Raw genomic sequence first — 113,476 nt, forward strand, 5'->3', positions numbered from 1 at the left:
CTGACCTCGATCAGGCCATGAGCGGTGCGGGAAGGTCATCTTCACGGACATGAGCGTCCTCGAGTTCCGTCCCCGGTTCCGGTTCACCACCCCGTTGGCCAAGGCGGAGGTGGTCCAGCGCATCGGTGCGCGCCTGCGGGACGCGAACCCGCATGAGCTCTGGCTCAAGAACGCGGACGACCATCTGGTGTTGAGCTTTCCGAGCAGGCGCACGCACGCTTGGACGCCGCAGATGGACATCAACCTGGAGGTGCGGCCGGAAGGCACCTTGGTGCGCTGCCTCATCGGGCCTTCCCCGGGCATCTGGATGCTCTTCAGTGCGGGCTACATCGTGCTCAGCCTGCTGGCGATGACGGGTGCCACGCTGGGTTTCGCACAGGTCTCTTTGGGCCATATGGGCTGGGGCTTCTGGGCGTTGCCGGTGGGGGCTGTGGGGGCGGTGGTGCTGTTCCTGCTGGCACGGGCGGGCCGGCAGCAGGCCACCGGGGAGATGCGGCTGCTGAAGCACTTCGTGGACGACGCCCTCGGCTGCGATTGCTTCAAGCTGGCGATGGATCAGGTCGAAGATTGAGGCTGGCGTCGGGCCCCGGGAACCGCACCTTTGCACCCCCGGATGGCTGAGCGACCATGCCGGCGTATCACATGCGGATCGGTATCGTCTGTTATCCCACCTTCGGCGGCAGTGGCGTGGTGGCCACCGAGCTTGGCCTGGCCCTCGCCCAGAAGGGGCACACCGTGCACTTCATCACCTACGACCGCCCCGTGCGGCTGCGCGACCACCAGGGCCAGGTGTTCTATCACGAGGTGCGCGTGAGCGACTACCCGCTGTTCGATTATCCGCCCTACGAGCTGGTGCTCGCCAGCAAGATCGTGGATGTGGCGCGCTACGAGGGGCTCGACCTGGTGCACGTGCACTATGCGATCCCGCATGCCAGCGCTGCGTGGATGGCGCAGCAGATCCTGGCCTCCCAGGGCATCCGGCTGCCGTTCATCACCACGCTGCACGGCACGGACATCACGCTGGTGGGCCGCGACCCGAGCTTCGAGCCCGTCATCACTTTCAGCATCGAACGGTCCGATGCCGTGACCGCGGTGAGCGAGAGCCTGAAGCGCGACACTTACGCGCATTTCCCGGTGAAGGGCCCCGATCAGGGCGGGCGCGACATCCGGGTGATCCCCAACTTCGTGTGCACGGACCAGTACGCGGCACCCGACCCCAGGCTGCGCGAGCGCTACGCTCCGAACGGGGAGAAGCTGCTGGTGCACATCTCCAACTTCCGCCCGGTGAAGCGGGTCGAGGATGTCATGCGCGTGTTCGCCAAGGTGCGTGAACGGATCCCCAGCCGGTTGCTGATGATCGGTGACGGTCCCGACCGGCAGCGCGTGGAGATGCTGTGCCGAGGAAGCGAGCTCTGTCATGAAGCCTTCTTCCTGGGCAAGATGACCGACCCGGAGGACATCCTTGCAAGCTGTGACCTGTTCGTGCTCACCAGCGAAAGCGAGAGCTTCGGGCTGGCGGCCTTGGAGGCCATGGCGTGCAGGGTGCCCGTGGTCAGCACCGACACCGGTGGCACGCCCGAGGTGGTGAGGCACGGCATCAGCGGCATGCTGAGCCCGGTGGGCGATGTGGACCGGATGGCGGAGCACGCGGTCGCCATCCTGGAGGACGAGGCCACGCTCGAACGGTTCCGTCAGGGCGCCTTCGAGCGGGCGAAAGCGTTCGACGTGCACAGCATCCTGCCGCGCTACGAGGCGCTGTACATCGAGGTGAGCGGAGCCCCCATGGTCTGATGGAACGAGTGAGCGATCGCGTCAGCGTCAACCGGGAGGCGGATCGCACCACGGTGGTGATCAGTGCACGCCTGTCGCGCGGCAGGGAGGCGCTGCTCGTGGCCTGGACCCTCGCCTGGCTGGTGTGCGGGGTGGTGCTGGTCGTGGAGGCCTTCCGCCAACCGCAAGGCGACCTGCGGCAATACCTGTTCGTGTTCCTGGCGTTCTGGACCTACTTCCTGCTGCGGGTGGGTCGATCGGCGGTCTGGCGGCTGAAGGGCTTCGAGCTTTGGCGCGTGAAGGACGGTGTGCTCACCATCAAGGACAGCATCCTCGGCTACGGGAAGGCCGCGGACCATGCGCTGGAGAATGTCCAGGACCTGGGCCTGTTGGAACGGGACGAACGGTCCTGGAAGTGGCATCTGAACGAGAGCTTCTGGGTGATGGGCGGCGAGCGCCTCCAGTTCTCCTCCATGGGCCGCAAGGTGGCCTTCGGCAAGGGGCTCACCGACGCGGAGGCCGCGCGTCTGCTGGCCATCCTGAAGCATGCACAGCTGCAGTTCCGCACGCGGCAGCGCTCGGCCTAGAGGTCGCTGATGCGGAAGGCGTTGCCGCGGATGCGGTGCGTCATCCGCCCGTCGATCGGGGATGAAAGGGTCATGTCCAGCGCGGCCGTGGAGCGCATCACCTCATCGATGGAGCGCACGGCCCCGGCAGGGACCTGGGCATCGCGCAGTGCGGTGAGGAGTCCATCCCGCTGATGCCGTGCGATGGCGGGGGCAAGCTCTCCGGCCAGGGCCGCGCGGTGCATCACGCGCCCGCGGTTGTTCCCGAATCGCTCGTCCGCTGCCAGCGCATGCAGGTCGAGCACGGCGCACAGCCCATTGAACTGGGCGTCGCTGCCCACGGCCAGGATGATACGTCCTCCATCCTGACAGACGAAAAGTTCGCCGTACGGAGCGATGTTGGGGTGCAGGGTGCCGATGGGAGCGGCCACATGTCCGCACATCAACTGGTTGCTCGCTTGGTTGATCAGGCCGCTGAGCGCCGCTTCCTCCAGGGAGACCTCCACGAAGGCGCCCCGGCCATCGGAGGACCGCCGCATCAAGGCGAGCAGGATCCCTTCCTTGAGCTGATGCGCGGCAAGCACGTCGATGAGGGCGATGGGCAGTTTCGCCAGGTGCTGCGGGTCCGTGCCCGTCATGCTGATGTAGCCGGTCTCGGCCTGCAGCACCACATCGAAGGCCGGCCGGTCGCTCCGGTCGGCGAAGCCTGCGATGTGGCCGTGCACGAGGCTGGGGTTCAGCCTGCGGAGCCGGTCCCGGTCGAGCCCCAGGTTCTCCGCGTCCCCGGGCAGATGGTTGGTCACCAGCACGTCCGCGATGCGCAGAAGCTCGTCCAGTCGTGTTCGCCCCACTGCGGACCGAAGGTCCAGGAACCGATGCTCCTTGCCCCAGTTCACGCTGCTGAAGTAGGCGCTCACCGTCGAAGCGGGGTCTTCGGCCGGCAGCTTCCATCGCCGGGTGACATCGCCGCCGGCGCGCTCGTTCTCCACCTTCACCACTCGAGCACCGAGTTCGGCGAAGAACAGGCCGACGCTTGGTCCGGCCAGCACGCTGGCAGTCTCCACCACGAGCAGTTCCTTGAAGGGCTTCATCGGTCCAAGTGTAGGAAGGATGAGCGCTGGTCCACCGGACCCATGAGAAGACCGTGCGGACCCTGATGGTCGGATCCCGGTAGACGCGAAGAGGTCCGATAGCTCACCGGCGTCCTGGGCTTTTCCGTGCGGGTGCTCGCTCGAACATGTTCGGTCCGGGCGCGCACGAAGAAGCCCCGCTGCTTCGCAGCGAGGCTTGATCATCAAGTGCCCAGGACTGGACTCGAACCAGCACAGCCTTTCGGCCACTACCCCCTCAAAGTAGCGTGTCTACCAATTTCACCACCTGGGCAGGGGCCTTCCGTGGGAGAGGTCTCCGCGGAAGGGCGACAAAGATATACGGGATCGTGCATCGATGAATGAACAAGGGGGGCATTGCCCCCCTTGTTCATTCAGGATGTCCGGCGCTTATCGACGGATGGTCCGTCCGCGCTTCGACACCAGCTGATTGATGAGCAGGGCCTGGGTTTCGGAGTAGAACCGGAAGTAGTACTCCCCGATGGGCAGGTTCGACGTGTTCACGGATACCACAGGGGTCCATGGAAGCACCTGGGCGATCACGATATCGCCGAAGCTGTTCTTGATCTCGATCCGGCACATCGGCGTCTGCTGCACCGGCAGCGCCACGTTCAGCACGTTGTCGAAGGGATTGGGGTAGACGTAGCTCGTGTTGTTGTTGTTGTTGCCGATGGTACCGATGGGCAACACCTGGGCGCTGGCCGCGAACGGAGCAGCGCAGACCAGGAGAAGGAGGAGGATCGTGGAACGCATGAGGTCGGTTTTGGGTGGTCGTGTGTGCGTGACAGAGGCGCTGGGACGAACGCGCAGGGCGAATATAGATCAGAACCGGGAATATCGGGCGTGTGGATCAGCTACCCCTCATCCACCAGGCCATGTTCATGGCGGGCACGGAATGACGAAAGCCCCTAGGAAGGGGCTTTCTGGTGACTCCGCTGGGGCTCGAACCCAGGACCCCAACATTAAAAGTGTTGTGCTCTACCAACTGAGCTACAGAGTCTTACCACCGCCAGGTGGCGGTTAAGAGGGTGCAAATGTACACAGCGCAGGCCACTGCACAAATCACCCGTCCTTCTTCTCGATCAAGGGATGGCGCTGGAACGGCAGGCTGCGGTCGAAGAGGTAGCGGTAGGTGGCCATGGTGCGGTAGTTCACCGCGTCCAGGTTCTCGCACACCTTGATCATGCGCGGGTTGAAGTCGCCGATCCAGGTGAGCACGGTGTCGCGGTACGACCCCTGCTCCACGATCTTCTCGGCGAACACGATCATGGCCCCCTCCAGACCCTTGCCTTGGAACTCCCGGGCCACGCCGAACACAATGCCGGTCATGGTCTTCACAGTACCTCGCCACTTGTGCCAGAGGAACTTGAGCTTGCCGATCCAGTTGAGGTCGCCGTTCACATAGCGGAAGATCTCGTTGAGCTCCGGCACGCTGATGTAGAAGGCGACAGGCTTCTTCTTGTGGTCCACCCAGATCAGGATCCGCGGGTCCATCACGGGCTTCATCGCGCGGATGATCTTTAGCGCCTGGGCCTTCTCCATCGGCTTGAAACCGGCATGGTCCACCCACGCGGCGTTGTACACCGTGCGGAAATCCTCGGCCAGCTGGTCCACGCTGCGGCCGCGGGCATCACGGATGGTGAAGTCCGGGTCGTTCTTCAGCTGGTTGTACTTGCGGTGGAAGATCGGCTGCGCCTTCACCTCCATGCTGCGCTTGAAGAAGAGCTGCTTGTAGTACTCCTTGAACCCGTAACCCTCCAGCAGGTCCCGATAGTAGGGCGGGTTGTAGTTCACGCCGTAGATGGGCGGGTCCGTGAAGTTCTTGATCAGCAGGCCCCAGTACATGTTCTTCTCCCCGAGGTTGATGGGGCCGTCCATGGCCTGCATGCCCTGGGCGATGAGCCAGTCGCGGGCCGCATCCAGAAGGAGGGTCGCGGCGGCGCGGTCGTTGATGCACTCGAAGAAGCCCATGCCTCCGGTAGGGCGCTCCTCGGTGCGCGCGGTCTTGGGGTTCACGAAGGCCGCCACACGGCCGATCGCCGCACCCGCGTCATCGTACAGCACCCAGCGCTGGGCGTTCCCGCCCTTGAACAGCTTGTTGCGCTTCGGATCGAAGACCTTTTCGATGTCCTGCCGCAGGTGGGGGATCCAGTTCAGGTCGTCCCGGTAGATGCTCCAGGGCAGGCGCATCCAGTCGCGGATGGTGCGCGGGTCGTCAGCGGTCACGAGCTTCATGCGCTGCGAAGGTGCGGATCGTCGGCGAACGGGAAGGCGGGCCCACCTTTGCCCCATGCGTCTCGTGCTCACCGGTCCGATGTGCGCGGGCAAGAGCCACGTGGGCCGGGCCCTGGCCGAACGCCTGCAGGTCCCGTTCACCGACCTCGACCGGCTGGCCGAGCAACGGATCGGCGGGGCCATCGCACCGTTCTTCGCCCGTGAAGGGGAGCACGCCTTCAGGCAGCTGGAGCGCGAGCTGTTGCTCGAATGGTTGAGCGCCGGCGGCCCGGGCGTGCTGGCCACCGGAGGCGGTTCGCTGATCGATCCGCGGAACATGGAAGCCACACGGCGTGCGGCGACCGTCGTGATGCTCTCCGTGGGGGAGGATGAGCTGGTGCGCCGCGTCCTGCGCGCCGGCCGCGACCGACCGCTCTACCTCGGACTGGATGAGGACGGCGTGCGGCAACGCACCCGGGAACTGCTTCACGAACGTGCGCCGCACTACGCGCAGGCCACGGTCACCGTGGATGCGGAAGCACCGGTGGAGGAGGTGGTGCGGCGGATCATCATCGCCGTCGGCGCCGCTCAGGAGAGATGAACCCGGTCGCGACGGCCCAGCTCCACGCTGATGTGCTCCTGCAGGGTGGTGCTGAGGGTAAGGCCCACGATGTCCGCCCGGATCGGGAAGGTGCGATGCCGGCGGTCCACGAGCACCACGGTGGTGAGGCGCTTCACCGGCACCTGCACCAGGTGCGCCGCAGCGTGCATCAGCGTACGACCGCTCATGAGCACATCGTCCACCAGCACCACCACCCGGCCGTTCAATCGCTCCGTCGGCGCCGAGAGGGTGATGGGATGCGCGTGTGGGGCGTCCTTGTCGAGGGCCAGTTCGAGCACATCGACGGTGAAGGGGGCGATGTCCGCCAGCAGGGTGGCGAAGCGTTCGGCCAGCTTGCTGCCCCGGCCGCTGATGCCCACAAGCACCAGTTCCCGCTCGCGGTGGTGCTCCTCGTGCAACTGATGCGCGATGCGTTCCAGCTTGCGCCGGACCTGGTCGTGATCGAGGACGAGCGCGGTGGTGGCGGCCATGCGGGGCGCAAGGTAGCGGTGCGGCCGGTCAGGGGCGCACCAGGAGGCCCCGCCATCCACCGCCATCCTCGGATCGGAAAGTCCAGAGGATCGGCCCTCTGGCCTCCGTCATCGGCAGGTGCACCAGCCCCGGGCCGCTGATCCTGCGCTCGCCAGCGAGGCGGCCGTCGGCATGCACCAAGCGCAGGAGGCCGGCCCCCGTGGCATCGAAGTGAACGACTTCGGCATCACACCAAGCGCGGGGCGAGGTCGTGCCCAGCTCGGGCACGGACACCCCGCCCACGGAAAGATCCACGGAGGCGGAGTCGGTGCGGCCGCACGCGTCGGTCACCACGTGCCACACGGTGTACGCGCCCGGCGCACCGTACGAATGGTCCGGGTCGGACCCTGAACCGGTGCTGCCGTCGCCGAAGGACCACAGGTGCGTCATCGCTGCAGGCGACGTGGCACTGAACTGGATCGTTCCCGCCCCGAGATCGAACCACGTGAAGTTGGGGTCCGGATCGAGCGCACCGATGTTCCAGGTAGCGAGGCTGTCCAGCACCACGGTCGCAGCGACCGCCTGCAACAGGCCGGCGGTGTCGGGATGGAGGGTGGTGGGATGGTAGGCGCCCACGGGGCTCCGGCCGAAGAAGGTGGCGTACATGGTGCAGGCCACCAGGTAGCTGCCGGCCATCGACGGGTGGCTTCCATCGGTGGCGTAGAGGTTGATGCCGGGATACTGGTCACGGACGTGGGCCCAGGCCGCGCCCGCCGGTGCACAGGCCGCGGCGTTGTCGGTCGTCATCTGCAGGTAGCGTTCCCGCAGCAGGGCCTGCATGCCGGCGTAGGTGCATACCGGCGGCCAGTTCGGGCAGTTCTGCTGGTCGCCGTCCTGCCGGCCCCAGGTCATGTAGAAGACGGGCGTGGTGCAGCTGTCGTTCGCGCGGATGGCGTCCACCAGTTGGGCCGCGAAGGGGAAGACCTCCACCTGCACCTGGGCCAGCGGGAAACTGGGCCGCTGGCTTTGTTCCTGCAGCACCACGAAGTCCCAGGGCTGCGCGTCGATCAGCGCCAGGCTCGTGGGGTTGGCGGCGTGCTGCTCGAAGGTGTATCCGCCCGGCATGTTGGACGAGGCCTCGACGGTGTCGCCCAGGCTCACGGCCACCTGCTCCACGAGGGTGGGCAGGGAGTTCACGCCGGTGTAGCTGTTGCCCAGGAAGAGGATGCGGGTGGTCTGCGCCGCTGCAGGGCGAAGGATGCCGATCATGGCCACAAGGCCGGCGAGGGGGAGGAGGGGTCGACGCATGGTGAAAGGACGAAGATCGTGGACCGGAGGGTTGTCCGGTTCCTTGCCGGGGTGGAACTGCTGTGGTTCGCGCTGCTGTTGCTGCTGGCCGAGGTGGTGGGCACGGTGGGCGGTTTCGGGTCGAGCATGCTGGTGATGCCGATCGCGGGCTGGTTCATGCCCTTCACCGAGGCCCTTGGGCTCACCGCGGTGTTCCACGTCTTCAGCAACGTGGCGAAGGTGATCCTGTTCCGCAGCGGCTTCTCGTGGCGCGTGTTCGTGCCGATGGTGCTGCCCGCCGTGGGCGGGGTGTACATCGGGGCCCGGCTCACCGGCGTGGCCGATGAGTCGATGCTCACGCTGTTGCTGGGCGTGCTGCAGGTGATGCTCAGCGGGGTGTTCCTGCTCTTCCCCACGGCCCGCGTGGAGCCCACTACGCGCAACGCCGCGCTGGGCGGCGGCATCTCCGGTCTCGTGGCTGGTCTGATGGGCACGGGCGGGGCCATCTTCGGGGTCACCCTGGCGGCGTTCGGTCCGGAGCGCACCGCGTTCGTGTGCACCTCCGCCTGGATCGACCTGGGGGTCGACCTCACGCGATCGCTGGTCTACGTGCAGCAGGGCTTTGTGGACGCGCGGGTGTGGACCAGGCGGGTTCGTGGGCCGGGCGCGCGCTTCTGCAGCGTGTGCCGCACAAGCGGTTCCGGGCGTGGGTGCTGATGCTGGTGATGGTCATCGGCCTGTACCTCGTGGGCAGGCAGGCGTGGCCGTTCCTGGTCGCGGTGATCTGAGCGCTGCTAGCGCGTACCCAGCTCGGCGCGCGATGGCCTGTTCAACCGGCTGTCCGGAAAGCGGCTCCCCGTGTATTTGATGATCCGGTCGAACAGCTCGTTGGTCTCGGGCTCGAGCCGTCGGAACCGGATGCACGAACGCCCGTGATCGTACGCCTTCAGGTCCTTGTTGAAGGCATCGAGCAGGTCGTGGTGCATGATGTACAGGGCCATGAAGCTCTTCTGGTTGCCCAGCGCGCAGAACGCCGTCCCGTCCAGGAAGTAGGTGGGAAGGCCGTTGCGCAGCTCCTCGGTCACCCGCGGGAACGCCCGGATCACCAAGCGCCGCACCTGCGTCAACGCCGCGCGTCGCTCCTCGGGCAGGGCGGCGAAGTAAGCTTCGCAGGTGGCGGCGTCGATATGCATGGCGGGGCGTGAAGATCGGTGCCTGACCGATACGCGGGCGTAGCCGGGTTACGACGGGCGGTGAACAAGGCGGTCGGCGCCGTCAGTCACGCGGCGCATCGATCCACAGCTCGCGGCCGCTGCGCGGGGCGATGGAGTTGTGGCAGGGGGTGAAGCGCGCACGGGGGAAGAGCGGACGGAACAGCGCCTCGTACTCGGCCTGCGATCCGCCGAAGGGCGGCCGTTCGGTGTTCAACGGGTCGTTGAAGAGGACGCCGACGAGCTTGCCGCCCGGGCGGAGCATGCGGTGCATGGCGCGTACGTAGCCCGGTCGCAACGCCGGGTCGAGCGCGCAGAAGCAGGTCTGTTCGATGATGCGGTCGTAGGTGCCTTCGTGCCGGAAGAGGTCGCCCACCAGCAGGTGGTCCTTCGGGAAGTCCGGGCAACGGGCGAGCAGGTCGGCGTACGGAGCGTCGGTGAGGTCGATGACGGTCACGTGGCGGAAGCCCAGGCGGTGGGCATGCTCGGCCTCATAGGCCCGTCCCGCACCGGGAAAGAGGATGGACAGATCGTGGTCTTCGAGCTGTTCCAGATAGGCCTTCAGCGGTGCGGAGGGTCCGCCCAGGTCCCAGCCGGTGTCGCCGGTGTGATAGCGTTCCTCCCAGAATTGGCGGCCCAGATCCACGGCTCAGTCGATCAGGGCGAAGCGGAACACCATGCTGCGTTGCCGCGCCATCAGGGTGGCCTGCATGGGATCTTCCGAGGCGTGGTCGCGGCCGCTCAGCAGCTGAAGGAGGTCAAGGATCCCGTCCTCCTTCGCTGCGGGCTCATGTGCGGCCAGCAGCTTGCCCAGCTTCCGTCCCGCTAGCGTAGCGATGGCGCGGGCGCGCTGTTCCGCAGTGGTGAACATGGCCTGTAGCACGGCGGTCTGGGCGCCCTCGGGCTGATCGAAGCGCCAATGGGCGATGCGGCCTTCCACACCGGGGCGCCCGCGCAAGGCGGCCACCATCGGCTTCAGCGCCTGCTGGTCCGGGGCGGTGATGCGCAACACCGGCACGGGGGGCTGTGCATAGGCGCCGAGGGTGAGGTCGTCGCCGGCATCGGTGGTGCGCTCCACGCGGTGGCCCATGCCGCGCAGTTCCTTCTCCAGCTTGCCCAGCTCCCGGTCGGCGCGCTCGACCATCTCCCGCTGCACCTTCTCCCAGTCGGCGTTCTCATCGTAGGGCTGGTCCCCGGGGTCGGTCCAACGGAGCTCATACACCACTTCGCCGAAGCGGAGCGGGATGGTGTCGTGCACGGTGAGCTCGATGAACTGGTCGGTCATCACCTGGCCGAAGGCGGCGGCGGGGGCGAGGAGGGGCAGCAGAAGAAGGCGCATGGGGAGGGGCTTAGCGGCGGTCGAGGCGGACGACGTTCTCCACGTGGTAGGTGTGGGGGAACATGTCCACCGGACGCACGAAGGTGACGCGGTAAAGGTCGTTCAGCAAGGCCAGGTCGCGGGCCTGCGTGGCGGGGTTGCAGCTCACGTACACGATGCGGGGCGGCGCCATCTCGCGCAGGCGCATCACCACGTCCTCGTGCATGCCCGCGCGCGGCGGATCGGTGATCACCACGTCGGGGCGTCCGTTGCGTTCCACGAAGGTGGTGTCCAGCAGATGGCGCAGGTCGCCCGCCTCGAAGTGCACGTTGGTGATGCCGTTCAGCCGGGCATTGGCCCAGGCGTCCTCCACGGCCTCGGGCACGATCTCGGCCCCCACCACCTGCGCAGCGTGGCCGGCCACGAAAAGGCTGATGGTGCCCGCCCCGCAGTAGAGGTCGTACACGCGCTCGGTCCCCGTGAGCCCGGCGAGCTCGCGCGTGAGGGCGTACATGGCCTGGGCCTGTGCGGGGTTGGTCTGGAAGAAGCTCTTGGGCCCGATGCGGTAGCGCAGCATGCGCCCGGTGTCGCCGTCATCGAAGGTCTCCACCAGGTGGTCGCGGCCGGCGTGCACGTGGATGTCCAGGTCCCACAGGGTGTCGTTGCGTTTGGTGTTCACCGTCCACAGCACGCTGGTGAGCCCGGGGAAGGCGGCCACCAGGGCGTCCAGCAGCGCGGTGCGCTGCTCGGGCCGGTCCTCCCCGAAGGCGATCAGCACCATGCACTCGCCCGTGAGCGTGGTGCGCACCATCACCGTGCGCAGCCCGCCGTGGTGCTCGCGGATGTTGTAGAAGGAGATGCCCAGGTCGGCGGCTTTCGCCCGGATGAGATTGCGCACCGCATCGCTGGGGGCGGGCTGCAGATGGCATTCGTCCACCTGCAGCACCCGGTCGAAGCGCTGGGGGATGTGGAAGCCCAGGGCGTTGCGGTCGGCGATCTCGCCCAACGTGCGCAGCTCGGCGTGGGTTAACCAGCGGTGCGCGCTGGCGGTGAACTCGAGCTTGTTGCGGTAGCCGCGCATGGCGGGCGAGGGTAGGGTCGGCTCCACCTCGGGCAGCTCCAGGCCCCCGAGCCGCTGCAGATTGTCGATCACCTCCTGGCGCTTGAAGTCGAGCTGCCGCTCGTAGGCCAGGTCCTGCCACTTGCAGCCGCCGCAGGTGCCGAAGTGGGCGCAGAAGGCGGGCACCCGGTCGGCGCTGGGCGACACGATGCGCACGGCCGTGGCCTCGGCGTACGACTTCTTGCGGGTGTGGATGCGCAGGTCGGCCGTATCCCCGGGCACGGCGCCCGCCACGAAGACCACCAGGCCGTCCAGGCGCGCCAGGGCCTTGCCGTTGGCGCCCCATCCGGTGATGGGTACGGCGGGCACCTCTTCGGCGGATCGTGCGGCGCGGCGGGGCATGGGGCCGCAAAGATGGGGACGCGGCCACAGCCAGGCCCCTTCCCGCAGGCCCGCAGCGCGCGCCCCGAACCCCTAGTTTTGCCGCTTCCCGCGAAACGCCCGTCATTCCTGCCATGTCGATCCACTCCAGCATCCGCACGCGCACCCAGCAGGCCATCGAGCTCGAAGAGCACTACGGGGCCCACAACTACCATCCCCTCCCGGTGGTGCTCGACAGTGGCAAGGGCGTGTTCGTGTGGGACGTGGAGGGCAAGCGCTACTACGACTTCCTCAGCGCCTACAGCGCCGTCAACCAGGGCCATTGCCACCCGCGCCTGGTGAAGGTGATGCAGGAGCAGGCCACGCGCATGACGCTCACCAGCCGCGCCTTCTACAACAGCGTGCTCGGCGAATACGCCCGCACCGTGTGCACCCTCTTCGGCTACGACCGCATGCTGCCCATGAACACCGGCGCCGAGGCGGTGGAGACGGCGATCAAGATGGCGCGCAAGTGGGGCTACGAGAAGAAGGGGATCCCGGCGGGGCAGGCGAAGGTGATCGTGTGCGAGGGCAACTTCCACGGCCGCACCATCACCATCGTCAGCATGAGCACCGACCCCGACAGCCAGGGCGGCTTCGGGCCCTTCACGCCCGGCTTCGAGGTGATCCCCTACGACGACCTCCCCGCGCTGGAGAAGGCGCTGGAGGACCCGCACGTCTGTGCCTTCCTGGTGGAGCCCATCCAGGGCGAGAAGGGCGTGTACGTGCCGGCCGACGACTACATCCCCCGCGCCATCGCCGCCTGCAAGGCCCGCAACGTGCTCTTCATCGCGGACGAGATCCAGACGGGCATCGCGCGCACCGGCCGCCTGCTGGCCAGCTGCCACCACAACGGCTGCCGTTGCACCAAGGGCCTCTGCGAAGCGCACGAAGGCGTGCAGCGCCCCGACGTGGTGATCCTCGCCAAGGCCCTCAGCGGCGGCATGTACCCGGTGAGCGCCGTGCTGGCCGGCGATGCCGTGATGAACGTCTTCACCCCCGGCACCCACGGCAGCACGTACGGCGGCAACCCCATGGGCGCGCGCCTGGCCATCGAGGCCCTGGGCATCGTGCAGGACGAGGACCTCTGCGGCAACGCCGACCGGCTTGGCCGGCTGTTCCGCGCCGAGATGCAGAAGCTGGTGGACGAGTACGCCTTCGTGAAGCGGGTGCGCGGCCGCGGTCTGCTCAATGCGCTGGTGATCGAGCCCCGCACGGCCGCCGACGGCACGCGCCGCACCGCCTGGGAGCTCTGCCTGCTGCTGCGCGACAACGGTCTGCTCGCCAAGCCCACCCACGGCGACATCATCCGTTTCGCCCCGCCGCTGGTGATCACCGAGGAGCAGCTGATGGAGTGCGTGAACATCATCCGCACCAGCGTGCGGCAGTTCGCCTGAGAACCTGTTTGCAATACCCCCTTTTGAAGCGAGCGCTGAGGATCTGGCGACCGGACGAGACGCGAGAATAGGAGCATAGCCGGAGCTACGTGACTGTTCTCGCGGCGAAGTATGGTCGTTAAAGACCAACGCGCAGCCAAATGCGGGTATTGCAAACAGGTTCTGAGCACAGAAGCCGCCCCGGACGCCTGCACCCTACCCGCGGTGGTCACTCGGAGTTGAACGCTGGCGCGCCGCTCTGTGCGCGATGGCGTTCAACGTTTTGCGGGTTGGCGTAGTGGGGGAATTAGAAGCACACACTGTCAGCCTTGCACAAATGTAAATAAAAAGGGCTAACGTTCAATCAAGCACGTCAGCCCCCATTACGCCAACCCGATGTTGTGCGTAGTAATATTTTTAAGGAAGTTTTAGTCGTCTCCGTCCTTCTCTTCTTCCTTTTCCCCTTTCTCTTTATTTGCCTTAGCTGTGTCTACAGGGTTTGATGTTTGTTGGTTCACATTTACTGCTGTGTCCTGTTTAGGTGCAGTCCCTTCATTTTGATTTGCAGGTTGGTTTGAACTGTTTTGGCAAGCTGTCAGCAGTCCAATAGCAATAGCAATTAAAAATACTGTCTTTTTCATTTTATTGTTTTTAGATTGATTTATTTAATCATCGTCTTCACTTTCTCCACCTTGTCCTTGTGTTGCTGTATTCAAGTTATTGATTTCTGTGTGTCTAATTTGTCCGCCTAAATAACCTGTTCTTGCAATTAAGCCAAAACTTATTAGGGAAATAAATAAAATTACAATAGCTGTCATCCGCGTCAGAGCCGACTTTCTTAAAGTCAGGAAAAGTCCACCGATAGAAGAAACGCCAAGTATTATTAATGATACTAAGGCGAAAACAGCAAAATCCTCATGCTCGTCAATCATATCCTTAGCAATACCTTGAATGTTTTCAACTGTTTCTTCAGCAGCTTCACCTGTCAGGTAAGCAATGCCAGCACCAATTGCAGAAATTATAAAAATGTTGTAAGCTGCGATTTTTGTTTGGTTGCTTTTTGTCCAAAGTCCGTGCGCTAAAACCAGTCCGCCCAAGATGGAGCCGAAAATTGGGAGATGAGTTATGAGTAAGTGAATATGTGTCTGGTTCATTTTAGTATAATTTTTTGTCAAATGTCGGCACTGTCAGCCGAAGAAATAATGACATGCGTCATAAAGGAAGGTGATTATTGTCGGTCGTCAATTATTACGCACAACGGATGAGGCTATGCGCAGCGCCCCTTGCGCGTGGGCTTTGTGTTGAGGGGGAGTTGCGCATAGCCGATGTTAGGTGCCGTCGCGTCTTCCGCATTTGGTCCCGCCCATTGCTGCAAGGTAGTGGCTTGCTGCCAGTGGACAAGCGGGACTCAGAACCCGGCCCGGCTGTTCGCATTGGGGCTTTGAAGGTTAGGCGCAGTGGGCACCATTGCGCCCGTATTTGCTATGCCCAGCACTCGGCCAAGTCCAGGCGGATCTGCATATTCTTCAAAGCGTCGCGATACTTGGCCTTCGTGTTGCTCGCCTGTTGTTCCTTGGGCTTGGCCGCCATTAGCTGTGGCAAGCCATTGAAGGCATCTTCAACTGTTGTGAAGGGTTGCAAGTCTGGACCTATGCCATGTGTTGGTGAGGGAATGGAGAGTGTACCAAGGTCTTTGCGGCTGCCGAGAATCACCAAGCGCCTCCGCTTCTGTGGCGCTCCGTAATCCGAGGCGCTGAGAACCCCAACTTCACAATTGTATCCTAAAGTTCGTAGGTCGCTAAGGATACTGCGCAACAGGTCACCACGGCCAATGGACTTCAGGTTAGAGACATTCTCGAAAACGAAATATCGAGGATTGGATTCGCGCACCATGCGTATATACTCTTCGATGAGTTGTCCGCGATCGTCGTTGATGCCTTTTTGCTTACCGGCTTGAGAAAACGACTGGCACGGCGGTCCTCCGATTACTACATCGAACCCAGTCTTTGAGCGACCACGCAATAGGTCAGGCACCCTGACAGAGCGGATATCACCCTCGATTACGTTGTGAGCCTCAGCCCCAAAATTGTAGCGGAGTGTTTCACAGCTATCGCGGTCGAACTCTACGCAACTGTCTATCTCGAAATCAATTCCGTAGCACCTGTTCGCGAAGAAGCCAAGGTCCAGACCTCCTGCACCTGAGAAGAGGGAGAGTACACGAAGCGTTCTATCCCCTGTTGGATGAACTTCACGCTCTTTACGAAGAATAGCACTGCCAATTGCACGAGCCATCTGAACCGGAACTGCGTTCCCGATTTGACGCTGAACACTTGTCAAAGGACCGGTAAACATGTACCAGTCAGGGAAACCTTGGAGGCGAGCCGCCTCGCGTGCCGTAATGAAGCGGTCCTCAGAAGGATGCACGAACTTGTTGAAGATAAAGCCCGTCACGGTCAATGACGGTTGCTCTGGGTCAAGGCGGATCATTCGCAAGTTGGGACCACCTTTTCTGTTCGGGTCTTCCTTTACATAGTACCGAAAGCTGGCGTGCCAAAGCTCTTCCGGCAGATCTTGCATCTTCTGTCCGACTTTCAGAGCTTCGATTCGTCTTTGGACATTAGGACTCGCCTGTCTCGATACATGAGAGAAGCGGCGTAGATCCTGGGTGAGTTTGTGGTCTTCCATGTCAGTGCCAGGTTACGAGTGCGGTTAACTTCTGATCACGGATGTGGCTCTGCGAGAATGATATCACACCATCAAACAGGTTGAAGACATCCTTGGGGGCTTGTCCACCATCTTTGGACCAACCCCAAACGATCTCCTCGTATTGCTTGAGGTAGTCTTCGTAGTGCCGAGCCGCATGAAGGTTAGAGGCTAGGCCAATGCCTAGGGTCCACGTATTCATGGGCAGTTGCCTTGCTTCTACACCCAACTTCAAAACTTGGAACGTACTCTTCTTAATGTCATCCGTGCGGTCCATTCCGACACTTGTCTTTCCGTCCGAAATGGTGCCCTTGGGCTTCCCATCGGCTGATACAGGCCAACCCTCACCCGGTTTACGGGGTAGCCCGCAAGCGCCTGTGAACCAAAAGAGCTTGTCGCGATTATTCTTCGTGGCGTAAAGCTGCCAGAGGTGTGCCCATGCACGCACATAGGCGGCAAGGTCAAATGACCCGGTTTCAATTGCGTTGGCGATTGCTTCTTGGCCCCATGCTGACGAACCCAAGCCAGTAGTCTGCAACTCCCAGAACATCTTGGTTCCATCTGGTGCGGGGATGACCAAGGAATAGGAGTGTTGATCCATCGCACGAACGATCCCGACACTGTGGCGGAGTGGTTTCTGCTCGGTTGTTTGCAAGCCTTGAGCGGTATGCTTGCGTGCCAATGCAGGGATGAACAACGGAGCTGCTTTGACCTCTGCGATGAAGACGTATCGCGATACGGTGTCTACAACGGCGATATCAATGGGCTCAGTGCCTGTGTGTACCGCGACCGAAGGTCCGGCTGTCAGATGGTAGTATGCGCTGAGTATTTCGCGCAATGCCTCTGCTGTTGCAGGACCTATCTGCCCAGAGGTAGGCTTGCGCCCGATGTGATGCACAAACCTCTCCTCGGTGATGCAGTAAGGGCAGGCATTGAAGAAGGCGTAGATGTCGTGGTCGCAGTGTTGGCACCAAAGCCACCCTTCGGGCAGGACGTATTGATAGTACTTGCTCGCTACCAACAGATCAAAGGATGCTGCCAAGGCGATGTCTAACTGCACTCCACGCTGCCGACTAGCCTCTATGGCCTTGGACACCAGCAGTAGCGCCAGCCTCGAGGATGATGCATCAGTTCGGGCCAAAATGAGGCGGTTAAGGTCAGGTGGTAGATCGACGTACATTCCGTCAAAGTGATGCAAAGTTATCCGTCAAGCGTCTCGCCCTGCCCACGTAACGGGCGGAGATATCAACAACTGGCTGACTGACAGGGCTAGGGTGCGGCCGAAGGTAGGCAACGGAGGCAAATGGCTTACCCCTGTTTACCTGTGCTGGATGACCGTCTTGTATTTGGGGCGGCGTTGGCCGCCGCCTCTTCAAGTCCTTTCCGGCGGAGCCGGTTCTTTTTCTTCAGTCCTCCGAAGTTCTCGGGCGGCATTGGCTGCCGCCCTTTTCTGGGTTCTCAGCCGGGCCGGGTTCTGTTGTATTTTTCAGCGCGTCGGCTTATGCGCGTTGGCGTATTCGCGATGGCACCTAACGGATGAGGCTATGCGCAGCGCCCCTTGCGCGTGGGCTTTGTGTTGAGGGGGCGTTGCGCATAGCCGATGTTAGGTGCCGTCGCGTCTTCCGCATTTGGTCCCGCCCATTGCTGAAAGGTAGTGGCTTGCTGTCAGTGGACAAGCGGGACTCAGAACCCGGCCCGGCTGTTTGTATTGGGGCTTCCACCCTTAGACGCAGTGGGAACCATTGCGCCACACAAGCTTTATAATGCTTTGGCTTATCCTGATTGGTAAGCCAGAAGTCATATTCCCAAGGACTCATTTCGCACTTGATTTCAGCTAACTCCCGTACAACCGATTCGGGTATACGGGCATGCCCATTAGGGAGCCGGACAACGGATTCGTTTGGCATTAGATAGGCACAATCACCATTCTTGTGCGTGAAGCACTTTCCGCCCCTAGCCTCAAGAAGTTCCCTAAGCCTGATGTTTGCGATGGTTTCCTCCATCGGAATATCAAGCTACCGCGAACGTGTGCTTGCGGAACGAACTAGATCCCAATAGGGTGACAGGAATGTTCGGTATAGTTGCGAACTCCTCCTTGTCAAGCTCTTTAGACCACCCCAGTTTGCTCAATGCGCGATGAAGGGTCTTGTTGCTAACGTGTATCTGCAAGAACACCTCGATGTCCTTGTACTGATCTTCGATAGCGTCCTCTTCGCTAACCGTAGAATACCCCAAGCTCTTAAACAGGGGGCTATGAGCGAACCAGATTCCGTCCTTAAACTTTGTGAGAACGGGGATGTCGTAGTCAACGAACACGCCATCCTCCAAGGAGCGAACGCTAATGCGGGCTATTTTGATGGTGCTGTCCATGGTGTATGATGCTACTGAGCGTAGGGCTCAAACGTAGTGCAAAGGTACAATGTTATCAAGCGGCCCGCACATGCGCCACTGACGGGCCTTCAAAGATGAGGCCAATCCTGTTTTGTGCTCGCGCTTGGATCGAATAGGGGCATGCACTACCTTTGACCCACGTTCTTTCAAACGAAACACCCTGCCGCTTGGGCAGGGTGCTCGTGACTTGGAAGGGAACCGGTTCAGGTCATTACCCTATGCCTAAGGCTCTGTGGGGACAGAGGCTTTCCGGCTAATGGGACCGCCTTCGGCCCCGGCTCCTTCTGTGTGATGGGTTGACAGACGGTATCTCGGTCCAGCATGCCATATAGGTGCTGGCTTTGACCACTTACACTGTCGGGGGATCCCATCACAGTTCCTTGAATGATTGTGCCTCGGCAGGAATCGAACCTGCAACCTCCACTCAGTACCCCTCCTGGTTCCAGCAGTTGGTGGCGCGTGGCGCTCTATCCGTTGAGCTACGAGGCGTCTGTTTCTATCAGTTCTTCTTCTTCGGGTTTATCCCACGCCTTCGATGGCACGGTGTTGTCATAAGTCGGAAGGCTCCAAAGCGCCTTCCCATTGCTATCATGGGTCAGTGCTACACGCTTTCCGTTCTTGTGCAGGTAGCTGACGGCGACGACCACCTTCCGCAGAAAGGCATCGTATGACACGCCATATTCGGGGGTAAACAGGCGTTTCGTGATTTCCGCGGACCCGATGGGCTCGACACTGTCGCGCAGCACTCCCATCACCTTGTTGTTGAGGCCCCGCACCTTGCCCTTCGGCGTGATAAGTACACTGATCTCCCGCTCAACGTGGTGGGCGTCACGAGTGAGAACAATGCGCTCCAGTTCGTCGATCCGCTCGCGAAGCTCTTTGATGAGTTGTGTGACCTTTTCCTCCATAACGGGTCAAAGGTCAGAACACGGATCCCGTTTAGATCAGAGAACGGTCAGAAGTTATCCACATGGTTATCCTCGATCGACTGTCCTCCGAAGTTCTCGGGCGGCATTGGCTGCCGCCCTTTTCTGGGTTCTCAGCCGGGCCGGGTTCTGTTGTATTTTTCAGCGCGTCGGCTTTGCGCGTTGGCGTATTCGCGATGGCACCTAACTAGGGGGTTGTACCAGATCCTGGGTTTATTTCGCCTGTAGGGGTGGTACTATTCCACTATTGCGGGATGTAAAACCCAGATCACGGTCAGAGGTCGAGGTCGTCCAGTGGGCTGCGGATCTTGCCGAGGGCCTTGGTGCTGACATGGGTGTAGATCTCGGTGGTTCTACTTGAGCTGTGCCCTAACAGGGCCTGAATGTAGCGCAGGTCGGTGCCTTTCTCCAAAAGGTGGGTGGCGAAGCTGTGCCGGAGGGAATGAACGGATGCCGGTTTGGTGATGCCCGCCTTGGCTTTGGCGTCGTGGAACACAGCTTGTACGCTGGTCTCGGAGTACCGGCCGCCGGTCTGGCCCACGAACAGGTGTCGCTTGGGCCGATGCTCCACGATGTACTCGTCCAGCATGTTGAGGAGCTTGGGGCTGAGGAGCGAAACACGGTCCTTGTTGCCCTTGCCCCCTCGGATCAGCACCTGCTTCCGGTCCCGGTGGATGTCAGTGAGTTCCAGGTTCAACAGTTCGCCCAGCCGCAGCCCGGCGGAGTAGATGAGCATGAGCATGCATCGGTGCTTGAGATTGGTGGGCGCTCTGAGCAGGGTGGCCACCTCTTCCTCGCTGAGCACAGAGGGCAGTTGCCGCTCCTTCCGCGGCCGCTCGATGGACTTCACCCGTGTGACATCGCCCAGTACATCTTTGTAGTAGTACCGTACCGCGTTCACTACCTGGTTCAGGTAGCTATTGCTCTTGCCGGATGTGGCCAGGTGATGTTGGAAGGCCTCAATGTCCTCGGTGCGGATGTCGTTCGGGTGTTTCTGTGCGAACCGGAGGAAGAGTTGCTTCACCGCGTTGAGGTAGGTCTCAATGGTCCGCGGGCTGTATCGTCCGATCTCCAGTTTGCGCCGCATGGTGGCCAGCACATCCGCCTGAACGTTGGACAGAACGGGCGCTGGGGGCGTTGGCCGTGCTGTGGCCGGTGCGGTGGCCGGGGGCTTCGCTCCATGGGCCACCCGGGCGCTTGCTGCAGGCGGGGTCGCCGATCGGGCGGGTGCGTCGGTTCCGGTGTTCTTCCGCAAGCCGTTCATGTCCACCCAGGCCCGGCCCTTGAACGCCGTGAAGATGGCCTGGATATGCTCCGGCGCGTTGGGCGTGTACCAGCAGCGGTGGGTCCTGCTCCATCGGGCGCCGGCGTGCTTGGCGGCGGCGATCAGTTCGGCGTCGTAGGGGAAGTGCAGCGCGATGCAGCGCCGGGCGTGATGCACCAGGTGCTCCAGCTGCACCGCGCGATCGATGGCCTTTTCGTCCATGGCGGAAAGGCAAGATAACGGTGCACGGGACTCATCCGTGGTCGCGCCAAGGTGCGGAACGAAGCCGCCGAGCGGGTGCCCGTGCCCCGCGTGCTATCGCTTGCTGCGGTCCACCTCTTTCACCAGCTTGCCCTGCTCATAGTGCAGTTCGCGGTAGATCTGACCATCGGGGCTGTAGTCGTAGTGGATGCCGTGCTCCAGGCCGTTCTCCCAGCTCTCCAGGTACTTCCTGGTGCCGCTCTCGTAGTAGTAGGTCCACTGGCCGTGTTCCACCCCCTTGAGGAAGTGGCCGGTGTACTCCAGCTGGCCGTTGGGGTAGTACACCTTCTCCATCACCTTCTCGGCCTCCTCGCCTTGGCCCTTCATGAAGATGACCACCTCGGGCTTGCCGTTGGGGTGGGTGGAGGCCACGAACTTGTGGGTGCCACAGGCGGCCAGCAGGGTGGCCAGGAGGAGGGGGAGGAGTGCCCGCTTCATGCTCCGGCGAAAGTAGGGCACGGCGGCCGACCGCCGGCGGGTCGTCAGAACCAGGCGATGAGCTTCACGTTGAGGCGGCGCGGGGTGAGGTTGTCCGGGATGGCGTAGAACCGGCCGCTGACGTCCTGCACCCAGGTGTAGTCGATGGTGTTGTTGATGTTGAGCAGGTTGAAGACCTCCACGCTCACCCACATGTCGTTGATGTGGCGCAGGAAGCCCTTCTTGTCCTGCCCGCGCGCGCCGAGCAGCTGCTTGCTGAAGCCGATGTCGACCCGGCGGTAGAGTCCGGTGCGGAGGGTATCGCTGTAGCGGTCGTCGTTGGGCGGGCCGAAGGGCAGGCGGGTGCCGAAGACCAGGTTGAGGTGCACCTTGAAGGTGGGCCAGCGCGGCATCTCGTCCTGGAAGTAGAGGGCGAAGTTGACGCGCTGGTCGGTGGGCTTGGGGATGTAGCCCGGCTCGATGCGCGTGGAGTCCACGGCCACCTGGTCGAAGGTGTAGCCCGGCCGGATGGTGTCGCCGGCGGCGTTGAAGCGCAGGTAGTAGAAGTCATCGACCAGGTCCTCCTGCACCGTCATCACGCTGACCCCGGCCCACGACTCGATGCCGGGGATGAGCTCGCCGTTGAGCTTCAGGTCGAGCCCCGCGGCGTAGGCCCGGGCGTTGTTGCGGCCGTAGTAGCGGATGCGCACGTTGTCCACCTCGTAGGGGATCACGTGGTCCATGTGCTTGTAGTAGGCCTCGGTGGTGAGCTTGAAGGGGCGCTGGAAGATGCGCAGCTCGCGTTCCCAGCCAAGAAGGACGTGGATGCTGCGCTGAGCGCGGATGTCGGGGTTCAGCTGGCCGTCGAAGCCGCGCAGCTCGCGGTAGAAAGGCGGCTGGTAGTAGAGGCCTGTGGCGAACCAGAAGCGGTGGCGGCGGTCCACCGTGTCGCCCTTGTGGGTCACGCGCGTCCATCCGGGGGCGTAGGTGGCGCGCAAGCGGGGGCTCACCACGGTCTCCTGGTTGTAGCTCCACCAGTTGGCGCGCAAACCGGCGTTGAGGCCCCAGCTGCGGCCGGGACGGGTCTCCCAGGTCCACGCGTTCTGTACGTAGGCGCTGGCGCGGTAGCTCTCCAGCTCGGCGCGGCTCTTCAGCACGTAGCTCAGCTCCAGGTCCTCGCCTTCGCTCTGCGGGATGCTGTAGTCGGCCGAGTCCACCATGGTCCACTCGCTGAGGCGGTCACTGATGGTCTCGCGGCGGCCGTCGACGCCCCACTGCAGGTAGCTCTTGCGCAGCTGCTTGTAGCCGCGGTGGGCCACGGTGATCACCTGCGCGCTGAGGTCGTTGCGGGCGTGGTCGAGGTAGCCGCCCACGCCCAGGTTGCGCACCACCTCGCCGAACTGGTCGCTGCCCAGGTCACGGTCCAGCTCATCCAGGAAGTACTGGCCGAGCACGTCGAAGGTCTCGGTCTCGCGCGTGTCGAAGGCGCTGACGGTGAACTTCAGCAGGGCGTCCTTGCCAGCCTTCCAGTTGAGGTTGAGGGCGCCGGACCAGGTGTCGAACTCGGTGCGCTCGCGGCCCTCGAAGAACACCGTGAAGCGCAGAGCCTGGTTGAAGTTGCCGAACTCGGTCTGCCGGCTCTGGGGGCTCAGGCGGTACTGGTTGCTGGAGTAGAGGCCCAGGAAGCCGAGCTCCACCTTGTCGCTGAGGTCGTAGGTCCAGTACGATTGCAGGTCGAGGTAGCGCGGGTCGTACTCGCCCTTGGTGTCTAGGCTGCGCAGCAGGTAGGCGTTGGTGCGGTAGCGGAAGCCGGTGATCTGGCGCAGGCGCTTCTTCAGCATGGCGCTCTCCAGGTGGATGGCGCCGCCCTGCAGGCTGGCCGTGGCCGAGCCGGCGAAGCCCTTGGGGCGCTTGTAGGTGATGTCGAGCACGCTGCTGAGCTTGTCGCCGTAGCGGGCCTCGAAGCCGCCGGCGCTGAAGTGGATGCGCTCGATGAGGTCGGGGTTGGGGAAGCTCAGGCCCTCTTGCTGTCCGGCGCGCACCAGAAAGGGGCGGTACACCTCGATGCCGTTGACGTACACCAGGTTCTCGTCGAAGTTGCCGCCGCGCACGCTGTAGCCGGAGCTCAGCTCGTTGCGCATCACCACGCCGAGCTGGCCGCTGAGCAGGGCCTCCACGCCGCCCATGGGGCTGGGCATGAAGCGCGTGAGCTTGGCGTCGAGCACGGTGATGCCGGCGTCGCGCTCGCTGTCGCCGCTGCGCACGTCCACCTGCCCCAGGGTGTTCACGGGCAGCTCCACGTCCAGCCGCTGGCGCTCGCCGCCGCGCACGGTGACGCGGCGGTCCTGCGTGCTGCCGGCGAAGCTGAAGCGCAGCAGCAGCTCCACGCCGGCCGGCACCTTCAGCTCGTAGCGGCCGTCGTCGGCGGTGGTGGTGCCGCGGGCCATGCCCTCCACGAAGACGTTGACGAAGGGCGCCACGCGGCCGTCGGGCGTGCGCACCGTGCCGTAGAGGGTGCCCTCCTGCTGTGCGAGGGCGGAGAGCACGGGGAGCAGGAACAGCGCGAGCAGGGCGGTGCGCAGCATGGGCGGCAAAGTAACGGTGCCCGCTTCAGCTTGGTATGCGGCTCAGCGGGCGTGCAGGGCGGCGCGCACGGCGGCCAGCAGGTCCGCGGCGCTGCGGTAGCCGCTGCTCACCGGCCTGGGGCTGCCCTTCACCACGACGAACACGGCCGGGAAGCCCTGCACGCCGAGCTCGCCGGAGCGCCGGATGTCCGCCTCGAAGGCGAGCTTGGCGGCCGGGTCGGCCAGGGCTGCAGTGAGCTGGGCGCCGTCCACGCCGTGGCGGGCGGCGAGGGTGGGATAGAGGCTTCGGTCGTTGAGGTCGAGGCCGTCGCGGAAGTACGCGTGCTGCACCTCGTGGGCGAAGGCGACGGTGCGGTCGGGGGCCAGGGCGCGGAAGGCGGCGATGGCCAGGCACGGCGGCACGCTGCTGCTCCAGCGCGTGCCGAGGCGCAGCTGGTCCTTGTAGGGCTCGCCGATGCGCACGCCGGTGTATGACTCCAGCCGGGGGATGGCGCTGAGGATGTGGTCGGCCATGTCGCCCATCGGTCCCTCGCGGTCGCCGGTGACCATGCCGCCCAGCACCAGCTGCACGTCGATGCTGTCGGCCAGCTGCGCACGTACGGTGTCCAGCTCGTGGCCGAAGGCGTAGCACCAGCCGCACAAGGGGTCCATCACATAGAGCAGCACGGGTCGTTCAGCGGGCATCGCGGCGGGTGCGGGTGGGTCATGGGGCCGTGCGGAGGACCCGGTACAGCCGGAAAGCAGGACGATGGAGAGGAGGGCGGGCAGGGTCTTCATCCGGTGGCCAGGGCCGCGCGCACGTTCTCCAGCAGCTGCTCGGGGCCGCCGAAGTGCTCCAGCAGGCGGATCCCCCGCGACGCGCAAAAGGCCCGCAGCTCCTGCCGGGGACCTTCCTCGACGCCGCCGCCGAGAATGAGGAGTCCGGTGGGCCCCTGCTCCAGCCGGGCCATCAGGGGCGCATCCTCCATGAAGCCCTCCGCGGCATGCCCCGCACTGCGAAGCTGGTGATGCACCAGCGCCATGATGCTGGCGTTGCGGCCGAAGTAGACGATGGGCTCGCTCATGGGCGTGGCCTAAGGTAAGCAAGTGACATGCAGCCGCGCTGGGCGTGGATGAACCCGCCATGGGCGTCGATGGAGGCCGGGCATCGGTCAACGGACGGAGCGTCTGTCGGTCGATGCCGATCCGGTACGCCCGCTTCACCATCACGCACGCGGGCCCGGCCTGGCTGGAGGCCGTGGAGACCGACGGCATCCGTGTGGTCCGCGTCGCGGTCGCGTTCGAGGACGATGGCGAGCTCACCACGGTGAGCGTGCATGTCACGCCCGTCCAGCCCATCACGCCGGCCATCCTCATCGCCTGTGGCTATGCCGACCTCTGGGAGGAGCGGCTGTACGCGCTCACCGATCAGGTGATCCCCTGAACCCCTTGCCCACACCCTGACCCATGCCCACCTCGGCCCTCTTCCACTTCATCGTCGACAAGGCCGATCGCACCATCACCGTGGAGCGTTCCTTCCACGCCCCGCTCGATCGGGTCTGGGCCGCCTGGACCGAAGCGGAGCTCCTCTGCCAGTGGTGGGCGCCGAAACCCTACGCATGCGTGATCACCGCGCTCGATCTGCGTCCGGGCGGGCGTTGGAGCTACACCATGCAAGGCCCTGAAGGCGACCGCCATCATGACTACTTCGCCTATGAGAAGGTCGAGCCCAAGACCTGCTTCTCCGGCCGGGACGGTTTCTGCGATGAGCAGGGTCGGATCAACATGGACATGCCGCGCGTGCGGTGGGAGAGCCGGATCGGCCCGCACGGGAGCGGTACCTTGGTGCAGGTGCGGATCGACCTCGACACCCCGGAGGACCTGGAGCGGATCGTGGCCATGGGCTTCAAGGAGGGCTTCACCGCAGGCCTCGACCAGCTCGAGGACCTGCTCACATCCGGAACGCGATGATCCGTCCGGGCCGAAAGGGACCAGAACACCATGCGACAGGCTGGAAGCCTGTCGCACCATCGAACAAGGACCCATGAGCACCCGCATCACCGTATCCGCCCTGGTCAACAGACCCGTGTCCGGGGTCTGGACGATCTGGACCGACCCGGCCCACATCATGCGATGGAACGCGGCCAGTGATGACTGGCACTGCCCACGGGCCTCGAACGACCTGCGGACCGGTGGGAAGTTCAGCAGCACGATGGCCGCGCGCGACGGCAGCTTCAGCTTCGACTTCGAGGGCGTGTACGACGATGTGCAGGAGCACCGGCGCATCGCGTACACGATGAGCGACGGACGGACCTGTGATGTGCGGTTCACCGAGGAAGGCGGAGGGACCCGCATCACCGAGACCTTTGACGCCGAGACCATGAACAGCGAGGACATGCAGCGGGCCGGCTGGCAGGCGATCCTGGACCGCTTCAAGATGCACGCTGAGTCACAGGACTGAACCATGGCGCGCTTCGATCCAGCCACCACCACGCTCCTCGATGCGCACCAGCATCCGCTCCGCAAGGCGATCGACGCGTTGCGCGCACTGATCCTCAGTGTGGATCCGTCGATCGTGGAAGGGGTGAAGTGGAACACGGCCAGCTACAGGACGACCGACTGGTTCGCCACCTTGAACGGTCCGAGGCATGTGAAGGAGCCGATGATCATCCTTCATGCGGGTGCGAAGGCCAAAGGCGTCATGTTAAAGGATCGCATTCCCGACCCGGAGGGCATGTTGAAGTGGATAGGCAACGACCGGGCGCAGGTCGTATTCAAGGACGCGGCGGACATCAAGGCGAAACAGAACGTGCTGCGGGCGATCGTCAGCGCGTGGATCGAACTCGTGTAACGGCCGGGAACGTCAAACCCCAACAATGATCAGCACGCCCGAAGTCACCACCACCACGGAACAGGCCACCGCCACCATCCACCTGGTGATCCCGTGCCAGGAGATGGGCCGCCACATGGACCCGGCGATCCGGGAGATCATCGCGGCCATCAACGGCCAGGGGCTCCGGATCACCGGTCCGATGTTCTGCCATCACCATCGACGACCCACCGACAGTTTCGACTTCGAGATCGGCTTCCCGGTGTCGGGTCCTGTGAGGGAGGACGGGCGCGTGCGGAACAACAGACTGCCCGCCGTGCAGGTGGTGCGCGCCGTGTACGAAGGGCCGTACGATGGGCTTGGTGGGGCCTGGGGTGAACTGCAGGGCTGGGTGCGCGCACAGGGGATCCCGGAGACCGGTCGGTTCATCGAGCGCTACCTGAACAACCCGGATAAGGTGCAGGACCCGAGCGGATACCGCACTGAACTGAACTGGATCATCGGCTGAAGCATGCGGGCCACGGACGACTACCTCGCGGCCTTGCCGGCCGATCAGCGCAAGGCCTTGGTGGTGCTGCGGCAACGTATCCAGGCCGCCGTCCCCGGCATCGAGGAGCACTTCGGCTACGGCATGCCCGCGTTCAAGTTCCACGGACATCCGTTGGTGTACGTCGGTGCGGCCAAGGCCCATTGCGCGTTGTATGGCACCGTGCCGAAGGAGCTGGCCGAGGCACTGAAGGGCTTCCGGACCAGCAAGGGTGCCATCCACTTCACCCCGGAGAAACCATTGCCTGCGGCGCTGGTGAAGGCGCTGATGAAAGCGAAATGCGCGGAGATCCTGGCCCGGTGGCCGGCGACCCGTGCCGTGCCCCGCGGATGAGGCCGTACCTCGACGGGCTCAGTTGTTGATGATGATGACCGGCGCGTTCTGGATCTTCTTGTCCGAGCGCGACACGAACCGCATCACCACCTCGCCCTTCTTCTCCTTGATCGCGTACACCGCCGCCACAGGCCCTTTGGGACCGGTGCCGGGCTGGGCGATCTGCAGGTTCTTGCGCTCGATCGTCGGGATCGAGGGGTCCGCGAACCGGGCGATGACGGTGGCGTAGTCGAAGTTGATGTTCGAGGCCGTGACGCTGGTCGCCGGTTCCGCATTGATCGCCTGGCCGTTCACCAGCAGGGTGAAGGGAAGGCCATCCTCGGAGTACACCGTGAGGTCGTGAGCGATCTGGGCCGAAGCGGACAGGGTGGTGAGAACAGTGACCAGGACGAGCGTGCGCAACAGGAGGTTCATGAGGATGGTATGGGGTGCAAAGGTATCCGTGCGGGCGTGCGGGCCCGCGCCAAGTGGTGCTACTTGCGCAGCAGCTTGAACGCGTGGGTCCACTGGTTGCGGATGAAGCCGGGGATGCACCACAGGATGCACAGCGGCTCGATGGCGCGTGCGCCCTCCGCGCCGCCCATGTCCTCGGCCTCCCAGCCGAACTGATCGAGGATGGTGACCACCTGTTGCTTGGCGCCTGCGTCGTTGCCGCAGATGAACATGGTGGGCCGGGTGTCGCCGAAGTCCGGGTCCACCATGAAGGCGTTGCCCACGCTGTTGAACGCCTTCACCAGGTGCGCCCTGGGATTGGCGCGCTGCAGCCGTTCCATCAGGCTGTCCTCAAGCGTGGTGAAAAAGCGCAGCACCCCGTTCTCGGGCGGAGCATCGGCGATGGGGTTGGTGGTGTCGATCACGGTCTTGCCCGCCAGGTCGTCCGCGTCGCAGAGCTGCAGGGCGGCCTCTGCGGCCGTGCCCTTGCTGCACAGCACGATCACATCGGCCCAGGCGCCCACCTCCTTGTGCGTGCCCACGCGGCCGGTGGGATGCTTGTCCAGCCAGCCGGCCACCTTGTCCGGGTTGCGCGTGGCGATGGTCACATCATGTCCGTGCTTCAGGAAACCGGAGGCGAGCACCTGGCCCACCATGCCCGTACCGAGGATGCCGATCTTCATGCGTCGAGGGGTTGTCCCTCGAAAGGTAGGTCGTGCAGCCTCTCCCATCGCACCTTTGCGGCATGAACGCCACCGACCCCCGGGCCGCCGCCTTCCTGCGCCTGCTGACCATCATGGACGAGCTGCGCACGGGCTGCCCGTGGGACCGCAAGCAGACCATGGCGACCCTCCGTCCGCTCACCATCGAGGAGACCTACGAGCTGGGCGACGCCATCCTGGAGGAGGACCTGGACGGCGTGCGCAAGGAGCTGGGCGACCTCATCCTGCACATCGTGTTCTATGCCCGGATCGGGTCCGAGCGCGGGGCCTTCGACATCACCGAGGTGCTGAACGGCATCTGCGACAAGCTCATCCATCGGCACCCGCACATCTACGGGGACGTGAAGGTGCAGGACGAGGAGGAGGTGAAGGCCAACTGGGAGCGGATCAAGCTGCAGGAGAAGGGTGCCGCGGCATCCGGGGAGCGCAGCGTGCTGGAAGGCGTGCCCAAAGGCCTGCCCTCCCTGGTGAAGGCGGTGCGCGTGCAGGACAAGGCGCGGGGCGTGGGCTTCGACTGGGAGCACCGCGACCAGGTGTGGGCGAAGGTCCATGAGGAGCTTGCCGAGCTGAAGCGCGAGGTGGACGCGGGATCGGAACGCCGTGCCGACGAGGTGGGCGATGTGCTGTTCAGTGTGGTGAACTACGCGCGCTTCGTCGGGGTGGACCCGGACGAGGCGTTGGAGCGCACGAACCGCAAGTTCATCCGGCGCTTCCAGTTCCTGGAGCGCGAGAGCCGCAAGGACGGGCGTGAGCTGGGCGCGATGACCCTGGCCGAGATGGACCTGTACTGGGACCGTGCCAAGGAGGAGGAGCAACGCTTCGGGGTGCAGTGAACGGCGTGGAGCGCGAACGACCCGTTGTGATCGTCGGGCGCCGGGGTCGGAGCGCCGATCTTTGCACCGTGCTCCGCGGACCTGCCCTGCTCACCTTGGTGCTTTCGCTCGGTGCCGTCCTGACCGGACGGGCGCAATGCGTGAACCCGATCGCGGCCTTCCCCTACGGCGAAGGGTTCGAGAACGGGCCGCAATGGACCGCCGGCGGAATCAGCAGCGATTGGGCGTGGGGCACACCGGCGCATCCCTCGATCAACAGCGCGGGGGGCGGTGTGCGCAGCTGGTGCGTCGGCGGGCTTACGGGCACCTTCTACAACTACGGCGAGCTGAGCTGGTTGGAGAGCCCCTGCTTCGACATGTCCGCGCTGGATCACCCCTGGATCTCCTTCAAGATCTTCTGGGAATGCGAGCGGCAGTATGATGGCATGACCTTTCAGCTGTCGCTGAACGGCGGCCAGACCTGGAGCAATGTGGGGGCCTGGGGCGATCCGGTGGACTGCCTCAACGACAACTGGTTCAACGCCGGCAACATCACCAACCTCACCTCGGCCAGCCCCAAGCACGGCTGGAGCGGGCGCAGCGGTTCCACCAGTGGCAGTTGCCAGGGCGGTTTCGGCAGCGGCGGCTGGGTCACGGCGAAGCACTGCATGCCGGCGGCCGCCAACCAACCGCAGGTCATCTTCCGCTTCCTGTTCGGCGCCGGCACCCAGTGCAACGGCTACGACGGCATCGCCATCGACGACATCCTCATCCAGGAGGCGGAGGGCGCCATCGCGGATTTCACCTGGACCTGCGCCGGAGCTTCGGCCTCCTTCACGCCGGTGGCGGGCGGGTGCCCCACGTCCTGGACGTGGGACTTCGGCGATCCGGCCTCCGGCGGGCAGAACAGTTCGTTCTCCCAGAACCCGTCGCATACGTTCTCCGGTCCGGGCACGTACTCCGTCACCCTCACCACCGACGGACCGTGCAGCGACCCGGTGAGCATCACGCTGCCGGTGGTGGTACCTGAGGTGAGCGTGGACGTCATCGATGCGGATTGCTCTGGCGTCCTGGGCTCGGCATCGGCGGTCGTGGCCACAGGCACCATAGGCATCACGTACAGCTGGTCGCCGGGCGGCGGCAGCGGCGCATCGATCACGGGCCTTGCCCCCGGCACCTACACGGTGACCGTGACGGAGGCGGGCGGCTGCTCTTCCACGGCCACGGGGGTGGTGAACGGACCGGTGCCAGTGCAGGTGCAGGCCATGGCCGACACCATCGTGTGTGAGGGCGCGGCGCTCACGCTCCTCGCCACGAGCACCGGGGGCACGGGGGCCGTGCAGTTGACATGGTCGCCGACCGGGCCGGTGTTGAACCCTGCGGTGGCCGGCACCTATTCCGTGGTGGCCGTCGATGCCGCCGGGTGCACGAGCACTGCGGATGATGTGGTGGTGGGGGTGGCGCCTCTTCCGCAGCCCACCGTGCAGGTGGACGCCTTGGCCGGCTGCGCACCGCTCTGCGTGTCGCTGGCCGTGCAGGGCGTGGGGGCGGGAACGACCACCTGGGACCTCGGCGATGGCACCACCGCGAGCGGGGCCACCGTGCAGCATTGCTATGCGCAGGAAGGGAGCTTTGTGCCGACGGTGGCGCATGAGGTGCTTCCCGGCTGTGCCGGAACAGCGAACGGTGCACCGCTGATCGTGAACGCACCGCCCGTGGCGGCCTTCACCGTGCCCGCCGTGGTCCAGGAAGGGTCGGGTGCGGTGCCCATCGTGGACGCCTCGCTGGATGCGGTGCTCTGGTCATGGGACCTGGGCGACGGCAGCACGGCGAGCGGTCCGCAGCCTCAGCACACGTACGCCGACCTGGGTTGTCGTACGATCAGCCTGGTGGTCACCGATGCGGCGGGTTGCACGGACGGCACCTCTGCGGAAGTGTGCGTGGAAGGCGACTATGCGTTCCACGCGCCCAACGCCTTCACCCCGGACGCGGACGGGATCAACGATGTGTTCCTGCCGCGCTCCACGGTGCAGCGCCCGCAGGCCTACGAGCTGCGCATCCATGACCGCTGGGGCGCCTTGCGCTTCCTTAGTTCCGAACTGTCCGAGGGCTGGGATGGCGAGGGTGAGCCACAAGGCGTTTACACCTGGACGGTGATGCTGCGCGATGGGTTCGGCACACGGCACCTGCACCGAGGGCACGTGTCGCTGCTTCGCTAGGCCGATCAGCGAGCCCAGGCCTGGGGATCCTGCACCGGTGTCGTTCCGGGGAACGTTCCCCGCTTGCGCTTGCGGCCCGCGTGCATGCCCCAGTTGACCGACAGGCAGATCAGGTTGGCATGGAGCCCCGCGTAGGGGAAGCGCTCCACCCCGTCGATCACCTCGCGGTAGGCGGTGTTGTGGAAGTTGGTCAGCACGTACTTCACCGACACGTTGAAGCCAAGCGGGGCCTGCACCCCGAGCATCACGCTTTGGAAGAAGGGCTGTGTCCGGTCGCTGAACCACACGTTGAACTTGTCCTCCTTCTTCTCGTTCGCGTAGCGCTTCTCCTTGTAGTTGAAGGGCAGTTCCAGTTCGTAGCCGGCGAAGACGAGCACGTTGTGCATGCGGCCCAGCTTGATGCCCAGCGGAAGTCCGAGGGTATAGGTGCGGTACTTGTATCGTTCGTTGCTCCCGGGCACATCGTAGATGAAGCCCAGGTTGCGGATGCCCAGACCGCTGAAGAAGCCCACGTGCGCACCGGCGTCCCAGTGCACCAGCACGCGCGGGTTCACGAAGGGGGCGAACCGCACGATGCCGCCCTGACCGGATGGCACCGAGTCGCGCGACACGTTGAGCACGGGGAAGGAGAACACCCACTCGCTGCCGTTGGTGAGGTAGAACGTGCGTGGGTCGGGTCGCTGGGGCGGCGTGAGGGGCGAGGTCTGCGCGAAGAGGGCCCCTTTGATGAGGAGCGGGATGAAGGTGGCGAGGAGGCGGGTGCTCATGGGCGTGGCGCGGCAAGGTCGCGCAGGGCCAGGTAGACCCGGTGCATGGGGAGGCCCATCACCGTGTAGAAGCTGCCTTCGATCCGGGCCACGGCGGTGTAGCCGATCCAGTCCTGCACCCCGTAGGCGCCGGCCTTGTCCAGCGGGTGGTGGCGTTCCACGTAGTAGGCGATCTCCTCGGGCGCCAGGCTGCGGAAGGTCACTCGGGCCACATCGCTGAAGCGGATCCGCCGCTCCGCGGAGCGCAGGCAGACCCCGGTGACCACGCGGTGGGTGCGCCCGCTGAGCAGGCCGAGCATACGCCGGGCGTCCGCATCATCCAGGGGCTTGTTCAGCAGCAGGCAGGTGCCGGGTTCCTCGTCGAGCAGGACGGTGGTGTCGGCGGTCACCAGCACCTCGTCGGCGGCGAGCGCGGGCGTGAAGGCGGTGGCCTTTCGGACGGCGAGGTGTTCCGCCACCTCGTCCAGTGGCAGGTCTCCCGGCGGGGTCTCATCCACGTCGAGGGGCACCACGCGCAGCGGCAACTCCAGGCCTTCCAGCAATTGGCGCCTGCGGGGCGACGCAGAGCCGAGCACGATCCGCCAGGGGAGCAGGGGCCGGGCGCTCATGACAGGTCCAGCACGAGCGGCACCAGAAGGCCGTAGCCGACGGCGAGCACCATGGCGACCTTCATCACGATGCCGGCGCGGACGTGGGCGGCGCGGTCGTGGGCGTTCCAGGTGAGGCCGGCGCTGACGAGCAGGGTGAGGATGAGCACGGCGATGGTCCAGTACGAGAGGCGGTCGTCGAGGAAGGCACGGCGCAGGAGCAGCAGGGCGGCCACCAGGACCAGGGTGTGCACCAGCACGATGGCGCGGGCGGCGCCCATGCCCCACACGATGGGGATCGTTCGACAGCCCAGGGCGCGGTCGCCGGGCACATCGGCCATGTCCTTCTGCAGCTCGCGCACCAGGGTGGCCACGAAGGCGAAGCCCGTGAAGGCGAACACCCAATACCAGATCACGCGGAAGTAGAAGTGAACGGCGGCCTCGTCGTTGAAGGCGAGGAGCAGTTCGCCGGCATGCAGGCGCTGCGCGAGGGGGATCTCGTAGAGCCCGACGGTGAGCGGCACCAGTGCGGTGAGGGTCGCCACCAGGCCGTTGCCGATGATGAGCTGGCGCTTGAAGGAGGTGCTGTAGGTCCACAAGGCGCCGACGGCGAAGGGCGGGATGACGGCCAGCCGCCACAGGCCGGTGTGCGCCGCCACGGCCCACCCGCAGAGGAGGCCCAGGCCGCTGAGCACGAGGTGGGCCACCATGGCCTTGCGCCGGGGCACGGTGCGCCCCACGATGAGCGCGTCGGGCTTGTTGATGCGGTCGATGCGTGTGTCGAAGTAATCATTGATGATGTTGCCTCCCGCGGCGATGAGGACGGTGCTGCACACCAACAGGATGAACCAGGACGTTCCCAGAGCGAGGGTGAGCCCGCTCGCGCCGAGCAGACCGCCCACCACACCGTGGCGGATGACCACCATGGTGCCCGCGATGATGAACAGGTTCACGGGGCGGGTGAGGCGGAGGAGGTCCAGCATCGCGTCACCAGGTGTGTGCCCCGTCCGTCAGCCAGCGTCCCTGCACCTTCAGCGTCTGCTCCAGCACGTCGCGCACGCAGCCCCCGCCGCCGGGCAGCCGGCTCACGTAGTGGCTGATGGCCTTCACCTCTTCGGCGGCATCGGCCGGGCAGCAGGCCAGCGCCACGCGCTGCATCACACGCAGGTCAGGGATGTCGTCGCCCATGTAGGCGGAACGCGCGGGATCGAGCCTCTGTTCGGTGATGAGCCGCTCCACGAGCTCCAGCTTGTCGCGGGTGCGCGTGTGCACCTCGGAAACGCCGAGCAGTTGGAAGCTCTGCACCACGCCGTCGCTGTGGCCGCCGGTGACGATGACGATGCGCAGGCCCTCGCGCACGGCATGCTGCACGGCGTAGGCGTCGCGGGTGTGGAAGGTGCGCACCGGGTCCAGGCCGGGCATCAGCAGCACGCGGTTGTCGGTGAACACACCGTCCACGTCGAACAGGAAGGTGTCCAGCGCTGCCAGGCGTTCCTTGTAGGTGGGTTCAGCGGGCATCGGGCGTTCGGGGATGCCGCTTCGCGATCAGGTCGGAGAGCAGCGCATAGGTGCGGCGAAGGTCGGGATCGCCCGCCAACGCGGCGAGGTGGCGGTCCAGGGTGCCCTGGTCGCCGCGGCGTGCCGGTCCGGTGAGGGCCTGGTCGGGGCCCACGGCTGCGGCCTTCGCGGCGGTGGCCTTCCACAAGGGGGTCAACAGGTCGGGTGCGATGCCCCCGTGCTCCAACAGCACGCGGGCCTCGGCGAAGAGCGCCACGGGGAAGTTGGAGGCGAACACCGCGGCGAGGTGCACCAGCCGGCGTTGGTCCAGGGGCAGCTCCACCACCTTGCCGCTGAGGCTGCGGGCCAGGTCGAGCAGGGCGCGGCGGGCCACGTCGCCGTTGGCGTCCACCACCAGCGGCACATGGCTGAGGTCCGCGGGTTCGCCCGGGCTCAGGCTCATCACGGGCCACAGCACGCCGCGGTGCGCATGGGGCAGCAGGCGGTCCATGTCGGAGGCGCCGGAGAGGTGCGCCACCACACCGTCCCGCGCACTGATGCGGGCGGCCACCGGCACGATGGCGTCATCGCTCACCGCCAGCAGGGTCAGCGCCGCCGGCGGCAGCGCCTCATCCAGCCCGAACGGCGTGGTGCGCAGGGCGAGGGCCAGCGGTTTGGCGGCGGCGGCGGCACGCCCCGCCACGCCGGCCAGCGGAAGTCCGGCGCGGGCGATCGCGTGCCCCAGGTGGTGGGCCGCGCGGCCCGTTCCCACCAGCAGGATGCCCTCGCGCAGCGGCATGGTCAGGGGGTGCCGGTGCGATCGCGCAGCCGTCGGCGCACGGCCATCAGCGTGCCCAGGAACATCAGGATGCAGCCGGTCCACAGGATGTTGATGCCCGGGAACACGATCGCCTGCATCACCACGTATTCGCGCTCGAAGACGTTCAGGCCCACGCGGGCGCCGTCCACCGTCGCCAGCTCGAACTTCACGCGCAGCGGGTCCACGTCGAAGCCCTTGCCGGCCACGGGACTGCCGTCGCGGTAGATGATCACCGGGTTGGCCTCGAACCAGCGCTCGCGGTCGTAGAGGTCGCGCACGCGCATCCGCAGGGCGTACACCAGGTAGTCGGGGCCGAGCATGCGGATGGTGACGCTGTCGCGCACCGTGCGCAGGCTGTCGATCAGGATCAGGCAGGTGGGGGTGACGATGGTGTCGCCGAGCTGCTTCTCGTAGAGGCGGGGCGGCATGTAGTGCACACCGGCGCTGTCCTCGGCCTCGTCGGCGGCCAGGTCGGCATAGCGCACGTGGGTGTAGAGGTCGCGGTGCGGCCAGTGCTTGGTGCTGGGCTCGGCCACGTTGCCGAAGCGCGGGTTCAGCTGTACGAAGGGTTCCAACGTGAAGAGCGGTCCACCGGCGCGGGATGCGGACCAGGCCTTCGCACGCCACAGTGCACGGCGCGGGAAGTCCTCGATCGGGGTCCAGTGCGCGGGCTGGTCGACCAGGAAGGTGGCGGAGGCCGTGTGCGCGGAGCGGCAGCTGAAGAGCATGTCGCCCACCTTCACGGTGTCGCCGGGAACGTAGGTGGCGGGCACGGTGCTGAAGTACTCCGTCACATAGTGCAGGTTCACCCCTTCGGGACGCTTGGCCGCATAGCGGACGAAGTACTCGCCCATGCGCACCGTGTCGCCGCGGTAGAGCAGGATGTCCGTGCTGTTGCTGAACTCCTCGTTCAGGAAGCGCAGGTCCATGCCCTGCGTGTTGCGGCTCATCTCGTTCTGCCGGCTGGTGCTGATGAGCGCGCCGAGCAGCACCAGGGCGAAACCCACGTGGGCCACGGAGGGACCGGCGTTGGTGAGGCGGCCCTTCAGCACGGTGCGGATGTGGTCCAGGTTGGCCGCGGCGGAGAAGGCGGTGGCGAAGAAGAGCAGGATGAGGTTGAGGTCGGCCACGCGATAGTCAAGCAGCACCACGCCGAGCGCGGTGAGGAGCAGGGCCACCACCAGGGAGAGGGCGATCGCGCGGCGGAAGCGCTTCATGTCGGTGGACCGATAGCGCAGGTATTGCGCGAAGGCGCTGAGGAGGCTGACGATGAAGGCGAAGGGCACCTGCCACTTGTTGTAGTGGGCGATGGCCTCGCCGGGAGGAGCGAGGCGGGCCCGGGCCACCTGGCGCAGCCGATCGCTGTCGAGGGCGTCGGCCAGGGCGGTGAGCGGTACCTGGAAGGGCTCCAGCAGCAGGTTGAGCACGGGCACCGAGGTGCTGAAGGTGATCTGGGCGGCGCTCAACAGCAGCACCAATGCGCCGATGAAGAGCCAGAACTCGCGGCTCCACAGCGCCTCCTCCTCGTTGGGCTGCGGGAAGTCGCGCCGCTGCGCGATGAACGTCCACACGGCGCTCACCAGCAGGAAGAGGAGGATGGCCGGCACCGGTTGCTTCAACGCGGTGCCGATGGCGAGCAGGGCCACGGCCACGATCGTGTAGAAGCGCTGCTGGCCCCGGTCGGTGTGGAGCATCACCACGGCCAGCCAGATGAAGAACAGCATGAAGAGGGTGAGCCCCGGCATCATGCCATCGCCCGTGAAGCTGTGCACGCTGGTGTCGCCCAGCACACCGCTGCGGGTGAGGAAGGTGCTGTACAGCACCAGGTGGAAGGTGACGAGGGTGAGCAGGAAGGTGGTGTAGACCGACGTGGGCCGATGGCGGTTCACCAGCATCAGGTGGCCGGCGGCCACCAGGGTGAGCCAGGGCACCAAGGAGGCGTTCTCCACCGGGTCCCAGGCCCAGAAGCCGCCGAAGCTGAGCGCCTCGTAGGCCCAGGCGCCTCCCATCAGGATGCCGGTGCCGAGCACCATCACGCCGAAGAATGTCCAGGGCAGGGCGGGGACGATCCAGGCCTGCAGCTCGCGCCGCCAAAGGCCCGCGATGGCGAACGCGAACGGCACCAGGGTGGCGGCGAAGCCCAGGAAGAGCGTGGGCGGATGGATCACCATCCAGTAGTTCTGCAACAGGGGGTTGAGGCCGCGGCCGTCGGCGAACTGGGGGATGCGCGTGAGGTAGTCGCCGATGCGCGTCCAAGGCAGGCCGAGGTTCTCCGGCAGCTCGCGGATGAGCAGGAAGGGACTGGAGCCGATGCGCACATCGCCGAGGTGCACGCCCAGCAGCATGCTGGCCAGGAAGAGCTGGACAAGGGCCACGACGGTCATCACCGGGGCCTCCCAGGTGCCGCTCCGACGGATCAGCACCAGGCCGATGCACACGTGCCAGAAGGTCCACAGCAGGAAGCTGCCCTCCTGGCCTTCCCAGAAGCAGCTCAGGATGTACTTCAGCGGCATCTGCCGGTTGCTGTGCTTCCACACGTAGTCGAACTCGAACCAGTGGTTGAACAGCATGGTGAAGAGGACCACCACGATGCCGAGCACGGCCGCGGCATGCAGGGCGAAGCCGGTGCGTGCCACGCTGCGCCAGGTGTCGTCGCGGCGCCGGGCGCTCCACCAATAGGCGCCGGAGGCCAGCAGGGCCCCGGCGAAGGAGAGCAGCGTGAGCAGGTGGCCGAGCTGGCCGGCCCAGGTGTGTTCGCCCGTGTAGGTCATCGAGGTGCCTCCCGCTCCATGGGCGCTACACGCCCACCTGGTTCTGTTCGTTGTACTTGCTGGGGCACTTCATCAGCATGTCCGTGGCGTGGAACTCGCCGCCCTCGGTGGCCTCGCCGATGAGCACGAGGCGCTCGCTGCGCTCGAAGTCCTGCGGCTTGGCCTTGGCCAGCTTCACGCGGCAGCTACGCCCCTGCAGGTCCTGCATGGTGAACTCCGTCAGGCTGGCGTTCACGCTGGGTTCATAGACGATGGCCTGGCTGCGGTCCAGCACGCCCACCACGTGGTACTCGCGGCCCGGGTTGGCCAGGGCCTCGTCGAGGTCGGCGTAGGTGCTGCTGTCGCTCAGGGAGCCGATCAGGGCGGCGATGGCCACGGCGATGATGGCGATGGCGATGAGGTGGCTGCGTTTCATGCGTCGCGGTGGGGTTCGCGGCGTTGGCGTTCCAGGCGGGAGAGGCGTCGGTCGAAGGCGGCCATCCATGCGGCCAGGCCCAGCAGCACCACGGCCACCACGGCGATCACGGCGTGCATGCGGCCCGACCCGTACAGGGTGTCGGCCAGCCAGGAGGGCGCTTCCACGGCCGCAAAGGTACCCAGCGGGAAGAGGGCGGCGATGAACAGGAACGTCAGGCGGCGGTCACGCATGGTCGTGGAGGCGTTGCAGACGGTCCAGACGTCGGGCCAGCGTCCATGCCCAGGCGCCCAGCAGCATCCAGCCGAGCACCGCAGGGTAGAACACCAGCCGCAGCCGGTCGTCCAGGTCGTATTGGTTGAAGGCCGGATTGCCGCCGTTGCCCGGATGCAGCGAGTCGCCGAGGCGGGGCAGCACCATCAGGAAGACCATCATCAGCACGTAGGCGAAGATGTTGTACACCGCGGCGAGGCGGGCGGCCTTGTGCGGGTCGCTCACCGATCCGCGCAGCACCAGATAAGCGGCGTAGACCAGGGTGGTGACGGCCGCGCCGTTGAGCTTCGTGTCGCTGGTCCACCAGCCACCCCAGGTCACCCGCGCCCAGATGCTGCCGGTGATCAGGCCCAGCACGGCGAAGAGCAGGCCCACATGCACGGCGGCGAGCGCAGCGCCGTCGTGGTCCAGCGAACCGGTGCGCAGGTGCCGCACGCTCATCACCACGGAGATGGTCATCAGCAGCATCATGGTGAACCACATGGGCACGTGGAAGAACAGGTTGCGGATGCTTTCGGTGAGCAGGCTGCGGTTGGGGAAGCGGAAGCCAGGGGCCTGTGAGCGGACGGCGCCGGTCGTGCAGGGGCTGTCGGCGATGCCCGCACCCCGGCCCTCGGTCCAGAACGCGTCCAGCAGGACCAGCGTGTCGCCGTCGGGCGGAAGCACCGCCAAGTGGGTGAGTTCGGCACGCAGGCCGGCAGGAACGTCCACCGTGGCGCTTAGGTGTGTGGCGTCCTCCACCATGACGCGGGACGCGCACACGCGCTGCCCATCGTTGCTGATCCACACGTGCGGAGGGTCGGCGGGGGAAAGCTTGGTGCGGTAGGACGTGACGCGCAACTCCACCGGCCCGGGGGCGATGCGCTCATGGTCCACATGCACGAGCGCGGGGGCGATGTCGACACCGAGGCCGAAGCACACCACGGCCAGCAGCAGCGCGATGCCCAGGGCCTTCCACCAATGCCTCATCAGTCGCGCCAAAGGTAGGGGAACAGCAGGTAGGCCAGGGCCACGGTGAGCACGTCGATCAGCAGCAGCCAGAGGAGGTAGGTGCCCGTGATGTTGAGGCCGATGCCGTCGAGGGCGAGCTTGCTGGCGCGCAGGGCGCTGAGGAGCAGCGGCAGCACCAGGGGAAGGCCCAGGACGGCGGTGAGCCCCACGCCGTTGCCGGCGCGCGCGGCGATGGCGGAGATGAGCGTGAGCACCGCGGCGAAGCCGGTGCCGCCCAGGGCCACGGTGAGCAGGAAGAGGGCGACGTCCGCCTCACGCAGGGCATGGCCGCCGAGCAGCAGGATGTAAACCGCCACGGTGACGAGGGCGAGGGCCAGCATCAGCCCCATGCTGTAGAGGGTGCGCGCGATCACCACGCTGCGCGGGTCGGCCAGGGTGTGCAGGTAGAGCTGGCGCCCGGCGTCCTCGCGCTGGAAGGCGCGCGTGAGGGTGTTGAAGGCGGCGAAGAGCAGGATGATCCAGAGCAGCGCGTTCCACACCGGGGTGGCCGTACCGGTGCGCAGGGCGAGGAAGCCGATGTAGCAGGCGCCGACCGAGTACAGCAGCAGACCGGCCCACGCGGCGCGCTGCCGCAGGTCAAGGGCGAGCTCCATCCGCACGATGGCGGCGATCTCCGAGGGGCGCATGCGGGGCCAAAGCTACCCGCGGCGCAGCGATCACTTCCTGCGGGAGGCTTTCACCGACACGGCGCTCTTGGCGTACACCAGGTAGATGTCCACGTAGGGCCGCATGAGCTTGGGCATGGACTTGTTCTTCTCCACCGGCACGATCAGCACCACCTTGTCGTCCCAGGTGGCGCCCACGAAGGCCTTGTACTTGCCGAACTGGCTGATGAGGGCGCTCCGCTCCTCGTAGGTGTCGATGCCATCGGGCCAGTTGCGTTCGTGGCTGCGGAAGGTGACGGCCTCGATCTCCGGGGTGCTCATGCCGGCATCGGACAGCGCTTGCCGAGCCACGGCGTCGGCGCCCAGATCATAGGTGGCGTACACCTCGGCCGGCTTCAGGATGATGGCCTGGTCGCGGTCCTTCCAACGCGGACCGCGGCTGATCTCGGGCCGCTGGCGCGCGGGCGCCGCGTCGGCCAGGCCGGCATTGGCCACGGCCAGGAAGAGGTCGGCCGTGGGGCGCAGCTCCTCCGGCATGTGGATGTTGTCCTTGGCGGGGACCATCACCACCGTGAAGGGCACGGTATCCTCGTGGAAGCTGAACATGCGGTAGGCCACGTAGTTGCCGATGTAGGGGGCGCTGGCCTGCCGGGCGCTGTCGTTGGAGAGGGCCACGGGCCAGAACTGGGGCCCGCTGTTGGCCACCACCAGCGCCTGCTGGTCCTCCGGCAGTCCGGTGGCCTGCAGCGCGGCCTTGGCCGAGCGGCCCTTGATCAGGTCATTCCCGGTGCGTATGGCGTCCCAGCGGGTGATCCGCACCTGTTGCTGGGCCTGAAGGGCGAGCATGGAGCACGCCGCGAGAAGGGTGAAAAGGGACCTCATGGGGATCGATCGGCACCTTCCTACGGAGAAGGTCGGCCGAAAGGTACCTCCGGCCCGGACCGCGAACGATCCGCACCTTCGCGTGTTGCTTTGTCACCATGCTCCGAACCATGCTCTCCGGTATGTTCCTGCTCTCCCTCTTCGGCTGCGGCCGTGCGCAAGGGCCCATCGCGCCCGTGACCCCGGTCGCCCCGTTCCATGCGCTGAAGGCCACCGACATCACGGGTGCACCGGTCGACCTGTCGGCGTACAAGGGCCATCCCGTGCTCATCGTCAACACCGCCAGCCGCTGCGGCCACACGCCGCAGTATGCCGAACTGCAGGAGCTGTACATGCGCTACGAGGCGAAGGGCCTGGTGGTCCTGGGTTTCCCCAGCAACGATTTCCTGCGGCAGGAGCCCGGCGACAACGCCGAGATCGCCGAGTTCTGCACCAAGAACTACGGGGTCACCTTTCCCATGATGGCCAAGGTGGAGGTGAAGGGCGAGGGCCGCGACCCGGTGTACCAGTGGCTCACGCGCAAGGACCTGAACGGGGCCATGGACAGCAAGGTGAAGTGGAACTTCCAGAAGTACCTCGTGGACGGACAGGGCCGCTTGATCGGCGTGTTCGATCCCGGCACCGACCCGCTCGACCCGGGCATCACCACCCTCATCGACGCCAACCTATGAACCGATGCGCCCCGCTGTTGCTCTCCGCGCTGCTGGCCTGTGGCGCACCGCCCGAGTCCACCACGGCCCCCTCGTCCACCCCGACGGAAGCCCCCTCGACCATGCCTGAGTTCCACACCCTCGCCGCCACCACCATCGATGGCAAGCCCTTTCCCTTCGAGCAGCTCAAAGGGCGGAAGGTGATCATCGTGAACACGGCCAGCGAGTGCGGCTACACGCCACAGTATGCCGAACTTCAGGAACTGTACGCTGCTCACAAGGACAGAGGGCTTGTGGTGCTCGGCTTCCCCAGCAACGATTTCGGCGGCCAGGAGCCGGGCGCCGAGGCGGAGATCGCAGCCTTCTGCGCCAAGAACTACGGCGTCAGCTTCCCCCTGATGAGCAAGGTGCGCACGACGGGCGCGGAGCAGCACCCTGTGTACGCATGGCTCACCCACAGCGACCGCAACGGCGTGCTGAACACGGAGGTGAAGTGGAACTTCCACAAGTTCCTCATCGACGAGCAGGGTGTGCTGCAGAAGGACCTGCCGAGCAGTGTCAGCCCGCTGGATCCGGCGGTGCTGGCGTGGGTGGAGGGGTGAGGTCGGCGTTCGTGCACGTCTCCGGATCATCTTTGCGGCACCATGCACGGCGGACCGGTCGACATCCTCTGCATCACCGCGCACCCCGATGACGCGGAGATCTCCTGCGCAGGCACCCTGATGCGCCAGATCGAGCTGGGCCACAGCGTGGGTCTGGTGGAGCTCACCGCCGGCGAACTGGGCACGCGCGGCAGCGCCACCCTGCGCAGGCAGGAGGCTGAAGCGGCCATGAAGGTCATCGGCGCGCGGTTCCGGTATGACCTGGGTCTGCCCGACGGCTTCTTCCGCTCGGAGCGCGAGGTGCTGCTCAAGGTCATCACCGTGCTGCGCCTGCACCGGCCGCGCGTGGTGATCACTAACGCGGTGCGCGACCGTCATCCCGACCACGGCCGGGGTGCCGATCTGGTGCGGGAGGCCGTGTTCCTCAGCGGCCTGCGGCGCATCGACACCATCTTCAGCGGCAAGCCCCAGGAGCCCTGGCGGCCCACCACGTTGATGCACTGCGTGCAGGACAACTGGATCGATCCCGACGTGGTGGTGGACATCACTCCCTTCTGGGACCGCAAGATGGAGGCGCTGATGTGCTTCCGTTCGCAATTCTACGACCCCACCAGCACCGAACCGGAGAGCCCGATCGCCACGCGGGAGTTCCTGCCTTTCCTGGAAGGGCGACATCGGGCGATGGGGCGCATCATCCACGCGTCGTACGGCGAAGGCTTCACGGTGCAGCGCGCGCCGGGCGTCCGCGATGTGATGGAGCTGGCGTGAGGCGCGCTCATCGACCCACCAGCCGGAGCAGCCGATCGAGGTCCGCACGGCCCGGCCGGTGATCGCGGAGGCGTGCACCACTGAGGGTCGCGAAGCGCCAGCCCTGGTAGGTGGCGTTCACCAGGTAGGCCAGCGAGGCGGTCAAGGCCGCGCCCGCGGTGCCCCAGGCGGGCACCAGCACCAGGCCGGCGCCGATCGTCACCAACAGCCCGAGCCCCGAGCCCACGGCGTTATGCACGTTGCGGCCCACTCCGCTGAAGTAGTGGCTGTAGGCCTGCGAGGCGGCCATGCCCACGATGCCGGGGGCCAGGCAGGCCAGCAGGGGGCGCACACCGGTCACCTCGGCCCCGAAGAGCAGGGCGTACACCGCGTCCGGCAGCAGCAGCGCCACCAGCAGGGCGCCGGTCGCGGCCGCCACCGAGGCCTTGAACACCGTGAGGGTGAGCGCGCGCTGCCGCTCGGCGGCGGGCTCGTTGCTCACCGCGCTGTACAGCACCATGCCCAGGCTGCGCGGCACCAGCCAGGCACCCTCGGCCAGTTGCGTCGCCACCGAGTACACGCCCAGCGCGGCCAGCCCCTGGAAGTGTTCGATCAGGTAGTAGGCGAAGCGGTAGTTCAGCAGCTGCATGGTGTTGGCCCCCTGCACGTGCAACCCCTGCAGCACCATGCGGCGCAGCAGGCCATCCGCTTCGGGCGGTGCGGGACCCCGTGCGCGCTGTACCAGGGCCCATGCGCTGAGGCCCACCGTGGTGGCGAAGGCCGCGTAGGAGGCCTGCACATAGGCCTGCACCGAAGCCCCGCCCGGCATGCGCACCAGGGCAGTGAACACCATCAGCAGCACCAGCCCGTGCAGGGCGGTGATGCGGTTGTAGGCCGCGATGCACTGCCGGCCGAGCAGCACGTTCAGGTGAATGGTGTAGAACGATTGCATCAGCGCGAGCACCACGACGTGTCCGGTCAGGCCAGTGGGCACCAGCGGAAGCATCTTCAGCACGGCGAAGGCGACCAGGGCGGTGAGCACGGCCCAGCCGTAGGCGGGCCGGAGCAGGGCCGGCAGCGGGGCGCGCGGCACCAGGTGCACCAGCGCGCCGCCACCCACCACGTTGTTCAGCAGTTGCACGAGCGTGATGGCGAGCACGATGAGGCTGATGGAGCCCAGGCCCTCAGCGCCCAGCAGGTGGCCGGCCACCATGATCACCAGCAGGTTCGCCAGCGTGGTCCACGCTCGGGCGATCACCGAACCGATGGCGGGGCGGATCATGGGCGCAGCCTGGCGAGGAGGGTGGACAGTTTCCGCTGGCGTTCGCGCGCGGCCCGGTCGGGCACCCGCAGAAAGCGCTTGCCGTCGACGAGCGTCACATCACCTACGGCGCTCACGGTGTGCAGGCCCTTGGAGTAGGCGCTGTTGGTGATGGGGCCCACCGTGCGCACGGCCTCTTCCCGGAAGGCCGTGGGGCTCAGTTCCAGCACCCGATGGAACACCACGCGGCCCCCGTAGGTGAGGCTGCTGTCCTGCCCGGGGCGGTACAGGGCGCCCTGATGCACGAAGGGCGTGCCGGCCGGCCGCGCGGAGCGTACATCGGTCTTCACGGGGTTCAGGGGATGCGGCAGGTAGGGCCCGTGGAGGTCCGCGGCGTGGTAGAGGAAGAGCTCGGTGTTGGTGAGCGGCGCCTTGGTCCCGAAGAGCCACCAGCGGCCGTTCCAGTGCACTGGCGTGGGGTCGAACAGCGGCTCCTCCAGCAGGGTGGCCACAGGCTCCATCCGGGTCATGGCCTCGTCGAGCTCGTAGAGCTGCACCCGTCCCAGCGCCGCCTGCTCGGGGATCACGCAGGTGCGGCCTTCATGCGTCAGCACGAACGGGTAGGAGAGGTGCTCCGGCAGGTCGAGCAGGGTGCGCGAGCGCTTCAGCACGTTGTCGCGCTTGGGTCGCAGACGGGCGATCTCGCCTTTGGCGCGCGCATGGTCGTACTTCTCGTACAGCACATGCAACTGTCCCTCGGCGTCAGTGAACCCGAAGGGATCGGCGCGGAACGAGCGCTCGGCGGGCGCCGGTAGCCAGCGCACGTTGAGGCTGGGCTTCTCCTCCAGCAGCCGGTGGATCGGCTGGTTCAGCACGCCGATGTTCCACTCCTCGTGCCGCGTGAGCGATGCCCGGTGGAAGCGCAGCTTGTTGCGCAGCTGCACGAAGAGGAAGCGCAGGAAGGTGAGGTTGCCGGGATAGCGCAGGATCGGTGCGGTGGTGCCGCTTGTGTGGCCCTGGGCGGCATCCGGGTCACCGGCCAGGATGCGACGCATCACCAGCGAGGGCCAGACGGCGCTATGGCGGAGCACGGTGTCCACCGTCTCCCGCAGGGAATGGTCCACCACGCCGAACCAGCCCTTGTGCAGGATGCGGCCGCCGTCCAGCTTCTCGGTGAGCCGCTGCAGCACGGCCCCCATCACCGGTTCGCCGCGCAGCAGTTCCCAGAGGCCCGGCGGGCCGCCGCGGTAGTGCTCCTCATCGCCGTGGTGGAAGCTCCACACCCCGTGGGTGGCCACCTCCAGCACGTCGCCCCGCAGGATGTTGAAGCCGAAGCGTAGCAGCATGTCGGGGCGGTGCGTGCGGATGCGGGCGATGTCCTCGGCGCTGAAGTACTGGCCATGCCCGCGGCGTTCCACGGTGCACTCGATCGCCGGCACGTCGCGCAGCAGCGCGCTCACGTCCTCGGGCGCCATGGCGGCCGGCCTGAAGTGCTTCCGGCGGTAGCGCAGGTAGAGCGCGATCCGCCAGGGATGGCGAAGGAGGCGCTGCCCAAGGCTTCGCGGTGCAGGCCGGGTGGGTGTGGGCCGCACCACGAGCACCAGGTCCACGCCATCCACGGCCAGCACGTGGCGCAGGCATTCGGCCTGCCAGCGTTGCAGCACGGGTCCGTCGCACAGCAGGCCCACGCGGAGCCGGGGTTCGGTGGCGTTCATGGGGCCTGTTGAAGCGCGTGCAGCAGGGTCCGGCCCACGGCGTCCGGTCCGTAGCGGTCGTTCACCCCGGCGCGGATGGTGTCGGGCCGGTAGCGGTCGGCCTCGCGGGTGAGCCGCACCAGCGCGTCGGCCAGCGCGGCGTCATCGTCCACGGGGATCAGCAGGCCGTTCATCGCGGTGATGAACGCTTCGGGGCCGCCGCAGCGTGTGGCGATCACCGGACGGCCCTGGGCCAGCGCCTCGCCGGTCACCACGCTGAAGGTCTCCACCCGGCTGTTCACCACCACGGCGAAGGTGCGGGCCATGTGGTCGAGCACGGCGCTGTTGGGCAGGCGGCCGAGGAACCGCACATGGTCGCCTAGGCCGAGCGCGCGCGTCAGCGCCTCCAGGTCGGCGCGGTCCGGGCCATCGCCGATCACGGTGAGCCGGAGCGAGGGCTCATGGGCACGGGCCTGGGCCAGCGCGCGCAGGGCACCGCTCACCCGCTTGATGCGGTCCACCAGGTCGGCCACCATCAGGAAGTGGCCGGGCGGGCCGGCGGGCGGCAGCGGGCGGTCGAGCCCCGGGATCGTGTTGGGCACCACCACCGGCTCGGTGCACAGGCCGTGGCGCACGAGGGCCGCACCCAGGTGGGGGCTCACGGCGATGAAGGCGCGGGCGCGGCGGGCGATGGCGCGGACGAAGGCCTTGAAGAGCGGGCCTTTCCGCGCGAAGGTGCCGTCCAGGTATTCGCTGCTCTGCTCGGCCAGTACGAAGGGGATGCCGCGCCTGCGCAGGCGCAGGGCGGTCAACGCGGGCCGCACCAGGATGTAGGCCAGCACCAGGTCCACGGCCGGGCGCTCGCGCTCCAGGACCTGCAGTGCGCGTGTGGCGGAGCGGAGGTGGCGCCACAGGTTGACGGCCTTGCGCAGCGGCGCCAGCGGCCAGGTGCAGGCGCGGTACACGGCGCGCAGCTCCCACAGCCCGTCGACGGTCCCTGACGTGATGGCCATCGGCGCGTGGGCGTCGGGATCGGCCTGCACCACCAGCACGCTCACCGGCGTATGGCGGTCCAGCGCGAGGGCTTGCTTGCGAATGAAGTCGCCCAACTGCGGGTCGCGGGGACCGGGGTACCACTTGGGGATCAGGAGCACATGCATCGCCCGGCGCAAGGTAGGCAGCCCCTGCGGGCCGATCGGAGCAACGGCATGGCGGCGTATATTTGCGGCCCCGTTGCTCCCGCGATGGGGACATGGTGGATGTAGCTCAGTTGGTTAGAGCGTCGGATTGTGGTTCCGAAGGTCGCCGGTTCAAGCCCGGTCTTCCACCCGAAGCAGAAGCGCCCCCTCAGGGCGCTTCTGCGCTTGGGGTGGAAGCGATCACGCGGAGCGTGGTCAACGCTGATCGCGCAGCTACTCCTTGATCACGCGCACCTGGAACGACCCTTGGCCGGTGGTTCCGTCGATGAGGTAAGGACCGGGAGGCAGCGCGCTCAGGTCGATGGTGCGATCAGGGGTCTCCAGCCGGCCGGAACGAACCACGGCACCCAGGAGGTTGAACACGGAATAGTGGACGAGCGGTCCGATCTGTTCGGTGACGTGGACCAACCCGTTGGTCGGGTTCGGGATGGCGATCGGGTCCGGCAGGTCCGAACCTGATGGCACACCTGTGGCGAGATCCTCTTCCCCGAGTTCGATCATCCAGACGTCGCGCACGCCGATGAAGTTCTGCACATCGCCATCGGCCGATTGGGTATGGCCGACGATCATGGATCGTCCATTCGACATCACCTCCACGGCGTCGCCGCCGTCGAAGTCGGTTCCGCCCATGGCCTTTTGCCAGAGCAGAGTTCCCTGATCGCTCAGCCGGGCCACCCACGCATCCATGATACCGTGGTTGCCGCTCACATCACCGTCCGTGGAGCGCGAATTTCCTGTGAGGATGAAGCCACCGTCAGCAAGCTGGTCGATGTCCAGGGGAATGTCCAGTCCGGTACCACCGAGGCAGTTCTGCCACTGGATGTCGCCGTTCGCATCAAGCTTCACGATCCACATATCCTGATCGCCGTGCTGACCCAGGACGTCACCGTCGCTCGAGCGGGTCTCAGCAGCGAAGAGGTATCCGCCATCGGAGGTGGCCAGCAGGTCCCTGGGCGATTCCGACCACGTGCCGCCCAAGGTCTTCTGCCATTGGATGTTCCCTGCAACATCGATCTTCACCAACCAGACGTCGCCGGAACCTAGGTTCACTGTGATATCACCGTCCAGGGACCATGTGCTTCCGGCAAGCAGATAGCCCCCGTCCGTGGTGTTGATGATGGCCCAACCGTCGTCATGACCTGATCCTCCAAAGCAGCGTTGCCATTGCATGGCGCCAGCGTTATCCAGTTTCACGACCCATGCGTCGGACAGGCCGTGATTGCCCGAAACATCACCGTCGTTGGAGGCGGCCGAACCGGCGACGATGCAGCCTCCATCCGATGTGGCGGCCACATCACGGGCGGTCTCGTTGCTCGATCCACCAAGGTCGACGCTCCATACCACGTTCCCCAGACCATCCAGTTTCACGGCGGACACTTGAGAGTAGAGGATCGGATAGGGGGTCATCATGCCGGCCAGGAAGAACCCTCCATCCAGTGCTTGCGCAAGGCCATGGGCGTTGTCCCAGCTCACCCCGCCGACAGTGCGTTGCCAGATCAGTGCTCCGGTACTGTCGGTCTTGAAGGCCCACGTGTCATGGTCACCATGCTGCCCTGACACATCCCCATCGACCGATGTCGTGAAGCCAGCAACAACGAAGCCGTGATCGGAGGTGCGCACGAGACGATGGCCGACCTCGTCGGCCGAACCTCCGTAGCAGTTCTGCCAAGTGATGGTCGGGGCCACCTGTCCGTTCAGCCCGATCTGCGAAAGGAGCACGGCGCCAGCGATCACGGAACCGCGGGTCATCACGGAACACCAAGGTTGCATGATGCAATGTATTCCTTTTGATCCACGTCCTGGTCGTTCCGTTCGGGCGCGATCTTGTCGCGGATGGAGAACGCGAACGCCCCGCACGAGGCAGGGCGCTCGACAAGATCCGTTCCGCTCAGGCCAGTTGCTTCTTCGCCAGGTAGAAGTCCACCTTCTCCAGGCTCTCGTCCTTCAGACGGGCATCCAGGTCCTTCAGGGTCTTGGGCGGCGGGATGATCACCTTGTCGCCCTTGCGCCAGTTCACCGGCATCGCGCAGGCGTGGGCATCGGCGGTCTGCAGGGCCTCCAGCACGCGCATGATCTCGTCCATGTTGCGCCCCACGTTCAGCGGGTAGTACATGATCAGCCGGATGGTGGCGGCCGGGTCGATGACGAAGACCGCCCGCACCGCCGCCGTGTTGCTCGTGTTCTCGTGCAGCATGCCGTACAGCTTGGACACGCGCATGTCGATGTCGGCGATGATCGGGAAGTCCAGGTACACCCCGGTGCGCTCACGCACGTTCTGCACCCAGGCCACGTGGCTGTGGATGCTGTCGATGCTGAGGCCGATCAACCGGGTCTTATGCTCCGCGAACCAGGCGCCGTGCCGCGCGAACTCACTGAGCTCCGTGGTGCACACCGGGGTGAAGTCCGCCGGATGGCTGAACAGGATGGTCCAGTGGTCCTTGATGTACTCGCTGAACGTCAAGGGGCCGTGCGTGGTGTTGGCCTCGAAATCGGGGGCCTTGTCGCCGATGCGCGGCATGCTCGGGATGGTGGGTTCCATGGGTCGTTGGATCTTCGGCGGCGAAGCTACCCGGGCCTTTTCGGTGAGGAGGTGATGCGGGTCACCGAGGCCGGCGTGTTCATCCCGCCTTCGGCGGTGCCGATCCGGTCCATGTGCACGACTTGTCCCGCCTCAGCGGGATGAGCACATGGGCGCATGACCACTTGCGCATCGGTTCACGCGCCGTGCTTGCGGTTGCTCAGCACCGTGTCGATGCTCCACGGGATGCGTTCGGCGAAGGGCGCTTTGCGGTGGGGGCAGCCGTCCAGCGCGCAGATGCGGCAGCTGGTGGGGATGCAGGGGTCCATGTGGATGAAGAGCTCCACGGTGCGGTCGAGGCGTTCGTTCACCACGGCCTCGATGGCGCCGATCTCGCGGTGGGCCTCCTCCAGGCTGTGGTACCAAGGCAGGGTGACGTGGCAGTCCACATGCAGCACGCTGCCGTAGGCGATCATGCGGAAGTTGTGGACGTCCACCCAGGAGGGACTGCGGTGCTGTTCGAGCACGGCCACCACGCGTTCGCCCAGCTCCAGGTCGGCCTCGTCCATGATGCCCGCCACCGAGCGGCGGAACACGCGCAGGCCGGTGAACAGGATGTAGAGGGCGAAGGCGATGGCGAAGACCTGGTCGAGCCACAACAGGCCGGTGAAGCGGATGAGCACGAGCCCCACCACCAGGGCCACGGTGCTCCACGCATCGCTCAGCAGGTGGGCGCCGCCGGCCTCCAGGGTGATGGAATGGCTGAGGCGGCCGCGGCGGCGCAGCACCAGCCCCATCACCAGGTTGATGGCGCCGGCGGCGATGGCGAGCCCGATGCCGGTGTCGATGTCGTGCAGCGGGGCATGGGTGAGCAGGCCCTGCACGGCGCGGGCGATGATGAGCAGCGCGGCCAGCATCACCAGCCCGCCCTCGATGCCGGCGCTGATGAACTCCACCTTGCCGTGGCCGTACGGGTGCTCGCGGTCGCGCGGTTTGGCGGACAGGATGAGGCTGTACAGTGCGAAGCCGCCGGCCACCACGTTCACGATGCTCTCCAGGGCGTCGCTGAGCAGGGTGGTGCTATGGGTGAGGTGCCAGGCCAGGAACTTCACGGCCATCACGGCCACGCCGATGCCCAGGATCCAGGACTGCAGGCGGATGTTGGCGCGGCCCCCCTCCATGGGGCAAGTTTACGCGGCTATCTTGGGGCCATGGATGAGCTGGCCCAGGCCATGAAGGCCATGCCCGCCCTGGAGGGCGAACTGGTGCGCAAGATGATGGCCGATGGCCGCGTGGTGGAGGTGCCCGCCGGCACCGAGCTGTTGCACGAAGGGGCGTATGTGCACGAGCTGCCGATCCTGCTGGAAGGCCTGGTGCGCGTCTTCATCGGCCACGAGGACAAGGAGCTGCTGCTCTACTTCATCGAACCGAGCGACAGCTGCGTGATGAGCTTCGCGGCGATGACGGGCCGTACACCCAGCCGCATCAACGCCGTGGCCGAGCGCCCCAGCAAGCTGCTGATGGTGCCCGAGGTCAAGCTGCGCCAGTGGATGCGCGAGCACCCCTCGCTCAGCGAGCTCTTCTTCCAGCAGTACCACGAGCGCTACAACGACATGCTGCACACCGTGGAGCAGGTGGCCTTCGGCGACCTGCCCACACGCCTGATGGACCACCTCAAGCGGCTGAAGGGCGTGACGGGGGATGAGCTGCTGGACGTGCGCCACGCGCGGCTGGCGCAGGAGCTGGGCTCGGCGCGGGAGGTGATCACGCGCACGCTGCGCAAGCTGGAGGACGAGGGCCGCATCCGGCAGCTGCCCGGCGGCATCCGCGTGCTCGGGTGACCCAGGTCACCGGCACTTGCGCGCAAGAGGCGTCACATTCGCCGCATGGCCGCCCTGCCGAAGTGGTTGAAGCTGGTGCTCGTGTGCATCGCGTGCGTCGGCATCGCCGTGGGGGTGGCCCTCGTGATCCGATCATTCACCACTCCAACACCCTTGACGCCATGATGAAGAAGAACGTCGGCAACATCGACCGCATCGTCCGCATCCTGCTCGCCCTCGTGTTCGGTTACCTGTACTTCTCCAACACCGTGACCGGACTGGTGGGCACCGTGCTGCTCGTGCTGGGCGGCATCTTCGTGCTCACCGCGCTGGTGGGCACCTGCCCGATCTACAGCGCCCTGGGCATGAGCACCTGCCCGGTGAAGCAGAAGGGCTGAGGGCCGGTCCGTTCGCATCGACCAGGGCCGCTCCCGCAGGGGGGTGGCCCTGTGCGTTCCTCGGGGGCTGCGTAACCTTGCGGCCCATTTCCGAGGCCATGCTCTACCTGCTCATCGCCCTGATCTTCATCGTCGGCTATGCCGGCATCGCTCTGGAGCACCCGTTGAAGGTGAACAAGGCCGCCAGCGCCGTGCTCACTGGCATGCTGATCTGGACGGTGATCATGCTCGGGCATGACGAACTGTTCCCCGGCGCCGAGGGTGGCCACGAGCACCTGCTGCATCAGCTCTTCGAGCACATCAGCGAGATCGCCAGCATCCTCTTCTTCCTGCTGGGGGCCATGGCGGTGGTGGAGCTGATGGACGCGCACGAGGGCTTCCGTGTCATCACCGACCGCATCCGGAGCACCAACAAGCGGGCCCTGCTCTGGGTGATCGGCATCCTCACCTTCTTCCTCAGCGCCGCGCTGGACAACATGACCACGGCGATCGTGATGGCGGCGCTGCTGCGCAAGTTCATCCGCGACAAGGACGACGTGTGGACCTTCGCCGGCCTGGTGATCATCGCGGCCAATGCCGGGGGCGCCTGGAGTCCGATCGGCGACGTCACCACCATCATGCTGTGGATCGGTGGGCAGGTCACCACGGCCAACATCATCCTCAAGCTGTTCCTGCCGAGCGTGGTGTGCCTTGTGCTGCCGTTGCTGTGGTTGTCCGTGCGGGCCAAGGGGCGCCTGAACCTGGTGGACCTGCCGGCGCAGCAGGAGGAGGGCTCCGCGGCGCGCTTGAGCACCCGGGAGAAGTACATGGTCTTCTTTCTGGGCATGACCACCCTGCTCGGCGTGCCGCTGTTCAAGTCGGTGACGCACCTGCCGCCCTTCATGGGGCTGATGCTCGGCCTGGGCGTGCTGTGGGTCTTCACCGAGCTCATCCATGAGCGGCACCCGAAGTGGAAGGAGCGCAAGCACATGACCGTGTCGTCGATCCTCTCGCGCGTGGACCACAGCAGCATCCTGTTCTTCCTGGGGATCCTGGTGGCGGTGGCAGGCCTGCAGGTGGCGGGTCACCTCACGGACATGGCGCACCTGCTCGATCGGTCACTGGGCAACATCTACGCCATCAACACGGTGATCGGCGCGATGAGCGCCATCGTGGACAACGTGCCGCTGGTGGCGGCCGCCATGGGCATGTACCCGATGACGCAATTCCCCGTGGACCATGAGTTCTGGGAGCTGCTGGCCTACTGCGCGGGCACGGGCGGCAGCATGCTCATCATCGGCAGCGCGGCCGGCGTGGCCGTGATGGGCATCCTGGGCATCGACTTCATGTGGTATGTGCGCCGCATGACGGTGCCTGCCGCGCTGGGCTACGTCGGCGGCATCCTCACGTTCTGGCTGCTGTGGCACTGAGGGCCTGTTCGAAGCGATCCCGAACAGGCTCCGAGGCCCGGCCTCACACGGTGGGGATGCCGTGCAGCTTGCACAGCCACCCCAGGTGTCCGATGTGGCTGCCCTCGTGCCGGATGGCGTGCATGATCACGTCGCGCACCTGGCCCGCGCCGCCGAGCGGAAGCCCGGTGGGGTTGGGCGCGCTGAGCGCCTCCTCGCCCAGGGTGGCCACATGCGCGATGGACTGGCGATGCACCTCGTGGAACATGTGCAGGACCTCCTCCACATGCGGCCGTTCATCCTCCGGAGCGCCATGGGCGCCCAAGGTGTAGTGCTTCGCCCAGCTGAACTTGATCACCGGGCCACCGGTGCTGCGCAGCAGCAGACCGTTCTCGCTGGTGGCCAGGTGCGCCACCAGCCAGAAGGCCGAGTTGAGGGCCTTGCCCTCGCACATGAACCGCTTATGCAAGGTGCCGTTGGTGCCATCGGGGTCGGCCTTCAGCAGGCGGCCGAGGTAGTACATCGTGTAGTCCCGGGTGCGGTCCATCATGGCCGCCAGGAAGCGTGCTTCATCGATCATGCGGGCAAGGTAGCGCGACGATCAGCCCTTCGCGGCCAGCAACTCCTCCAGGTGGCGCCGCAAGGTGAGGCCTGTGCTGTTCCAGTTCAACCGCTCATGGTGCTCGTTCAGCGCGCCATGGGCCAGTGCGCGGTACCGCTGCGGCTCGATCATCAGTTCGGCGATCGTTGCGGCATAGGCGTCGGCATCGGCATCCAAGGGCAGGGCCATGCCGTTCAGCCCGTCCCTGACCGAGCTGGGGGTTCCGCCCACGGCGGTGGTGATGCAGGGCACACCGAAGGCATTGCATTCGCTGAAGACGATGGGCGAACAATCGGCGCGGGTGGGCAGCAGCAGGACGTGCGAGCGCTGGATGAGGTTGGTGATGCGGCGCTGCCCGGCTGCGGTGTTCTTGGCGATGAAGGGCACCACCTCGACATACGGCGGGAGCTTCGCCTCGGGAGGCGTACAGCCCACGATGGTGAGCCGCACGTCGAGACCCTGCGCGTGCAGCCGCTCCGCCGTCCGTAACGCAAGGTCGCCGCCCTTGCGCTCCCAGCTCACCGCCAGGAAGAGCAGTTCGCAGCGCTCCATCGGGCGGCTGTCGATCACCTGCTCGATGCGGGAGCGCGCCGGGATGCGGTCGAGGTTGCAACCGAAGGGCACCACGCGGATGCGCGACGGATCGGCATCATAGTGCTCCACGGCGGTGCGGGCGGCCCACTCGCTTGAATAGATGGCCAGATCGCAGCTGCGCAGCGCCTCCCGTTCCAGGTCGTGCCCCTGCTGCAGGTAGCGCTTGGGGTAGTTGCGGTACTCCGGGTACAGGTCGAGGATGCCGGCGAAGGTGGCGTCGGTGTAGAACACCTTCGGCCGGTCGCACCTCAGCAGGGCCACCGGGATGCTGCTGGGGGAGAACACCACGTCACAATCGCTCTCGGCGAGCGCTTCGCCGATCTGGCCGGCGAATCGCTCGGCCATGGTGGTGGTGCGCTCCACCGGGAAGATGCTGTCCGGCGAGATCCAGTGCTGGACCTTGTTCACCGCCTTGCGGAGCAGCACGCGGGTGCGCTGCAGATCGCCGAGGTAGCGCATCTGCACCTGTTGGTCCTCCAGGCTTTTCGCAATGAACCGCACCGTACCGCTCCAGGCCCGGACGTCGGTCGGGTCCATGCTGGTGGCGTACATCAACCGCAAGGAGGCGGGGTGTGTCCGCAGGTCACGGACCTTAACGTGTTGCTCGCGCACGGATCTGGAGCGGCGTGGGCCGCGGTTCGGACAAAGGTGATCAGTCCGGTCCCATATCGTCAACCGCCTTCGACGGCTCCATGGTTCGGAGCGATCAACTCCTCGAGCGGCCCGGCGGGTCGGGTACCTTTGCCGCATGTCCGGCAACAGCACGGGGAGGATCTTTCGGCTCACCACCTTCGGCGCCAGCCACGATGCGGCCATCGGCGGGGTGGTGGAAGGCTGTCCTGCCGGTCTACGCCTGGACCTGGAGGCCGTGCAGCAGGAGCTGGACCGCCGACGCCCGGGCAGCACCGCCTTGGGCACCGCCCGCCGCGAGGGCGACCGCGTGGAGCTGTTGAGCGGCGTGATGGACGGCGTGACGCTGGGCACGCCGATCGGTTTCCTGATCCGCAACACCGACGCCCGGCCGCAGGATTACGAACACCTGAAGGACACGTACCGGCCGGGTCACGCCGACCTCACCTGGGAACAGAAGTACGGTGTCCGTGATCACCGCGGCGGCGGCCGCAGCAGTGCGCGGGAGACCGCCTGCCGCGTGGTGGGCGGCGCGATCGCGCGGCAGCTGCTCGCCATGGCGGGGGTGCGGGTGCAGGCCTGGGTGTCGCAGGTGGGCGAGGTGCGGCTCGGCGGGGTGCCCTTCGATGCCGCCGACACCTGGTCCAGCCCGGTGCGCTGTCCGCACGCGCCCACGGCCGAGGCCATGACGGCCCTGATCGAGGCGGTGCGGGCCGAAGGGGACAGCATCGGCGGCTGCGTCAGCGCCCGCATCAGCGGAACACCACCGGGCCTGGGCGAACCGGTGTTCGACAAGCTGCACGCCGACCTGGGCAAGGCCATGTTGGGCATCAACGCCGTGAAGGGCTTCCAGCTGGGCACGGGCTTCGCTGCGGTGGCCATGCGCGGTTCGGCGCACAACGATGCTTTGGAGCCCGATGGCGCCGGTGGCATCCGCAGCGCCACCAACCGGGGCGGTGGCGTGCAGGGCGGCATCAGCACCGGGGCCGACATTCTGTTCGAGGTGGCCTTCAAGCCGCCCGCCACGGTGATGCGGCCGCAGGCCTCCGTGGACCGCGAGGGGCGGCCGGTGGTGCTGGAAGGCCGCGGCCGCCACGACCCCTGCGTGGTGCCCCGCGCCGTGCCCATCGTGGAGGCCATGGCCTGCCTGGTGCTGGCCGATCATCTGCTTCGGCAGCGCTCGGCGCGCATCTGACCCACCTTCCATCCACGATCGTTGTTCGCAACCCGAACGGTTCACGGCCGCGGTCGCCCGGCCACCGCATGATCTTTGCACCCTCATCCCGAACGCACCATGGGCAAATGGTTCAAACGCATCGTCATCGCCGGGGGCGTCCTGGTGGTGCTGCTGATCGCCGCCATCATCCTCATCCCCGTCCTGTTCAAGGACCGCATCGAGGCCCTGGTGAAGGAACAGGTGAACGCCACCCTCAACGCCACGGTGGAGTGGGGTGAGTGGGACATCACCCTGCTGCGCAGCTTTCCCGACCTCACCGTGGAGGTGGCCGGTGTGAAGCTCTGCAACAAGGCCCCCTTCGAGGGCGTGTGCCTGGCCGACATCGGCTCGCTCACCGCCACGGTGGACATCAAGAGCGTGTTCGGGGACAAGGTGGACATCAAGCGGATCGGCCTGGTGCGGCCGCGGATCCATGCCGTGGTGCGCGCCGATGGTAAAGCGAACTGGGACATCACCCTGCCGGACAGCAGTGCGGCGGAAGCTCCGGCCGACACGGGCGGCGGCTTCTCCATCGGCCTGCGCGAGTACTGGATCGAGGACGGCCGTGTGGTGTACGACGACAGCACCCTCGCCTTCCGGATGGACCTGCTGGGCCTGGACCACAAGGGCACGGGCGACTTCACCCAGGACCTCTTCACCCTGTCCACCACCACGCATGTGGATACCGTGGACGTGCTCTTCGATTGCGTGCGTTATCTGCAGCGCGCGGTGGCCGACATCCGCGCCGACCTGGACATGGACATGGCAGGCATGAAGTTCACCTTCAAAGAGAACGAGGCCGTGATCAACCGCCTCACCCTGGGCTTCAACGGCTGGCTGGCGATGCCGGCGGACGACATCGACATGGACATCACCTGGGCGCTGAAGAAGAACGAGCTGGACGCGCTGCTCTCGATGGTGCCGGCCACCTTCGCCAAGGACCTGGAAGGGGTGGACATGAGCGGCAAGGCGGCTTTCGGTGGCTACGTGAAGGGCACGTACAGCGACCTCACGATGCCCGGCTTCGGCCTCGACATCGCCGTGGAGAACGGCCGCTTCAAGTACCCCGACCTGCCCGAGAGCGTGGAGCGCATCCAGGTGAAGGCCTCGATCGTGAGCCCGCAGGGCAACGACCTGGACGGCATGGTGATCGACGTGCCCGTCTTCGCCATGCAGGTGGCCACCAACCCGGTGAGCGCGCGGCTGCACCTGGAGCGTCCGATGAGCGATCCGCGCGTGGACCTGGCGGCGCAGGCCAAGCTCGACCTGGCCAGCCTGAAGCGCGTGGTGCCCTTGGAGAAGGGCGACGAGCTGAACGGCAAGCTCGATGTGGACGTGAAGGTGAAGGGCGCCGTCAGCGACATCGAGGCGCAGCGCTTCGAGAAGTTCACCGCGGAAGGTCGCGTGCTGCTGAGCGGCATGACCTACCGCAGCGACTCGCTGCCCTGGCCGGTGGGCATCACCACCCTCGACCTGGCGCTCAGCCCGCGCTACCTGGCGCTGAACGGCTTCGACGGCACCCTGGGCGGCAGTGACGTGCGCGCCAAGGGCCGCTTCGACAGCTACCTGCTGTGGTGGCTGAAGGACAGCACCCTCACCGGCACGTTCGACGTGGCCAGCCGCCGTTTCGACCTCAATGAACTGATGGGCCCCGAGGAGCCCGCCACAGCGGAGAGCGCTCCGGCCGACACGGCCACCATGACCGTCATCGAAGTGCCCGCGAACATCAACTTCCGCCTCAGCGCCGAGGTGGGCGAGGTGCTCTATGACGACCTCACGCTCACCGGGCTCAAGGGCGGGGTGCACATCCACGACCGGCGGGTGGACCTCAACAAGCTGGCGTTCGGCCTCTTCGAGGGGCGTGTGGGGCTCGACGGGTCCTACGCCACCCCGGAAAAAGGCACGCCGGTGGCCGAGCTGCGCTACGACATCCGCGACATGGACATCGAGAAGACCGTACAGTACGTGGAGACCGTGCAGAAGCTCGCGCCCATCGCCAAGACCTGCAAAGGCAAGTACAGCACCACGCTCAGCATGCGCACCGAGCTGGATGCGGCGATGAGCCCGGTGATGGAGAGCCTCACCGGCCAGGGCACGCTCAGCACGCGCAACGTTCGGGTGGACGGCTTCCAGCCGCTGGTGGACCTGGCGAAGGCCTTCAAGGTGAAGGGCATCGAGAACACCACCCTGCCCAGTGTGGACTTCAGCTACGAGTTCCGCGATGGCAAGATGATCACCAAGCCCTTCGATGTGAAGATCGACCGGATCAAGGCGAACGTGGGCGGCAGCACGGCCTTCGCCGACCAGGCCATCGACTACGACCTGAAGGCCAAGGTGCCCACCGACATGTTCGGCGCGCAGGCCAACCAGCTGGTGGCCGGCTGGCTGGGCCAGGCGAACCAGGTGCTGGGCAGCGGGTTCCAGATGCCGGCGGAGATCGCGGTCACCGCGAAGATCACCGGCACCATCGACAAGCCGGTGGTGAAGCCGGTGTTCGCCGGTGGCGGTGGCAACCTCACGCAGACGATCGTCACCGAGGTGAAGCAGGAACTGAACCAGCAGATCGACAAGGCCAAGGAAGAGGCCATCGCACGGGCCCGGGAGGAGGCCGCCAAGCTGCTGGTCGAAGCGCAGAAGCAGGCGGACAACCTGAAGGCCACAGCCCGGCGTGAAGCGGCCAACATCAAGGGCCAGGCGTACAAGGCGGCCGACGACGAGCTGGCGAAGGTGACCAATCCGCTGGCCAAGCTGGCCGCCAAGGCCGTGGCCGACGCTGCCAAGAAGGAGGCCGACAAGCAGGAGCAGAAGGCCATCGCCGAAGCCGATAAAAAGGCCGACGGCATCGTGGTCGAGGCCCGCAAGCAGGGCGATGCCCTCATCGCCAAGGCCGAGCAGACCAACACCACGATCAAGTAGCGAAGGGGCATGGCCCTTGCGGGGGCGCTGCGAAGACGAACGGCATGAACGACATCACCAAGGCCGCCCTGACCGTTGCGGCGCTATTTCTCAGTGCGCCTGCGGTGGCGCAGGACGGGGAGATCGATCCGTGCGGCGCGCCCACGGACAAGAAGGTGCTGAAGCTCCTGGACGAGGCCGCCAAGGCCAAGGACGGCGCCACGCGCCACCAGAAGCTCAAGGAGACCCAGGAGGTGGACCCCGATTGTGCCGAGTGCCTCTTCCAGCTCGGCATCTCGGCGTACAAGCGGGCGCGTGAAGGCGGGGCCGACCTCAAGCCCGCCATCACCTACTTCGAGCGCCTGCAGGCCCGCTGCCCCGACCGGCACAGCGATGTGCACTACTACCTCGGCGCCGCGCACTATGCCAAGGGCGAGTACGCTGAAGCGGCCAAGGCCTTCCAGGCCTTCCTGAAATTCCCCACCGAGGACCAGAGCAAGTTCAGCAAGGACGTGGACAAGAAGACCGCCGATGTGGAGGAGCTGATGCCCGAACTGCGCTTCCACATGGACTTCTACCGCAACACCGCGCCGCTGGACCCCAGGCCGCTGCCCAACGTGTGCACGGCGGCGGACGAGTACCTGCCCATGCTGAGCCCGGACAACGAACTGCTCTTCTTCACGCGCAAGAGCAAGTACCAGGCGAAGGGCGACCTGGTGGCCAAGGACGTGGAGGAGCTCACCGAAAGCCGTCGTCCCGCCGACGCTAAGGACCACGACAAAGGCCGCGCGCTGCCCGATCCGTTCAACCTCGGCGACAGCTACGGCGGGGTCACTATCAGCGTGAACAACCGTGAGATGTTCGTCACCGTGTGCGGCGCGCCCGATGCGAAGGGCTACCGCAACTGCGACCTCTTCCGGTCGCACTACAACACGCACATGGACTTCGGCAGCGGGCAGCAGAAGTGGGAGTGGACCGGCCTGGAGGACCTGGGCCCGGCGGTGAACACGGTGGACGGCTGGGAGAGCCAGCCCACGCTGAGCGCCGACGGCCGCACGCTCTTCTTCGCCACGGTGAGGCCGGACAGCAAGGGCACCGACATCTACTTCAGCACCCGCGACGATCAAGGCGTGTGGAGCAAGGCGCAGCCGGTGCCGGGCCCCATCAACACGGCGGGCGATGAGAAGGCCCCCTTCCTGCACAGCGACAGCCGCACCCTGTATTTCGCCGCGCGGCCGGCGGTGGACGAGAACGGCGAGGCCCAGGAGGGGCGCGGTCACCGCGGCGTGGGCGGCTACGACATCTTCTTCAGCCGCATGAAGGACGACGGCAGCTGGGACACCCCCCGCAACATCGGCCACCCCATCAACACCGAGCAGGACGATCACGGGCTGATCGTGAGCGCCGACGGCCGCACCGCGCTCTTCGCCAGCAGCCGGTTCCGCGGGGTGGGCGGGCTGGACATCTACGGCTTCGCCCTGCCCACCGATGCCCGCCCGGAGGACATCCTCATCGTGAAGGGTGAGGTGCGCGACGAGAACGGCGAGGTGGTGTCCGACGCCAAAGTGGAGATCACCTACATGGACACGCGCCGCACCGAGGTGCTGCAGGTGGACCCCACCGACGGGCGCTACGCCACGGTCGTCAACCTGCGCAAGGGCGCCGATGTCATCATGACCGTCACCAAGAAGGATCACGTGTTCGACTCGCGCGCCTTCAGCCTGGCTGACACCGTGCGCGGGGTCACCGCCGAGGTGGACATGACCGTGCAGCGCATCGAGGTGGGCCGCAGCTACAAGGTGAACGACATCACCTACGCCACCAACTCGGCCGAGATCACCAAGGCTAGCGAGCACATCCTTGACCAGCTCATCGACTTCCTGAAGGACAACCCCACGGTGAGCATCCGCATCGAGGGCCACACGGACAACGTGGGCAACGATGCCGATAACCTGGCCCTCAGCAACGACCGCGCCTTCACCGTGATGGGCTACCTGCAGGCCCATGGCATCGCCGCCAAGCGCCTTGCCTTCAAGGGCTACGGCGCCGGCAAGCCCGTGGCCTCCAACGACATGGAGGCCGGCCGCGCGCGCAACCGCCGCACCGAGTTCGTCATCATGGGGCGTTGATCCGGATTTGGAACTTGTTCACAACTGGATACTTTTGTTCATAACTTTTCTTGACATGCGCTACCCGCTCGGGGTGACCCTTGTCCTGCTGGCCTCGGGCGCTCATGCCCAGGTTGCCCACGGCGGCGCCCCTCTGAACTGGGGAGGTACGTCGGGCCATCCCGCGTCCATCCCGAGCGTGCAGCTGCCCGCCCTGGACAGGGCCGTGCTGGTGCAGCAGGAGGCGGACAGCCCGGCCGTCGGTTTCCGCTACGGGGTGCAGCGCCCGGTGGCCGCCGATCTGCCGGCGCAAGGCCAGTGGATCGGCACCGGCGACGACCGCCGCGTGTGCCGGCTGATGATCGAGAGCCCCGGCGCGGTGATGCTCAGCGTGCAGTTCAGACTCTTCGACCTGGTGCCCGAGGCACGGGTCTACCTCTACGACCGGGACCGGCAACGCTATCTCGGTGGCTTCACCGAGCAGAACGAACTGCCCGATGGCGGCTTGGCCACCGCTGTGCTACCGGGTGATGCGGTGGTGATCGAACTGGTGGAACCGGCGATGTCCCGGGCCACGTCCCGCATCGAGGTGGGGAGCATCACGCACGGCTATCGCGACATCTTCCACTTCGGGGAGCAGGGCCTGCTGCGCGATTACGACCCCGGGTTCCAGAGCGCGGCCTGCAACGTCAACGTGGCCTGTCCGGAGAGCGCCGGATGGGAGCAGCAGATCCGGTCGGTGGCCATGTTCCTCCGACCTGATGGGAACGGCTGCAGCGGATCGCTGATCAACAGCACGGCGCAGCAGGGCCAGCCCTACTTCTACTTCGCCAACCACTGTCTGGTGCCGGCCACCATCGGCCAGTGGGTGTTCTACTTCAACTACCAGGCGCCCGGTTGTGTGGGCACGGTGGGCAATACCAACCAGACTGTGACCGGTGGTGTGCTGCGCTCGGCGTACTACTATGACGACTTCGCGCTGCTGGAGCTGTTGAACGCGCCGCCCACTAACTACGGGGTGTTCTATGCGGGCTGGGACCGCAGCGGTGCGGTGCCACAGTCCAGTGCCCTGATCCACCACCCCAACTACGACGTCAAGAAGTTCAGCCGCGACAACGACCCGGGCGTCGGGTATCAGGACGCCAACGGCATCAAGATGTGGCGCAGCGAGTGGGACCTCGGCGTGAGCCAGGCGGTGAGCAGCGGCGCGCCGCTCTTCGACCAGAACAAGCGCATCGTGGGGCACATGACCGAAGGGGCATACAACTGTACGGACCCGCAGCAGAACTGGGCCGGCGCGGCCAAGTTCAGCGAGAGCTGGGACGGGGCCTCGGCCTCGACGCGCTTGCGCGACTGGCTCGATCCGGCCAACAGCACGGTGACCTTGAACGGCTTCGACCCGCAGAACACGCCGCAGCCCACCCTCCAGGTCCGGCTCAAGGCCTTCCTGCAGGGACCGTACAACAGCGTGGCGTTGACCATGAACGGCACCCTGCGCGCCAATGGCCTGGTGCCCCTCACCGAGCCGTACACCGCGCTGGGCTACGCGCATGTGGCGGGCGGCGGCGGCGAGTCCACTACGCAGGCGGTGCTCAACGTCACGGGCACGGCCTCGGTGGTCGATTGGGTGGTGGTGGAGCTGCGCAACAAGACCAACGCCTCACAGGTGCTGGCCAGCCGCAGCGCCCTGCTGCTGCGCAACGGCAGCATCGTGGCGGTGGACGGCACCTCGGACCTGAGCTTCCAGCTGCCCGTGGACGACTACCACATCGCGGTGCGGCATCGCAACCACCTGGGCATCATGACGCAGAACCCGCAGCCGGTGGGCACCACGGCGGTGCTGCGCGACCTCAGCAACGGCTCGGTGCCGCTGAACGGCGGTGCCGCGGCCACGGTGAACGTGGGCGGGGTGCAGTTGATGCCGGCCGGTGACGGCACGCGCAACGGGCAGATCAAGTACACCGGCGGCGGCAACGACCGCGACCCCATCCTCACGCGCATCGGTGGTACGGTGCCCACGGCCACCACCACCGGCTACCATCCGGAGGACCTGAACCTGGACGGGGTGGTGAAGTACAGCGGGGGCGCGAACGACCGCGATGCGGTGCTGCAGGCCGTGGGGGGCAGCACGCCCACCGCGGTGCGCAACGCTCAGTTGCCCTGATCGCGGAGCTTGTCCTCGTTGCGGCGCATCCGCAGGTTGAGGCCCTCCACCAGGATGCTGAAGGCCATGGCGAAGTAGATGTAGGCCTTGTTGATGTGGCTGCCGGTGCCTTCCATCAGCAGCGCCACCCCGATCATCACCAGGAAGGCCAGCGCCAGCACCTTCACCGTGCCGTGCTTGTTGACGAACGCGCTGATGGCGTCCGAGGCGATGAGCATGATGAACACCGCGGCGATGACGGCCAGCACCATGATGAGGATCTCGTTGCTCATGCCCACGGCGGTGATCACGCTGTCCAGCGAGAACACGATGTCGATCAGCACGATCTGGGCGATGATGCCGGCCATGCGGGCGGCCTTGCGGGTGGCGCTCTCCTTCTCCCGCTTGTGCTCCACCTTGGCGTGGATCTCGACGGTGGCCTTGTAGATCAGGAAGAGGCCCCCGAGGATGAGCACCAGGTCGCGGCCGCTCACCGTGTGGTCCATCACGGTGAAGAGCGGGTCCTTGAGGCTCATCACCCAACTGAGGCTGAGCAGGAGCAGGACACGGGTGATCATCGCCAGCGAGAGGCCGATACGCCGGGCCTTGCGCTGCTGCTCCGCTGTGGGCAGCTCACCGCTGAGGATGGAGATGATGATGATGTTGTCGATGCCCAGCACGATCTCCATCACCGTGAGCCAGATGAGGGCGATCCAGCCGTGGGCGGTGAGGAAGACCGAGGGGTCGAGCTGGGCGAGGTCGATCATGACCGGGAGGGCGGGCGCGAAGATATCCGGACCATCACTGCGGCCCGGTGCGCATCACGGTGATGGTCTCGTTGCGGTTCACCGGGTTCAGCCAGTGCACCACGCGGTCCACCAGGCCGGGTTCGGCCACCGCCACGCCCTCCAGCGGCCCCAGGATCGCGGTCATGCGCGCTTTGCGCGCGTCCAGGTCCTCCTGCCCGATAAAGAGCACGGCGTCCGGGCGTTGGTCGGTGGGCAGGCGGGCGATCAGTCCGGCGAGGTCCTCCGCAGGGTCGGCGTAGGGCAGCTGGCTGGCCCGCCACCGGCCCAGGTAGTACATGGGCATCCAGGGGGGCTCGTGTTCCACGGTGTCGTCCACCACCAGGCCGTGCACGGGCGCTCCCTCGCGGAGGGCGAGCATGGCCTCCACGCGGCTGCGCTTGCTGTAGGTGAAGGTGATGGCCACCAGCAGCACGGTGTTGAGGCCCCAGGTGAAGCGCATCACCCCGCGCCAGAGGCCGGGCCGCGCCTGCCACCAGGCCGAACCGGAGCGGAAGGCCTCCCATGCGGCGAAGCCCAGCACGAAGGCCAGCGGCACGATGGGCAATAGGAAGCGCTCCTGCTTGTTGGGGAACCAGGAATGGATGGCCAGGAAGAGCATCACCGGCAGCCAGAGGAGCCAGGGCCGCATGCGGCGGAACAGGCCGAACAGCACCGCCAGGCTGAAGGGGGGGATGAAGATGCCCCCCAGCAGCAGCAGGTAGTTGTACCACGGCTGGTCGAAGTAGGTGGTGGTGTTGGCCAGGTTGTACCGCACATACTCGGTCATCTCGGCGAAGGGGCGGCCCCAGATGAAGAGGTCGATTCCGCCCTGCAGCAGGACCAGCGGCAGCAGCACGCCGGCGCCGTAGCGCAGCCCATCGGCCCATCGGCGCATCGCCAGCAGCACCAGGCCGGGCCCGGCGGCGAAGAAGATGGTCTGGAAGCGGATGTTGATGGCCATGCCGATCCACACGCCGGCCAGCAGCACCGCGCGCGGGGCCGGGCGCTCGTCCTTCACCAGCTGATAGGCGGCCAGCATCAGGAAGGGGATGCACACCACCTCCACCAGGTTGCGCACGGCCAGGAAGGGCATGAAGTAGAAGAGGGCGAGCAGCAGCCCGCAGTTCCAGGCCGCCTGTTCGCCGCCGAGACGCAGGGCGATCCGGTACCCGGCGCGCACCACCACCAGGCTCCAGAGGGCGTGCAGCAGGCGCACGAGCACCATGTTCACCTCGGGGTCGTCGGCGCCCAGGGCCGACAGGCCACGGAACAGCAGGTAGTGCAGGCCCACGTACACGAAGCTGTGGCCGCTGGGGGTGGCGTCCGCGCCCTGGTTCCAGGGCAGCCAGGTGTTGTAGTCGGCCGCGTCCACCCAACTGCGGGCGGGCTCGATCACCAGGAAGTGGTCGTCGTGGGCGAAGTAGCCGGCCGAGAACACGGCGGCCAGCAGGCGGGGCACCAGGGCGATGAGCGTGAGGGCCGTGAGCGGGTCTCGCCGCAGGGTCGCCAGGTCCATCGGGCGCCAAGGTACGGCCGGGCGCAGCGCACTTTTTTTCACGGGCCCTTCACCGTGGGGCCACAGGCCGCCCGCTAGCTTTGGGCACCCGCCACCGGTCATGAACATCGTCATCCTCTCGCGCGACGGCAAGCTCTACTCCACCCGCCGGCTCGTCGAGGCCTGCGAAACGCGCGGCCACACCGCGCGCGTGGTGAACCACGTGAAGTGCGACATCCTCATCGAGCGCCGCAATCCACAGGTGACCTACGGCGGGCAACCCCTCACGGACGTCGACGCCATCATCCCACGCATCGGCGCCAGTGTCACCTTCTACGGCACGGCCGTGGTGCGGCAGTTCGAGATGATGAAGGTGTTCACCACCACCGAGAGCCAGGCGCTGGTACGCAGCCGCGACAAGCTGCGCAGCCTGCAGATCCTCACCCGCAGCGGGGTGGGCATCCCCAAAACGGTGTTCACCAACTACAGCAAGGACGTGGGCAGCATCGTGGACAGCGTGGGCGGTGCGCCGTGCATCATCAAGCTGCTGGAGGGCACCCAGGGCCTGGGCGTGGTGCTGGCCGACACCAAGAAGGCGGCCGTGGCCGTGTGCGAGGCCTTCAACAGCCTCAAGGCCCGCGTCATCGTGCAGGAGTTCATCAAGGAGAGCCGCGGCATCGACATCCGGGCCTTCGTGGTGGACGGCCGCGTGGTGGGCGCCATGAAGCGCACTGGCAAGGAGGGCGAGTTCCGCAGCAACCTGCACCGGGGCGGCACGGCCCAGCTCATCGAGCTCACCCACGAGGAGGAGGTGACGGCCATCAAGGCCGCGAAGGCCCTGGGCCTGCACGTGGCCGGGGTGGACATGCTGCAGAGCGACCGCGGCCCGCTGGTGATCGAGGTGAACAGCTCACCCGGCCTGGAAGGCATCGAGGGCGCCACCGGCAAGGACATCGCCGGCGAGATCGTGAAGTTCATCGAGCGGCACGTGTAGGCCGCCCCGCTCAGTCCACCAGCCCGAAGGCCTGCGCCACCAGCCAGGTGCTGTGCAGGTCCACATCGCGGCTCACCCAGCTGCGGCGTCCGCCCTGATCGGGCCGGTCGCCGGGATCGATGGGCAGCTGGTGCCCGAGCCCCTCGAAGCGGACCAGCGTCACCACCGTGCGATCGCCGGCGCGGTACACGCGCCGCTCCACGTGGGGCAGCCCGCGGAAGGCGAGGTCCACCGCGTCGGGCACCGTGTCCGCTCCGGCCACGGTGGCCCATTGCGCCACTAAAGCCAGGCCGTGGCCGTAGTCCACCACCTGGTCCCGCGTGCCGTGCAGCACCAGCAGGGGCGGGTAGGGGGCGTGGCGGTCGGGATGCAGGCGGGTCACCTGCTCGGCCCAGGTGGCGGGCGGCAGCACGCGCGGGTCGCGGATCACCAGCCGGGCGTCCAGCGTGCTGTTGGCCGCGCGGTAAGGGGCACCGGCGAAGATGGCCACGTGGGCGAAGAGGTCCGGCGCGCAGGCCATGAGCGCTGCGGCCAAGGCGCCGCCGCTGCTCACGCCGTAGAGGTACACGCGTTGGGGGTCTGCGCCCAGGTGCTCCACGGCGTGGCGCACCATGCTCGTCACCGAGCCCACCTCGCCCTGCTCGGGCAGGATGTCGTCCGGCCTGAACCAGTTGAAGCAGCGGAGGCTGTTGTTGATGGGGCGCTGCTGCACGTACAGCACCAGGCATCCGGCGCGGTCGGCCAGGTCGTTCCAGCCGCTGAGGGCGGCGATGCGGCGCGCGCGTTGCGTGCAGCCGTGCAGCACCACCACCAGCGGGCGTCGCGCGGTGGCCGTGCCCGCCGCACCGTGCACGAACATGCGCAGGTTGCCCGGGTCGGGGCCGAAGTCCTTCACCTCCTGCAGGCCGCTGCCGGCGAGCGCAGGTGTGGCAAGGAGCGGGAGCAGGGGCAGGAGCAGGCGCAGGATGAGGATGAACGGACCGCGCATGGCGCCAAGCTACGGAGCCGGGTGGGGGAGTGGATGGTGCCTGAACGACGCCCTTCCGTACCGTCCTCGCGAGCGGCCCGAAGGGATGCGTGGCGATCGCCCTGAGGTGGACGGGAGCCAGCCGTGATCAAGCCCCCTCCTGAGCAGCGAACGCTCGCTGCTCCGCACAAGGAGGGGCACGGGGAGGTTTCGCTCCGATGTGATCCGGGGTGCCTGAGTTGCCACCTCCCCCAGACCCTCCTTGCCCGGCGCGTGGAGCGATCCACGCGCAGGAGGGGCGCTCATCCGGCAAGGATCTCCCTGATGCGGACACGATCACCTTCCCCTTCGACCCGTACCTTGGCTACCGGCGTGTACACCGCCGTGCTGGAGGCTGATGGCATCCGGATCGGTGTGGCCAAGTTCGAGTTGGTGAAATGAAGCACACCGGGTCGCTGGTAGCAACCACCGCAGGGCTCCTGTTGCCCTTGACGATGTGTACCGCACAGGAGTTCCAGCGCAGGTATGATGCCAGTGGGCAGGCACGCGCTGATAACGGATTTGGGATCGAACTTGCAGACACCGCGGGGGCCGTGGCCTTCGGAGGAACCCAATGGAGTGATGGACAGGTCGTGTATTCTTCGGTGGTGTACACCCTTCATCTGAATGAAACCGGTGCACCGGTAGATACGTTCGTGGTGGTTACACCCTGCTGCGCGACCTATATCGGGTGGGCCAACTCATGCTTTCCCCGACAGGGCGGTGGATACGGCCTTGGCGGGAGTCAATTGGACACCCTGGGAAAATCGAGCGCTGTCCTGTTCCTCTTTGCCCCCCATGGTGCTCTTGACACCTTGATCCCGTATATCCAGCTGCCCGAGGATTGGGCAGGTCGTTGTGGCAAGCAGACCCCCGATGGGGGGTATGTGATCACAGGCGAGACCAACGCCAGCGGCACCAGCTTGGACGGTTTTCTGCTGAAGTTGGACAGCCTGGGGAACCAGGAGTGGGTGCAGACCTATGGGCTGACGAACCGGACAGAGTACCTGACGACCGTGGACCTGGCGCCGGGGAACGGCTATTACCTGGGTGGCCAGCTGAACGCCGGTGGAGGCAACTACGACCAATGGCTGCTGCGGGTGGATAGCACCGGACAAGAAGTGTGGCAGGAGACGTATGGGACCGTATACAATGACTTCCCCAATGCCCATGTGACCAGCCTGGCGGATGGCGCTGTGGTGTTCGCGACCAGCTTTACCCTGAACGTGGACGAGGATCAGGTGCTGGCGCTGGTGAAGGTGGACCCCGGCGGTAGCACCATATGGAGCAAGGCGTACGACGGAGCCCAATACAACAACGCGCTGTTCGCCGTGAAGGAGGTGAGCCCCGGCGGCGACCTGATCGCGGTGGGGCAGAGCTCGTTGCCCAGCCTGTTCAACGGCGTGCTGTTGCGCACCACGGCGCAGGGCGACAGCGTGTGGATGCGGTATTACCAGTACGCGGATAGTGTATGGACACAGGGCCACGGGACCTTGCGCGATGTGGTGCCCACCGCTGATGGAGGATTCATCGCAGTCGGGAGGGCGATGGCCAGCAGCAACAACCCGAACGACCCGCCGATCTACGGACAGGACACGTGGGTGGTGAAGGTGGACAGCATGGGCTGCCTGGAGCCGGGCTGCCACCTGATCACGGGCCTGACGAGCCAGGTGACGAACCTGCGGGATGCGCTGCGGGTGTGGCCGAACCCGTTGCTGGCGCAGGGGCAGGGGCAGGTGCAGGTGACGTGGGACCTGCCGGAGGCGGTGACCGGGTCGGCGCAGCTGACGCTGGTGAGCCTGGCGGGACAGGTGATGGGCAGCTGGCCGGTGGCGCTGGCGGAGCAGGGGCATACCCTGGACCTGGGCGGCACCGCGGCGGGCCTGTACCACGTGCACTTGGTGGTGGAGGGGCGGTGGGTGAGCGGGGCGAAGGTGGTGGTGGAGTGAGGGAGGGAGACGGGTAGCGACCTGACGGCAGCGGTGGACGTGGCCTCCAGCTTCCGGCCACAAGCCACCAGCCACTAGCCTCCAGCTTCCGGCCAAAGGCCTCCAGCCGAATGCCATGAACCACAGGACCTGTCCCGCCCCTGCGGGATGAACGCCGATGGACACAGATGCGCGCTGACGCTTGTCTGAAGGCTCCAGTCACTAGCCACCAGCCTCCAGTCACTAGCCACTAGCCTCCGGCTTCCGGCCACCAGCCACTAGCCACCAGCCACTAGCCACCAGCTTCCGGCCACAGGCCACCAGCTTCTAGACTCCAGCTTCCGGCCGCAGGCCACCAGCCGCTAGCCTCCAGCTTCCGGCCACAGGCCTCCGGCTTCCGGCTGTGGGACGCCTTCGCAAGGACCTCGGCGCGCGAGGGGAGATCGCTTCAGGCGGAAGTCCGCCTTCGCGAAGACGGTGGGGTGATGATCGGACCGCGGTGCAACCGCATCCGTGGCGACATGGTGAGGCGCGTGATTGACCATGTGCCCATGTGCTCATGTGCCCGTGTGACCATGTGACCATCCCGCTATGGCGGGACAAGTCGTGCCCATGTGACCATGTGCTCATGTGCACTGCGACGAGGTGCGCTTGCGAACAGGCCTTCGTCCTCCTCCGTTCCTTTGCACCCCATGCGCCGCACCATCCTGCTCCTGCTGGTCACGCTCGTGCTCGTGCCCGTCGTGTCCTACTTCGCCGACGCCCCGCTCACCGTGCTGCAGCGGGAGACGCTGGGGGTCCTGCTCCGCATCTACATCGCCAGCGCGCTGCTCACCTTCGCGGTGGCCGAGCTCACGCGCAACTGCAGCCAGGTGGACAAGCTGTGGAGCCTGATGCCGCCGGTGTACGCCTGGGTGATGGCCGACGCTGCCGGCTACACGCCGCGCGCGCTGCTGATGGCGGCGCTGGTGACCGCCTGGGGCCTGCGCCTCACCTACAACTTCGGCCGGCGCGGCGGCTACAGCTGGCGCTTCTGGGCGGGCGAGGAGGACTACCGCTGGGAGGTGCTGCGCCGCAACCCCATCCTGGCCAAGCCCTGGGTGTGGCGCCTCTTCAGCCTGGGCTTCATCTCCTTCTACCAGCTGGGGCTGGTGCTGCTCTTCACGCTGCCCATGCTGCTGGTGGTGGACGCCCCCGGCGCGCTCGGCGTGGCGGACGGCGCGCTGGCCGTGGCGATGCTCGCCTTCCTGGTGATCGAGACCGTGGCCGACCAGCAGCAATGGGAATTCCAGCGGGAGAAGCACCGCCGCCTGCGGGCCGGCGAGCCGCTCACCGGGCGCTATGCGGAAGGCTTCGTGCACGATGGGCTGTGGGCCATCGTGCGCCACCCCAACTACATGGCCGAGCAGGCGCAATGGCTGGTGTTCTACGGCTTCAGCGTGGCGGCCACCGGGCGGTGGGTGAACTGGAGCCTGTGCGGCGCGCTGCTGCTGGTGCTGCTGTTCCAGGGCAGCGCCGACTTCAGCGAGGGCATCAGCGCCGGCAAGTACCCCGGCTACCGCAACTACCTGGCCCGGGTGCCCCGCTACCTGCCCTGGCCCAGGCCCGGCGCGTGATCCCCTGCGGGGATCTCATCTGTGTTCATCCGTGTCCATCCGTGGTTCGATCCTGTCCGGACCGCAGCGGGGATCGTTTCTGGGTTCATCGGTGTCCATCCGTGGTTCGATTCCGGTTGAACCGCATCGGACCCCATCGGGTCATCGTATCCGTGTTCATCTGTGGTCCACCCCTCCTGAACCACCGCCGATCGCCGTACACTCGCGGATGATGCGCCGTTCCCTCCTTGCCCTGCTCGTCGCGGCCACCACCCCCCTGGCCGCGCAGGACGTCACCGCCTTCCTCGACTACCGCGACCGGCTGGTGGTCTTCGACAAGGGCACCTTCTCGGTGGTGGAGGGGGTGCGCCCGGCCGCCTTCCAGGTGGGCGGCAACTACGTGTCCTACCTCAACGCCATCGGCGACCTGAAGCGGCACGCCAACGGCCGCACCACCACCCTCGACCGGAGCACCGGCGCGCAGATCACCGTCACCGACCACCTGCTCGGCGTGAAGCTGGCCACCGCGCTGAAGCTGCACGACGGGCGCGAGCTGCGCACGGTGTGTGTGAACACGGGCCTCTACGTGGTGGAGGACAGCCTGGCGGCGTGGGTGGACGAGGCGCAGCGCACCATCCACATCTGGTACAACGGGCGCGACGAGGTGCTGGCGGACGGGCTGGCCATCGGCGCGGTGCAGGACTGGAAGAGCGGGGACAACCTGCTGGCCTGGGTGAGCACCATCGAGCGGCGCTTCCGCATCTTCCACCGGGGCGTGGTGTACGATGCGGCCGATGTGTACGACGCGGGCATCGACTTCCAGGCGGGCGCGGACCTGGTGCTCTACCTCGATCCGCAGGGCAATGGCCTGAAGGCCTTCCACAAGGGCAACTTCTACGACCTGGAGCCCATCGCCCCGCAGCGCTACGCGGTGGGCAAGGGCATCGGCGCCTGGCTGGACCGCACGGGTGCGCTGAAGGTGCTGGAGGACGGGCAGATCTACACGGCCACCGATTTCGCGCCCACCGAGTTCCACGTGCGCGACAGCCTGGTGGTGTTCCGCGACCAGGACATGCTGAAGGTGTTCCAGGCCGGGCGGGTGCACGAGGTGGAGCGCTACTGGCCCGAGCGCTGGGACGCCAGCTGGGGCATGCTGGCCTACACCGCGGTGGACGGCACGGTGCGCGTGTGGCGCAAGGGCCGGGGCGAGGTGGCGCTGCGCGAGCGAACGGCCACGGGCTTCTCCCTGCAGCGCGGCCTCCTCACGGTGACCATGCCGCTGAACGCCGTGCGCATCTGGTGGAAGGGGCGGGTGTACACGCAGTGACGGCATGCGGCATCGGCCACCCACGGGCGAGTACGACGCGCTGGTGATCGGCGCGGGCATCAGCGGCCTCACGGCGGCGGCCATCCTGGCGCGGGCGGGGCTGAAGGTGTGCGTGCTGGAGATGGACGCCCGCCCCGGGGGCTACCTCGCCGGGTTCCGCCGCAAGGACTTCCGCTTCGACAGCGCCATCCACTGGCTGAACCAATGCGGCCCCCGCGGCTACGTCACCCGGGTGTTCGACCTCATCGGTCGCGACCACCCCGTGGCCCGTCCGCAGCGGCGGATCCGCCGGTGGAAGAGCCCGTCGGTGGACCTGCTGCTCACCGACCGGCCGGACGACCTGAAGGCCGAGCTCATCCGCCGGTTCCCGCATGAGCGTGCCGGCATCGAGCGCTTCTTCCGCGACGCCTGGAAGCTGGGGCGTTCCTTCGACCGCAGCAGCGGCCTCATCCGCGCGCAGGAGACCATGGGCCCGGTGGAGCGCGTGAGCTACATGCTGCGCCGCTTGCGCTTCGCCCTGCCCTTCATCAGGCACCTGGGCTACCAGGGCGATGCCGGCGTGAAGAAGGGCCTGGACCGCTACTTCACCGACCCCGGTCTGCACAAGCTGTTCAGCAGTGAACAGGAGCTGCTGGCCTGCCTGGTGCCCATCGGTTGGGCCTACTTCGGCGACTACCAGAGCCCGCCCAAGGGCGGCAGCCAGGTCTTCCCCGAATGGCTGTCCCACGTGGTGACGCGCCTGGGCGGCGAGCTCCACTACCGCTGCCGCGTCACCCGCATCCTGCTGGAGGGCGGCCGCTGCGTGGGCGTGGAGGGCGACCAGCGCGGCACCCCCTTCACCCTACGCGCCCGGCAGGTGATCGCGGCCTGCGATGTGGAGACGCTCTACGAGCGCATGCTGCCGCCCGAGGCGGTGCCGGAGAAGCTGAAGGCCAGGCTGCGCGAGGCGGTGCTCTACAGCAGTTCGGTCACCGTGTCGCTCGGCCTGGACGTGCCCGCCGAGGCGCTGGGCTTCAACGAGGAGCTCATCTACCTGCACCGCGACGATGTGCCGCGCGATGCGCACGGTGGCACGGACCCCGCGCAGAGCGGCATCAGCATCCTGGCGCCCAGCCTGCGCGACAAGAGCATGGCGCCGCCGGGCATGGGCACCCTCACGCTCTACATCCCCGCCCTCTTCACCGACCACGGCACCTGGGCCACCGAGCGCGACGCCTCGGGCGCCATCGTGCGGGGCGAGGCCTACGAACGGCTGAAGCAGCAAGTGGCCGACGCGCTGATCGACCGCGTGGAGCGGGCGCTGGCACCGGGGCTGCGCAGCCACATCGTGTACTGCGACGTGGCCACGCCCATCACCCACTGGCGCTACACCGGCAACCGCAACGGCAGCATGATGGGCGCCAAGCCCGGCAAGGAGAACTTCAAGGCCGGCATCGCGCACTACCGCACCCCGGTGCCGGGCCTGCTGCTGGGCGGCCATTGGGCCGACCTCGGCGGCGGCGTCCCCATCGCCGTGAAGTCGGGCGTCAACACGGCCCTGATCGTGCTGAAGGACCGCCGCCATGCCGCCTTCGCCACCTGGCGCGACTACCTGGACAAGGGCCTTGACGTGGAGCGCGTGCGCACCGGTCCGGGGCTGGTGCCCTATGCCGAGGACTGGGTGCAGGCGCCCACCCCGGCGGAGAAACGAGCGCTGCGCGGCGAGGCCGGTGCGGAGGAGGAGGGGTGATCAGCCCAGGACGTCCTTGCGCGACACGTCCACCACGAAGCGGCCGCGCAGGAACTTGCGGCCCAGCAGCACCTGGTGCTTCATGTCGCTGCGGTCGAACAGGGTGAACTGGGTGCGCACCGTGTGGCCGTTGAGGCGCACGCGGGTGCTGATGAGGTAGCGGCGGGTGGTCTGCCCGGTGCTGCTCTTGACCGTCACCCGCTTGAAGCGTTTGAAGAGCTTGGTGCGTCGGCGGCCGCCCATCTGGAAGGTGACGGCGAGCATGGGCACGCCGTCCACCTCACGCTTGCGGACGCGCTGGTAATGCAGGGCGCTGCGGTAGGCGCCGGTGTCGATCTTGGCCTGCACGCGGGCGATGCCCAGGCCGGGCAGGGCGATGTGCTCCAGCCGGCCGATGAGCACCGGGGGGCGGTGGGCCATGGCGCGAAGGTGGCCCATCCGGCGGCGGGTGGCGGGCGCGGCCCGTGGGAAGTTCCCATGCGTGGCTGTTGATGGGTGTGGCACGACCCTTGCCGGACGCCGCCGCGCCGGTCGGGGCCGTCCTTCACCTGACGGATGGCAGCTCGCCGCACCGGAAAGAACCCGATCTTTACACCCAACGCACATAACCGCCCGCGCCGGGCCATCGGCGCATGCCATGAAGAACCTGTACACCCTGAGCCTCGCCGCCGCCCTGATGCTGGGCGCGGCCACCGCCCACGCCCAGACCCCCGCCCGCAACGCCTCCGGCGCCCCCGTGCCCATGGAGAGCTACGGCAAGGCCATCACCCCCGACGGCGCCATCGGCGCGCACGACCTGCTCGACCGCATGAAGAGCAGCGAGAGCGTGACCGCCAAGGTGGCCGTGGAGGTGCTCACCAGCTGCGCCAAGAAGGGCTGCTGGATGGACGTGGCCCTGCCCAACGGCGAGGTGATGAAGGTGCGCTTCGTGGACTACGGCTTCTTCGTGCCCACCGAGGGCCTCACCGGCAAGCGCGCCATCCTGCAAGGCGTGGCGAGCAAGGAGGTGATCGACGTGGCCACCCAGCGCCACTATCTGGAGGATGCCGGCAAGAGCAAGGAGGAGATCGAGAAGATCACCGAACCCAAGATCGCCTACACCTTCCTGGCGGAGGGTGTGCTCATCGGTGACTGAACCGCGCTTGAACCTGAACGTGCGGCCCGGGGCGATGCTCCGGGCCGTGCTGTTGGCGGCCGTGCTGTGGGCGCCGCCGCAGGCCGCGCACGCGCAGCGGGTGCACACGCTCGACCCCGGTCGCGAGGCGGCCTTCGTGGGCGCCGGCCTGGTGCTGAACGGGACGGCCCTGCTGCTGCCCGCCGACACGGCCGGGCTGTGGGCCCGCCACGGGGGCCGCGACCGCGCCACGCTGTCCGGCTTCGACCGTGCGGCGGCCTTCCGCTGGTCGCCGCCGGCGCACCGGGCCAGCAATGCCCTCTTCCTGTCGGCCCTGGTGCTGAGCGCGTTGGGCCCGGCGCTGGCGTATGCCGACGACCGGCCCGGCGTGCCCATGGCCCTGGTGGGCGAGAGCTTCCTGCTGTCCGCCGGACTCACCGGCGTGGTGAAGGCCGTCACCCACCGGCCGCGGCCGCTGGTCTTCAACCCCGATGCGCCGATGCACGAACGGCGCGAGCGCGACGCCTACCGTTCGTTCTGGAGCGGCCACGCGGCCAACACGGCGGCGCTGACGGTGAGCGCGGCCATGCTGGTGGACCGCGCCGACGTGGACCCCGCGGTGCGCACGGCCACCTGGGCGGGCGCCGTGGCGGTGCCGGTGGTCATGGGCTGGCTGCGGGTGCGGGCCGGGAAGCATTTCCCCACGGACGTGTTGGCAGGTTGCCTGGCCGGGGCCGTGGTGGGTTGGGCGGTCCCCTACTTTCACCGCCCCGAGAACCTGCCCTGACCATGTCCGACGCCCCCCGCTTCGCGCTCGCCATCCATGGCGGCGCCGGCACCATCGCCCGTTCCGAGATGACCCCCGCCCGCGAGAAGGCCTACCGCGACGGGCTGGAGCACGCCCTGCGCATGGGCGGTACGGTGCTCCGAGAAGGAGGTTCGGCCCTCGATGCGGTGGAGGCCGCCGTGCGCAGCCTGGAGGACTGCCCGCACTTCAACGCGGGACGCGGCGCCGTCTTCAACGCCGACGGCCAGCACGAGATGGACGCCTCGGTGATGCGCGGCGACACCCTGCAGGCCGGCGCCGTGGCCTCCGTGCAGAACGTGCGCAACCCCGTCACCCTGGCCCGCCGCGTGATGGAGAAGAGCCCCCACGTGCTCATCAGCGGGCTGGGCGCCTTCGAGTTCGCCCACCGCGAGAAGATCCTGCTGGAGGACGACCAGTACTTCTTCGACCAGTTCCGCTACGACCAGTGGCAGCGCACCAAGGGCACCGACACCTACCAGCTGGACCACAGCGACGGCGAGCACAAGTACGGCACCGTGGGCGCCGTGGCCCTGGACGTGCACGGCCATCTGGCCGCGGCCACCAGCACCGGCGGCATGACCAACAAACGCTGGATGCGCATCGGCGACAGCCCGCTGATCGGCGCGGGCACCTACGCCAACGACGCCACCTGCGCGGTGAGCTGCACGGGCCATGGCGAGAGCTTCATCCGCGCCGTGGCGGCCCACGATGTGCATGCGCTGATGGCCTACAAGGGCCTGTCGCTCGCCGAGGCGGTGCGCGTGGTGGTGCACGAGAAGCTGCCCTCGCTGGACGGCGATGGCGGGCTGATCGCGGTGGACCGCACGGGGCAGGTGGTGCTCGACTTCAACTGCACGGGCATGTACCGCGGCCACCTGGCGGCGGACGGCACGCCGGTGACGGCGATCTTCAAGGACTAGGTCCGGCGGAGTGCCCCGCGCAGGCGGGAGTTGGGCGCGGGGGTGGGCGGCGGGCGGGGGGGGGCGCGGGGGGGGGGCCCCCCGGCCGCCCCGCCCGGGCGGGGGGGGGGGGGGGGGGGGGGGGGGCGGGGGGGGGGGGGGGTCCCGGCCCCGACGCAGAAGCCCGGATCAAGGCCACAGGCTTGGCGCGGGAGTTAGGCGCGTGGGGCATCGTGCGGGTAGACCGTCCCCCGTGCCCCACGCAGAGGGCTGGCGGGGAGTAGGGGCGGGGGGCATCGGCGGGTAGCCTCCTGCCCCGACGCAAGCGCACAAGGCCCGGTCTGGCGCGGGAGTTGGGCAGGCCCCGCCACGCAAGCTCGGCACAGGCCATCTGGCGGGGGGTAGGCGGGCGTGGCATCGTGCGTGGTAACCCTCCGCCCCACCAGAAGTTCCACGGCACGCCCCGCTCATCCATGCGGGGGACCGGTCGCCCATGCCGTGAGGTCCGATGCGGACCACCGTGCCATCTTTGCGCCACATCCAGAACCGACCATGAAACGCCTTCCCCTCCTCATCGGCCTCGGCGCCATCGTGCTCATCGCCCTGTGGGCCATGGGCTTCTACAACGGCACGGTGGGCCTCAACGAGGACGTCGCCAAGCAGTGGAGCAACGTGGAGAACGCCTACCAGCTGCGCGCCGACAAGACCAAGAACATCGTGGAGATCATCAAGGGATCGGCCGAGTTCGAGAACAAGACGCTGCGCGAAGTGGTGGAGGCGCGGGCCAAGGCCACCAGCATCACCCTCGACGGCGACAACCTGACGCCGGAGAACATCAAGGCCTTCGAGCAGGCCCAGGGCCAGTTCACCGGGGCGCTCTCGCGCCTGATGGCCACGGTGGAGCAATACCCCAACCTGCAGACCACGGCCGCCTTCCGCGACTTCCAGGCCCAGTACGAGGGCATGGAGAACCGCATCGGCGTGGAGCGCCGCAAGTACAACGACGCGGCGCGCAACTTCAACACGCGCATCAAGCGCTTCCCGGGCAACCTGCTGGCCGGCCTGTTCGGCTTCAGCGCCAAGGGCTACTTCGAGGCCCAGGAAGGCACCGAGAACGCGCCTGACATCTCCTTCAAGTGAGCCGCACCGCACCGGTCGCTGATGACGAACTGCTCGCCGAGCGCTTCCTCACCCCCAAGGAGCGCGACCGGGTGCGGGCCGCCATCGCGGAGGCCGAGCGCGCCACCAGCGGCGAGCTGCGCGTGCACCTGGAGGACCGCTGCGAGGAGGATGTGCTGGACCATGCCGCCTTCATCTTCGATGAGCTGGGCATGCACCGCACGGCCGCGCGCAACGGTGTGCTCATCTACGTGAGCGTGGGCGACCACCGGCTGGCGGTGATCGGCGACGCCGGCATCCATGCGGTGGTGCCGACCAATTTCTGGAACGATGTGCTGGGCGTGCTGCGCCTGCACTTCGCCGCCGGCCGCCAGGCGGAGGGCCTGTGCGAGGCGGCCCGGATGGTGGGCGAAAAGCTGCGTGCCCATTTCCCCCGCCGCACTGACGACGGCAACGAACTGTCCGACGACATCAGCATCGGATGAGGCTTCGCGCGCTGCTCTTCGCCCCGGCCCTCTGCGCGGCGCTGCTCCCCCTCGGCGCGCAGGACGACCCCTGCCTGCCCAAGGCCCCGGCCCGGGCCGAGCAGGACCGGCTCGTGTTCCAACTGGCGCCCTTGCTGAGCGAAGGGGAGGAGGAGCGCCTGGACCGCAAGCTCACGCGCTTCGCCCAGGAGACCAGCAACCGGATCCTCGTGCTGGTGGTGGACACGCTCTGCGGCTACCCGGAGAGCGACTATGCCTTCGCCATCGGCGAGTCGTGGGGCATCGGGGCCAAGGGCTTCGACAACGGCGTGGTGGTGCTGATCAAGCCCACCGGTCCTCCCGGGCAGCGCAAGGTCTTCATCGCCACCGGCTACGGGCTCGAAGGCGCCATCCCCGACCTCACCTGCAAGCGCATCGTGGACAACGAGCTGATCCCCCGCTTCAAGCAGGGCGAGTACTACGCGGGGCTGGACAAGGCCACCGATGTGCTCATGGGCCTGGCCAAGGGCGAGTTCGACCATGCGAGCTACGACAAGCGCAAGGTGCCCTGGCCCGTGTTCGTCGTGCTGGCGCTGGTGCTCCTCGTGATCATCATGGGGTTGCGCAGCGGCGTGAAGCGCTATGCGCGCACCAACGACGTGGACTTCTGGACGGCGCTGTGGTTGATGAACCAGGCGAGCAAGCAGCACAGCGGACGCTGGGGTGGCTTCACCGGTGGCGGCGGCTGGCGGGGTGGTGGCGGTGGTTTCGGTGGGTTCGGTGGCGGCAGTTTCGGCGGTGGCGGTGCGGGCGGCAGCTGGTGAACCATGAGCTACTCCAAGTGGATCGCGGGTGGACTGGGCTGGGCCTTCGGAGGTCCCATCGGCGGGCTCGTGGGCTTTGCGGTGGGCGCGCTGGTGGACGGCATGCGGGGCGGCGACGCGCCCCCTGCGCCAGAACCCGGGCGGCCCCGCGTGCAGCAGCAGCGCGAGCGGGCCGGCGCCACCACGCAGGGCGACCTGGCGCTGAGCCTGGTGGTGCTCACCGCCGCCCTCATGAAGGTGGACGGCCGCGTCACGCGGGCCGAGCTCGACCTGGCCCGGGCCTTCTTCCGCAAGCACTTCGGCGAGCCCCAGGCCCAACAGCTGCTGCTGGTGTTGCGCGAGGTGCTCAAGCAGCACATCGACCTGCACGGCGTGTGCGACCAGGTGCGGCGCCACATGCCGCACGCCGCGCGCCTTCAGCTGATCCACTACCTGGTGGGCCTGGCCCATGCCGATGGGGCGGTGAGCCGCGCCGAGGTGGACCTCATCCGCCGCATCGCCCACCTGCTGAACGTGAGCGACAAGGACCTGGAGAGCATCAGCGCCATGTTCGGCCGCAGCGACCTGGGCCATGCCTACCGCATCCTGGAGGTGGATCCCGCGGCCAGTGACGACGAGGTGAAGAAGGCGTACCGGCGCATGGCCATGAAACACCACCCGGACAAGGTGGGCACCATGGGCGAGGAGGTGCAGCGCGCCGCCGCCGAGAAGTTCAAGAAGGTGCAGGAGGCCTGGGAGCGCATCCGCGGGGCGCGGGGCATCGCCTGAGCCGGTGGACCGCTCCGGCCGATCCGGCTATCTTCGGCATCGATCTTGCCCCCGACACGCACCATACCCGCATGAAGCACCTGATCGCCGCCGCCCTCTTCGCCGCCGGAACCCTTGGCGCCAGCGCCCAGAAACACGTGTACGAGGACCTGCTCGTGCTCTACGTGGATGAGAGCTACGAGAAATGCCTCGGCAAGGCCGAAGGCTATACGCTGAACGACAACACCAAGAAGGACCCCTTGCCCTACCTCTACATGAGCATGTGCCTGTACGAGATGAGCAAGATCGAGAAGTACCAGGCCGACTATCCGAAGGCCGCGCGCGATGCGGTGAAGTGGGCCGAGAAGTACCGCAAGAAGGACAAGAACAAGGAGTTCTTCGGCAACTACGAGGACTACTGGGCCGAGCTGAACAAGCTGAGCATGGAGCAGGGCGAGAACTTCTACGAGGAGGGCAGCTACAGCAAGGCCAAGTCGCTGTTCGATGGCATGGTGGGCTACTACCCGGAGAACCCCGGGGCGTGGATCATGCTCGCCCTCTGCCAGTACAAGAGCAACCTGGTGAAGGAGGGCGACCTCAGCATGAAGGAGTACGCCAAGGCGGCGTTGAACGCGGACACCGGTTCGTTGCCGGAGGACCAGAAGAAGCTGCTGAAGAACGCCCTGATCCGCTACTCGGAGTTCCTCAACACCAAGGGCATGCGCGACAGCGCCCGCACCACCATCGGACTGGGGAAGGAGCACTTCATGGAGGACCCCGATTTCAAGCTCCAGTACGACGAGCTCAACTGAGTGACGGAACGCCCCCCTTGCTCGTGGCACGGCCGAAGTGATCGGGGCTTAGGAGGGGGCTTGACGGGATGAACTCCCCTCCTGCGCGTGGAACGCTCCACGCGCCGAACAAGGAGGGGCAGGGGGAGGTAGCGGCTCAGGCACGCCCGGACCTTCTGCGGATCGAAACCACCCCGTGCCCCTCCCTGTGTACCCGCAGCGAGCGATCGCTGCTCAGGAGGGGACTTGATCGCATGAACTCCCCTCCTGCGCGTGGAATGCTCCACGCGCCGAACAAGGAGGGGCAGGGGGAGGTGGCAACTCAGTCACGCCGGAAAGCTCACGAAGTGGAAACCTCCCCGTGCCCCTCCTTGCGCGGAGCAGCGAGCGATCGCTGCTCAGGAGGGGACTTGATCGCATGAACTCCCCTCCTGCGCGTGGAATGCTCCACGCGCCGAACAAGGAGGGTCCGCCGTCGCTGTGCTATGGCGGACAAAGTTGGGGGAGGTGGCAACTCAGTCACGCCGGAAAGCTCACGAAGTGGAAACCTCCCCGTGCCCCTCCTTGCGCGGAGCAGCGAGCGATCGCTGCTCAGGAGGGGACTTGATCGCATGAACTCCCCTCCTGCGCGTGGAATGCTCCACGCGCCGAACAAGGAGGGGCAGGGGGAGGTGGCAACTCAGTCACGCCGGAAAGCTCACGAAGTGGAAACCTCCCCGTGCCCCTCCTTGCGCGGAGCAGCGAGCGATCGCTGCTCAGGAGGGGACTGATCGCATGAACTCCCCTCCTGCGCGTGGAATGCTCCACGCGCCGAACAAGGAGGGTCCGCCGTCGCTGTGCTATGGCGGACAAAGTTGGGGGAGGTGGCAACTCAGTCACGCCGGAAAGCTCACGAAGTGGAAACCTCCCCGTGCCCCTCCTTGCGCGGAGCAGCGAGCGATCGCTGCTCAGGAGGGGACTTGATCGCATGAACTCCCCTCCTGCGCGGGGAACGCTCCACGCGCCGAACAAGGAGGGGCAGGGGGAGGTAGCGGCTCAGGCACGCCTGGATCTTCTGCGGATCGAAACCACCCCGTACCCCTCCTTGTGCACCCGCAGCGAGTGATCGCTGCTCAGGAGGGGACTTGATCGCATGAACTCCCCTCCTGCGCGTGGAATGCTCCACGCGCCGAACAAGGAGGGTCCGCCGTCGCTGTGCTATGGCGGACAAAGTTGGGGGAGGTGGCAACTCAGTCACGCCGGAAAGCTCACGAAGTGGAAACCTCCCCGTGCCCCTCCTTGCGCGGAGCAGCGAGCGATCGCTGCTCAGGAGGGGACTTGATCGCATGAACTCCCCTCCTGCGCGTGGAATGCTCCACGCGCTGAACAAGGAGGGGCAGGGGGAGGTAGCGGCTCAGGCACGCCCGGATCTTCTGCGGATCGAAACCACCCCGTACCCCTCCTTATGCACCCGCAGCGAGTGATCGGGGCTCAGGAGGGGTCTTGACGGGATGAACTCCCCTCCTGCGCGTGGAACGCTCCACGCGCCGAACAAGGAGGGGCAGGGGGAGGTAGCGGCTCAGGCACGCCCGGATCTTCTGCGAATCGAAACCACCCCGGGCCCCTCCCTGTGTACCCGCAGCGAGCGATCGCTGCTCAGGAGGGGGCTTGACGGGATGAACTCCCCTCCTGCGCGTGGAACGCTCCACGCGCCGAACAAGGAGGGGCAGGGGGAGGTAGCGGCTCAGGCACGCCCGGATCTTCTGCGGATCGAAACCACCCCGGGCCCCTCCCTGTGTACCCGCAGCGAGCGATCGCTGCTCAGGAGGGGGCTTGACGGGATGAACTCCCCTCCTGCGCGGGGAACGCTCCACGCGCCGAACAAGGAGGGGCAGGGGGAGGTAGCGGCTCAGGCACGCCCGGACCTTCTGCGGATCGAAACCACCCCGTACCCCTCCTTACGCACCCGCAGCGAGCGATCGCTGCTCAGCAGGGGGCTCGATCGCGTGCCCCCCAAAAGCAACGAAGCCTCCCGAAGGAGGCTTCGCGCAAGCGGTCGATCCGGCTTAGCGGGCGAGGGGCAGCTTGTAGGTGCGGCCCTGGTCGGCGGTCAGGAGGCGGACGAGGATGACCCCACCGGCGACATGGTCCACCGGGATCCGTTCGCGGGTGCTGCTCATGCGCGCGCGGCGCTCGGCCACCACACGGCCTGCCCCATCGAGCACGGTGATCACCACCTCATCGGCGCGCTGCTGCTGCAGGTCCACCACCACATGCTGGTCATCCAGCCACACACGGGCCAGGTCATCGGCCACCGGAGCGATGCCGGTGTTCACGTCCACCACCACCTCCTGGGTGCTCACGGCGGTGCAGCCATCGAGCGTCACCGTCAGGGTCACGGTATACACGCCCGGCACGGTGTAGGTGTGGGTGGGTTCGGTGTCCGTGCTGCCGGTGCCGTCGCCGAAGTCCCAGTTCACCTGCGCCCCCCAGGTGCTCAGGTTGAAGAACTCCACGGGCTCACCGGTGAAGGTGCTGGTGGTGCTGGGCAGGAAGGCGGCGTTGGGCCCGTTGCCGGTGGCCACGGTGGCTTGCAGCGGAGCAGTGGTGCAGCCATTCGCATCGGTCACCGTCACGGTGTAGGTACCGGCGGCGACGTTGGCGATGTCCTCGCTGGTGGCGCCGTTGTCCCAGGCGAAGGTGTAGGGGCCGGTGCCGCCCATCACGGTGAGGTCCACGGCGCCGTCGGTGGTGGCGGCGCAGGCGGTGCCGGTGGCGGTGAGCGCGACGTCGAGCAGGGCGGGCTCATCGATGCGGAAGGCGTGGGTGAGGTCGCCGCAGCCGGCCTGGCTGCTCACCGTCACCAGGTAGTCGCCGGCGGGCAGCTGGGCGATCTGCCCGGCGCCGTTCACCTGCGTCTGGCTCAGCAGCACGGTGCCGCCGTCGGTGGCCCAGGTGTAGTCCCAGGGACCCAGGCCGGCGCCCAGCGCGCTGGCGTTGCCGTTGGCCGCACCCTGGCAGGTGACGTCGGTGGCGGTGTGCTGCACCGGCGCGCTGGCATGCACCACGAAGCGGGCGGGGAGCACCGGATCGTTCGCATCGGCGGTGAAGGTGTAGGTGGCGCCTTCAGTGAGGGCCGTGCTCTGCCCGGTCTGGAGGTCCTCCAACACCAGGCAGGTCTGGCCCATGATGCCCAACGCGTCGTGCACACGCAGTGTGTAGCTGCCGGTGACGCCCACGTCGATGGGCACCTCGATGCTGGTGGCGCCGGTGAGCGGGCCCCAGGCGTTGAGCGTCATGTCCTGGCCGTCGCTGGTGCGCGTCATCACCTGCGGGGCCTCGGGGTGGCTGAAGGTGAACTTGACGAGGTCGTGCGTGTCGCCGCTGGTGGGGCCGCCGGTACCGAAGTGCACCAAGGTCTCGTCGAAGAAGGCGTTCATCGCGTTGCTCAGCTCCAGGCGGAACATCGGAGCGGCGCCCTGCTGGCTGCCACCGAAGAGGCCGCCGCCGTTCAGGTCGAGCACCTTGTCGGTCTCCTCCACGGTGACGACGGGGGCGGCGGTGTTGGCCTTCACCCAGAAGCCTTGGAAGCTCTGGATGTTGCCGTTGAGCGAGCCTCCGGGGATGCTGACGCCGAGGCCTTCATCCCACGCGGCGTTGTTGCCGCTCACCGGGTCGAACACATAGTAGAAGTTGTCCACGTTGGTGAGGGCCAGCAGGCTGAAGTCGATGGGGCTGGGCACCGGGTTGCCCACCAGGTTCCAGCCGTCCACCAGGGCGTTGCCCGTGTTGGTGTACGTCACCGGCAGGTTCAGCGGGGTGAGCGCGTTGCGCACGCCGCTCCGCAGGTCGATGGTGAAGGGGCTGGTGGTCACCAGGCCGGTGCCGCTCCAGGCCGCGAAGCCCTGGCCCATGGCCATCACCATGTTGTCGCCCGTGGCGCCGATGAGGCCGTCGATCAGGGCGGCACCACCGTTCGTTTCATCGTAGGTGCGGATGCTCGGCCACAGGATGTTGCTGCCGGGGGGATCGTCGAAGAGCGGGAAGTGGCTGCCCGGGTAGCCGGCCGTGATGAAGTCGTCCTCCAGGCTGCTCAGCTGGTTGTTGTTGGTGGGCGCGCTGATCAAGCGCCAGTTGGTGACCCCGCCGGGCACGTAGCGCTCCATGTCCACCTGACCGGTGAAGCTGGGGCCGGCGCTCATCGGACCGATGCGGCCGGTGCCGGTGGCATCGCTGTGCAGTTCCAGCACACGGGCCGGGTTGCCGATGTTGTTGGCGTTGAAGGTGCCGCCGTTGGTCATGTCCAGTGTGCGGCGGATGCGCAGCAGGCTGCTCGTGAGGGTCACATCGGCGTTGTTGGCCGTGACATCATACAGGTCGTAGGTGCCGCTGCCGCTCATCGTCACCGCGCCGGGGTTGCGGAAGGTGACCGCGCCGGTGCCGATGGTGAAGCTGTTGTTGTTGGTGAGGGCCGTGCCGTAGTGCTCCAGGTTGGTGGTGCCCATCACCACGCTGCCGCCTGCCTCCACATCGAGGTCGTACACCGTCCAGGTGGCGCCGGTGGCCGTCACGGTGTGGCCGTTCTGTACCACGCCGGTGGCGTTCAGGTCGAAAGTGACGGCCGTGGCTGTTCCAGTGCGGGTGGTGCTCCAGGTGGCGGTCGTCTGGTCGCCGTTGGCGCGGGTGTAGTAGATGGGACGGCAGAGATCGCCGCGGACTTCCACATCCTCCAGGGCCCACACCTCGTTCGCCGAGTTGTTCAGCGCGATCGCGCGGAAGGCCACCGTGTTCGTGCCGCCAGGGATATTGATCTGGATGAAGGTGTACCCGTCGGTGGTGCGTGCGCCGCCACCGGCCGGAGCCAAGCTCACGGGCGTACCGGCCGTGGTGCTGGCCGTTCCCGTGCCCGTGCTGTAACCCCAATGGGCGTTGCCGTTCCCGGCCACGGTGATGTCCGCCGTGCCTGGGAATCCTCCGCTGTTGAGGTCCACGAAGAACTGCACATTGTCACCTGCATCAGCACCGTTCCCACCTCCTCCAACGGAGAGGCTGGACATCCTGGCGCGGATCACCACGTTCGAGTAGGCGCTCACGTTCACCGTACCCAGGTCCAAGGTCACGTTGCCGTTGTTCACCTGCCAGCTCTGGGTGCCGCTCAGGATGCGCTGGTTGACGGGGACGTCGGTGCCTCCGGTCGCGGCGCTGATGTTGCCTGCCCCGGCGCTGATCGCCCACGTGTCGCTGCCCAGGCCATCAAAGGCCTGGCGGGCGATCAGCTGGTTGGTGACGAGCTCATTGTCCGTCAGCGTCAGGTTGAAGGAGGAGGGGCTGCCCGCGGTGGCGCTGTTGCCGCCGGCCACGTTCTGGAGTTGGAAGGTGAAGACCTCGTCGCCGTCGCAGGCGCCGTTGTCCGTCAAGGTCACCGTCACCGTCTGGTTGGCGCTGCTGCCGGCGGGGAAGGTCACCGTCTGCGTGGTGTAGTTGCCGATGCGGCTGGCGGTGCCGGCCGTCAGCACCACGTCTGCCGTGGTGGCGTTGATGGCGTCGGGGTTGGTGATGCTCACCGTCAGCGTCGTGCTCACCCCGGTCTCGCTCACCGAGGCCGAGGAACCCGTGAACTGTACGGTGGTGGTGGTGCAGGCGCTCGGCACGTAGAAGTTGTCGAAGCGGGCATTGTCGGTGCCGCTGGTGGCGTGGTTCCACAAGCAACCAATGTTCGGTGCGCTCACGCCGGTATATGTGGCGTCGACAGTAGACCCGCCACTTGTTGCTGCCACAAGTGGATCACCAAAAGGGCCTGCTGCCCCGTTGTCCGTGTAGAAAAGCTGCCATCCATCGGTCAGAGGGTTATACACGACCCGCACATCCAAGTAGTTGTTGGTGACGTTCGGCCCGGTGATGATGGTCGTTAGATTCGAGTTCGCGTCAAGTCCACCCGTGTACCGCACAAGCCTCAACGGGTCAGGAGTGCCTGTATTTCCAAGCACAACGGCATAGCCGTCACCCAACGTGAAGTCGGCATTCGTGCCCGCTATGACCACGGCCACTCCGTAGTTGCCTGCATCGAAGCCCGAAGGAGCCGTGCGGGACTGACGCATGTTGAACGCCCACGTCATGTTGCATGTGTTGTTCGTCAGCGTCGTGTTGTACGTCCCGGGGGTCGTCTGGGCGACGAAATCCCGGCCTGAGGTCGTACCTCCCATCAGCAGCTCGTTGCTGGAGACCTGGCAACTGCTCGTGCCACTGCTCTCTGTCTCGGTCCACCCGCCGCCCACCGTGGTGTTGTTGGCGCGGTTGAAGTTGTCCACCAGCACCTGCGCGGCCAATGGTCCGGCGAGCAAAGTGGACAAAGAGGTGAACAAGAGGGAACGGAGAGTAGCGTAACGCTGGGCCATGGGGCGTTGGGTTGGGCGTAAGGGCACTGGGCCGGAGGGTTTTCCGGACCGTGCAAACCTACCAAAAGCCCCCGCGCGGCCAAGGGGTGTGTGGGGGCGACTTATCAACGTCCGTCCGGCGATGGTGCGGGGCAACCTACCGGGTGCCGGGTCGTCTACCGAGCATGCGTGCGCGCTACTTCGCTTCCGTGCTGATCACGGGGTTCCTCTGGGCCCCGCTGCACGCCCAGATCACCACGGTGTTCACGGAGACCTTCGAGACCAACGGCCAGTACAGCCTTTCGCCGGACTGGGTGTGGGACGGCAACGCGCCGGTGGCCCGTCCCGCGTGCACCGGGGGGGGATGGTCCGCGAAGAAGGACGTGCACGGGCCCAACGACACCTTCTGGGGGGGCTTCGGTGCGCGCTGGATGTTCCATCCGCTGCCGGTGGACCCGCTGGCCCTGTACGACGTCAGCCTGCAGGCCGAACTGGTGGGGCCCTGGGGCGACTCGGTGAGCGTGTACGCGATGGTGTTGTGGTGGGACACCCTACAGGGCAACCCCTGGCTGGGCGGGGGCGGCGACTTCACCCATGTCTTCGGCTGCACCCCGGCGGGCCAGGGGTTCTACCTACCGCCGGCCGGGCCGCCCGGAAGCCAGCTCGGTGTCCTGATCTACGCGTTCACGTGGAGCAACGTGCAGATGGCCATCGACCAGGTGGTGGTGCGCAAGAAACCGTGGAAGGCGCAGTTCTCGGGCTCGATGATGCTGGCGGGGCCCTACGATCCCCTGACGCAGACCATGAGCGACGCGCTGCGGCAGCAGGGGCTCATCCCGCTCACCGAGCCCTACAGCGCGCTCGGCTGGCCGCAGGCCAGCGGCGGGGGCGGGGAGACCACGACCACCGCCGTGCTGAACGCGCAGTACGCCGGTGGTCGCGTGGTGGACTGGGTGCGGTTGGAGCTGCGGAAATTCAACGACCCCACCGTGCTGATGGCCACGCGGCAGGCGCTGCTGTTGCAGAACGGGTCGGTGATCACCGGGGCCGGCAGCCCATCGGTGCTTTTCGACATCGCGCCGGGCAACTACTACGTGGCGGTGCGCCACCGCAACCACTTGGCGGCCATGACGGCCTCGTCCTACACGGTGACCTATCCCGGCGGCGGGATCTGGACCTATCCGTTCGACCTGGTGAACTGGCCGACGTACGGCAGCAACGCGCGGCAGATCCAGGGCAACAAGGCGCTGCTCTGGCCTGGGAACGCGAACCCCGACGGTGCGCTCAAGTATGCGGGAAGCGCCAACGACCGCGATCGGATGCTGGTGGCCGTGGGGGGCAATACGCCCACGAACACCATCACGGGATATCACCTAGAGGATGTGAACCTGGACGGCGTGGTGAAGTACACCGGCGCTGTGAACGACCGCGATCGCCTGTTGCTGGCCCTTCCGGGTCAGGTGCCCACGGCCACACGGGTGCAGCAGCTGCCCTGAGCCTGCGGCCGAGGCCGCAGGAGCAAGCCGGCCGCGCCCTTTACGCGGTTGAAGGTGGCAGCCTGCGCAGCAGCAGGAAGCCGATGCCCCCGGCCAGTAATGAGGCCAGCAGGATGCCGAGCTTGGCCTCTTCCCGCAGAAGTGGATCGGTGAAGGCCAGTTCGTTCACGAAGAGGGACATGGTGAAGCCGATGCCGGCCAGAAAACCCATGCCCACCAGGTGCGCCCGGGAGATGCCGGTCCCCAGGCGCCCCACGCCGAGGCGCACCAGCAACAGCACCATGAGCACGATGCCCAGGGGTTTGCCCAACGCCAGGCCGATGCCCACACCGAGGGCCACGGGCGAGGTGAGGGCCCCGAGCGGATCGTCGGGCAGTTCCACCCCGGCGTTGGCCAGGGCGAAGAGCGGCATCACGCCGAAGGCGACCAGCGGATGCAGGGCCTTCTCCAGGCGCTGGAGCGGGGTGGCGGCCCGTTCGCAGTCGGCCTCGATGTGCCGGATCACTTCCAGCTGGTCTTCGCTGAGGGTGGGCTTGCCGTTGGGCTCCAGGTCGGCGAAGGCGGCGATGTGCCTTTTGATGCGGGCCACGAAGGCGGGCTCGTCCATGCGCGTTTCGGCCGGGATGGTGAAGGCCGCGAGCACACCGGCGATGGTGGCGTGGATGCCGCTGAGCAGGAAGGCGGTCCACATGCCGGCGATGCCGAACACCGCATAGAACCAGGGGTTGCGCACGCCCAGGCGGTTGCCGCCCCACAGCACGGCCAGGAAGGCCATGCCGATCAACAGGTTGTCCAGGCTCAGTTCGCTGGTGTAGAAGAAGGCGATGACGAGCACGGCGCCCAGGTCGTCGGCGATGGCCAGGGTGGTGAGGAAGACCTTGAGGCTCGTGGGCACGCGGTCGCCCAGCAGGCTCATCACGCCCACCGCGAACGCGATGTCCGTGGCCATGGGGATGCCCCATCCGGCGTGTGCGTCGCCGCTGTGGTTGAAGGCCAGGTAGAGCGCAGCGGGCACCAGCATGCCACCGAGCCCGGCGGCCACCGGCAGCAGGGCATCGCGCGGGCGGCTGAGCTCGCCGCCCACCACCTCGCGCTTCAGTTCCAGTCCGACCACGAAAAAGAAGAGGGCCATCAGACCGTCGTTGATCCAGTGGTGCAGGGTGCCGCGCAGCGTCAGCTCGTCGAAGGTGAGCGTGACGGTGTGCTCCCAGAGGTGGTGATATCCCTCCTTCCAGGGGCCATTGGCCCAGACCAGAGCGACCACCGCCGAAGCGAACAGCAGGATGCCCCCGGTGCTCTGGTGGTGCAGGAAGTCCGCGAAGGCGCGGCGGCGACGGGAGCCGGCTTCCAGATGCATGGGCGGGGTCAGCGGTACTGGCGGTGCTTGTGCTTGCGGCGCGTGTGGCGGCGCTGGAGGTACACGCCCACCAGGACGAGGGCGAGGACGGCGAAAAGGGGCCAGAGGAGTCGCATGACCACGGCGTGTTGAACGGCCAAGATAGGCCACGCACCACCCATCAGGCGACCACGCGCACCGGCCGCTTGCGCAGGATCAGCAGCACCAGCAGCGGCAACAGCAGCAGTTCGCTGAGCAGGGCCACGCCGAGGGTGATGCTGATGAGCAGGCCCATGTAGTGCACGCTGGCGAAGTCGGAGGCGATGAGGGTGATGAAGCCGGCGCAGAGCATCAGGCTCATCACGATCACGGCCTTGCCGCCGCTGAGGTAGGTGCGCTTCATGGCGTAGGGCAGCCCACGCCCCTTGGCCAGCTCGATCCGCAGCTTGCCCAGCAGGTGGATGGTGTCGTCCACCGCGATGCCGAAGGCGTTGCTGAAGATGATGGCGGTGCTCACCTTGAGGTCGATGCCCACCAGGCCCATGAGGCCGGCGATGAACACCATGGGCAGCACGTTCGGCAGCAGGGCGATGAGCACCATGCGCGGTTCACGGAACAGGAAGGTCATGATGGCGGCGATGAGCAGGAAGCTGATGCCGAGGCTCAGCAGCATCTGTTCGCTGAGCCGTTCGTTGTTGCGGTCGATCAGGAAGGCCATGCCGGTCTGGTGGAAGTCCACTGCCGGAGCAGGTCCCAGTCCCTTCACCAGGCCGTCGAGCGCGGCGTTCTTCAGGCGGTGGGCGGCGCCGCCCTCGTCCACCATGCGACCGCTCATGCGGCCCGTGAGGCCATCGGCGGAGGCGATGGTGGCCAGCCCCTGGCGGCCCAGGAGGGTACGGGCCAGACGCGCGGCGCGCTGGGTGTCGGCCGGGTCGTCCGGCAGGCGGTACCACGCTGGGTCGCCGCCGTTCAGGGCCATGTTGGCCGCACGCACCACCGTCACCGGGCTGGTGATGTGGCGCACGCCGTAGGTGCGTTCCAGGTGGTCCTGCACGATGGCCGTGCGGTGCAGCACCGCGGGATCCCAAACGCTCAGTGCCGTGTCGCGCACGGCGATCTCCAGGTCGAAGGGGCGCACCCCGCCGAACTGCCGCTCGAACCAAAGAAAACCCTGCTTCTGTGGGTCGCTGTCGGGCAGGTCCTCCAGCAGGAAGTTGTTCACCGTGATGCGCGGGATCAGCAAAGCGCAGCAAAGGGTGACAGCGCCCGCACCGAGCAGGATGGCGCGCCGCCGCCCGAGCACCGTCTGCAGCAGGGCATGCACCACCCGGTCCCATAGCGAGGCCCGCACGGTGCGCTCGGCGGGCACAGGTGTGGGCAGCAACAGCAATACGGCAGGCAGAAGGGTGAAGGCCAGTGCATAGGCCAGGAAGACGCCCATGGCCGTGAACAACCCGAACTCGCTCATGGGTCGGATCCCGCTCGTGACCAGCGTGGCGTATCCGATGGCCGTGGTGAGCATGGTGATGAAGGTGCTAAGGCCCACCTCATCGAAGGTGATGGCAAGGGCGCGGGACTTCGGATGCCCGTCGCGCAGGGCCTCGATATAGCGCTCGATGATGTGCACGGAATCGCTCATGCCGACCACGAACAGGATGGTGGGCAGCAGCATCGTGAGGATGCTGAGCGGCTTACCGAAGGCGGTCATGAGCGCTACCTGCCAGAGCACCGTGAGGGCCACGACGCTGATGGGGGCGATCACGCCCCAGGTGGTGCGGAACGCAATGGACAGGAAGATGACCAGCAGCACGGCCGAGGCCAGCATGAAGGTGATGAGCTCACGCGTCATCAGTCCGATGTAATGTCGTTGGCCATGGATACGCCCGGCGATCCTCACCTCGGGCAGGCCGCTGGCGTCCACGGCGGCCTCGATGCGGTTGAGGAGGCTGTCGCTGCGGGCCTTGCTGAGGCCCTGCTCGGTATGCATCACGAGCAGCAGCGCATCACCCCGGTCGTTCACCAGTGGGCGGGCCACGGGGTCCAGGCGCAGGCGGGTGCTGTCCGCGGCCAGCGTGCTGTCGTGGTCGAGGCGCAGCACGGGCACCTCGAACACCCCGGCCGGCGTCCAGCGCGGCATGCTGAGGCGGGTGGGCGACACCACGCGGCGTACATCGGGCAGGGTGGCCAGGCGGCCGGCGAGGCTGTCGGCGCGCCGCAGCACGTGGAGGTCGAACACCGACGGCCGGTGGCCGATGCCGAAGAGCACGTATTCGTTGTCGTGCCCGAAGCGGTCCCGGAAGGCCAGGTAGCGGTCCAGTTCGGGGTCGTCCGTGGGGAAGAACTTCTCGAAGTCGTAGTCGACGCGGACGTGGCGCAGGGCGAGGAGCGCCGGCACGGTGAGCAGCACCAGCAGCGCGAGCGCCAGGCGGGCGTTGCGGCGCGTGAGCAGCCGTTCGATGCGGTGGAGCCGCCGCTGGCGCCGGTCCATGAACAGGGGGCTGGGGATGGGGTGCGGCAAAGGTGGGGGCTGGCCGCATTCGGTGCGGCTACCTTTGGAGGCCGATGGACAACAGGTTGGTGCGCGCCCTTGTTCTGATGCTCGGGCTGGGGACGGCGGCGGTGGCCTCGGCGGGCAAGCTGGAGAAGGCGTTCGAGGCGCTGAAGGTGTACAACTACTTCCTGGCCCGGCAGCTCTTCCAAGGCCGGCTGGCCAAGGAACCGGCGGCGGCCTGGTACGGGTTGAGCGTGATCGCCGGTCGGGCGGACAACCCGTTCCATCAACCGGATTCGGCCTACACGTACCTGGTGCGCGCCGAGGCGGCCTTCGCGTTGAGCGACGAGCGCACGCGGGAGCGGATCAAGCCGCTGGGGGTCGACACGGAGGCGCTGGCCGCTCAGCGCGCCTTTCTTCACGGGCTGGCGTGGGACCTGGCCCGGTCCACCAACACCCTGGAGGGCTATGGCCGGTTCCTCGATCGGTATCCCACCGCCCAGCAGGCCGCCGATGCTCGAGCGGTGCGCGATCACCTGGCTTTCCAACAGGCCCGTGAGCGCAACACGGCGTCGGCCTACCGCGCGTTCCTGGACGCCTATCCGGGTGCGCGGCAGGTGTACGAGGCGCGTGGGCGGCTGGAGGAGGCCGTGTTCCGCGAGGCCACCGCGGACAGCAGCATCGGCTCCTACACCCTGTTCATCGAGGAGCACGGCGAGAGCGCGTATGTGAAGCAGGCCGAGGACGCGGTCTACCGGCTGAGCACACCGCGCCGCACGCGCGACGAGCTGCGCCGGTTCATCGCTGCATTCCCGAAGAACCACCGCGTGCCCGATGCCTGGCGCGAGCTGTACGCCACGTACGCCCGTGACCTGGACGCCGCGGCCATCACACGCTTCCTGCAGGAGAACCCGGACTACCCCTTCATCCAGGAACTGAGCGAGGACTACCGCGTGGCCAGCCTGGTGTTGCTGCCCTTCCGCCGCGATGGTCTCTGGGGATTCATCGATGAGCAGGGCATGGAGCGCATCAAGGCCGAGTATGAGTGGGTGGAGCCCTTCCACAACGGGCAGGCGTTGGTGGGCCGGGCGGGGCGCACGGGCACGGTGAACAAGAGCGGTGAGGAGGTGATCCCCGTGGAGCACGATGATGTGTCCGAATACAGCGAAGGCCTGGCGGTGGTGGAGCGCGCGGGCAAGGTGGGGGTGATGGACCGCACCGGCACGCTGGTGGTGCCCATGCGGTTCGAGGAGGTGGGCGAGCACCACGAAGGGCTCGCGTACGCCGCCCTGGACGGGCGCTACGGCTACATCGATGCGCGGGGCCATACGGCCATCCCCTTCTCCTTCGATCGGGCGGGCACCTTCCACAATGGCCTGGCAGTGGTGGAGCGGGATGGTCGAAGCGGCGCTGTCGATATGCGCGGCCAGGTGGTGGTGCCCTTCGTCCACGACTGGATCGAGGGCTTCGACCGCGGGGTCTCGCGCGTGCGTCGCGATGGGCGCATGGGCCTCATCGGGCCGTTCGGCGACACGGTGCTGGCCCCGGTGCACGCACACGTCGGCAGCTTCGTCGGCGGGCCCGCTTTGGTGGTCGATGGCGACCGTTGCGGCTATGTGGACAGGCCAGGACGGTGGGTGGTGGCCCAGGAGCTCGAGGCCGCTGAGGGTGTCATCAGCTGGGGTGAGTTCCGCGACGGTGTCGCCGAGGTGCAGGTGAAAGGCAAGCGCGGGGCCATCGACACCACAGGACGTTCCATCATTCCCGCGCTGTACGTGGACGTGGGCGCGTATGCCGGCGGCCTCATCGCCGTGAAGAAGAAGACCAAGTGGGCGTACGCGGACCGCTCGCACAAGCTGGTGACGGAGGCGAAGTACGATCAGGCCTGGCCGCTGGTGCAGGGCTTGGGGCGTGTAGTGGTGGAGAACCGCTGGGGCGCGATCGACAGCGCGGGCCGTGAGGTGATCCCGCCACGCTACGAGGCGCTGACCGATGCCGTGCACGGGATGCTGGTGGCCCGGGAGGGTGGCCGCAGCGGCGCGGTGAGCGGAAAGGGCGCGGTGCTCGTCCCCTTCGAGTTCGAGCAGGTCGAACCCCTCGCCGCCGACCTGGTGCGTGTGGAACGCGCGGGTCGCATGGCCTACTTCAAACCGTCAGCCGGGCGGATGATCTGGAAGGAGGAGGGCTTCGACGTACCGGCGTCACCGCAGTAGCGTCACGTGCCCGGTGAGGCGTTCCTGCCGCACGCCGTCGCTGCTCATCGCCTTGTAGCGCAGCACCCAGGGATACACGCCGTCCGGCGCAGGCAGGCCGCTCACAGTGCCGTCCCACGAAAGGTCGTCGAGCTCGCGTGTGATGATGCGTTCGCCCCAACGGTCGAAGATGTCCAGGGTCACCTGCACCAGGTGGCCTGTCACGCTCGGGACGAACACGTCGTTCATGCCGTCGTTGTCGGGCGTAAAGGCGTTGGGCACATAGATGTAGGGACCGCAGTCGCTGATGATCACGCGCACGCTGTCGGTGACGCTGCCGCAGGCGCCTTCCACGGAGGCCCAGTAGAGGCCGGGTCCGTTCACTGCGATCGAATGACCTTCGGCACCCGTGCTCCACAGCACGGTACCTGACGCCAGCGCTTCGAGCACCACCTGCTGGCCCTCGCAGGCCTCCACATCGCGGCCCAGCTCAAGCGACGGAACAGGCTCGGTGCTCACGGTGATGCTCTCGGCGAAGGGGCAGCCCTGGAAGGTGGCGGAAAGGGTGTATGTGCCGGGCTGCGTGGCCCAAAGCGTATCCGTGGTGGCCCCGGTGGACCAGGAAAGGCCGGTCAGGCCCGAAGGTGCCACGAGGACCAGCGTGTCGTCGGCGCAAAGCACGGCATCGTCGCCAAGGGTGTTCTGCGGAACCGCCACCACGCTCACCTGCGCGGCGTCCTGCCGGGCGCATCCGCCCAGGCTCGCCGTTACGACGACGGTGCCGGCGGTGCTGGTGGACCAGCTGGGGTTGGAGCTTCCATCCGGCCAACTGATCGTGGCGCCCGGCACGTTCACGGAGAAGGTGTGGACCTCTCCCGGGCAGAGCGTGACGTTCGGGCCGAGCTCCAGGGCGCTGAGGTCGATGAAGGTGGCGGTGATGGTGTCACTGGCCGAGCAGCCGTTGGCCGTTGCGGCGATCCAGTAGGTGCCGGATGTGTTCACGGTCAGCGAGGGCTGCGTGCTGCCGGTGCTCCACAACACCGAGGCAGAGCCCACGGACGGTGCCAGCACCAACGATCCCCCAAGGCAGAGGCTGGTGTCCAGGCCGAGCTCCACGTTGGGCAAGGGCACCACCGTGAGCGTCATGGCATCGGTGTTCATGCAGCCGTTCTGGAGGACGGCCACCGAGTAAGTGCCGGTCGTGGTCGCGCTGTAGGTGGGGCCCGTGCTGCCGTCCTGCCACTGATAGGTCGCACCGGGAAGGGTGGCGTCCAGGCTGACCACCGCGCCGGCACAGAGCGTCTGGTCGGGTCCGAGGTCCACCGCCGGCAAGGGGATCACGGTGATCACCGCAGCGTCGCTGGCGGCGCAGGGCCCGAGCGTCACCGTCACGGACACGGTGGTCGCCGAAGTGGTGGTGAAGGTGGGCGCGGTGGAACCATCGTGCCACAGGTAGCTCGCGCCGGGCGTGGTGGCGTCGAAGGTGGTCGGTGTGCCGTCGCAAAGGGTGAGGTCGGGGCCCAGGTCGACCGCTGGGGTGGGCAGAAAGGTGAGGGTGATGGTATCGCTCACCGAGCAGGAGCCCTGCGACACCTGCACCCAGTAGAGGCCGCTCGCAGTGGCTGGCAGGGTGGGAGCGGAGGTTCCGTCGCTCCAGAGGTAGGTGGCGCCGGGCAGGGTGGCATCGAGCACCAACGTGCTGCCTGAGCAGAGGGTGGCATCGGGCCCAAGGTCCACCGCGGAAGGGGTGGCGATCAGCACGTCGATCGCATCCTGGGCAGTGCATCCATTGGCGCCGGTCACCGTGGCGCTGTACGTGCCTGTCGCGGCCGTGGTGTAGGTCCAGCCGGTGGAACCATCCTGCCAGACGATGCTGGCGCCTGAACCGGTGAGGTCCAAGGTGATCAGCTCACCCGGGCACAGCGTGGTGTCGTTGCCGAGGTCCACCGTCGGGGCGTTGATGGCGTTCACCGTGAGGGCATCATTCGCGGAGCAACTGCCGATGCTAACGGTGACGGCCACGGCACCGGGGCCGATGGCGGTGAAGGTGGGGCCGGTGCTGCCGTCGTGCCACAGGTAGGTGGCTCCCGGCGTGGTGGCGTCCACGAGCGTTGTGGCGCCGGGGCACAGGTCGATATCGGCACCAAGGTTCACCACGGGAGCGGGCGCCACGGTGAGCACGAAGTCGTCCGCCGCACTGCAGCCATTGGCGGTGGCGGTCACTGAATAGATGCCGGCCGTGTTGACGGTCCGTGTGGCGCCGGTGCTGGCATCGTCCCACAGGTAGGTGCAGCCTGTGCAGGTGGCGTCGAGCACCAGTTGGTCACCGGCGCAGATGCTCTGGTCCGGGCCGAGGTCGACCGTCGGCGCGGGGCTCATCACCACCTGGACGGCATCCGAGCCGCTGCAGCCGTTGACGGTGATGGTGCAGCTCACGGCACCCGCGCCGGTCGCCGTGTAGGTGGTGGCCGTGCTGCCGTCGTGCCACAGGTAGGCGGCACCGGGCGTGGACGCATCGATCACCGCCTGATCACCGGGACACAGGGTGAGGTCCGGCCCGAGGTTCAGCACCGGGTTCGCGATCACGGAAACGGTCGCCGCATCGCTGGCGGTGCATCCGTTCACGGTGACGTCCACGCTGTAGGTGCCGGCGATGTTGACCGCGCGCGTGGCTGTGGTACTGCCGTTGTCCCAGAGGTAGGTGGCGCCGGGGGTGGTGGCGTCAAGCGTCACTTGATCACCGGCGCAGAGGGTCACGTCCGGACCGATGTTGACCGCGGGCAACGGGTTCACCACCACATCGACCGCATCACTTCCGGCGCAGCCGTTGACCGTGACGTCCACGCTGTAGGTGCCGGCGGTGTTGATCGTGCGCGTGGCGCTGGTACTGCCGTTGTCCCAGAGGTAGGTGGCACCGGGCGTGGTGGCATCGAGGGTCAGCTGGTCGCCCGCACAGAGCGCGACGTCCGGACCGATGTTGACCACGGGCAAGGGGTTCACCACCACATCGACCGCATCACTTCCGGTGCAGCCGTTGACGGTGACGTCCACGCTGTAGGTGCCTGACGCGTTCACCGTGCGTGTGGCGTTGGTGCTGCCATTGTCCCACAGGTAGGTCGCACCGGTTGTGGTCGCGTCGAGGGTGATCTGATCACCGGCGCACAAGGTCACGTCCGCGCCGAGGTTCACATTGAGCGCATTGCTCACGATGACATTGACGGCGTCACTGGCGGTGCATCCGTTCACGGTCACATCCACGCTGTAGGTGCCGGCGGCGTTCACGGTCCGGGTGGCGGCCGTGCTGCCGTTGTCCCACAGGTAGGTAGCGCCGGCCGTGGTGGCGTCCAGCAGGGCCTGCGTGCCTGGGCAGAGCGTCAGGTCCGGGCCGAGGTCGACGGTGGGCAGCGGGTTCACGAGCACATCGATCGCGTCAGTGGCTGTGCATCCGTTCAAGGTGACGTCCACGCTGTAGGTACTGGCGGTGCTGACGGTGCGGGTGGCGCTGGTGCTGCCGTTGTCCCAGAGGTAGGTGGCGCCTGCGGTGGTCGCATCGAGGGTGACCTGATCACCGGCGCAGAGGGTCACGTCCGGGCCGAGGTTGACCGTCGGCAGGGGGTTCACGAGCACATCGATCGCGTCACTGGCCGCGCATCCGTTCACGGTGACGTCCACGCTGTAGGTGCCGACGGCGTTGGCCGCGCGGGTGGCGCCGGTGCTGCCATTGTCCCAGAGGTAGGTGGCGCCGGCGGTGGTCGCATCGAGGGTGACCTGATCACCGGCGCAGAGGGTCACGTCCGGGCCGAGGTTGACCGTCGGCAGCGGGTTCACGAGCACATCGATCGCGTCACTGGCCAAGCATCCGTTCACGGTGAAGTCCACGCTGTAGGTGCCGGCGGCGTTGACGATACGGGTGGCGCCGGTGCTGCCATTGTCCCAGAGGTAGGTGGCGCCGGCGGTGGTCGCATCGAGGGTGACCTGATCACCGGCGCAAAGGGTCACGTCCGGGCCGAGGTTGACTGTCGGCAGCGGGTTCACGAGCACATCGATCGCGTCACTGGCTGTGCATCCGTTCACGGTGACGTCCACGCTGTAGGTGCCGGCAGCGCTGACGGTGCGGGTGGCGCCGGTGCTACCATTGTCCCAGAGGTAGGTGGCACCGGCGGTGGTCGCATCGAGGGTGACCTGATCACCGGCGCAGAGGGTCACGTCCGGGCCTAGGTTGACCGTCGGCAGCGGGTTCACGAGCACATCGATCGCGTCACTGGCCGTGCATCCGTTCACGGTGACGTCCACGCTGTAGGTGCCGGCGGCGCTGACGGTGCGGGTGGCGCCGGTGCTGCCATTATCCCAGAGGTAGGTGCCTCCGGGCGTTGTGGCGTCGAGCGTGATCTGGTCGCCTGCGCAGAGGGTCAGGTCCGGGCCGAGGGTGACCGTCGGCAGCGGGTTCACGAGCACATCGACCGCATCGCTGGCGGTGCATCCGTTCACAGTGACGTCCACGCTGTAGGTGCCGCTGGCGCTCACCGTGCGGGTGGCGTTGGTGCTGCCGTTGTCCCACAGGTAGGTGGCACCGGCCGTGGTGGCGTCCAAGGTGACCTGGTCCCCAGCACAAAGCGTCACGTCCGGCCCGAGGTTGACTGTCGGCAGCGGGTTCACCAGCACGTCGACCGCATCGCTATTGCTGCAGCCGTTCACGGTGACGGTGACGCTGTAGGTGCCAATGGCGCTCACCGTACGTGTGGCGTTGGTGCTGCCGTTATCCCACAGGTAGGTGGCACCGGGTGCGGTGGCATCGAGCATCACTTGATCCCCGGCGCAAAGCGTCACGTTCGGCCCAAGGTTGACCACGGGCAACGGGGTCACGTTCACCACGACGGTATCGCGCAGGTTCACCGTGCCGCTCAGGCTGATGTCATCGATGCCGAAGTCATTGCCCACGGCCCAGTTGGAGATGACCCGCAGGCCCAGGTCGATCGCGGTCTGGTTGGGTCCGGTGGTGATGGTGGTGGTGTAGGTGTTCCAGACCGCTTGCGCAGCGGGGGCGGTCCATTGGGCCATGGAGGTGGACCAGTCGGTGATCAGCTCCACGGTGGCCGGACCCTGGTTGGCCAGGTTCATCATTCTGAAGCTGAACGTATAGGTCTGGCCGGGACAGACCGTCACGCCCTGGCTCCAGAAGTACCACCATTGCTGGGGGAAGCCGGCGTTCACCATCAGGAAGTTGCCGTTGCCGGTGCCCTGTAGCTGGGGGTGGTGGTTGTTGGCGTTGGTGCCTACGAAGTAGCGGCCTTCGCCCTGGAGGTCGCTGTTGTTCGCGAACTGGGACCAGAAACCCAAATTGCCGCTGTTGAAATCGCCGTTGTTCACGCGGTTGCCGGAAGGGTAGCTCACCTGCCCCCAGTACGTGCCGGCGATACCCGTGGTGAGGCTCTGGCCAGCGGCCCCGGTGCTCCAGAGGTAGGTGGAATAGCCGGCCGGCAGGGTGAAGGTGGCGGTCTGTCCGGCGCACACGGTGGCGTCCGGCCCCAGGGAGATGGAACACGTGGGCTGGGCCCACGCCGGTGCATGGACCATCCAGGCGACGGCCAGGGTCGCAAGGGTGGTATGGGTGCGCATGGGGCTCAGGTCGCGCGCTGGGTCAAATTTCGGACCATCCGCTGGAATTCAGCATGAGGGGCGTCTGAAGCTATTCACCGGGCGATGAACACCCGGTTGACGCCTTCCAAGGTCAGTTCCTCGACGGCCTTGAACCGAAGACGTAATCCGAGGCCGATCCGTTCGCTGCGGAGGCGTGACATTTCGTCATGGGGGATCGTGTTCACCACAAGTAGCCCTGTGCGGGCCGTCAGGCGGCGGAGGTCGTCCAGGAACGGATCCTCGTCCGCAGAGGCGGGGACATCGAGTTCCACGAACAGGTCGACCACGACCAGCGCAAAGGGCTCGTCCCTGCATTCCCGGGCCCAGGCGAAGGCATCGGCCTCCTCCAGGATCACCCGGCTCCGATCGAACGGCCGGCGTTGCGTGCCGGCCAATTTGAGCATCAACGGTTCGCCCTCGACCCCGACGATGCGGACCGGATGATGCAGCTCATGGTGAAGGATGCTCGCTACGCTACCCGCGCCGAAGCCGAGGACGAGGGCCCTGTCCGGCCCCTGACCAGGGGGCAACACATGGCCGAGCACCTGCTGCCAGAGACGATGGAGGCTGCCCCAGCTCTGGTTGGCGTGCCGGCTGTTCACCACGGGCCGGCCCATCTCGTAGGTGAGCTCCAACGGCTGGTACCGCCCGGCCCATCGGTTCACGCGCACGGGCCAGATGAGGCTGAGCAGTCGCCACAGGGCATCGGTCATCCGGCAAAGATGCCGCAGGGGGAGCCGTACTTTCGCGCGCCGTTCCGCCATCGATGACCAGCATCACCCGCTATAAGCTGCGCAAGCTGCTGAAGTATGCCTTGGTGAGCCTCGGGGTGGCCTGGGTGCTCAACCTGTTCAGTGGTCGTGCCTGGCCGGATTACCTGGGTGCCTGGTTCCTGCTGGGCCTGTGGACAGGTGTGCTGGAGGAGTTCCTGTTCGGGCGCCGGTTCCGCAGTCTGGTGGTGCCGTTGCAGTTCCTGGGCAAGGTGCTGGCGGTGAACCTGCTCACCATCGGGCTGCTGGCCGTGGGCTGGGCCTTCGACCGCCAGGCTGACCTGCCCGGAGGGACCGCCGAGATGGGGCACATGGGACAGTTGTTGTGGACCAACCAGTTCCTGCAACTGGTGGTGCAGGTGGTGGTGGTGACCTCACTGGCCATCCTGGTGGTGCAAGTGGAGGAGCTGATGGGCCGGAGGATGTTCCTGGGTTTCCTGCTCGGACGGTACGAGAGGCCGAAGCCCGAGGAACGCATCATGCTCAGCATCGACCTTGCCGGCAGTACGGCCTTGGCCGAGAAGCTGGGTGACCTCAAGTACTTCCGCCTGCTGAACCGCACCTATTCGCTGATGACCGATGCGGTGCTGCGCAATGAGGCGGAGATCCATAAGTACGTCGGGGACGAGGTCATCTTCACCTGGCCGATGCACGTGGGCACCCGGGGGCTGAACTGCCTGGACCTCTACTTCGACATCGAGGAGCGCATCCGCACGCATGCCGGAGAGCTTGAGAGCGAGTTCGGCGTGGTGCCGCGCTACAGGGCCGCAGTGCATGGGGGGCGGGTGATCAGTGCCCAGATCGGCCACATCAAACGGGCGATCGAGTTCAGTGGCGATGTGATGAACGCCGTGAGCCGCATGCTCGGCCTCTGCAAGGACCTCAACGCTGGTCTGCTCGTCAGCGCCGAACTGCTCGGTCGCCTGGAGGACGTGGACGATCGATTCACCATCGGTCCGCTGCAGGTGGTGCCGGTGAAGGGCCGCCGTCGCGAAGTCCATGTGCACGCCGTGTCCCGCATCCGCAAGGCATGAGCGCGCCGGACGTTGGCATCGGTGAACGCGTTCGGACGTGCTTGTTCGCCTTTGGTCTGATCATCGTGTCGCTTCCCCCCACGCGTTCCTCGGCTCAAGGGGTGGCGCCCTTTGTGACCCCCTCCGGCAGGTTCGTGCTCTTCGATCAGGGGCGCTTCCAAGACCTGGCCACGGAGGCCCCCCGCGATGTGGTGGTGGCCGAGGACAAGGTGGTCTATGTGACCGCCACGGGCGAATTGAAGTTGGTTCAGAACGGCAGCGCTCACACGATGCAAGCGACACCGCCCGAGAAGGTGCGGAGCGCAGGGCGCCTTATCGCTTACGCGGGCGGGGGCGAGTTGAAACTGGCCGAGCCCACGCGGCCGCGCGAGCTGTCGGCAGCGGTGGGCCGCTTCATCGTGCGGGACAGCCTGGTGCTGTTCCATGACCGCACGGATGGCACGGTGAACGTGCACTGGAAGGGGCGCACCTTTCCCCTGGCCGGCCTTCCGGACACGCTGGATGTACCGGAGTCATGGGTGGGTTCCAACACCGCGGTGCTGTTCGACCGGGCGGCGCGCACGGCCTACCGCTTCCATGGCGGGGCATTGGAGCCCTTGGTGGACAGCACCGATGCGGTGACGGTGGCCGCTGGAGGCGACCTCATCGGCTTCAGCGACGACCGTTCGCGCAGCCTGCACGTGTGGTACAAGGGGCGCATCATCGCATTGGAGCCGCTTGTTCCGCAGGGCATGCAGGCGGGGGAGGGCCTTCTGGCCTATGTGAGCGGTGGCGGGTCGTTCAAGTGCTGGAGCGAGGGTCGCGTGCACGCGCTCCTGGACCATGCGCCGACCGCATGGATGGTGCGGGACAGCGTGCTGGTGGTGGTGGACGCGGGCACCTTGAAGGTGTTCCATGATGGCGCCCTCCAGGTGGTGGAGCGCTACGTACCCGAGCAATGGGTGGTGCAGGGCGGCGTGCTCACCTACCTCGACCTCAACCGCGAGGTGCGGCGGTATGAGCACGGTCTGCGGACCGCGGTGAGCCGTGAGGCCGGGGTCACTCGCTTCGATGTGTTCGGCGACACGGTGGTATACCCGGGTGACGACGGGTCGATGAAGGTGTGGTGGCGCGGCGAGACCTACACGCGCTACTGAGCCTCTGCGCTGGCCGCGTGTCGCTTGGATCCGGTCGTCCGTTCGACCGGTACCAAGGTCCACAAGCTGACCTCATCCCGTTTGCCGCGGAGGGCGATCTCTCCGATGGGCCGGGCCTCGTAGAGCTGTTCGGGCAGGCGCAGCACATCCAGCAGGTCCTTGCTGAGGAGGATCTCCACCCCGTAGGTGTTGCAGCTGTTCTGGATGCGGGCGGCGGTGTTGACCACGTCGCCGCTGAAGATCCGCTCCTTCTTCACCAGGCCCACCTCGCCGGTGGTGACCTCGCCGTAGTGGAAGCCCGCCTTGAACTGAGGCACCAGGCCGAAGCGCTGGCGGTAGTGGTCTGCCCTTTCGGCGAGTTTGCGTTGGATCCCGAAGAAACAGCGGATGCAACGATGGTCCTTGAGCCCTTTCCGCAGCGGCCAGCTCACGCTCACCTCGTCGCCCACATACTGATACACCTCGCCGCCGGTGTACACGAGCGGGTCCGTGATGTCCGCGTAGACGTCGTTGAGCAGCTCGAAATAGCGCACATGCCCCAGCTTCTCGGCAATGGCGGTGCTGCTGCGCATATCCAGGAACATGAAGATCCGGAGCTCCTGATGGGGCTTGTCGTAGCGGCCGGCCAGGTAGTTCAAGGCTCCGCTCCCGTACTGGTCCGTCAGGCGGACGGCCAGCATGGTGGCGGCCATAAGCAGCGCCCAATAGAGATATTGCCCCAGGAAAGTGAGGGATAGCAGGTCGTTGGCCCGTGGCGGGTCGGCGAGCGCATTCCAGGATGAGCGGAGGCCCGCCAGAACGATGAGCACAAGCAGGGTCATGATCCCGACGGCAGGCAGGTAGGCGAGGTGTCGCAGACGATCGCGCAACAGGAAGATGTAGATGCCGCCGCCGAGCAAGCCGCCGAGGAGCGCACGCCAGACGTGTTGACCAAGCTCGTCGGCCACCCCTGCAGGTACACCGTATTCGCGGAGCACGGCGGTCTCCACGAATGCCGCGACAATGCCTACAGCGACCCACGCGCCGGTGATCCGCAACACCCGCCTGCTGCGCAGTGCCGTGCGATCGATGCGATCGGAGGACGTGGACATCATGACGACAAAGGTAGCGGCGGACGCAGGGGTCATTCCGCTCCTCCTCGGCCCGTGCGGGGACGCTCGAGCACGTAGTACCAGAGCACGCAACTCATGCCCAGTGCGAACAGGACGATCGCCGGTGTGCGCAGCCGATCGTCGAAGAAGAACTCGCCCACCATCCATGTGCTGTTGGCGCTGATCCAGAACACGGTCGCCAAGGCGTGCGCGCGTTCGTAGGCCTCATGCCGGTGCTTCCAAGCGATGAAGACGGCCACGGCGATGGTGGGCAGCACCATGGCGGTGGCCGGCACACCAAGGTCCATGGCCCAGCAGGTGTCCTTCACCAACCAGAGCACGATGTGGAAGTTCTCGCCCGAGCGGACGTCGAGCAGGTGGCGGGCCATGGTGAGAGGGCTTTTCGACCGGCGGCAAAGCTCGCCGAAGGACGGGAAACGGAGGGAGGATACCTTTCGGCCCGTGGAACGTGACGGACCGACCGTGCCGCCCGGGTCGATGGTGCTGAAGCCCCCAAGGAGCACGGGGGACCGAAGCTTGAGGCCTGTGATGCTGCTGGTCGTGCTGCTGACCTGCGTGTCCGTGCATGCACAACGAGACCGTTTTTACATCCGGCTTTACGGCCTGGTGACGGAATACTTCACCGGGAACCCGGAGAAAGGGGTTCTGGTCCGTGTGCTCCGCGATAGCATCCCGTTGGATGAGACAGTGACCAAGAGCAACGGCACGTACGAGTTCCTGCTCGACCGTGGGGCTATCTATACAGTGTGGTTCTCGCGCCAGGACCTAGTGACCAAGCATGTGCGCATCGACGCACGCGAGATCCCTGTCTTTCCGGACGTCCCGTATTATGAGATGGACGTTCAGATGACCATGATCCAGTGGGTAGAGGGCGGGGACTATCAGGTGTTCGACATGCCATTGGGCGAGGCGTTGTACAAGCAGTCCGTACGCAACCTGAGCTGGAACGTGGAGTACACCGAACGGATCCGGCCGCAGGTGGCTGAGGCTATGGATGCCTATGAGAAGCTGGTTCGGAAATACCGGCCTGCGGAGAAGCGAAGGCCACCGGTGGATCGGTTGTGAAGGGAGGAGGTGAGGATCCACGTGACATATGTATGGCCATGCATATGTTCAGTCGAGGGCCCTTTATTAGGATCAATCGGATCGTCGTACGTTTAAGTTTCTGAACGTGAGGTTATTGTGGAAGATGGGTGCACTCTGTTCACCTTAGAAGTATGTATGGCCATACATATATTCTTTTGCATTCGGTCACATGGACTCAAGGTGGGTACTTTAAGTAAGTGATAGATAATCAATGAGTTATGATAAGAAGATCTCTGGAGAGGACTGCTTAGGAAGCATGTATGGCCATACATGCTTCCGGGGTCGATCAGTCTTTCCAATGGGTGATTTAACTCGCAATCATTTGTTATTCAATCAGATATGCTCCCGACGAACGATGTGCTTCGAGGATATGGACATATGTATGGCCATGCATACGTTACATTCGGACCATGCCAGCCCCCCGTTCCCCCTTCCATACCTGCCTCTACTTCACTTCCGCCGCCCTCGCCCGCACCTTGGACCGCTCCGCACGCGAGCACTTTGGCGCCGTGGAGCTCAGTCCCACGCAAGGATTCATTCTGATCAGTGTGCGTTCCGCGCCGGGGATCTCCGTCAGTGACCTCGCTGCGCTGCTGGTCCTCGATCAGTCCACCGTGACCAAGACCCTCGACAAAATGGTCTCCAAAGGCCTGGTGCAGCGCGAGGTATTCGGGCGCACCGTGCGGGTCTTCCTGACCGGTCGTGGAGAGCGCCTCGAGACGGATGCCAAGGCAGCTTGGAAGAAGGTCCAGTTGGCTTATCAGGCGCTTGTGGGGGAGGGCGAGGTGAAGCACCTGTGTGCCACCATCAACCAAGCTCAGGCGAAGCTGACCGAGGTCGAAGGGTAACACGTGCGCGGGGGTCGCATCGATGGCCGGTCGTGCGGTCCGCTCAGATTTGACGGGACTCGTCCTGCAAGCGGCCTGTTAGCTTCACCACTTCCGTGGCTTCGAGCACATCATGCACGCGGAGGATGGCCGCACCGCCGAGCACTGCAAGGGTGTTCAGGATGGTGGTGCCGTTCAGTGCGGTAGCAGCAGTGGTGCCGAGCACCTCAGTGATCATGCGCTTGCGCGAAACGCCCACGAGCACGGGCGCGCCCAGGCCCGCCAGCCGCGGCAATGCGCGCAGCAGCGCGTAGTTATGGTCAGTGGTCTTTCCGAAGCCGAAGCCCGGGTCGATGATCACATCGGCTATCCCGGCGTCCTTGCAGGCCCGGATGCGTCCGCTCAGGAATAGCGTCACTTCCCCGGCGACATCCGCGTAGGTGGGGGACAGCTGCATGGTGGCCGGGTTGCCCTGCATGTGCATGGCGATATAGGGCACGTGCAGCGTGGCCACGGTGGGCAGCATCTCTGGATCCAGCAGGCCTGCGCCGATGTCGTTCACCAGCCCTGCGCCGGCGGCCACCGCTTCGCGGACAACGGCGGCGCGCGACGTGTCCACGCTCAGCAGGGCCTCGGGGAAGCGTGCGTGCACGGCCGCGATCACGGGCACCACGCGGCGCAGCTCCTCGGTCGTGTCCACCTCAGCGGAGCCGGGACGCGAGCTCGCCCCGCCGATGTCGAGGATGGCAGCGCCTTCGATCAGCATCCGTTCCGCCAGGCGCAGTGCCGAGCTGACATCCACGCGGCTTCCCGGGTGGAAGGAATCCGGCGTGGCGTTCAGGATGCCCATCACACACGGTGCGGGTAACTGCTTCAGCCGGTCCCCGATGCGCCAGGTGATGGGGCGTGAGATCATGCGGCGAAGATCGTTCGGGCCGGGATCCGCGACCTTTGCCGCATGGCGCGTCCGCAGGTAGTGGGGCTTTTCATGTTCCTCCTTTTCCTGGATCCCCTTCAGGCCCAACAGGACAGCCTCCTCCGCATCTGGAAGGACCCGGACCGTCCGGATACGGTGCGGATGCAGGCGGCCGGAGAGGCGCTCCGCACCTTGATCTACCAGCACCCGGACAGCGCGTTGCGGCTGGCCATGGATGTGCATGAGACCGCCACGGCCGTTGGGGACCGCAGGCGCCAGGCCTTCGCGCTCAACTTCAAGGGCATGGCCTACGTGCTGATGGGCAACTTCTACCCGGCGGTGGTGACCTACCGGGAGATGCTGGCCCTGTACGAGCAGTTGGATGATCAACGCGGGGTGGCCGGAGCGAACAGCAACCTGGGCGCCGTGTTCCACCAGCAGGGCGATCTGGTCAGGGCCCTCGAGCACTACGAGCGGTGCGTGCCGGTGTTCGAAGCGTTGGGCGATCGCCGCGGGCAGGCCATCACGGCCAGCAACCTCAGCGGCATTCACCGGGAGATGGGCGATACGGCCGCCGCACGGCGGATGCTCGAACAGGTGCTGCGGACCGCGGAGACCGCGGATGATCGGCCGGGGCTGGCGGGAGCCTATGGGAACCTGGGCCTGCTTGCCCAGGACAGGGGGGACCTCCGGGGGGCGCTGATGCTCTATTTCCGAAGCCTGCGATACCGTGAGCAGGTGAACGATCGGTCGGGCAGGGCCCTGATGCAGCATGACATCGGAGAAGTGCACCGCGTGCTGGGGCAGCTCGACAGTGCACAGTACTGGATATCGGCCAGCATCGCCTTGCGCGACTCGCTGGGCGACGAGCCGGGGTTGGCCCAGGCCTTGATCAGCCTGGGGCTGCTCGCGCTCGATCGGGACCGACCTGCGGACGCCATCGGCCACTGCGGAAGGGCTGCGCGCTCAGCGGCCGACCTGCAGCTCCGGAACGTGGAGGAGAAGGCCTGCGCCTGCCTGGTGCGGGCTTGCGAACGAACAGGCAACGAAGGTTGTGTGCAGTGGAACACGGAGCGCAGGGCCGTCCTCAGTGACAGCCTACAGCGCCAGCAGGCGCGGGAACTGCTCGCCCGTGTGGAGTTCCGCAAGAGCATGGTCGCGGACAGCGTTCAGCGTGCATCGGCGCCCACCGAGCAAGGCACGAGCACCGGCTCCAGGTCTTCCTGGCCCTGGGTCGTGGGTGGTCTGTTGGCCGCAGGACTGGGCCTCTGGTGGTGGCGGAGGCGCTCCGCACAGGCCTGATACCTTCGCCGCCGCATGGAACGCACCTTGTCCGAGTACGACGCCGTCACCGGCGAGTGCATGGCCCTGTTCACGAAGAAGGCGCACGACTACGGGACGGCCTGGCGCGTACTGCGCGTACCGTCCCTCACGGACCAGATCCTGATCAAGGCGCAGCGCATCCGCACCCTGCAGACGGTGGGGGAGAGCAAGGTCGGCGAAGGCATCCGGCCGGAGCTCATCGGCATCATCAACTACGCGGCGATGGCGCTAGTGCAGCTGGAACTGGGCGTGGTGGATGCGCCCGACCTGGATGCGGCCTCCGCTTCGGCGAAGGTGAAGGCCGCCCTGCACCAGGCGCGCGACCTGATGCTCCGCAAGAACCACGACTACGGTGAGGCCTGGCGCAGCATGCGTGTGAGCTCCCTGGTGGACCTCATCCTGATGAAGCTGCTGCGCATCAAACAGATCGAAGACAATGCCGGCTCCACGTTGGTGAGCGAGGGCATCGATGCGAACTTCCTCGACATCATCAACTATGGCGTTTTCGCCATGATCCGGCTCGATGAAGGTGCCTGATCCGATGGTGCGTTAACGAAGTGTGAACGGCCGGAGGGCGGACGGCGGCCCCGCTAACTTGCGCCCCGCCGTCGACCCCTGCGGAGCGGCTTAGCGACCATGCGCACCCTGATCCTCCTCTGCCGCATCCTTGTCGGCGCCACCTTCATCGTATCCGGCCTGGTGAAGGCCAACGACCCGCTCGGTTTCAGCTACAAGCTGCAGGAGTACTTCGCGGAGAGCGCGCTCAACATGCCCTGGCTCGAGCCTTGGGCCCTTGCGCTCGCCATCCTGGCGTGCCTGGGCGAGATCGTGCTGGGCTTCGCTGTCCTGGTGGGTGGCCGCATGAAGCTGGCCTCATGGGCCCTGGTGCTGCTCACCCTCTTCTTCGGCTGGCTCACCGCCTACACCGCCACCTGCGACCCCAACGACACCTACACCGTGCTCGTGAACGGTGTGTCAGAGGAACGCGGCGTGACCTGTGTGACCGATTGCGGCTGCTTCGGCGATGCGATGAAAGGGTCGATCGGCAGAAGCCTCACACCATGGGAGAGCTTCACCAAGGATGTGATCCTGCTCGTGCTCGTGCTGCCCATCTTCTTCGCTGCCGTCCGCCGTCCGGGCATCCCGTTCAACTCAACGGCGGAGGACAAGGTCCTGCTACCCGGTGGGCTCATCGGTGTGGCCGTCTGGAGTTGGGTCTTCGGTTCATTCTTCTACCTCGCGTTCACGGTGGTGGGCCTCCTGGGCTACTGGATGGTGAAGCGGTACACGCAGGGCGCGCGTGCGGAATGGACCACGGCCGGCTGGATCTCCCTGCTGGGTGCGGTCTTCATCTGGTGGTGTTACGCCCATCTGCCCTGGATCGACTACCGCCCGTACGCGGTCGGCAAGAGCATCAGCGAACAGAAGACCATGGGGCAGGCACCCGAGCAGGTGATCTACATGACCTATAAGAACCAGTCCACGGGTGAGAGCAAGGAGTTCGATACCCGCGGCGCCTATCCATGGGACGACAGCACATGGGTCTACGTCGACCGGCGCGTGGAGGTGCTCAAGGCCGGTATGGAAAGCCCGGTGCAGGATTTCGGGCTCACCGATCGCGATGGCAACGACATCACCGCCGATGTGCTCGGGGACCCGACACCCGTGCTGCTGGTGATGGTGTACAACGTGGAGAAGGCGGATCTCGCCTGTCTGCCGGGGATCAACACGCTGGCCCAGGCGGCCTTCAACGCCGGTTGGTATGTGTACGGGGTGTCCGCCAGCCCGTTTGAACGGATCGAGGACTTCCGTCATACCCATCAAACCCCTTTCGACTTCGTGCAATGCGATGAGAAGACCGTGAAGACCGTGGTGCGCAGCAATCCGGGCACCGTGCTGCTGCAGCAGGGGACGGTCCGCGGACAATGGTCGTGCAACGACACCCCCGGACTGGACGAGGCCAAGGCGAAGCTGCACTGACGCTCAGGCCTTGAAGCGCCGCTGCACCAGATCGGCGGTGATCCGCGCGCTGAACAGGCAGAGCGGGATGCTCGCCCCGGGATGGACACTGCCGCCGCAGAAGAAGAGGTTATCGATCCGACGGGTGAAGTTCGGATGGCGCAACAGGGTCGCGAGGATGCCGTTGACGCTGTTGCCGTAGATCGCACCCTGCGGGCTGTCCGTCAACGCCTCAATGGTGCGCGGGTCGGTCACCGCCTCGCAGGTGATGGAGGATGCGATGTCCGAGCCGAGCATCCGTGACAGCTTGGCGTGCACATGGTCCCTGGTCCGCTCCACCAGCGCATCCCAGTCCTGACCGCTGTGGTGGGGCGCGCTCACCATGGCGAACCAGTTCTCCTGTCCGGCCGGGGCGTCCTGCGGGTTCATCTTGCTGCTGATGTGCACGTACACCGATGGATCATCATGCATCGTGCGGTCGCGGAAGATGCGGTCGTACTCCTGGCGGGCATCGCCGCTCATGAACATGTTGTGCAGCCCAAGCGTGGGATGGAGGCGCTTCATGCCCCAGTGGAACACGATCACCGAGCTTGAGCGCGGCTGGGCCAGGGAGGTGCGGGGCGCGGCCTGGTCCTTCAGCAGGGTGCGCCAGGTGCGCAGCACATCCGCGTTGCTCACCACCGCATCAAAGCCCTCGGTATGGCCGCCCACCACCACGCCGTTCGCCCGCCCGCGGACCACGGCGATGCGCTCCACCGGCGCGTTGTAGTGGAACCTCACGCCCTGTCGTCGGGCGAGGTCCTCCAACGCCCGCGCCACCGCGTACATTCCGCCCTCCGCATGGAAGGAGCCCAGGGCCAGTTCGAAGTAGGAGATGAGGTTGAGCGTGGCGGGTGCCTGGTAGGGGTTCGCGCCGTTGTAGCTCGCGAACTGGTTGAGGATGGCCGCTGCCTTCGGCGCGCGCAGCAGGGCGGCGTTGCTACGGGCCATGCTGGTGAGCGGTTCGATCCGCCCGAAGCGGAGCAGGCCGGAGAGGGTGGAGGCGTTCAGGTAGTTGCCCGGCACATGCAGTGAGCGTTCCAGGAACACGCGCTGGGTGATGTCCAGCTTCTCCCTGGACCGCTTCAGGAAGGTGAGCATGCGGTCACGACCGGCGCCGGTGCGTGCGGCGAATTCCTCAGCAAGGGCATTCTGGTCCGCCCATGTGCGCACCACCGTGCCGTCCTCGAAGTGGTAGTGGAAGCCCGGGTCGAGCCTTTGGTATCGCCAGTGCGCCCTTGGATCCTCTCCGCACAGCGTGAAGAGGGCGTCGAGGTGGTGCGGCACGGTGAGCACCGTGGGCCCGCGGTCGAACCGGTGGCCGTCCATGCGGAGCTCGCCCATCTTCCCGCCCGCCATCGGCCCTCGTTCAAAGACGGTGACGGCCCAGCCCGCATGCGCCAGACGGATGGCGACGGCCAGGCCGGCAACGCCAGCGCCGATCACGGCACATCGGCGGTCGGTCACTGAGGGCATGGGAGCGTGTAGGGGCCGAAGTTCGGGATCTCTGGCCGCCGTCGCACCTTTGTGCCGACCATGCTGCTCCTGTTCCACATCGGCTGCGTCATCGGGGCCTTCCTGGCCATGGAAGGCGTGGCTTGGGCCGCGCACAAGTACATCATGCACGGTGTGGGGTGGGGCCTGCACCGTGATCACCACCAGCCCGTGCCGGGTCACCGCTACCAGCGCAACGACTGGTTCGCCCTGATCTTCGCCGTGCCCAGCTGGCTTTTCATGCAGACCGGTGTGATGGGCGGTTGTGACTGGCGCCTGTTCGTGGGGATCGGTATCCTGCTCTACGGCATCGCCTACGTGTACGTGCATGAGGTGGTGATCCACAACCGGCCAGGCAGGCGCCGCAAGGTCCGGGGGCGTTACCTGCAGGGGCTGGCCCGGGCGCATTTCGCGCATCATAAGCACAAGGGTCCAGAACATGGCGAGTGCTTCGGCATGCTGCTGGTGCCCCTGAAGTACTTCCGCGCCTCCGTGGATTGATCCCAGGGGGCTGTTGATATCGCGACCTGCGAGCAGGGCGGGTCTCCGGAGCGGCCGCCCATCTTTGTCCGACCGCCTGTCAAACGGGGCGGCTCGACCGCATGCGCACGGTGATCGCCGGCAATTGGAAGATGAACAAGGACCGGTCCCAGGCCCTTGATCTGCTTGGGCATCTGGCCCAGGCCATCGGGGAGCTGCCCACCGGAGTGGAGGTGATCGTAGCGCCGGCC

102 protein-coding genes and 4 tRNA genes (1 of these 106 only partly in view) are annotated in these 113,476 nt (G+C 66.5%); 49 read left to right on the forward strand and 57 right to left on the reverse strand.

The genetic code is table 11. From position 1 onward, the window contains the following. Positions 1-49 precede the first annotated feature (49 nt). The 3 genes from IPJ87_03835 (at position 50) to IPJ87_03845 (ending at position 2,357) form a co-directional block, all read left to right on the forward strand. A complete protein-coding gene (locus tag IPJ87_03835) occupies positions 50-571 on the forward strand; it encodes a hypothetical protein (protein ID MBK7940998.1) in 522 nt (173 codons plus the stop codon). A 71-nt stretch (positions 572-642) separates the two neighbouring features. Continuing rightward, complete coding sequence (gene bshA / locus IPJ87_03840) at positions 643-1,791, forward strand: N-acetyl-alpha-D-glucosaminyl L-malate synthase BshA (GenBank protein ID MBK7940999.1); 1,149 nt, start codon at positions 643-645, stop codon at positions 1,789-1,791. Next, a complete protein-coding gene (locus IPJ87_03845; protein MBK7941000.1) occupies positions 1,791-2,357 on the forward strand; it encodes a hypothetical protein in 567 nt (188 codons plus the stop codon). Before bshA ends, IPJ87_03845 begins: the two co-directional genes overlap by 1 nt. On the opposite strand, the gene IPJ87_03850 is transcribed toward IPJ87_03845, so the two are convergent. The 5 genes from IPJ87_03850 to IPJ87_03870 all read right to left on the reverse strand — a co-directional run bounded on the left by IPJ87_03850 (position 2,354) and on the right by IPJ87_03870 (position 5,680). Further along, a complete protein-coding gene (locus IPJ87_03850) occupies positions 2,354-3,427 on the reverse strand; it encodes a CoA transferase (protein MBK7941001.1) in 1,074 nt (357 codons plus the stop codon). The two genes, IPJ87_03845 and IPJ87_03850, sit on opposite strands and share 4 nt — an antisense overlap. 208 nt (positions 3,428-3,635) lie before the next feature. After that, positions 3,636-3,719 (reverse strand) — tRNA-Leu (locus IPJ87_03855). A gap of 116 nt (positions 3,720-3,835) precedes the next feature. Next, entirely contained in the window at positions 3,836-4,198 is a 363-nt protein-coding gene (locus IPJ87_03860) for a hypothetical protein (GenBank protein ID MBK7941002.1), read from the reverse strand. A 171-nt stretch (positions 4,199-4,369) separates the two neighbouring features. Continuing rightward, a tRNA-Lys gene (locus tag IPJ87_03865) sits at positions 4,370-4,445 on the reverse strand. A gap of 62 nt (positions 4,446-4,507) precedes the next feature. Further along, complete coding sequence (locus tag IPJ87_03870; GenBank protein ID MBK7941003.1) at positions 4,508-5,680, reverse strand: hypothetical protein; 1,173 nt, start codon at positions 5,678-5,680, stop codon at positions 4,508-4,510. 55 nt (positions 5,681-5,735) lie between these two features. On the opposite strand from IPJ87_03870, the gene IPJ87_03875 reads away from it, so the two are divergent. Beyond that, positions 5,736-6,260 (forward strand): shikimate kinase, encoded by a 525-nt coding sequence (locus IPJ87_03875; GenBank protein ID MBK7941004.1) that lies wholly within the window; start codon positions 5,736-5,738, stop codon positions 6,258-6,260. Here IPJ87_03875 and IPJ87_03880 read toward each other — a convergent pair. Together IPJ87_03880 and IPJ87_03885 are read right to left on the reverse strand one after the other, a co-directional pair. Beyond that, positions 6,248-6,751 (reverse strand): phosphoribosyltransferase, encoded by a 504-nt coding sequence (locus IPJ87_03880; GenBank protein MBK7941005.1) that lies wholly within the window; start codon positions 6,749-6,751, stop codon positions 6,248-6,250. The genes IPJ87_03875 and IPJ87_03880 overlap by 13 nt on opposite strands. Before the next feature lie 28 nt (positions 6,752-6,779). Continuing rightward, positions 6,780-8,039: a PKD domain-containing protein gene (locus IPJ87_03885; GenBank protein MBK7941006.1), complete on the reverse strand. Its 1,260-nt coding sequence runs from the start codon at positions 8,037-8,039 to the stop codon at positions 6,780-6,782. A gap of 51 nt (positions 8,040-8,090) precedes the next feature. Between IPJ87_03885 and IPJ87_03890 the strand changes: the two genes are divergently transcribed. Continuing rightward, positions 8,091-8,735, forward strand: coding sequence for a sulfite exporter TauE/SafE family protein (locus IPJ87_03890; GenBank protein ID MBK7941007.1), 645 nt, complete (start codon positions 8,091-8,093; stop codon positions 8,733-8,735). Positions 8,736-8,812: 77 nt separating this feature from the next. On the opposite strand, the gene IPJ87_03895 is transcribed toward IPJ87_03890, so the two are convergent. The 4 genes from IPJ87_03895 to rlmD all read right to left on the reverse strand — a co-directional run bounded on the left by IPJ87_03895 (position 8,813) and on the right by rlmD (position 12,009). Then, complete coding sequence (locus IPJ87_03895) at positions 8,813-9,211, reverse strand: DUF1801 domain-containing protein (GenBank protein ID MBK7941008.1); 399 nt, start codon at positions 9,209-9,211, stop codon at positions 8,813-8,815. A gap of 82 nt (positions 9,212-9,293) precedes the next feature. Beyond that, positions 9,294-9,875, reverse strand: a complete 582-nt coding sequence (locus tag IPJ87_03900) for a methyltransferase domain-containing protein (GenBank protein MBK7941009.1) — start codon at positions 9,873-9,875, stop codon at positions 9,294-9,296. 3 nt (positions 9,876-9,878) lie between these two features. After that, positions 9,879-10,568, reverse strand: a complete 690-nt coding sequence (locus IPJ87_03905; GenBank protein MBK7941010.1) for a hypothetical protein — start codon at positions 10,566-10,568, stop codon at positions 9,879-9,881. 10 nt (positions 10,569-10,578) lie between these two features. Further along, complete coding sequence (rlmD, locus tag IPJ87_03910) at positions 10,579-12,009, reverse strand: 23S rRNA (uracil(1939)-C(5))-methyltransferase RlmD (GenBank protein ID MBK7941011.1); 1,431 nt, start codon at positions 12,007-12,009, stop codon at positions 10,579-10,581. Between the two features lie 113 nt (positions 12,010-12,122). Between rlmD and rocD the strand changes: the two genes are divergently transcribed. Next, positions 12,123-13,424: an ornithine--oxo-acid transaminase gene (gene rocD, locus IPJ87_03915; GenBank protein MBK7941012.1), complete on the forward strand. Its 1,302-nt coding sequence runs from the start codon at positions 12,123-12,125 to the stop codon at positions 13,422-13,424. 407 nt (positions 13,425-13,831) lie between these two features. Here the strand turns inward: rocD and IPJ87_03920 are convergent, their stop codons facing one another. The 12 genes from IPJ87_03920 to IPJ87_03975 all read right to left on the reverse strand — a co-directional run bounded on the left by IPJ87_03920 (position 13,832) and on the right by IPJ87_03975 (position 25,014). Next, on the reverse strand, positions 13,832-14,044 hold the full coding sequence (locus tag IPJ87_03920; protein MBK7941013.1) for a hypothetical protein: 213 nt from the start codon (positions 14,042-14,044) through the stop codon (positions 13,832-13,834). 24 nt (positions 14,045-14,068) lie between these two features. Next, positions 14,069-14,557, reverse strand: a complete 489-nt coding sequence (locus tag IPJ87_03925) for a hypothetical protein (protein MBK7941014.1) — start codon at positions 14,555-14,557, stop codon at positions 14,069-14,071. Positions 14,558-14,885: 328 nt separating this feature from the next. Next, entirely contained in the window at positions 14,886-16,088 is a 1,203-nt protein-coding gene (locus IPJ87_03930; GenBank protein ID MBK7941015.1) for a DNA cytosine methyltransferase, read from the reverse strand. A 1-nt stretch (position 16,089) separates the two neighbouring features. Then, positions 16,090-17,286 carry a hypothetical protein gene (locus IPJ87_03935; protein ID MBK7941016.1) on the reverse strand — a complete coding sequence of 399 codons (1,197 nt, stop codon included), beginning with the start codon at positions 17,284-17,286 and terminating at the stop codon, positions 16,090-16,092. An 830-nt stretch (positions 17,287-18,116) separates the two neighbouring features. After that, positions 18,117-18,476, reverse strand: coding sequence for a hypothetical protein (locus tag IPJ87_03940; protein ID MBK7941017.1), 360 nt, complete (start codon positions 18,474-18,476; stop codon positions 18,117-18,119). A gap of 411 nt (positions 18,477-18,887) precedes the next feature. Next, positions 18,888-18,986: transfer RNA gene (locus tag IPJ87_03945), tRNA-OTHER, on the reverse strand. Continuing rightward, on the reverse strand, positions 18,977-19,405 hold the full coding sequence (locus IPJ87_03950; protein MBK7941018.1) for a hypothetical protein: 429 nt from the start codon (positions 19,403-19,405) through the stop codon (positions 18,977-18,979). Before IPJ87_03950 ends, IPJ87_03945 begins: the two co-directional genes overlap by 10 nt. Positions 19,406-19,697: 292 nt before the next feature. Further along, entirely contained in the window at positions 19,698-20,909 is a 1,212-nt protein-coding gene (locus IPJ87_03955; GenBank protein MBK7941019.1) for a tyrosine-type recombinase/integrase, read from the reverse strand. 93 nt (positions 20,910-21,002) lie between these two features. Then, entirely contained in the window at positions 21,003-21,386 is a 384-nt protein-coding gene (locus IPJ87_03960) for a hypothetical protein (GenBank protein MBK7941020.1), read from the reverse strand. 44 nt (positions 21,387-21,430) lie between these two features. Next, on the reverse strand, positions 21,431-23,950 hold the full coding sequence (locus tag IPJ87_03965) for a TonB-dependent receptor (protein MBK7941021.1): 2,520 nt from the start codon (positions 23,948-23,950) through the stop codon (positions 21,431-21,433). Positions 23,951-23,992: 42 nt separating this feature from the next. After that, complete coding sequence (locus IPJ87_03970) at positions 23,993-24,634, reverse strand: DsbA family protein (GenBank protein ID MBK7941022.1); 642 nt, start codon at positions 24,632-24,634, stop codon at positions 23,993-23,995. 89 nt (positions 24,635-24,723) lie between these two features. Then, positions 24,724-25,014 carry a hypothetical protein gene (locus IPJ87_03975; protein MBK7941023.1) on the reverse strand — a complete coding sequence of 97 codons (291 nt, stop codon included), beginning with the start codon at positions 25,012-25,014 and terminating at the stop codon, positions 24,724-24,726. A gap of 113 nt (positions 25,015-25,127) precedes the next feature. Between IPJ87_03975 and IPJ87_03980 the strand changes: the two genes are divergently transcribed. From IPJ87_03980 to IPJ87_04005, 6 genes are all read left to right on the forward strand, one after another. Continuing rightward, positions 25,128-25,373 (forward strand): hypothetical protein, encoded by a 246-nt coding sequence (locus tag IPJ87_03980; GenBank protein MBK7941024.1) that lies wholly within the window; start codon positions 25,128-25,130, stop codon positions 25,371-25,373. A gap of 23 nt (positions 25,374-25,396) precedes the next feature. Then, a complete protein-coding gene (locus IPJ87_03985) occupies positions 25,397-25,900 on the forward strand; it encodes an SRPBCC domain-containing protein (protein ID MBK7941025.1) in 504 nt (167 codons plus the stop codon). A gap of 73 nt (positions 25,901-25,973) precedes the next feature. Continuing rightward, positions 25,974-26,390, forward strand: coding sequence for an SRPBCC family protein (locus IPJ87_03990; protein MBK7941026.1), 417 nt, complete (start codon positions 25,974-25,976; stop codon positions 26,388-26,390). Between the two features lie 3 nt (positions 26,391-26,393). Next, the gene (locus tag IPJ87_03995; GenBank protein MBK7941027.1) at positions 26,394-26,780 is read left to right on the forward strand and encodes a DUF1801 domain-containing protein; all 387 of its coding nucleotides are present in this window, start codon (positions 26,394-26,396) and stop codon (positions 26,778-26,780) included. Positions 26,781-26,805: 25 nt separating this feature from the next. Beyond that, positions 26,806-27,267, forward strand: a complete 462-nt coding sequence (locus IPJ87_04000) for a GyrI-like domain-containing protein (GenBank protein MBK7941028.1) — start codon at positions 26,806-26,808, stop codon at positions 27,265-27,267. A 3-nt stretch (positions 27,268-27,270) separates the two neighbouring features. Next, complete coding sequence (locus tag IPJ87_04005; protein MBK7941029.1) at positions 27,271-27,639, forward strand: DUF1801 domain-containing protein; 369 nt, start codon at positions 27,271-27,273, stop codon at positions 27,637-27,639. Positions 27,640-27,657: 18 nt separating this feature from the next. Here IPJ87_04005 and IPJ87_04010 read toward each other — a convergent pair whose 3' ends face one another. Together IPJ87_04010 and IPJ87_04015 are read right to left on the reverse strand one after the other, a co-directional pair. Next, complete coding sequence (locus tag IPJ87_04010; protein ID MBK7941030.1) at positions 27,658-28,053, reverse strand: hypothetical protein; 396 nt, start codon at positions 28,051-28,053, stop codon at positions 27,658-27,660. 59 nt (positions 28,054-28,112) lie between these two features. Beyond that, a complete protein-coding gene (locus IPJ87_04015) occupies positions 28,113-28,802 on the reverse strand; it encodes an NAD(P)-binding domain-containing protein (GenBank protein ID MBK7941031.1) in 690 nt (229 codons plus the stop codon). Positions 28,803-28,816: 14 nt separating this feature from the next. On the opposite strand from IPJ87_04015, the gene mazG reads away from it, so the two are divergent. Both mazG and IPJ87_04025 read left to right on the forward strand, forming a co-directional pair. Next, positions 28,817-29,626: a nucleoside triphosphate pyrophosphohydrolase gene (mazG, locus tag IPJ87_04020; GenBank protein MBK7941032.1), complete on the forward strand. Its 810-nt coding sequence runs from the start codon at positions 28,817-28,819 to the stop codon at positions 29,624-29,626. 68 nt (positions 29,627-29,694) lie between these two features. Then, positions 29,695-31,824, forward strand: a complete 2,130-nt coding sequence (locus tag IPJ87_04025) for a PKD domain-containing protein (protein ID MBK7941033.1) — start codon at positions 29,695-29,697, stop codon at positions 31,822-31,824. A 5-nt stretch (positions 31,825-31,829) separates the two neighbouring features. On the opposite strand, the gene IPJ87_04030 is transcribed toward IPJ87_04025, so the two are convergent. From IPJ87_04030 to IPJ87_04080, 11 genes are all read right to left on the reverse strand, one after another. Then, positions 31,830-32,591 (reverse strand): hypothetical protein, encoded by a 762-nt coding sequence (locus IPJ87_04030; protein ID MBK7941034.1) that lies wholly within the window; start codon positions 32,589-32,591, stop codon positions 31,830-31,832. Continuing rightward, on the reverse strand, positions 32,588-33,199 hold the full coding sequence (gene maf, locus IPJ87_04035) for a septum formation protein Maf (GenBank protein MBK7941035.1): 612 nt from the start codon (positions 33,197-33,199) through the stop codon (positions 32,588-32,590). The genes IPJ87_04030 and maf overlap by 4 nt, the downstream gene beginning before the upstream one ends. Continuing rightward, positions 33,196-34,161 carry a geranylgeranylglycerol-phosphate geranylgeranyltransferase gene (locus tag IPJ87_04040; protein MBK7941036.1) on the reverse strand — a complete coding sequence of 322 codons (966 nt, stop codon included), beginning with the start codon at positions 34,159-34,161 and terminating at the stop codon, positions 33,196-33,198. The genes maf and IPJ87_04040 overlap by 4 nt, the downstream gene beginning before the upstream one ends. Before the next feature lie 4 nt (positions 34,162-34,165). Next, on the reverse strand, positions 34,166-34,696 hold the full coding sequence (locus IPJ87_04045; protein MBK7941037.1) for a 3-deoxy-D-manno-octulosonate 8-phosphate phosphatase: 531 nt from the start codon (positions 34,694-34,696) through the stop codon (positions 34,166-34,168). Further along, on the reverse strand, positions 34,686-35,474 hold the full coding sequence (locus IPJ87_04050; protein MBK7941038.1) for a DUF2520 domain-containing protein: 789 nt from the start codon (positions 35,472-35,474) through the stop codon (positions 34,686-34,688). Before IPJ87_04050 ends, IPJ87_04045 begins: the two co-directional genes overlap by 11 nt. Before the next feature lie 2 nt (positions 35,475-35,476). Beyond that, on the reverse strand, positions 35,477-38,266 hold the full coding sequence (ccsA, locus tag IPJ87_04055; protein MBK7941039.1) for a cytochrome c biogenesis protein CcsA: 2,790 nt from the start codon (positions 38,264-38,266) through the stop codon (positions 35,477-35,479). 25 nt (positions 38,267-38,291) lie between these two features. Next, positions 38,292-38,681: a cytochrome c maturation protein CcmE gene (locus tag IPJ87_04060; GenBank protein MBK7941040.1), complete on the reverse strand. Its 390-nt coding sequence runs from the start codon at positions 38,679-38,681 to the stop codon at positions 38,292-38,294. Next, positions 38,678-38,914, reverse strand: coding sequence for a hypothetical protein (locus tag IPJ87_04065; GenBank protein MBK7941041.1), 237 nt, complete (start codon positions 38,912-38,914; stop codon positions 38,678-38,680). Before IPJ87_04065 ends, IPJ87_04060 begins: the two co-directional genes overlap by 4 nt. After that, entirely contained in the window at positions 38,907-39,698 is a 792-nt protein-coding gene (gene ccsA, locus IPJ87_04070) for a cytochrome c biogenesis protein CcsA (protein MBK7941042.1), read from the reverse strand. The genes IPJ87_04065 and ccsA (IPJ87_04070) overlap by 8 nt, the downstream gene beginning before the upstream one ends. 224 nt (positions 39,699-39,922) lie before the next feature. Further along, the gene (locus IPJ87_04075; protein ID MBK7941043.1) at positions 39,923-40,591 is read right to left on the reverse strand and encodes a heme exporter protein CcmB; all 669 of its coding nucleotides are present in this window, start codon (positions 40,589-40,591) and stop codon (positions 39,923-39,925) included. Positions 40,592-40,621: 30 nt separating this feature from the next. Continuing rightward, positions 40,622-41,452, reverse strand: coding sequence for a hypothetical protein (locus IPJ87_04080; GenBank protein MBK7941044.1), 831 nt, complete (start codon positions 41,450-41,452; stop codon positions 40,622-40,624). A gap of 122 nt (positions 41,453-41,574) precedes the next feature. On the opposite strand from IPJ87_04080, the gene IPJ87_04085 reads away from it, so the two are divergent. Genes IPJ87_04085 through bshB1 form a run of 3 tightly spaced genes read left to right on the forward strand, consistent with a single transcriptional unit; the run spans position 41,575 to position 43,472 of the window. Then, complete coding sequence (locus tag IPJ87_04085; GenBank protein MBK7941045.1) at positions 41,575-42,123, forward strand: glutathione peroxidase; 549 nt, start codon at positions 41,575-41,577, stop codon at positions 42,121-42,123. Next, on the forward strand, positions 42,120-42,704 hold the full coding sequence (locus IPJ87_04090; GenBank protein MBK7941046.1) for a glutathione peroxidase: 585 nt from the start codon (positions 42,120-42,122) through the stop codon (positions 42,702-42,704). Before IPJ87_04085 ends, IPJ87_04090 begins: the two co-directional genes overlap by 4 nt. A 42-nt stretch (positions 42,705-42,746) precedes the next feature. Continuing rightward, positions 42,747-43,472 (forward strand): bacillithiol biosynthesis deacetylase BshB1, encoded by a 726-nt coding sequence (gene bshB1 / locus IPJ87_04095; protein ID MBK7941047.1) that lies wholly within the window; start codon positions 42,747-42,749, stop codon positions 43,470-43,472. A 7-nt stretch (positions 43,473-43,479) separates the two neighbouring features. Here the strand turns inward: bshB1 and IPJ87_04100 are convergent, their stop codons facing one another. The 3 genes from IPJ87_04100 to IPJ87_04110 are packed head-to-tail and all read right to left on the reverse strand — an operon-like array spanning position 43,480 to position 47,566. Then, positions 43,480-44,733 carry a polysaccharide biosynthesis C-terminal domain-containing protein gene (locus IPJ87_04100; GenBank protein ID MBK7941048.1) on the reverse strand — a complete coding sequence of 418 codons (1,254 nt, stop codon included), beginning with the start codon at positions 44,731-44,733 and terminating at the stop codon, positions 43,480-43,482. Further along, positions 44,730-46,427 (reverse strand): hypothetical protein, encoded by a 1,698-nt coding sequence (locus IPJ87_04105; protein ID MBK7941049.1) that lies wholly within the window; start codon positions 46,425-46,427, stop codon positions 44,730-44,732. Before IPJ87_04105 ends, IPJ87_04100 begins: the two co-directional genes overlap by 4 nt. Further along, positions 46,424-47,566, reverse strand: a complete 1,143-nt coding sequence (locus IPJ87_04110) for a glycosyltransferase (GenBank protein ID MBK7941050.1) — start codon at positions 47,564-47,566, stop codon at positions 46,424-46,426. The genes IPJ87_04105 and IPJ87_04110 overlap by 4 nt, the downstream gene beginning before the upstream one ends. Before the next feature lie 94 nt (positions 47,567-47,660). On the opposite strand from IPJ87_04110, the gene IPJ87_04115 reads away from it, so the two are divergent. Continuing rightward, positions 47,661-47,736 (forward strand) — tRNA-His (locus IPJ87_04115). An 82-nt stretch (positions 47,737-47,818) separates the two neighbouring features. Here IPJ87_04115 and IPJ87_04120 read toward each other — a convergent pair. The 3 genes from IPJ87_04120 to IPJ87_04130 form a co-directional block, all read right to left on the reverse strand. Next, on the reverse strand, positions 47,819-49,354 hold the full coding sequence (locus IPJ87_04120; GenBank protein MBK7941051.1) for a T9SS type A sorting domain-containing protein: 1,536 nt from the start codon (positions 49,352-49,354) through the stop codon (positions 47,819-47,821). 139 nt (positions 49,355-49,493) lie between these two features. Continuing rightward, entirely contained in the window at positions 49,494-50,123 is a 630-nt protein-coding gene (locus IPJ87_04125) for a peroxiredoxin (GenBank protein ID MBK7941052.1), read from the reverse strand. Between the two features lie 197 nt (positions 50,124-50,320). Beyond that, the gene (locus IPJ87_04130; protein MBK7941053.1) at positions 50,321-51,304 is read right to left on the reverse strand and encodes a cation transporter; all 984 of its coding nucleotides are present in this window, start codon (positions 51,302-51,304) and stop codon (positions 50,321-50,323) included. A gap of 30 nt (positions 51,305-51,334) precedes the next feature. On the opposite strand from IPJ87_04130, the gene IPJ87_04135 reads away from it, so the two are divergent. The 3 genes from IPJ87_04135 (at position 51,335) to nhaD (ending at position 53,750) form a co-directional block, all read left to right on the forward strand. Beyond that, positions 51,335-51,964, forward strand: coding sequence for a Crp/Fnr family transcriptional regulator (locus tag IPJ87_04135; protein ID MBK7941054.1), 630 nt, complete (start codon positions 51,335-51,337; stop codon positions 51,962-51,964). A 164-nt stretch (positions 51,965-52,128) separates the two neighbouring features. Next, the gene (locus IPJ87_04140) at positions 52,129-52,341 is read left to right on the forward strand and encodes a DUF2892 domain-containing protein (GenBank protein ID MBK7941055.1); all 213 of its coding nucleotides are present in this window, start codon (positions 52,129-52,131) and stop codon (positions 52,339-52,341) included. A gap of 98 nt (positions 52,342-52,439) precedes the next feature. Further along, positions 52,440-53,750: a sodium:proton antiporter NhaD gene (nhaD, locus tag IPJ87_04145; protein ID MBK7941056.1), complete on the forward strand. Its 1,311-nt coding sequence runs from the start codon at positions 52,440-52,442 to the stop codon at positions 53,748-53,750. A gap of 43 nt (positions 53,751-53,793) precedes the next feature. Here the strand turns inward: nhaD and IPJ87_04150 are convergent, their stop codons facing one another. Together IPJ87_04150 and IPJ87_04155 are read right to left on the reverse strand one after the other, a co-directional pair. Next, complete coding sequence (locus IPJ87_04150) at positions 53,794-54,309, reverse strand: DinB family protein (protein ID MBK7941057.1); 516 nt, start codon at positions 54,307-54,309, stop codon at positions 53,794-53,796. A 21-nt stretch (positions 54,310-54,330) separates the two neighbouring features. After that, complete coding sequence (locus tag IPJ87_04155; protein MBK7941058.1) at positions 54,331-55,476, reverse strand: glycosyltransferase family 4 protein; 1,146 nt, start codon at positions 55,474-55,476, stop codon at positions 54,331-54,333. A gap of 196 nt (positions 55,477-55,672) precedes the next feature. Between IPJ87_04155 and aroC the strand changes: the two genes are divergently transcribed. From aroC to IPJ87_04175, 4 genes are all read left to right on the forward strand, one after another. After that, on the forward strand, positions 55,673-56,749 hold the full coding sequence (gene aroC, locus IPJ87_04160; GenBank protein MBK7941059.1) for a chorismate synthase: 1,077 nt from the start codon (positions 55,673-55,675) through the stop codon (positions 56,747-56,749). Positions 56,750-56,848: 99 nt separating this feature from the next. Then, entirely contained in the window at positions 56,849-59,686 is a 2,838-nt protein-coding gene (locus IPJ87_04165; GenBank protein MBK7941060.1) for an AsmA family protein, read from the forward strand. A 44-nt stretch (positions 59,687-59,730) separates the two neighbouring features. Next, positions 59,731-61,794: an OmpA family protein gene (locus IPJ87_04170; protein ID MBK7941061.1), complete on the forward strand. Its 2,064-nt coding sequence runs from the start codon at positions 59,731-59,733 to the stop codon at positions 61,792-61,794. A 55-nt stretch (positions 61,795-61,849) separates the two neighbouring features. Next, complete coding sequence (locus tag IPJ87_04175; protein MBK7941062.1) at positions 61,850-63,937, forward strand: hypothetical protein; 2,088 nt, start codon at positions 61,850-61,852, stop codon at positions 63,935-63,937. On the opposite strand, the gene IPJ87_04180 is transcribed toward IPJ87_04175, so the two are convergent. After that, complete coding sequence (locus IPJ87_04180; protein ID MBK7941063.1) at positions 63,925-64,683, reverse strand: TerC family protein; 759 nt, start codon at positions 64,681-64,683, stop codon at positions 63,925-63,927. The two genes, IPJ87_04175 and IPJ87_04180, sit on opposite strands and share 13 nt — an antisense overlap. Before the next feature lie 34 nt (positions 64,684-64,717). Further along, on the reverse strand, positions 64,718-66,220 hold the full coding sequence (locus IPJ87_04185) for a glycosyltransferase family 39 protein (protein MBK7941064.1): 1,503 nt from the start codon (positions 66,218-66,220) through the stop codon (positions 64,718-64,720). A 100-nt stretch (positions 66,221-66,320) separates the two neighbouring features. Between IPJ87_04185 and rimK the strand changes: the two genes are divergently transcribed. Next, the gene (gene rimK, locus IPJ87_04190) at positions 66,321-67,193 is read left to right on the forward strand and encodes a 30S ribosomal protein S6--L-glutamate ligase (GenBank protein ID MBK7941065.1); all 873 of its coding nucleotides are present in this window, start codon (positions 66,321-66,323) and stop codon (positions 67,191-67,193) included. Positions 67,194-67,203: 10 nt separating this feature from the next. Here rimK and IPJ87_04195 read toward each other — a convergent pair whose 3' ends face one another. Further along, a complete protein-coding gene (locus tag IPJ87_04195; GenBank protein MBK7941066.1) occupies positions 67,204-68,181 on the reverse strand; it encodes a PHB depolymerase family esterase in 978 nt (325 codons plus the stop codon). Positions 68,182-69,014: 833 nt separating this feature from the next. Here IPJ87_04195 and IPJ87_04200 point away from each other — a divergent pair. From IPJ87_04200 to IPJ87_04215, 4 genes are all read left to right on the forward strand, one after another. Beyond that, positions 69,015-70,148, forward strand: coding sequence for a hypothetical protein (locus IPJ87_04200; GenBank protein MBK7941067.1), 1,134 nt, complete (start codon positions 69,015-69,017; stop codon positions 70,146-70,148). 671 nt (positions 70,149-70,819) lie between these two features. Next, positions 70,820-71,743, forward strand: coding sequence for a DUF1295 domain-containing protein (locus IPJ87_04205; GenBank protein MBK7941068.1), 924 nt, complete (start codon positions 70,820-70,822; stop codon positions 71,741-71,743). A gap of 208 nt (positions 71,744-71,951) precedes the next feature. After that, entirely contained in the window at positions 71,952-73,049 is a 1,098-nt protein-coding gene (locus IPJ87_04210) for a hypothetical protein (GenBank protein MBK7941069.1), read from the forward strand. Positions 73,050-73,053: 4 nt separating this feature from the next. Continuing rightward, positions 73,054-74,778, forward strand: coding sequence for an NAD(P)/FAD-dependent oxidoreductase (locus tag IPJ87_04215; GenBank protein MBK7941070.1), 1,725 nt, complete (start codon positions 73,054-73,056; stop codon positions 74,776-74,778). Here IPJ87_04215 and IPJ87_04220 read toward each other — a convergent pair whose 3' ends face one another. Continuing rightward, a complete protein-coding gene (locus tag IPJ87_04220) occupies positions 74,779-75,198 on the reverse strand; it encodes an ATP-dependent zinc protease (protein MBK7941071.1) in 420 nt (139 codons plus the stop codon). A 217-nt stretch (positions 75,199-75,415) separates the two neighbouring features. Between IPJ87_04220 and IPJ87_04225 the strand changes: the two genes are divergently transcribed. The 8 genes from IPJ87_04225 (at position 75,416) to IPJ87_04260 (ending at position 81,565) form a co-directional block, all read left to right on the forward strand. Beyond that, positions 75,416-75,913 carry a DUF4920 domain-containing protein gene (locus IPJ87_04225; protein ID MBK7941072.1) on the forward strand — a complete coding sequence of 166 codons (498 nt, stop codon included), beginning with the start codon at positions 75,416-75,418 and terminating at the stop codon, positions 75,911-75,913. Between the two features lie 7 nt (positions 75,914-75,920). Further along, positions 75,921-76,679 carry a phosphatase PAP2 family protein gene (locus IPJ87_04230; protein MBK7941073.1) on the forward strand — a complete coding sequence of 253 codons (759 nt, stop codon included), beginning with the start codon at positions 75,921-75,923 and terminating at the stop codon, positions 76,677-76,679. Between the two features lie 2 nt (positions 76,680-76,681). Then, positions 76,682-77,620, forward strand: coding sequence for an isoaspartyl peptidase/L-asparaginase (locus IPJ87_04235; protein ID MBK7941074.1), 939 nt, complete (start codon positions 76,682-76,684; stop codon positions 77,618-77,620). A 531-nt stretch (positions 77,621-78,151) separates the two neighbouring features. Beyond that, positions 78,152-78,739, forward strand: coding sequence for a LemA family protein (locus IPJ87_04240; protein MBK7941075.1), 588 nt, complete (start codon positions 78,152-78,154; stop codon positions 78,737-78,739). A 29-nt stretch (positions 78,740-78,768) separates the two neighbouring features. After that, positions 78,769-79,203 (forward strand): TPM domain-containing protein, encoded by a 435-nt coding sequence (locus tag IPJ87_04245; protein MBK7941076.1) that lies wholly within the window; start codon positions 78,769-78,771, stop codon positions 79,201-79,203. Beyond that, on the forward strand, positions 79,200-80,006 hold the full coding sequence (locus tag IPJ87_04250; protein ID MBK7941077.1) for a TPM domain-containing protein: 807 nt from the start codon (positions 79,200-79,202) through the stop codon (positions 80,004-80,006). The genes IPJ87_04245 and IPJ87_04250 overlap by 4 nt, the downstream gene beginning before the upstream one ends. A gap of 3 nt (positions 80,007-80,009) precedes the next feature. Further along, positions 80,010-80,774 (forward strand): TerB family tellurite resistance protein, encoded by a 765-nt coding sequence (locus tag IPJ87_04255; GenBank protein ID MBK7941078.1) that lies wholly within the window; start codon positions 80,010-80,012, stop codon positions 80,772-80,774. Between the two features lie 71 nt (positions 80,775-80,845). Continuing rightward, entirely contained in the window at positions 80,846-81,565 is a 720-nt protein-coding gene (locus IPJ87_04260; GenBank protein ID MBK7941079.1) for a hypothetical protein, read from the forward strand. 2,024 nt (positions 81,566-83,589) lie between these two features. Here IPJ87_04260 and IPJ87_04265 read toward each other — a convergent pair. Continuing rightward, entirely contained in the window at positions 83,590-87,918 is a 4,329-nt protein-coding gene (locus IPJ87_04265) for a PKD domain-containing protein (GenBank protein MBK7941080.1), read from the reverse strand. A gap of 164 nt (positions 87,919-88,082) precedes the next feature. On the opposite strand from IPJ87_04265, the gene IPJ87_04270 reads away from it, so the two are divergent. Beyond that, positions 88,083-89,393, forward strand: a complete 1,311-nt coding sequence (locus IPJ87_04270; GenBank protein MBK7941081.1) for a hypothetical protein — start codon at positions 88,083-88,085, stop codon at positions 89,391-89,393. Between the two features lie 40 nt (positions 89,394-89,433). Here the strand turns inward: IPJ87_04270 and nhaA are convergent, their stop codons facing one another. Further along, a complete protein-coding gene (gene nhaA, locus IPJ87_04275; protein MBK7941082.1) occupies positions 89,434-90,750 on the reverse strand; it encodes a Na+/H+ antiporter NhaA in 1,317 nt (438 codons plus the stop codon). 160 nt (positions 90,751-90,910) lie between these two features. Beyond that, positions 90,911-93,217 carry an MMPL family transporter gene (locus IPJ87_04280; GenBank protein MBK7941083.1) on the reverse strand — a complete coding sequence of 769 codons (2,307 nt, stop codon included), beginning with the start codon at positions 93,215-93,217 and terminating at the stop codon, positions 90,911-90,913. 74 nt (positions 93,218-93,291) lie between these two features. On the opposite strand from IPJ87_04280, the gene IPJ87_04285 reads away from it, so the two are divergent. After that, the gene (locus IPJ87_04285) at positions 93,292-95,433 is read left to right on the forward strand and encodes a WG repeat-containing protein (GenBank protein ID MBK7941084.1); all 2,142 of its coding nucleotides are present in this window, start codon (positions 93,292-93,294) and stop codon (positions 95,431-95,433) included. Here the strand turns inward: IPJ87_04285 and IPJ87_04290 are convergent. Both IPJ87_04290 and IPJ87_04295 read right to left on the reverse strand, forming a co-directional pair. Continuing rightward, on the reverse strand, positions 95,422-101,028 hold the full coding sequence (locus tag IPJ87_04290) for a gliding motility-associated C-terminal domain-containing protein (protein ID MBK7941085.1): 5,607 nt from the start codon (positions 101,026-101,028) through the stop codon (positions 95,422-95,424). The genes IPJ87_04285 and IPJ87_04290 overlap by 12 nt on opposite strands. 74 nt (positions 101,029-101,102) lie before the next feature. After that, on the reverse strand, positions 101,103-101,762 hold the full coding sequence (locus tag IPJ87_04295; protein MBK7941086.1) for a hypothetical protein: 660 nt from the start codon (positions 101,760-101,762) through the stop codon (positions 101,103-101,105). 53 nt (positions 101,763-101,815) lie between these two features. Here IPJ87_04295 and IPJ87_04300 point away from each other — a divergent pair, with 53 nt between their 5' ends. Together IPJ87_04300 and IPJ87_04305 are read left to right on the forward strand one after the other, a co-directional pair. Continuing rightward, on the forward strand, positions 101,816-102,853 hold the full coding sequence (locus IPJ87_04300; protein ID MBK7941087.1) for an adenylate/guanylate cyclase domain-containing protein: 1,038 nt from the start codon (positions 101,816-101,818) through the stop codon (positions 102,851-102,853). Between the two features lie 65 nt (positions 102,854-102,918). Next, complete coding sequence (locus tag IPJ87_04305) at positions 102,919-103,989, forward strand: hypothetical protein (GenBank protein MBK7941088.1); 1,071 nt, start codon at positions 102,919-102,921, stop codon at positions 103,987-103,989. Here IPJ87_04305 and IPJ87_04310 read toward each other — a convergent pair. Together IPJ87_04310 and IPJ87_04315 are read right to left on the reverse strand one after the other, a co-directional pair. Continuing rightward, entirely contained in the window at positions 103,983-105,083 is a 1,101-nt protein-coding gene (locus IPJ87_04310; GenBank protein MBK7941089.1) for an adenylate/guanylate cyclase domain-containing protein, read from the reverse strand. The genes IPJ87_04305 and IPJ87_04310 overlap by 7 nt on opposite strands. A gap of 29 nt (positions 105,084-105,112) precedes the next feature. After that, positions 105,113-105,469 carry a hypothetical protein gene (locus IPJ87_04315; GenBank protein MBK7941090.1) on the reverse strand — a complete coding sequence of 119 codons (357 nt, stop codon included), beginning with the start codon at positions 105,467-105,469 and terminating at the stop codon, positions 105,113-105,115. 160 nt (positions 105,470-105,629) lie between these two features. On the opposite strand from IPJ87_04315, the gene IPJ87_04320 reads away from it, so the two are divergent. Continuing rightward, positions 105,630-106,166 carry a hypothetical protein gene (locus tag IPJ87_04320; GenBank protein MBK7941091.1) on the forward strand — a complete coding sequence of 179 codons (537 nt, stop codon included), beginning with the start codon at positions 105,630-105,632 and terminating at the stop codon, positions 106,164-106,166. Positions 106,167-106,597: 431 nt separating this feature from the next. Further along, entirely contained in the window at positions 106,598-107,035 is a 438-nt protein-coding gene (locus IPJ87_04325) for a winged helix-turn-helix transcriptional regulator (protein MBK7941092.1), read from the forward strand. A 43-nt stretch (positions 107,036-107,078) separates the two neighbouring features. Here IPJ87_04325 and folP read toward each other — a convergent pair whose 3' ends face one another. Next, the gene (gene folP, locus IPJ87_04330; GenBank protein ID MBK7941093.1) at positions 107,079-107,930 is read right to left on the reverse strand and encodes a dihydropteroate synthase; all 852 of its coding nucleotides are present in this window, start codon (positions 107,928-107,930) and stop codon (positions 107,079-107,081) included. A gap of 42 nt (positions 107,931-107,972) precedes the next feature. Between folP and IPJ87_04335 the strand changes: the two genes are divergently transcribed. The 3 genes from IPJ87_04335 (at position 107,973) to IPJ87_04345 (ending at position 111,233) form a co-directional block, all read left to right on the forward strand. Further along, complete coding sequence (locus IPJ87_04335; protein MBK7941094.1) at positions 107,973-109,232, forward strand: tetratricopeptide repeat protein; 1,260 nt, start codon at positions 107,973-107,975, stop codon at positions 109,230-109,232. A gap of 15 nt (positions 109,233-109,247) precedes the next feature. Beyond that, positions 109,248-109,790, forward strand: a complete 543-nt coding sequence (locus IPJ87_04340; protein MBK7941095.1) for a DUF1599 domain-containing protein — start codon at positions 109,248-109,250, stop codon at positions 109,788-109,790. A 99-nt stretch (positions 109,791-109,889) separates the two neighbouring features. Then, the gene (locus IPJ87_04345; protein MBK7941096.1) at positions 109,890-111,233 is read left to right on the forward strand and encodes a DoxX family protein; all 1,344 of its coding nucleotides are present in this window, start codon (positions 109,890-109,892) and stop codon (positions 111,231-111,233) included. A gap of 3 nt (positions 111,234-111,236) precedes the next feature. Here the strand turns inward: IPJ87_04345 and crtI are convergent, their stop codons facing one another. Continuing rightward, positions 111,237-112,727, reverse strand: a complete 1,491-nt coding sequence (gene crtI, locus IPJ87_04350; protein ID MBK7941097.1) for a phytoene desaturase — start codon at positions 112,725-112,727, stop codon at positions 111,237-111,239. 60 nt (positions 112,728-112,787) lie between these two features. On the opposite strand from crtI, the gene IPJ87_04355 reads away from it, so the two are divergent. Together IPJ87_04355 and IPJ87_04360 are read left to right on the forward strand one after the other, a co-directional pair. Continuing rightward, positions 112,788-113,246 carry a sterol desaturase family protein gene (locus IPJ87_04355; GenBank protein ID MBK7941098.1) on the forward strand — a complete coding sequence of 153 codons (459 nt, stop codon included), beginning with the start codon at positions 112,788-112,790 and terminating at the stop codon, positions 113,244-113,246. 101 nt (positions 113,247-113,347) lie between these two features. Continuing rightward, positions 113,348-113,476: the 5' end (the start) of a triose-phosphate isomerase gene (locus tag IPJ87_04360; protein ID MBK7941099.1), read on the forward strand. Its footprint extends 642 nt past the window's final position; the window shows 129 of its 771 coding nt (coding positions 1-129); it begins with the start codon at positions 113,348-113,350; the stop codon falls past the right edge of the window.

Source organism: Flavobacteriales bacterium, from assembly GCA_016713875.1.
Classification (GTDB): domain Bacteria; phylum Bacteroidota; class Bacteroidia; order Flavobacteriales_F; family PHOS-HE28; genus PHOS-HE28.

Coding starts and splice junctions, on each gene's coding strand:
- IPJ87_03835 (MBK7940998.1), top strand. CDS start 50: ATGAGCGTCCTCGAGTTCCGTCCCCGGTTCCGGTTCACCACCCCGTTG.
- bshA (MBK7940999.1), top strand. CDS start 643: ATGCGGATCGGTATCGTCTGTTATCCCACCTTCGGCGGCAGTGGCGTG.
- IPJ87_03845 (MBK7941000.1), top strand. CDS start 1,791: ATGGAACGAGTGAGCGATCGCGTCAGCGTCAACCGGGAGGCGGATCGC.
- IPJ87_03850 (MBK7941001.1), bottom strand. CDS start 3,427: ATGAAGCCCTTCAAGGAACTGCTCGTGGTGGAGACTGCCAGCGTGCTG.
- IPJ87_03860 (MBK7941002.1), bottom strand. CDS start 4,198: ATGCGTTCCACGATCCTCCTCCTTCTCCTGGTCTGCGCTGCTCCGTTC.
- IPJ87_03870 (MBK7941003.1), bottom strand. CDS start 5,680: ATGAAGCTCGTGACCGCTGACGACCCGCGCACCATCCGCGACTGGATG.
- IPJ87_03875 (MBK7941004.1), top strand. CDS start 5,736: ATGCGTCTCGTGCTCACCGGTCCGATGTGCGCGGGCAAGAGCCACGTG.
- IPJ87_03880 (MBK7941005.1), bottom strand. CDS start 6,751: ATGGCCGCCACCACCGCGCTCGTCCTCGATCACGACCAGGTCCGGCGC.
- IPJ87_03885 (MBK7941006.1), bottom strand. CDS start 8,039: ATGCGTCGACCCCTCCTCCCCCTCGCCGGCCTTGTGGCCATGATCGGC.
- IPJ87_03895 (MBK7941008.1), bottom strand. CDS start 9,211: ATGCATATCGACGCCGCCACCTGCGAAGCTTACTTCGCCGCCCTGCCC.
- IPJ87_03905 (MBK7941010.1), bottom strand. CDS start 10,568: ATGCGCCTTCTTCTGCTGCCCCTCCTCGCCCCCGCCGCCGCCTTCGGC.
- rlmD (MBK7941011.1), bottom strand. CDS start 12,009: ATGCCCCGCCGCGCCGCACGATCCGCCGAAGAGGTGCCCGCCGTACCC.
- rocD (MBK7941012.1), top strand. CDS start 12,123: ATGTCGATCCACTCCAGCATCCGCACGCGCACCCAGCAGGCCATCGAG.
- IPJ87_03920 (MBK7941013.1), bottom strand. CDS start 14,044: ATGAAAAAGACAGTATTTTTAATTGCTATTGCTATTGGACTGCTGACA.
- IPJ87_03925 (MBK7941014.1), bottom strand. CDS start 14,557: ATGAACCAGACACATATTCACTTACTCATAACTCATCTCCCAATTTTC.
- IPJ87_03930 (MBK7941015.1), bottom strand. CDS start 16,088: ATGGAAGACCACAAACTCACCCAGGATCTACGCCGCTTCTCTCATGTA.
- IPJ87_03935 (MBK7941016.1), bottom strand. CDS start 17,286: ATGTACGTCGATCTACCACCTGACCTTAACCGCCTCATTTTGGCCCGA.
- IPJ87_03940 (MBK7941017.1), bottom strand. CDS start 18,476: ATGGACAGCACCATCAAAATAGCCCGCATTAGCGTTCGCTCCTTGGAG.
- IPJ87_03950 (MBK7941018.1), bottom strand. CDS start 19,405: ATGGAGGAAAAGGTCACACAACTCATCAAAGAGCTTCGCGAGCGGATC.
- IPJ87_03955 (MBK7941019.1), bottom strand. CDS start 20,909: ATGGACGAAAAGGCCATCGATCGCGCGGTGCAGCTGGAGCACCTGGTG.
- IPJ87_03960 (MBK7941020.1), bottom strand. CDS start 21,386: ATGAAGCGGGCACTCCTCCCCCTCCTCCTGGCCACCCTGCTGGCCGCC.
- IPJ87_03965 (MBK7941021.1), bottom strand. CDS start 23,950: ATGCTGCGCACCGCCCTGCTCGCGCTGTTCCTGCTCCCCGTGCTCTCC.
- IPJ87_03970 (MBK7941022.1), bottom strand. CDS start 24,634: ATGCCCGCTGAACGACCCGTGCTGCTCTATGTGATGGACCCCTTGTGC.
- IPJ87_03975 (MBK7941023.1), bottom strand. CDS start 25,014: ATGAGCGAGCCCATCGTCTACTTCGGCCGCAACGCCAGCATCATGGCG.
- IPJ87_03980 (MBK7941024.1), top strand. CDS start 25,128: ATGCCGATCCGGTACGCCCGCTTCACCATCACGCACGCGGGCCCGGCC.
- IPJ87_03985 (MBK7941025.1), top strand. CDS start 25,397: ATGCCCACCTCGGCCCTCTTCCACTTCATCGTCGACAAGGCCGATCGC.
- IPJ87_03990 (MBK7941026.1), top strand. CDS start 25,974: ATGAGCACCCGCATCACCGTATCCGCCCTGGTCAACAGACCCGTGTCC.
- IPJ87_03995 (MBK7941027.1), top strand. CDS start 26,394: ATGGCGCGCTTCGATCCAGCCACCACCACGCTCCTCGATGCGCACCAG.
- IPJ87_04000 (MBK7941028.1), top strand. CDS start 26,806: ATGATCAGCACGCCCGAAGTCACCACCACCACGGAACAGGCCACCGCC.
- IPJ87_04005 (MBK7941029.1), top strand. CDS start 27,271: ATGCGGGCCACGGACGACTACCTCGCGGCCTTGCCGGCCGATCAGCGC.
- IPJ87_04010 (MBK7941030.1), bottom strand. CDS start 28,053: ATGAACCTCCTGTTGCGCACGCTCGTCCTGGTCACTGTTCTCACCACC.
- IPJ87_04015 (MBK7941031.1), bottom strand. CDS start 28,802: ATGGGAGAGGCTGCACGACCTACCTTTCGAGGGACAACCCCTCGACGC.
- mazG (MBK7941032.1), top strand. CDS start 28,817: ATGAACGCCACCGACCCCCGGGCCGCCGCCTTCCTGCGCCTGCTGACC.
- IPJ87_04030 (MBK7941034.1), bottom strand. CDS start 32,591: ATGAGCACCCGCCTCCTCGCCACCTTCATCCCGCTCCTCATCAAAGGG.
- maf (MBK7941035.1), bottom strand. CDS start 33,199: ATGAGCGCCCGGCCCCTGCTCCCCTGGCGGATCGTGCTCGGCTCTGCG.
- IPJ87_04040 (MBK7941036.1), bottom strand. CDS start 34,161: ATGCTGGACCTCCTCCGCCTCACCCGCCCCGTGAACCTGTTCATCATC.
- IPJ87_04045 (MBK7941037.1), bottom strand. CDS start 34,696: ATGCCCGCTGAACCCACCTACAAGGAACGCCTGGCAGCGCTGGACACC.
- IPJ87_04050 (MBK7941038.1), bottom strand. CDS start 35,474: ATGCCGCTGCGCGAGGGCATCCTGCTGGTGGGAACGGGCCGCGCGGCC.
- ccsA (MBK7941039.1), bottom strand. CDS start 38,266: ATGACCTACACGGGCGAACACACCTGGGCCGGCCAGCTCGGCCACCTG.
- IPJ87_04060 (MBK7941040.1), bottom strand. CDS start 38,681: ATGAAACGCAGCCACCTCATCGCCATCGCCATCATCGCCGTGGCCATC.
- IPJ87_04065 (MBK7941041.1), bottom strand. CDS start 38,914: ATGCGTGACCGCCGCCTGACGTTCCTGTTCATCGCCGCCCTCTTCCCG.
- ccsA (MBK7941042.1), bottom strand. CDS start 39,698: ATGGTGGAGGACGCCACACACCTAAGCGCCACGGTGGACGTTCCTGCC.
- IPJ87_04075 (MBK7941043.1), bottom strand. CDS start 40,591: ATGCGCCCCTCGGAGATCGCCGCCATCGTGCGGATGGAGCTCGCCCTT.
- IPJ87_04080 (MBK7941044.1), bottom strand. CDS start 41,452: ATGAGGTCCCTTTTCACCCTTCTCGCGGCGTGCTCCATGCTCGCCCTT.
- IPJ87_04085 (MBK7941045.1), top strand. CDS start 41,575: ATGTTCCTGCTCTCCCTCTTCGGCTGCGGCCGTGCGCAAGGGCCCATC.
- IPJ87_04090 (MBK7941046.1), top strand. CDS start 42,120: ATGAACCGATGCGCCCCGCTGTTGCTCTCCGCGCTGCTGGCCTGTGGC.
- bshB1 (MBK7941047.1), top strand. CDS start 42,747: ATGCACGGCGGACCGGTCGACATCCTCTGCATCACCGCGCACCCCGAT.
- IPJ87_04100 (MBK7941048.1), bottom strand. CDS start 44,733: ATGATCCGCCCCGCCATCGGTTCGGTGATCGCCCGAGCGTGGACCACG.
- IPJ87_04105 (MBK7941049.1), bottom strand. CDS start 46,427: ATGAACGCCACCGAACCCCGGCTCCGCGTGGGCCTGCTGTGCGACGGA.
- IPJ87_04110 (MBK7941050.1), bottom strand. CDS start 47,566: ATGCATGTGCTCCTGATCCCCAAGTGGTACCCCGGTCCCCGCGACCCG.
- IPJ87_04120 (MBK7941051.1), bottom strand. CDS start 49,354: ATGACCCGCGGTTCCGTGATCGCTGGCGCCGTGCTCCTTTCGCAGATC.
- IPJ87_04125 (MBK7941052.1), bottom strand. CDS start 50,123: ATGCCGCGCATCGGCGACAAGGCCCCCGATTTCGAGGCCAACACCACG.
- IPJ87_04130 (MBK7941053.1), bottom strand. CDS start 51,304: ATGGAGGGGGGCCGCGCCAACATCCGCCTGCAGTCCTGGATCCTGGGC.
- IPJ87_04135 (MBK7941054.1), top strand. CDS start 51,335: ATGGATGAGCTGGCCCAGGCCATGAAGGCCATGCCCGCCCTGGAGGGC.
- IPJ87_04140 (MBK7941055.1), top strand. CDS start 52,129: ATGAAGAAGAACGTCGGCAACATCGACCGCATCGTCCGCATCCTGCTC.
- nhaD (MBK7941056.1), top strand. CDS start 52,440: ATGCTCTACCTGCTCATCGCCCTGATCTTCATCGTCGGCTATGCCGGC.
- IPJ87_04150 (MBK7941057.1), bottom strand. CDS start 54,309: ATGATCGATGAAGCACGCTTCCTGGCGGCCATGATGGACCGCACCCGG.
- IPJ87_04155 (MBK7941058.1), bottom strand. CDS start 55,476: ATGTACGCCACCAGCATGGACCCGACCGACGTCCGGGCCTGGAGCGGT.
- aroC (MBK7941059.1), top strand. CDS start 55,673: ATGTCCGGCAACAGCACGGGGAGGATCTTTCGGCTCACCACCTTCGGC.
- IPJ87_04165 (MBK7941060.1), top strand. CDS start 56,849: ATGGGCAAATGGTTCAAACGCATCGTCATCGCCGGGGGCGTCCTGGTG.
- IPJ87_04170 (MBK7941061.1), top strand. CDS start 59,731: ATGAACGACATCACCAAGGCCGCCCTGACCGTTGCGGCGCTATTTCTC.
- IPJ87_04175 (MBK7941062.1), top strand. CDS start 61,850: ATGCGCTACCCGCTCGGGGTGACCCTTGTCCTGCTGGCCTCGGGCGCT.
- IPJ87_04180 (MBK7941063.1), bottom strand. CDS start 64,683: ATGATCGACCTCGCCCAGCTCGACCCCTCGGTCTTCCTCACCGCCCAC.
- IPJ87_04185 (MBK7941064.1), bottom strand. CDS start 66,220: ATGGACCTGGCGACCCTGCGGCGAGACCCGCTCACGGCCCTCACGCTC.
- rimK (MBK7941065.1), top strand. CDS start 66,321: ATGAACATCGTCATCCTCTCGCGCGACGGCAAGCTCTACTCCACCCGC.
- IPJ87_04195 (MBK7941066.1), bottom strand. CDS start 68,181: ATGCGCGGTCCGTTCATCCTCATCCTGCGCCTGCTCCTGCCCCTGCTC.
- IPJ87_04205 (MBK7941068.1), top strand. CDS start 70,820: ATGCGCCGCACCATCCTGCTCCTGCTGGTCACGCTCGTGCTCGTGCCC.
- IPJ87_04210 (MBK7941069.1), top strand. CDS start 71,952: ATGATGCGCCGTTCCCTCCTTGCCCTGCTCGTCGCGGCCACCACCCCC.
- IPJ87_04215 (MBK7941070.1), top strand. CDS start 73,054: ATGCGGCATCGGCCACCCACGGGCGAGTACGACGCGCTGGTGATCGGC.
- IPJ87_04220 (MBK7941071.1), bottom strand. CDS start 75,198: ATGGCCCACCGCCCCCCGGTGCTCATCGGCCGGCTGGAGCACATCGCC.
- IPJ87_04225 (MBK7941072.1), top strand. CDS start 75,416: ATGAAGAACCTGTACACCCTGAGCCTCGCCGCCGCCCTGATGCTGGGC.
- IPJ87_04235 (MBK7941074.1), top strand. CDS start 76,682: ATGTCCGACGCCCCCCGCTTCGCGCTCGCCATCCATGGCGGCGCCGGC.
- IPJ87_04240 (MBK7941075.1), top strand. CDS start 78,152: ATGAAACGCCTTCCCCTCCTCATCGGCCTCGGCGCCATCGTGCTCATC.
- IPJ87_04250 (MBK7941077.1), top strand. CDS start 79,200: ATGAGGCTTCGCGCGCTGCTCTTCGCCCCGGCCCTCTGCGCGGCGCTG.
- IPJ87_04255 (MBK7941078.1), top strand. CDS start 80,010: ATGAGCTACTCCAAGTGGATCGCGGGTGGACTGGGCTGGGCCTTCGGA.
- IPJ87_04260 (MBK7941079.1), top strand. CDS start 80,846: ATGAAGCACCTGATCGCCGCCGCCCTCTTCGCCGCCGGAACCCTTGGC.
- IPJ87_04265 (MBK7941080.1), bottom strand. CDS start 87,918: ATGGCCCAGCGTTACGCTACTCTCCGTTCCCTCTTGTTCACCTCTTTG.
- IPJ87_04270 (MBK7941081.1), top strand. CDS start 88,083: ATGCGTGCGCGCTACTTCGCTTCCGTGCTGATCACGGGGTTCCTCTGG.
- nhaA (MBK7941082.1), bottom strand. CDS start 90,750: ATGCATCTGGAAGCCGGCTCCCGTCGCCGCCGCGCCTTCGCGGACTTC.
- IPJ87_04280 (MBK7941083.1), bottom strand. CDS start 93,217: ATGGACCGGCGCCAGCGGCGGCTCCACCGCATCGAACGGCTGCTCACG.
- IPJ87_04285 (MBK7941084.1), top strand. CDS start 93,292: ATGGACAACAGGTTGGTGCGCGCCCTTGTTCTGATGCTCGGGCTGGGG.
- IPJ87_04290 (MBK7941085.1), bottom strand. CDS start 101,028: ATGCGCACCCATACCACCCTTGCGACCCTGGCCGTCGCCTGGATGGTC.
- IPJ87_04295 (MBK7941086.1), bottom strand. CDS start 101,762: ATGACCGATGCCCTGTGGCGACTGCTCAGCCTCATCTGGCCCGTGCGC.
- IPJ87_04300 (MBK7941087.1), top strand. CDS start 101,816: ATGACCAGCATCACCCGCTATAAGCTGCGCAAGCTGCTGAAGTATGCC.
- IPJ87_04310 (MBK7941089.1), bottom strand. CDS start 105,083: ATGATGTCCACGTCCTCCGATCGCATCGATCGCACGGCACTGCGCAGC.
- IPJ87_04315 (MBK7941090.1), bottom strand. CDS start 105,469: ATGGCCCGCCACCTGCTCGACGTCCGCTCGGGCGAGAACTTCCACATC.
- IPJ87_04320 (MBK7941091.1), top strand. CDS start 105,630: ATGCTGCTGGTCGTGCTGCTGACCTGCGTGTCCGTGCATGCACAACGA.
- IPJ87_04325 (MBK7941092.1), top strand. CDS start 106,598: ATGCCAGCCCCCCGTTCCCCCTTCCATACCTGCCTCTACTTCACTTCC.
- folP (MBK7941093.1), bottom strand. CDS start 107,930: ATGATCTCACGCCCCATCACCTGGCGCATCGGGGACCGGCTGAAGCAG.
- IPJ87_04335 (MBK7941094.1), top strand. CDS start 107,973: ATGGCGCGTCCGCAGGTAGTGGGGCTTTTCATGTTCCTCCTTTTCCTG.
- IPJ87_04340 (MBK7941095.1), top strand. CDS start 109,248: ATGGAACGCACCTTGTCCGAGTACGACGCCGTCACCGGCGAGTGCATG.
- IPJ87_04345 (MBK7941096.1), top strand. CDS start 109,890: ATGCGCACCCTGATCCTCCTCTGCCGCATCCTTGTCGGCGCCACCTTC.
- crtI (MBK7941097.1), bottom strand. CDS start 112,727: ATGCCCTCAGTGACCGACCGCCGATGTGCCGTGATCGGCGCTGGCGTT.
- IPJ87_04355 (MBK7941098.1), top strand. CDS start 112,788: ATGCTGCTCCTGTTCCACATCGGCTGCGTCATCGGGGCCTTCCTGGCC.